The sequence below is a fragment of the Brucella cytisi genome (assembly GCF_038433355.1).
In the GTDB taxonomy this organism is placed as follows: domain Bacteria; phylum Pseudomonadota; class Alphaproteobacteria; order Rhizobiales; family Rhizobiaceae; genus Brucella; species Brucella cytisi.
In genome coordinates, this window is record NZ_JBCAUP010000015.1 from 1 (window position 1) to 110937 (window position 110937).

A 110937-nucleotide genomic window follows, 5' to 3' on the forward strand; every position below is an offset into this window, starting at 1 on the left:
TTTTGCAGTTCCGGCAGGATCGTAAAGAGATCGCCGACGAGGCCGTAATCGGCCACCTGGAAGATCGGCGCTTCCTCGTCCTTGTTGATCGCCACGATCACACGACTGTCTTTCATACCGGCCAGATGCTGGATCGCACCAGAGATTCCGACGGCGATGTAGAGATCCGGGGCAACCACCTTGCCGGTCTGGCCAACCTGCCAGTCGTTCGGCGCGTAGCCCGCATCGACTGCGGCACGGCTTGCGCCGACCGCTGCACCGAGCTTGTCAGCAACCGGCAGGATCACTTCCTGGAACTTTTCGGCAGAACCGAGCGCACGACCGCCGGAGATGATGATCTTAGCCGAGGTCAGTTCCGGACGGTCCGAATCCGACAATGCATTGCCGACGAAGCTCGACAGCGCCGGATCGGCTGCTGCATTGACGCTTTCAACTGCAGCCGAACCACCTTCGCCCGTTGCCTGGAACGACGCGGTACGCACGGTGATAACCTTCTTTGCATCGGTCGACTGGACCGTCTGGATCGCATTGCCCGCATAGATCGGACGCTTGAACGTATCAGCCGACACGACTTCCATGATTTCGGACAACTGCATCACATCGAGAAGCGCTGCAACGCGCGGCAGGATGTTCTTAGCCGAGGTCGTTGCCGGAGCAATGATCGTGTCGTAATTGCCTGCCAGTTCCACGATGAGAGCGGCCGTTGGCTCGGCCAGACGGTTTTCCAGTCCATCGCTTTCAGCAAGCAGAACCTTGCGCACGCCCTTCAGCTTGGCTGCGGCATCGGCAGCAGCCTTCGCGCCCTTGCCTGCAACCAGAACATCCACGTCGCCGCCGATCTGGGCAGCGGCCGTCAGCGCTTTCGCCGTCTGGTCGGAAAGGGTTGCATTGTCATGTTCGGCAATAAGAAGAATAGCCATTTATATCGTCCCTTCCGATTTCTTTAGAGTACGCCGTCGGCCTTGAGCTTCTCGACCAGTTCAGAGACTGAACCGACCTTCACGCCAGCCTTGCGGCCACCCGGCTCTTCAGTCTTCAGGACCTTGAGACGCGGCGCAATGTCGGCACCGAAATCAGCGGGCGACTTTTCGTCAAGCGGCTTCTTCTTGGCCTTCATGATGTTCGGCAGCGACGCATAACGCGGCTGGTTCAAACGAAGATCGACCGTGACAATCGCCGGAAGCTTCACGTCGATGGTCTGGAGACCACCATCAACTTCGCGCGTTACCTTGGCCGAACCGTCACCCAACTCCACCTTCGAGGCGAACGTCGCCTGGCTCCAGTTGAGAAGGGCCGAAAGCATCTGGCCGGTCTGGTTGGAATCATCGTCGATTGCCTGCTTGCCGAGGAAGACGAGATCCGGCTTTTCCGCATCGACCACGCCCTTGAGAACCTTGGCAACGCCAAGCGGCTCAACCGTTTCGTCCGACTTCACCAGGATCGCACGATCGGCGCCCATGGCAAGTGCGGTACGCAGCGTTTCCTGTGCCTGTGCCGGGCCGACCGAAACCGCGACGATTTCCGTCACCTTGCCCGCTTCCTTCAGACGGATCGCTTCTTCAACCGCGATCTCATCGAAAGGGTTCATCGACATCTTGACGTTCGCAAGCTCAACGCCCGAACCGTCTCCCTTTACACGGATCTTTACGTTGTAATCGACAACCCGTTTCACTGCGACAAGGACTTTCATCCGCGATTACCTCTTCAATGACTCTTGCAGCACGACTATGCCGCCGTGAACTCCCACCCGCATGTCAAAATCCGACATGAAAGCGGCACCAGCGCAACTTGGGTTATGACGCAAATGCGCTGCCTATCCGCCGGGAACCGGCACGAAACCTAAAGACGGTTGACGTGCACGTCAATCAGGCACAGGCCGCTATATCGATTAAAATCAATTTATTCTGACAAGAGGTCATTCCAAAACCGAGCAACCCGACACCTCCCGTTTTCATGTCGTTTACAAGCGATGCGCCATGCTTTAGGTAACGCCTCGCAATCCGGTCGCAGCCTACCCGGTCAAAACAAGGAACCCTGACTTATGAAAACGCTCGTCGTCTGCTCCGGCGGACTCGATTCCGTTTCGCTTGCTTACAGAATAGCAACCGAACACCAACTCACCGCCCTCCTCTCCTTCGACTATGGCCAGCGTCACAAAAAGGAACTGGATTCGGCCAAAGCCTGCGCCGAAAGGCTCGGCGTTCCCCACCAGATCATCGATATCACCAACATCGGCGCCAGCCTGACCGGCTCAGCACTCACTGACAATATCGATGTGCCGGACGGACACTATGCGGAAGAAACGATGAAGATCACCGTCGTTCCGAACCGCAATGCGATCATGCTGGCAATAGCATTCGGCGTAGCCGCTGCCCAAAAAGCCGAGGCGGTAGCCCTTGCCGTCCATGGCGGCGATCACTTCATTTATCCCGACTGCCGCCCCGGTTTTATCGATGCCTTCCAGACGATGCAGAACCATGCATTGGACGGTTACGCGGACATAAAACTGCTCGCGCCTTATGTGCATGCATCCAAAGCCGATATCGTTATCGACGGCGCAAAATACGGTACGCCCTTTGCCGCGACGTGGTCCTGCTACAAGGGCGGTGAACATCACTGCGGACGCTGCGGCACCTGCGTCGAGCGACGCGAAGCCTTCCATCTCGCCGGCATCCAGGATCCGACCCTCTATGAAGATGCGGATTTCTGGCGCTCGGCAATCGAGAAGAGGAACGCCTGATGTTTCGCATTACCAAGGAATTTCATTTCTCCGCATCGCATCAACTGACTGGCCTCCCGGACGATCATCAATGCGCCCGCCTGCACGGCCACAATTATATTGTTGAGGTCGAGCTCTCGGCTGACGATCTTAACCAGCACGGATTTGTCCGTGATTATCATGAGCTGGCACCGTTCAAGCGCTACATCGATGATTGTTTTGACCACCGCCATCTCAACGATGTTCTGGGCCACGACCAGAGCACGGCTGAAACCCTCGCCCGGCATTTTTTCGAATGGTGTTATGCGCGCTGGCCGGAAATTTCCGCCGTGCGGGTCAGTGAAACGCCCAAGACATGGGCCGAGTACAGACCGTGACGCAAATACGCATCGCAGAGATTTTCGGCCCCACGATACAGGGCGAAGGTGTGCTGATCGGTGAGCCAACCGTCTTCGTGCGAACCGGTGGCTGCGATTATCGCTGCGTCTGGTGCGACAGCCTGCATGCCGTCGAAAGCCGTTTTCGCCACGAGTGGAAGGCGATGAGTGTTGAAGCGATTTGGGGTGAAGTGACGACACTTTCTCGAAATAAGCCACTAACAGTGTCACTTTCGGGCGGCAATCCGGCCATTCACCCGTTGGGGCCCTTGATCGAGCACGGCAAGACCGAAGGCTATCGCTTTGCACTGGAAACCCAAGGATCGGTCGCGCAAGACTGGTTTTCCGCACTCGACACACTGGTACTGAGCCCAAAACCACCTTCAAGCGGCATGAGCTCCGATTTCGATGCGCTGGCGGCCTGTATCGAGGCCGCAGGTATAGGGCCGCGAACGGTGCTGAAATTCGTCATCTTCGACGATGCTGATTATGCCTTCGCGAAAGATGTAGCCAGTCAATATTCCGGTCTACCGGTCTATCTCCAGCCCGGCAATCACACACCGCCGCCGCCCGAAGCACATGATGCCGCAATCGATATCGACGGCATCATGCGGAGAATGGAATGGCTGGTCGAAAAGGTAATTGCGGATGGCTGGTACGAAGCGCACGTCCTGCCCCAGCTTCACGTGCTGATCTGGGGCAACAAACGTGGCGTCTGATTAGCGGTTGGCGCCGGGCACCCAGAGAACGTCCTGCGCGCCGTTATCGTTGACGGTTCGCGACGCCACGAACAGGAAATCGGAGAGGCGGTTGATATATTGCAGAGCCTCCGCCGAAACGACCTCTCCTTCGACGCGAGCAAGCGCAACCATCAGGCGTTCAGCCCGGCGTGAAACCGTGCGAGCGAGATGCAACGCGGCAGATGCCGCCGAGCCACCCGGAAGAATGAACGAACGTAGCGGCTGCAAATCGGTATTGAGGAGATCAATATCGGCTTCCACACGCGAAACCTGCGATGCGACGATGCGCAACGGTTCATAGGCGAGCGGCTTGCCATCATCCGGCGTCGAAAGATCCGCGCCAAGGTCGAAAAGATCGTTTTGGATACGGCCCAGCATGGCATCGATTTGCGCATGAGGATTATCTTCACCGCCCGTGTGAAGGCGCGCCATGCCAATGCAGGCATTGGTTTCATCCACCGTGCCATAGGCTTCGACACGCAGGTCCGACTTCAGCCGCCGTGGCCCGCTGGCAAGTCCGGTCGTGCCCTTGTCACCTGTCCGGGTATAAATCTTGTTGAGCTTGACCATAATTACTGGCCAGTTTTCTGGCGGGCAAAATAGATCGCACCAACGATCAGAACGATGGCAATGAACTGCAGGAAAACACGCAGCTGCATCATCTTGTTCGAGAAATTGCCGTCACCGCCGCGCATCATGTTGCGCAGACCGATGATCAGAACGACGGCCACAGCAAACATGGCCACCATTGCCGCGCCCTTGAACAGAACGTCCATTTTATTTCCTTCCCATGCGCACTGTCCCTGACCTCATGACTGGTCGGACAGCATCCGGTAGAGCCAGCGGGCAGGCATCAGGCGCCGTGCCAGTGACCCAAGTTTCGCCGGTTTCGTCACCACATAATGCGGGCGGGGACGCGGCGCCTCCAATGCATGAAGCAGTACAGCATAGACGGCTTCCGGTCCAAGCTTGTTCTTGGATTTTGTACCGCCGCCTTCCAGTTTCGCCATCTGGCGCTGGTAAAGCTCGCGATGCACCGAAGCTTCCATGTCGATATTGGCTCTAGCGTGGCTGGCGGCGTTGTAGGTGAAACGCGAGGCAATCGGACCAGGCTCGATCAGCGACACATCGATACCGGAGCCTTCCAGCTCCATGCGCTGGGCGAGCATCAGCCCCTCAAGCGCAAACTTCGACGCCACATAAGCACCGCGCCATTTCATCGGTACGAGGCCGAGGATTGACGAGCAATGCACTATACGCCCATGCCCTTGCCTGCGCATGACCGGAACCACGCGTCGGGTAAGGTCGTGCCAACCGAAGAAATTGGCCTCGAACTGCTGGCGTAAGGCTTCGACCGGCAAGTCCTCTATCGCGCCGGGTTGAGCATAAGCACCATTATTGAACAGGGCATCGAGCTTGCCGTCAGTCTGGCGCAGCACCTCATCGGCTAAGACCGCGATCGACTGCGGCTCCGTATAGTCGAGATAATGGGCTTCCATTCCCTTTGCCTTGAGTGCCGCGATATCCGCATCCTTGCGGGCGGTCGCAAAGACGCGCCAGCCACGCTCATGAAGCGCCTCGGCACAATAAGCGCCAATGCCGGAGGAACAGCCGGTGACGATGATACTGCGCTGTCGGTTCTGACCGGATTGTGCCGGAGTCATATGTCTGTTTCCCGCTGCCATTTTGGCAAGATTGCTTGATTCGGGCTCGGTTTAAAACGGGCACTGCCCTTGCAATCCGCAGACCAATGCTAGATTTAAGGCCTTGAAACACAGGCTGAACACTATCGAATACCGACCAAGGCTTTGAGGGACAAATCTGCGGATGCGAAAAATCAGACGTTTTCTCCGTCAGATCACCTATGATGTCATCGGTCATTTCAGTTCGGACGATGGCTGGGCCTTCGCCAGCCATATAGCCCTTTCCGGCCTGATGGCATTGTTTCCGTTCCTCATCTTTGCCACCACGCTTGCAAGCTTTCTCGGCACCAAGGAATTCGCCGATACGGCGGTGCATGTCATCTTCGATATGTGGCCGTCGAACATCGCAGCCCCAATTGCCAACGAAGTGATGAACGTGCTGACCGTGCAGCGCAGCGGGCTGCTAACGCTCAGTGTCATCGCAGCCGCCTATTTTGCCTCCAATGGCGTGGAGGCGTTGCGCATCGCGCTCAACCGAGCATATCGCGTCACCGACCAGCGCTCGATCATTTTCTGCCGCTTGCAAAGTCTAGGCTTCGTCCTCGTCGGCACTCTGAGCCTGATGGCAATCAGCTTTCTGCTGGTTCTGGCCCCGCTTGCCGTGCGTCTTGCCGAACAATGGTTTCCCGATATAGCACCGTTCACCGGCACAATTGCCTTCTGGCGCTATACTGTGGCAGTGGGGGTTCTGGTTCTGGCACTGTTCATGGTGCATATCTGGCTTCCAGCCGGACGGCGCAGCCTCGGCGATATCCTGCCCGGCATATTGATCACGCTCATCGCCTGGCTTGCTGCCGCAATGGCCTTTGCAAAATATCTGGAAACTTTCGCCACCTATGTGACGACCTATGCGGGCCTCGCCTCCATCATGGTGGCGATCGTCTTTCTCTATATGCTGTCAGCAATTTTCATCATCGGTGCGGAAATAAACGCTGCGATCATGATTTTTCGCAAGCGCGAACAACAACCCGAGCTTATCGACGTAAAGTAGTCAGTGCAACGCCGAGCGTGGTCACTACCATACCTGCAATCTGGATTGCCGACAGCGTTTCACCAAAAATCAGATAGGCCATGATCGCGGCGGTGCCGGGCACCAGATAAAACAACGATGCGACTTTCGACATGGCGCCTTCGCGGATCATGACGAGAAGCGCCAGAATGGCACCGATAGAAATGGCGAGCGTCAGCCAGACCAGCGCAAAAATCAGCGATGGCGACCAGATCATGGCGCGTGTTTCGAAAGCAAAGGCACAGATAGCAGTCAAAATGGCCGCAGCGATGTATTGCACCGCCGTCCCGGCCTTGAGATCACCAGCCGTGCCGAACCGCTTCTGCCAGACTGTGCCAGTGCTGATCGCCACCACAGCCAAAAATGCCGCCGCCAAGCTTTTCGGATCGACACCGCTGCCAGCCGAAAACTTCGGCCATACCACCATGGCGATGCCGCAGAAACCGATCAGAAGCCCTGTCCATTGCCGCCCGCTCGCTCGTTCTCCCAGAAGAATGGCCGCAATCAGCGTGGTCAACATCGGCTGAAGGCCCGCCACCAGACCGGACATTCCCGCAGGCAGGCCGTGGTGAACGGCCCAGAACAAGGCGGAAAGATAAACGCCGTGGATGAGACAACCGGCAATCGCCGCATGAAGAAGCACATCGCCTTTCGGCCAGATACTCCGGCTCGCCAGCGCCCAAAGTGTCATGATGACAGCCGCGATGGAAAAACGCACCGCCATGAAAGTAAATGGTTCAGCATAAGGCATGGAAAGCCCGGCTCCGATAAAACCGGTGGCCCAAAGCAGGACAAACATGACGGGGAACAAACGGGCGGCCATGGCAGAACTCTCACTTTCGCGGCCCGCCTTATACCGCTTTGCGGCAAACGCCTATCGCATAAAACTGATCGCAGCGTTGAATTTGCCAAACAGCCGCCCGCATTTTATGAAGCGGCATGAACATTGAACCTGAAACCATCCGCATTCTCGTCGATGCTGACGCCTGCCCGGTGAAAGCTGAAATCTATCGCGTGGCGGAACGGCACAATCTGCCGGTCATGCTGGTGGCCAACAGTTTCATTGCCATTCCCCGCGATGCGGAGCGTGTCGAACGGGTTATCGTATCGGACAAGCTCGACGCCGCTGACGACTGGATTGCCGAGAATTCGCGACCGGGTGCAATCGTGATTACCGCCGACATTCCTTTGGCCAGCCGCTCGCTCGAAAAAGGCGCTTCGGTGATCGCACCGAACGGACGCGTTCACACCCAAAGTACCATCGGCAACACGCTAGCGACGCGCAATCTGATGGATAGTTTGCGTTCCGCAGGCGAAGTTACAGGCGGACCCGCTCCATTTTCGCCCAAGGACCGCTCTGCATTCCTTTCCGCACTTGATCTTGCCATCGTCCGGCTAAAACGTGCGGGTTTCGTCTCAGGTTGATCGCATTGAGGCAGTCGCGACGCCAGCACCGATCAGCAATGTTCCGCCAGCCCTATTGAAAATGCGCAGCGCGCGTTCGCTTGAGAAGAAGCGGCGTGCGCGGGTCGCCAGAAGTGCATAGGCAAAGGCATTGAGAAAAGCGAGCACGAGGAACGTGCTTTCGAAAACCAGCATCTGGGTGAGGAAATCCCGGTGCGGACTGAGAAACTGCGGAAGAAAAGCAACGAAAAAGGTGATGCTCTTCGGATTGAGCGCTGTCACGAGCCATGCGTGAACCAGCATCCGCGCCGGATGCACCTTGTCGTGTCGGGCACTGGCATGAAGTGTTCCACCAGCGCGAAACAGTTTTATGCCGAGCCAGATCAGATAAGCGGCACCTGCCCATTTAACGGCGGTGAACACGGTTGCCGACGCTGCCAGCAGCGCACCCACGCCGAGCATGGAAAGCGTCATCGCGGTAAAGTCACCAAGGGCGACACCGACAGCCATCGGGAACGCCGCTTTCCAGCCCTGCCCCAAGGCATATGAGACAACGAGCAAGACGGTCGGCCCCGGGATGACCAGAAGCACGATGGATGCGGCGGAAAATGCAAGCCAGACTTCAAGGCTCATGGGCGGTTCCCTCTCTTGAAAAGGGAGCAAGCCATTGATTTCGTCGTTTGTCGAGGCTAAAGATTCTTTGCCGCTTCGATGAGTTTAGCCGCTTCCAGGCTATCCCATGGCGCCGGACCGTTCATGGATGCAATCTGGCAGCCGTCCTTGTCGACCAGCAGCGTCACCGGAAGGCCGAAGGCCAGATTCTTGCGCTTCAGTTCGTTGAAGCTTGACATGGAAGCGTCCCGGTGTAGCGTCAGATTCTTGATGCCGATTTCGTTCAGAAAGCCCTTGGGCTTGTCATCCGAGCCGGTGTCGATGTTGATTGCGACGACCTCGAAATCGGCCCCGCCTTTTTCGGCCTCGAGCTTGTCTAGAGCCGGCATTTCCTCGCGGCATGGCGCGCACCACGTCGCCCAGAGATTGACCAGCAGTGTCTTGCCCTTGAAATCGCCGAGCGTCATCTGCTTGCCGTCCGGGCCTGTGAAAGCAATATGCGAGACGGAAATCGGCTTTTCAGCGGCACGCATCGCCGCCACGCCCCCGGTCGCAGCTGTATCAAGTGCCTTAAGCTTATCCGCTTTCAATACGCATTGCGCCGAAGCTTCATCGCTTTCCGCTGAAACATTCGTCGAAACATTCTGGGCAACCACATTGCCAGAAGGGCGCTCCATCACGTATACCGCCCCGATACCGGCAATGACACCGGCAAGGGCGGCAAGAAGGACGATCTTGCGATTTCCCGATTTCGCCTGCTGTTCGGAATTCGCCTTTTCGTTGTCTTCTGCCATGTCGCGTTACTTCTTTCCAATATTCCGCCAAACCGTCACTCGGGGCATATGAGCATGAGCGAACAAAAATCAAGCAACCAGATGTGGGGCGGCCGTTTTGCCTCAGGGCCCGATGCAATCATGGAAGAGATCAATGCATCGATCGGCTTCGACCGCAAGCTCTATGCGCAGGATATTCAAGGCTCGCTCGCCCATGCAGCCATGCTGGCAAAGACAGGCATTATTGCGGCAGAAGACCATCGACAAATCGAAGATGGTCTGAAAACCATCCTCAAGGAAATCGAGGACGGCAAGTTCACCTTCTCGCGCAAGCTCGAAGACATTCATATGAACATCGAGGCGCGGCTTGCCGATTTGATCGGCCCGTCCGCCGGACGGCTCCACACCGCCCGTTCGCGTAACGATCAGGTGGCCGTCGACTTTCGCCTCTGGGTGAAGCAGGAACTGGAAAAGACCGACGCCGCCCTCAAGAATCTGATCGAAGCTTTTCTGGAACGCGCCGAAGAACATGCGGCGACGGTCATGCCGGGTTTCACCCATCTCCAGACAGCGCAGCCTGTCACTTTTGGTCATCATTGCATGGCCTATGTCGAAATGTTCGGTCGCGACCTGTCGCGCGTGCGTGACGCAATCGAACGTATGGACGAATCGCCTTTGGGTGCTGCAGCCCTTGCAGGCACGGGCTTCCCGATCGACCGCCATATGACAGCCAAGGCGCTCGGCTTTCGCGAACCGACCCGCAATTCTCTCGATAGCGTTTCCGACCGCGACTATGCGCTGGAGTTTCTGTCGCTTGGCGCCATCTGCGCCGGCCATCTGTCGCGCCTTGCGGAAGAAATCGTCATCTGGTCGACGCCGCAATTCAATTTCGTGCGGCTGTCCGACGCCTTCTCCACCGGCTCGTCGATCATGCCGCAGAAGAAAAACCCGGATGCAGCAGAACTGGTTCGCGCCAAGACGGGTCGCATCAACGGTTCGCTCGTCGCGCTTCTGACCATCATGAAGGGCCTGCCGCTCGCCTATTCCAAGGACATGCAGGAGGACAAGGAACAGGTTTTCGATGCAGCTGAAAACCTGGAACTCGCCATCGCCGCCATGGCCGGCATGGTGCGCGACCTGACGATCAATGTAGCATCAATGAAAAAGGCGGCCGGTTCAGGCTATTCCACTGCGACCGATCTCGCCGACTGGCTGGTGCGCGAACTGGGGCTGCCCTTCCGTGAGGCACATCACGTTACCGGTCGCGCAGTCGCTCTGGCTGAAAGCCGCAAGGTCGATCTGGCGAAGCTTTCACTTGAGGAACTGCAGTCGATTCATCCAGGCATCACGGATGCGATCTTCGGCTATCTGACGGTCGAGAAATCAGTGAAAAGCCGTCAGTCCTTCGGTGGCACGGCCCCGCAGGAGGTGCGTCGCCAGATTCGTTACTGGAAGAAGCGCATCACCAAGGCCTGATAATCGATCAACATGACGTCATGTGGAATCATCTGTCGAACTGATGATTCCACTTTCGGGCATTATGAGTTAGACCTAGAGCATGTCTTCCAAAAGTGGGAACCGGTTTTGGAAGACATGCGTAAAGACAAAACTTAGAGCAAGATCATATATTTCGGGAACCAAAGCTGATGACAGGCCGCTCCGCCATTTCTTCCGTGCTTCTGATCGCCGCGCTCGCGGCCACGCTTGCTGCTTGCGGTCGCAAGGGCCCGCTGGAGCCGCCGCCATCCTCGCTGATCACCGACGATCAGGGACACACCAAGCCGAAACCGAAGGAAGACAAGCCGATCATCCTCGACAAGCTGTTGTAAGTTTCTGCTGCAGGGCATTCCCGTGAACCATTTCGAACATCGCAACGGCGTTCTTCACGCCGAAAATGTCAACCTGCCTGAAATCGCACAGGCCGTTGGCACCCCTTTTTACGTTTATTCCCGCGCGACCATCGAGCGTCATTTCCGCGTGTTCAGCGAAGCCTTCGCGGGCATGGAAACGCTCGTGACCTACGCGCTGAAGGCCAATTCGAACCTGGCCGTGCTGAAAACACTGGCGAAGCTTGGCGCCGGCGCGGACACCGTTTCGGAAGGCGAAATCCGCCGGGCGCTTGCTGCAGGCATCCCGGCCAACAAGATCGTCTTTTCAGGCGTTGGCAAGACTCCACACGAAATGGACTTCGCGCTTGAAGCGGGCATCTATTGCTTCAATGTTGAATCCGAACCAGAGCTGGAAATTCTTTCCGCTCGCGCCGTCAAGGCAGACAAGGTCGCATCCGTATCGCTGCGTATCAATCCCGATGTGGATGCGAAGACCCACGCCAAGATTTCAACGGGCAAATCTGAAAACAAGTTCGGTATTCCGCGCGTCAAGGCGCGTGAGGCTTATGCGCGCGCAGCGAGCCTGCCCGGTCTCGACGTGGTTGGCATCGATATGCATATCGGTAGCCAGATCATCGACCTCGAACCCTTCGACAATGCATTCGCCCTGATGGCGCAACTGGTCAAGGAACTGCAGGTCGACGGTCACAACATCCGCCATGTCGATGTTGGCGGGGGACTCGGCATTCCCTACCGCACAGACAATACACCTCCGCCGCTACCCGTCGCCTATGCGGAAATCGTCGCTAAGCACATCAAGCCGCTGGGCCTGAAAACGGTGTTCGAGCCGGGACGCCTGATCGTCGGCAATGCCGGGCTTCTGGTAACGGAAGTGATCTTCGTCAAGGAAGGCGACGCCAAGAACTTCGTCATCGTGGATGCGGCAATGAACGATTTGATTCGTCCGACGCTTTATGATGCGTTCCACGACATCAAGCCTGTCACTTTGCCGAAGGATGATGCGCCGCGTATTCGTGCCGATTTTGTCGGTCCGGTCTGCGAAACAGGCGACTATCTCGGCCTCGACCGAGAAGTGGCAAAGCCTGCTCCAGGCGATCTGATTGCCGTCTGCACGACGGGTGCATATGGCGCGGTGCTTTCCAGCACCTACAACAGCCGTCTGCTCATCCCCGAAGTGCTGGTCGACGGCGACCGTTATCATGTCGTGCGTCCGCGCCGTACCTATGAAGAACTGCTCGCGCTCGATTCCGTACCGGAATGGTTATAGGTCTCGCGACCATAATTATTCATGGCCCACATTTATCATGGCCCATAAATCTCGGGGCAAAGCCTCGCCTTTGCCATGATGCGTGTTATCCTGTCAGCCGAACCGAAATCGGCTGACGCGAAAGACGAGACCTATGACTGCCCCTAAGGCGGCCCCCCAGACAGATAGCAGCAACGACAGGGAAAACTCGCCGCGTCATGCGTGGGATGTTTTTCTGCGGCTGTTTTCAGGCGATGGCGCCAGCCTGCGCCGTCTGCGTCTGCGTGCCTTTCTTTCGATCAGCTTCGAGCGGTTCTGGCCGCTGATCCTGCCACTAATCCTCATCATCGGTCTGTTTACCAGCCTGAGCTGGTTCGGCATGTTCGGCATGATGCCCCGTTGGCTGCATATCGGCGTGCTGACGCTATTCGGTATTGCCAGCCTCATTGCGCTTTATCTGCCGTTCCGGTTTCGCACCCCGGCGGAAAGCGACGTCACAAGTCGTATCGAGGCGATCAACGGTCTCGTTCACGAACCGCTTTCCGTCCAGACCGGCCATATGGCAACAGGCGAACACGATCCATTCGCTGTAGCCCTGTGGCGGGAACACCAGCGCCGCATGGCGGACCGGCTCAAGAACCTGCAATCCGGCCTGCCTTATACGCGTGTTCCCGAACATGACCCCTTCGGCATTCGTGCGGTGGTCGCGCTGCTCTTCGTGACCGCCTTCGCCTATAGCCTCAGCCCAAACAGCGGGCGCATTGCCGACGCCTTTCATATCCGTCCAAGCGATGGAACCGCCGTTGCCCGCATCGATGCATGGGTAACGCCGCCGCGCTATACTGGCCGTGCTCCTGTCTTTCTGACCACGACGAACGACAGCGAACAGGCCGCAGTCAATGTACCGCAAGGCAGCATTCTGTCGGTCCGCGTGATCGGTGGCGGTTCCGAACGCCTGACTGCGACCGATGCGAAGGGCGAGCGCCGTGACGTACAGCCGGTAAACGCGAAGGAAGACCAGAAGGAACCTGCAGAACAGGCCGTCGTCGATGGAAGCCGCAACTTCCGCTACGATTTGCAGCAGGATGAAACCATAGCGCTTTCCGGCACCGATGCCCGCTGGAAATTTGTCGTCACGCCGGATAATCCGCCAACGATCCGCTTCACGAAAGAGCCGGGACACGCGCTGAATGGCACATTGCAACTTTCCTATCAGATCGAGGACAACTACGCGCCGGTAAAGGCCGAAGGTGAGATCATCCCGCTCAACAATGATGAGGATGAGGAAGCCGCACCGCTCTACGATGCACCGGAACTACCGCTTGCACTGCCGCGCCGCGGTGTGAAGGACGCCACGACGTCGAAAGACCTGACCGAGCATCCTTGGGCAGGTGAAAAAGTTGCGCTCACGCTGGTCGTAACCGACGCCGCCGGACAAACGGGTCGCAGCGAAACCAAGATCATCACTTTGCCCGAGCGCCCTTTCAGCAATCCACTTGCCCGCGCCGTTGCGGAACAGCGCCGTATCCTCGCGCTCGATGCGACGCAGCGCGATCATGTGCTCGACATGCTGTCGGCAATCACGCTTCGCCCGGACGAAACCATCAAGAATGCAGCCCATTATCTGGGTCTGGTCACGATTGGTACACGTCTTCGTCTCGCCAGGAGCGATGACGCCTTGCGCGATGCAGCGGATTATATGTGGCAGGTGGCCCTTGGCATCGAAGATGGAAATCTGTCCGCCGCCGAAAAGCGCCTGCGGCAGGCACAGGAGGCCCTGAAAAACGCTCTCCAGAACGGCGCCTCACAAGAGGAGATCGAAAAGCTTTCGGCAGAGCTACGCAAGGCGATGCAGGATTTCCTGCGGGAATTCGCCCAGCGCCAGCAACAGAATCCCAATGCGCGCCAAGCCGCTCCCGATCCCAATGCGCGAATGCTGACGGAAAAAGACCTCCAGCGCATGATGGACCAGATCGAAAATCTCGCGCGTCAGGGCTCACGCGATCAGGCGGAAGAACTGCTGTCGCAATTGCAGAGCCTGATGAACAATCTGCAGATGGGACAGATGCAACAGGGTCAGCAAGGTCAGGGACAAGGTCAGCAGGGCCAACAAGGCCAGATGCAGCAGCAGATGAACAAGCTCGGCGAACTGATGCAACGCCAGCAAAAGACGATGAACGAAACCTTCGATCTCGATCAGAAGATGCAGCGCCAATTCGGTGGCAGCGATGGTGAGGGCGAATTCGGCGACAACATGTTCCCGGGTGATGACGGTTCCATGGGCGGCGGACAGCCGGGCGGTGAAACCGAAAACGGCCAGAGCAAGAACGGTCAGGGCGGGAAGGGCGATGTGCCACCCGATATGGCGGAAACCATGCGCAAGCTGCAGCAGCAGCAAAAGGACCTTCAATCCGATCTGCAAAAACTGATGGACGATTTGAAAGGCATGGGTATTGAACCCGGCAACGATTTTTCGGATGCCGGAAAATCAATGGGCAACGCGACGGATGCGTTGGGCCGCAGCGAAGGTGCCGAAGCAAGCGACCAGCAGGGCAGCGCACTCGATGCACTGCGTCGCGGCGGGCGCGACATGATGCAGAAAATGCAGCAAGCCATGGGCCAGCAAGGTCAGGGGCAAAGTGGCGCCAATGGCAGTCGGGGAAGGGATCCGCTTGGGCGCCAGCAAGGTACCGGCGACAGCGGCCTCAACGATGACGTCAAGATTCCAGGTGAAATCGATATTCAGCGCGCGCGTGAAATTCTCGATGAAATTCGCCGCAAACTTGGTAATGCCCTGACACCGCAGATGGAAAAGGAATATCTGCAGCGTCTGCTGAAGTTCGATTGAGAAGCAGGCCGGAGCCTTAATCCATCACACGACCGACAAAGGGCAACTGGCGGAAGGCGTGCCCAACGTCCATGCCATAACCGACGACAAAATAGTCGGGGCATTCGAAAGCCACGAAATCGGCATCAAGATCGACCTTGCGGCGCACGCTCTTGTCGAGAAGCACAGCAATGCTGACGCTCCGCGCTCCGCGTTCCAGCATAAGTTCGCGAACGAATTTCAGTGTCTTTCCAGACTCCAGAATATCATCGATCAGCAGTACATCGCGGTCGCGAACATCGCTGTCGATATCGCGCAGAAGACGAACTTCGGCGCTTGTCGTGCCCTTGCCGTAGCTTGAAACCGTGATGAATTCGACATCGGGCTCCACGCCCGCATCATGCATTGCGCGGATGAGGTCGGCTGCAAAGATGAAGGAGCCCTTCAGGATCGAAATCGTCAGCAGATTGTGGAACTTGCGTTCAGCAATGGCCTTGGCGAGCTCGAGATTACGACCGGCAATCTCGTCCGGGCTAAAGAGAACTTCGATTGTCTTGCCACCGACTTCGGGCATCTGCTGCTTCTCCTGATCGTTCGCTTTCGCGCAGACTTTGGCGCGATCAAAGGCGCCGGAAAGGCACGCTCTATAGCATGGTTTGAGGAAATTGCACCCCACCCGATGAAGATGCTCCGGCTTCTCCATTTCCCAGCGTTAAGATTTCATATAGCGTGACATTCATGCATCCAGACATCATCGAACTGCGATCATTTTACGACACCACGCTGGGCCATCTCGCGGAACGCGCCATTCGCATGGCGCTTGCCGGCCTATGGGGTCACGTGCCGGGAGAGCGGCTTGTCGGCATGGGCTACAGCCTGCCCTATCTCGACCGCTTCAGCACTGATACGGAGCGGACATTCGCGTTCATGCCTGCCGGTCAGGGAGCCGTCGCCTGGCCCTCAGTAGAGAAAACGGCAACAGCGCTTGTTTTCGATGAGGAACTGCCGCTACCCGATTCCTCGATCGATCGGGTGCTTATGGTGCATGCGCTGGAGTATGCGGAAAATCCGACAGAAACGCTGAAAGAGATGTGGCGTGTCCTCGCCCCCAATGGGCGGCTCGTCATCGTGGTGCCGAACCGGCGCGGTGTCTGGGCTCGCTTCGAGCATACACCCTTCGGCAGCGGGCGACCTTATAGCCGCACACAGCTGACTACCCTGCTGCGTGAAGCGAATTTCACCGTCAGTACGGTCAGCGACGCCTTGCATTTCCCACCCGCTACGCGCCGATGGATGATGCGGCCCTGTCTGGCGCTGGAAGGCATGGGGCGGAGACTGTGGCCAGTCTTTTCAGGCGTTCTGGTGGTGGAAGCGCAGAAGCGTCTTTATCAGGGACTGCCTGTCGCACAGCGCTCCTCGCGCCGTGTCTTCGTTCCGGTTCTTGCACCACAGGGCACACCTGTTGGTGGATTACGGAAAACACCTGTACGAACCAGCAAGACAGATCGAAAGAGCTAGGGCATTTGCGCATCATCGCCCGGGAAAACGCACAGTTGCTGCGGTCTGCAAGTATTACCGGGCAAGGTTTTTCTCGACTTGGACGCAATGGCGGGATATGCCGCCATCGTAACTTTAACCCATCGTAACTTTAACATTGACCTTTTGGCGGAGCCAAAATCATGACCGATACGCAGAACCTTACCCGTCCCCAGCCCAAGGCAGGCCTGCTCGACATCGCAGCCTACGTGCCCGGCAAGGAACATGTGGAAGGCGTTGCCAAGGTCTATAAGCTCTCTTCCAACGAAACGCCGATCGGACCAAGCTTGCATGCGGTCGAAGCCTATCGACACGCGGGCGAGAAGCTGGAGCTTTATCCCGATGGACAGGCCGTGGCGCTACGTGAGGCGATTGCCGAAACGCAGGGGCTCAACATGGCCAACATCCTGTGCGGCAATGGTTCCGACGAGCTGCTTGGCCTGATCTGCCAGACCTATCTTGCTCCGGGCGACGAAGCCATCATCACGGAGCACGGTTTTGCCGTCTACAAGATCCAGACGCTGGGTGCCGGCGCGACGCCGATCACGGTGAAGGAGAAGAACGAGCGTATCGACGTGGATGCCATTCTGGCTGGCCTGTCGCCGCGCACGAAGATCGTCTTCATCGCCAATCCGGCCAATCCAACCGGGACCTATCTGCCTTTCGAGGAAGTCCGCCGCCTTCATGCCGGATTGCCGAAGCATGTGCTTCTGGTTCTCGATGCGGCCTATGCAGAATATGTTCGTCGCAATGACTATGAATCGGGCCTCGAACTCGTTTCATCCAACGAGAATGTTGTCATGACGCGCACCTTCTCGAAAATCCACGGGCTTCCGGGTCTACGTATTGGCTGGATGTATGCGCCGCTGCATGTGGTCGATGCCGTCAATCGCATCCGCGGGCCATTCAATATGAATTCGGCCGCCATTGCCGCCGGTGCTGCGGCCATCCGCGACCGCGCCCATGTCGAAAAATCGATTACCTACAACGACAAATGGCTTGGCTGGCTGACCGAAGAGTTCACCAGACTTGGTCTTCGGGTTACGCCGTCAGTCACGAACTTCCTGCTGATCCATTTTCCGGACAATGGCGCGCATTCCGCCGACAAGGCCGACGAGTGGCTCTCCGGGCGTGGCTATATCCTGCGTCGCGTCGGCGGTTACGGGTTCCCCAATGCCTTGCGCATGACGGTCGGACCGGAGGAAGCCAATCGTGGCGTCGTCGTCGCCCTGACCGAATTTTTGAAGTAGTACAATGTCCACGATCCATTTCAACAAGATCGCCCTGATCGGCATCGGCCTTATTGGCTCATCGCTGGCGCGCGTCATTCGACGCGAAAAGCTCGCCGATCATATCGCCATCGCCACGCGCAGCAGTGAGACACTGAAGCGGGCCGAGGAACTGGGTCTCGGTGACAGCTACACCACTGACAGTGCTGAGGCCGTCAAGGATGCCGATCTGATCGTTGTATCTGTGCCGGTCGGCTCGTCAGGAACGGTTGCACGCCAGATCGCGGCAAACCTCAAGCCCGGTGCCATCGTCACCGATGTTGGCTCCACCAAGGCTTCCGTGATTGCGCAGATGCAGCCGGAATTGCCGGACAATGTGCATTTCATTCCCGGCCACCCGCTCGCAGGCACGGAATATTCCGGCCCGGATGCCGGCTTTGCAGAGCTTTTCACCAATCGCTGGTGCATTCTGACGCCCCTGCCCGACACGAGTGAAACAGCTCTCGAAAAGCTGAGCGAGTTCTGGGTCGCCTGCGGCTCACGGCTTGATCGCATGGACCCGCAGCACCACGATCTGGTGCTGGCCATTGTCTCGCATCTACCGCACATCATCGCCTACAATATCGTTGGCACAGCCAGTGATCTGGAACAGGTGACCAAGTCGGAAGTCATCAAATATTCGGCTTCCGGTTTCCGCGATTTCACGCGCCTGGCCGCATCCGATCCGACGATGTGGCGCGACGTATGCCTGCACAACAAGGATGCCATCCTTGAAATGCTCGGGCGCTTTTCCGAAGACCTCGCCTCACTGCAGCGCTCGATACGCTGGGGCGACGGTGAAGCTCTGTTCGATCTTTTTACGCGCACGCGTGCTGTCCGGCGCGGCATTATTGATGCAGGTCAGGAAGTGGATGCGCCTGATTTCGGCCGTCAGGCTGCGACACGTACCAGCGAACAAAAATAGGCGCATATTTGCCTACAAAGCAGGTAGTCGCCCGAGCGGAATAAACCCGGCGCTGACCTTACCGTTACGAACGGCGATCTCCATCACGGGATTGCCGTTTTCATCTTTCGGCATGGCCGAGAGAGCAAACAAAACGGTAGCGATATTGCCACCCTGCTCGGGAAACACTGTCTGACCAGCCTGCGCCAGCGATTGCGGGTTGACCAGTGTCAGCTTCACATCGGCATTGATCAGCCCGTCAGCATCGACCGAAAACGGCCCGGCTACCGAAACCATCGCTCCATTGGGCATGGACAGGAAAGCCTGATTGACGGTACCGGAATGCCCGCGCAACCGTTCATGAAAAGGAGCATCGCCCTTTGCGAGCAATGTCGCGGCTTCGGATACATCGATATCCGCCACACCGTCGATTTCAGGGCTGGTGGCTGTACCAATCGCTGCCTTGGCAAGTTTCAGACCGGCAAAGCGACCATTGACCTTCAATGTGTCACCCGAGGCGCTCATGCGGAAATCCATCTGCTCAAGCGTGCTGAGTGGCACTGTCGTGGTGGCTTCGGTGCGAAGACCGACAGCCACTTCACGCGCGGCGAGCTCAATCTCGGTCGGGAACGGACGTGCCAGCCGGGTGTTGGAGGTAAACTTGCTCCAATTGACCTCCAACGGCTCCAGACCCGGAAATTCGATGAAGGCGGGTCCTGTCAGATCGTTCGAGAGGGAACGTGGCGCATAGACCGGGGAACCCGAGGTGAAGCGCCCTGCGCGGAACGCCATGCCTTCAGAAGGACGCTGCCAGGAAATGCTGTCGCAGACGACATTGACGCGCAACGGATAGCCGCCCATGCGCAAGTCTTCGCATTTCACGCCAACGCCCTGAGCGGCGAGCTTGGCCATGTCGGCCTTGGCTCGTGCCTCTAGCCTGTTTGCGATATAGAACCAGCCCGCTGTATAGCCAGCGATCAAGACAAGCAGAATGACAATGAGCGCGATGGGACGCTTTCTGGACTTCGATGCGTTCATTCCAGTATGCGCCATTTCAAAAGCCTTACATTAATCAGACGGTTGTTTCGAAGAGCCTCGCTCCGGGGTCAGACTGAACATTCCAAGCCCCGATATGTTTTGCTCCTCCCGACTGTTGGCCATATTATGGCAGGAATGTGCCTTGTGAAGCGATTGAGAAGAAAAATCGAGGGATATCCGTTGATTACCGGTGGAAATCGGCGTCCACTGATCCATTATGGACACCCTTCATGACCACAGCTCTCAATGACAGGCGAATGAACGATTTCTGGGTTTTCGGCTATGGCTCGCTGATGTGGCGACCGGGCTTTGCACATGTGGAGACCGTCCGGGCGCGTCTTTACGGCTACAGGCGCAGCCTGTGCATCTATTCGCATGTCCATCGCGGAACGCCGGACCGACCGGGTCTGGTCCTGGGCTTGGACACCGGTGGCTCATGTCTCGGCATCGCTTTTCGCGTGCCTAGTGACATGACTGGCGAAGTGATGACCTATCTGCGCGAACGTGAAATGTCGAACCAAGTCTATCACGAAAAGCATCTGCGCCTGCGCCTCGCTGACGGTCGCAATGTCGATGCGGTCACCTATGTCGCGGACCGGCACCACATTCAATATGCCGGATCGCTTTCACCTGAGAGTGCCGCAGCGATCGTCGCATCTGCTCACGGCGATTCCGGTGCCAATGTGGATTATGTCGCCAATACGCTCCAGCATCTGCGCAACATGCGGGTACGCGATCATTGGCTGGAACATGTCAACGATCTCATTCACCACACTACCCAACATCAAACGGGCGGTTCCAGCGGCTAGAAGCACACACTGCGCGTCTCAAAAATTCCGGCGTTCAATCGCTCAGCCCTTGTTCTTGCCCGATGCAACCGCTACATCTCGGCCAATTGCCAAGGAGGCCTCCATGATCGCATTGTTCCGCACCATTGATTTGGCGCTCGATATCTACACCTATATCATTATAGCGAGTGCCATCTTCTCGTGGCTCTATGCGTTCAATGTCGTCAATTCCGGCAACCGTTTCGTGGCTTCGATCGGTGAGTTTCTCTACAAAGTGACGGAACCCGTCCTGCGGCCGATCCGCAATATCTTACCCAATCTCGGCGGCATCGATATTTCACCGATCGTCCTGCTGCTGATCATCTTCTTCATCCGCCAGTTCATGTGGACGACGCTGCTGCCGCTTTTCCTGTAAGCGCATCACTCGCAAGCCCAAAAACAAAAGCGCCCGGACATTGCCGGGTGCTTTTGTTTTAGAGCATAATCCGACCGGAGTGAAACGAGGATCGATAAGATTATGCTTAAAATAGAAAAAGTTAGAGCGCCGATCTGATCCAATCAGATCGGCGCTCTAAACGGATCGGGAAGCTGTCGCTTACTTGCCCTTGGCGCGTTCGATAGCTTCAACGATGAACTTGCGTGCGTAATCTTCGTCACCCCAGTCACCGATCTTGACCCACTTGCCGGGTTCCAGATCCTTGTAGTGTTCGAAGAAGTGCGCGATCTGCTTCAGAGTGATCTCCGGCATATCGGTATAGTCGTGAATCTTCTCGTAGCGGCGCGTCAGGTGCGGCGACGGTACTGCAATGATCTTCTCGTCCTTGCCGGAATTGTCTTCCATGACCAGAACGCCGATCGGGCGAACATTGATCACGCAACCGGGAACCAGCGGACGGGTGTTGCAGACGAGAACGTCAATCGGGTCACCGTCTTCCGAAAGCGTATGTGGCACGAAGCCGTAATTGCCCGGATAGGTCATTGGCGTATAGAGGAAGCGGTCGACGATGAGGGCGCCGGCCTTCTTGTCCATCTCGTACTTGATCGGCTGGCCGCCGACAGGCACTTCAATGATGACGTTGACGTCTTCAGGAGGATTGGAGCCGATGGAGATGGCATCAATATTCATGATGTGTCCTTTCGTGTCGGGCTCTGATAACGGGTTTCAAGGTTGCGCGCAAGAAAAACGAAAGTTCTAGAAAACGCGGCGAATTGTCGTTCTCGCAACGCAATTGACGTGATCAGGCCGTTAACATGCTGTGAGGGTTAGGCGCCGAGCTCGTTCAGTCTTTGAACGGCGGTCGGTGGCATGGGTGGTGGATTGGGATCGCGGCTGGCGGCGACCAGAAATTCGTCGCAGGCCGTCTCGGTCGTTTCAATCAATCTTTTGAGAAATTCATCCTTCGGAAGACCTGCCGGAATTGGCGGCAGAATACGGGCGCGAATGGTTCCGGGATAACGCAGAAACTTGCGGCGTGGCCAGTAGAGGCCTGCATTGTGCGCAATCGGCAAAACCGGCAGATTGAGCGCTTCGTAAAGATGGACGATGCCATATTTATAGTGCGGTGGAGCACCTGGCGCCCGACGCGTTCCTTCTGGATAGATCAGAATCTGGCGGCCTTCCGCAATCGCCTTTTCCGCGCCCTTGGTGATGGAATGCAGTGCCTTGACGCGAGAACCGCGATCGACCGGGATCATCTGCATTTTCGCGATATACCAGCCGAAAAGCGGAATGCGCATCAATTCCCGCTTCAGGATCAGCACGGGATCGTCAAGATAGGGCAGGAAAGCATAGGTATCCCAGGCAGACTGGTGCTTTGGCGCACAGATATAAGCGCCCTCAGGAATGTTCTCCAATCCTTCAACCACATAGTCGGTGCCGACAATATACTTCTGGAGCCAGAGATTGACCCGTGCCCACAGCTTCGGCACAATCCAAGCCTTCTTGCGGGGCAGAAGAAAATAGAAAGGCGTATAGACGATCATCTGAACCAGTGTGCAGATATAAAACGCCGCATTGAACAAGATTGAGCGCAGATAGAGAAGCATCAGTCGGTGGAGACCCTGGCTAAAGCATTTTCGTTCCCGACTTCCGGTAAACGATCACGCACGAATTCTGGACTTTCTGCAGAAAGTGACGGCATCGATATATCAGGAAGAACGGCCATTTCCATCAGGAAATCGTAATCCGGCAGCAAGATCAATTCTCGGTCGTCACACCCTGATTGGTCTGCGTTCCGAACAGTTCGGTCGTACCCACACGGACAGCGGCGCCAAGATATTTCACATATTCGATGAAGAGCACGCGCAATGTGTCGCCTTCGGAAACCCAGCTATGTTCGCGGCGGTCCCCGTTCACGACCGGATAGGGAATGAATTCCACATCCTTCATGCGGTAGGACATTTCCAGCGTGCTACGCGGAATATGGTAGTTGTTGGTGACCAGGATCACGCGGCGATAGTTGTTGGTACGAATCCAGCGTTCGCTTTCGGTCGCGTTGCCAATGGTGTTGAGCGCCGACCGGTCGAGATCGACACAGCAATCGAAGAGACTCTGGTCGGCATGGGTTGCACGCTGCAGTGCCTTTTCATTGGTCGCCGGATGAACACCACTGATCAGAAGCCGCTTTCCTCGCTTGTCCTTCAGAAGATCAACCGCAGCCTGAATTCTCGACTGGCCACCGGTGAGAACGATGATGGCATCGGCAGGCTCATCGATAGCCGGCGGCTGCATGCTGGTGACCTTTTCACCGAACGCGACGAAGCCGACGAGAAACGCCAGAAGAATAACAAACAGAACGATGGAAACGGGCTGGAGACGTCTGAACATGCGCATTATGACAGACCATAGGAAATTGCCGGAGACAAGTGCAAGAGATTGCAGGTGAGCGCCATTCCGGCTGCGGCGCCAGACCACATCTCCTGAAGAAAACCCGTTTGCTGTCTGCCTCTGTGCCACTGCATCGTCACTCGACCGGTGCCCGCCCGATAGCGCTTGCGGGATTCGCGTACCATCTCTTCTTCCATCATAGCCAGCATTGCGGCGAGAAGTCGGAGAAGCAGACGAAAATCTTGTCTTGAAAGCGCCTGTATCGGAAAAGGTCTTCATTCGGAGCGCACTCCCGGACCGTCCATGGTTGCAAGCTGGCGGATCACCGTCAGGCGGCTGGTCAGCATGGTCAGGAAACTGACCAGAATAATGATGACGGCAGCGCCGATATAGCCATCGCGCCCGATGGCGAAATTACCGAACATGGCGGCAGCCTGATCACCTTCAGGTGTCGCCATATGGCTCGACGCCCACCAGGAAAACATCAGGAAGACCAGCATTGCCGCCGCTCCACCGCACAGTGCGCCTTTCAGTGCTGTGCGGAAGAAGTGCCATTCAAACTCGCGCGCAACAAATTTCGATTCCGCGCCGATGAAATGCAGAACCTCGATAATATGGCCGTTGCCGGACATCGCACCGCGCGTGGCAAAGATAACGGTTAGAACGGTCGCAGCGATCACAAGCGAGAGAACGCCTGTGCCGACGAACACCGTCGTATGCGCCATGGAGACGAGACGGTCGACCCATGTGCGGTGATCATCGAAGGTCGCAGCCGGAATGGCGCGGGTGATTTCAGTCCGCATGGTTTCGAAATCAGGCGGGGCATTTTCATCGATCGTAACGACGACAAGACGCGGCACGGGCAATTCATCGATGTTAAGGCCACTGCCGAGCCATGGTTCGAGCAACCGGGCGGTCGCATCCTTGTCGATGATGCTGGTGCCTTTCACACCGGCAAAACCACGCGCGATTTCGCTGGCCTGAGCCAGCGCCTTTTCCATATCCTGCCCGTCGACAGGCCGGATCTGGATCGTGGCTTCGCGAGCTATCTGGCTCTGCCAGGCAGCGGCCGAGGTGCGAACGAGCGTCACGCCGCCCATCGTCAGGCATGCCAGAAAGGTCATGATCGCGATCACGATGACAAGTGCAGTTCCCGTTACGCTACCATCAGGCACGATGGGACTCGGTCCCTGACGCTTCCGGCGTTTGCCGATACGAACGAGCAGCATGTCCTTGAGGTCTTCGAAACGGACCCGGATGTCATCCAATGTACGTCGCCAGGCGTTCTTTGCATCAATCATAGATGTCGAGCCGCCCATGTTCGAGGATCATGCGTCGCGCATCCACCTGCTCCATCAGGGAAAGGTCGTGGGTCGCGATAATCACAGCTGTGCCCGAACGGTTCAGCTCGGTGAAAAGGCGCAGCAGACGCTTCGCAAGCGGCGGATCGACATTGCCGGTCGGTTCGTCGGCCAGAAGAAGTTCCGGCTGATCAATGAGCGCGCGCGCAATCGCTGCGCGCTGCTTCTCACCGCCTGAAAGAACCGGCGGCAGCACATTCATGCGGTCGCCGAGCCCGACCCAGTGCAGAAGTTCCTCCACCTCATGACGATAGGTTGCCTCTTCCTTTCCGCGCACGCGCAGTGGAAGCGCCACATTCTCATAGGTGGTCATATGGTCGAGCAGGCGGAAATCCTGGAACACGATGCCGATACGACGGCGCAGAAGCGGAATTTCCGCATGATTGAGCCGTGCAACATCCTTGCCGAAAATATTGATAAGACCGCGCGTCGGCTTCAGGGCCATGAAAAGAAGTCGCATGAGCGACGTCTTTCCTGCCCCGGAAGGGCCGGTTAAAAACTGGAATGAACGCGGCGGAATATGGAAACTGACATCGCGCAGGATCTCAGGACCCATTCCATATCGCAGGCCGACATTCTCGAAACGTATCACCGAGCTGTTTCTCTTCAATTGTCCGCACGCTGAACGACGCACGGATGACATCGATATCAGATCGACCTTTATCCTCTATGGTTAATGTTGCGTTAATTCCGCTCGAACAAGCCTTAAAAAAGTGCGTGACCGAGGCTGCGGCCATGAAGCATTAACCATTATGAGCCAGTGTGTGGCACCGGTCGAAGGGGCGAAAAACGCAAAGGAAGATGACGGCATGATGGCGAAACAACCATCGACAGCGCAGATGTCGCGCGCGCCTTCGTGCGAAAACCATCGCGCGACACGGTTTGCTTCCGATGCCGGACTGATTGAAGACGCCGAATTCGAAACCATCGTTCCGGGGTCATCACCCCGGAAATTTCTCTCGTACAGCATTCCGCAGAAGCCGTTCGCCCCACGCAAGCTGGTGTCCGAAACAAGTCTTCCCAGTGGATGGCCGGGATTCGGGTATTGGGTTTTCGTCGCTCTTTGCGCGACAACCGCTTTCTGGATAGCGGGCGGATATACACTGCTTGCCGGCAAATCTCTTTCCGGCGGGCAACCAACCTTGCCGCTCATTTCGGCACTTCAGCTTACTGATCTCAAAACCAGCGTCGGAGTGCATGACAAGGGCAAGGTTCTGAGTGTCGGCGGCCGCATCCGGAACACCACATCCGAAGAACGCGCCACGCCCCCGCTGATCGTCATGATCACCTATAGCGACGGCAGCAAACGCGAACGCCGTCTGGCTCCTGGTGAAGCAATGCTGAAACCGGGTGCATATATCGACTTCGAAACGATGCTCCCGGCGCTGCGCGGCACCATCGAGAAAGTCGATGTGCGATTGGCCACCCCGGCCTAGTAACGCCGACCCAAAAACCTAGCCTGGCGCCTCCGGCTACTGCCAGCAGCCGAGATTACGCCCTTTGAGGTTGTGGGCATCGATATCGACCACAAGGCGCGGGTCTTCGCGTAAAAGAACCAGCGTCGTGCGCTGTTTGAGATCGATCTTCTGCCAGCCCGTACATTCGGTTGGCATTGGCGTGCTGTCGATCTTCACCTTTTCCGTCCATGCAGTTGCCGTGCAGCCGGATAGCGCCGCAACAATCGGAACGACCCTAACGGCATTTAGAACAAGCCTTTGTGTTTTCGTCCCACGATGAGTGTTCAAGGCTGACAACTCCAATCTGCCCCGCGAAATCCCTGCCAATCGATCTTGCATTGGCCAGCGTCGCCCGTTCGACATCTGCGCTTATAACGTGCCGCCGCCCTTCTCCGCAATATAGCTGAGCGGGATCGACAGCTTTAAAAAAAAGCCCAGCCGATCAACTCTTACTATCCATCGAAACCCAATTTAGAAGAGATATAAAAGCAAACACGAATATACGAAGAATAGCTTTTCATTTACTGAAATGACGGGAAAAATCCACAGAGAACAAAAGCCTCCAATCAAGTTAAACATGATTGTCCGAAGAAAAAGACGATTATATGCTTCTTGCTAAATGATTCGCATATGGCATTTTTCACTACACCAACCCTGGGGATTTCCATGCTGAACAAATTGTCGGCTGAATTTTTCGGAACATTCTGGCTTGTTTTCGGGGGCTGCGGCAGCGCAATCCTCGCCGCAGCCTTCCCTGAACTGGGCATCGGCTTTCTCGGCGTTGCTCTCGCCTTCGGTTTGACTGTCCTGACCATGGCTTATGCTGTGGGCGGCATTTCCGGCGGCCATTTCAACCCGGCTGTCTCCTTGGGCCTCATGGTGGCTGGTCGACTTCCAGCCAAGGACCTGATCCCTTACTGGGTTGCGCAGGTTCTGGGAGCCATTGCGGCTGCAGCAGTTCTCTTCCTTATCGCCTCGGGCAAGGAAGGCTTCTCCGCCGGTGGCCTCGCTTCCAACGGCTATGGTGAACTTTCACCGGGCGGCTACAGCATGATGGCGGGCCTGCTCATCGAGGTTATCCTGACGGCCTTCTTCCTTATCATCATTCTGGGCTCCACATCGTCGCTGGCTCCAGCTGGTTTTGCTCCGATTGCCATCGGTCTCGGTCTCACCCTGATCCATTTGATTTCGATCCCGGTCACCAATACGTCGGTAAATCCGGCCCGCTCGACCGGCGTTGCTCTCTTCGCCGATACAGCAGCACTCAGCCAGCTCTGGCTGTTCTGGGTTGCGCCGCTCGTCGGCGCGGCTATCGGCGCGATCATCTGGAAAGGCCTGCTCGGCAAGGATTGATCCAGAACGACAACAATGAAAGGCCGGTTTATTCCGGCCTTTCTTGCTTTCAGGACTCTTTTGCAATCGTCTCGAACAGAGCCGCACAAAAAATGGTTCCGATCATGGGAAGGATGCTGTAAGTAACATCTATCTTCTTGTTGTAACGCATTATCCGACGCAAAGCTGCTTCGCACTTTTGCTGGAGGTGCTCCAGATGTTATGAGCAATGTCCCCCTCTACCGATGCTTCTTCTGCGGATCGTTACGCAGCTTTCCGGCACTCTGCCTTCAAAAAATACTGGGGCGCCCGTTTCCTGAGCGCATTTGCGGTGCAAATCGTGAGTGTGTCAGTGGGCTGGCAGATTTATGACCTCACCCGCGACGCCTTCAATCTGGGCATGGTCGGACTGGTGCAATTTCTACCGGCCCTGTTGCTGGTTCTGGTAACCGGTGCCGCTGCCGACCGCTTCGGCAGGCGCTTTATCATGGGTCTGTCACTCATTCTGGAAAGCGTGGTGACGGCGTTGCTGCTCAGTCTGACGCTCGCCGGTCTGTTCGAGCCCCTGACGGTCTTTGCCGCACTGACACTTTTTGGCGTCGCACGCGCGTTTCTTGGCCCGTCTTCCGCATCGCTCGTCGTTAATCTCGTGCCGACAGAGGATTTCGCCAACGCCGTTTCGTGGAATTCATCTGCATGGCAGGTGGCAACAATCGTGGGACCTGTCGCAGGTGGTCTGCTCTATGGCATTTCGCCGGTTGCAGCCTATTCCGTCGCCACGCTGTTCCTGCTGATCGGCTCCGTCCTGATCTTTTCCATTCCAAAGCCCAAACAGCACACGCTTGCCGAACAGCGCTCACTGACAAGCATGCTCGCTGGCTTCCGCTACATCTGGAAGGAAAAGATCGTCCTTGGCGCCATCTCGCTCGACCTCTTTGCCGTTCTCCTTGGCGGAACGGTGGCGCTGCTGCCGATTTACGCACGCGACATCCTCGATCTCGGTCCGTGGGGGCTCGGCCTGCTGCGATCCGCTCCCGGTATCGGCGCTGTTCTGACCGCCGTCTGGCTTGCCGGACACCCGATCCGCGACCATGCAGGTCGCGTGATGTTCGTCTTCGTCGGCCTGTTCGGTCTGTTCAATATTATCTTCGGGGTCTCGACCCTGACATGGCTGTCGGTCATTGCTCTGGCACTTGCAGGTGCCGCTGACATGATCAGCGTCTATATCCGTGAAACGCTTATGCAGCTCTGGACGCCCGATCACGTGCGCGGTCGTGTCAATGCCGTCAACATGGTCTTTGTCGGTGCATCGAACGAACTGGGCGAGTTTCGCGCCGGCCTGATGGCTGCGGCCATCGGCGCTGTTCCCGCTGTCGTCATCGGTGGATTGGGATCAATCGCCGTTGCTGTTGCCTGGGCGGCAATGTTCCCGCAATTGCGCAAGGCCCGTCACCTGCAGGGACGGACTTGATCTCTCAAATCAGAGATGATCAGGAGGCGGACGTGCTACGATTCGCCTCGTCCATGCGATCCTGAATGGCATTCCGGTCATCCTGCTGGATGCCAACGAGTTCGGCCACGCGCCACATTACGTCGGCCTCGACTTCGCTCACCTTGCCGTCAGCGTAGACCATTTCCCACATCAGTCCGATAAGGTCTAGGCGAGCCTGATAATCGAGCTGCCGCTTCAGAACCGAAGTGAAATCCGAAAGGTCAATCGCTTCCTGATCGGCTTTTTCCGCTGCCTGGATGAGTTGTTTCAGACTGTCGCCTTTAAGGCCATATTTCTGTGACAGCATCGAAGAAAGCTTCTTACGCTCGCTTTCCCGCGTTTCGCCGTCGGCATCCATGATGTGATAAAGCAAAGCGGCGGCGGCCAGTCGTGGATCATCATTGGAAAATTTTTCGCTCCGGTCACGAAAACCGTTGGCGGGAAGCTCTTTTAAAAAATCCAGAAGACGATCGAACATTCACCCTCGCTGCCATGTTTGCAACTTGTCAGCCGTTACGGCGATTCCGGCATCTTTGTTAGCAACATCGAAGGTAACGAGCTGAATGCGCCACGCAAGACGGTAAACGGTCTTGCGCAACCGTTTACCGTCCAAGAGATGGGCTGCGTTGTTTTTCGGCAACGATTTCTCGGAAGCCTGATCAGAAAAGCCTCAATCCGCTCTGGGCTTTTTGCGAAGGCTTGTTTTCGTCGACACCCGGATCGTCCACCACCAGATGCGCGCGACGCGGCTCGTCCTCCATATCGTCATCAGTCGCGACCACATTTGGGACAGGCGGCTTCACCTCCTCGACCTTTTTTATCGAAGGGGCTGGCGATACCTTGACCGGCTCGGCGGCAGGCACGATGACTTCAGCTTCCTCAACATCGCGAACAGGCAACTTTCTCTCCACGACGGCTGATGCATCCACTACGCCAGCCTTGTCTTTCGGCTCTGCAAGAACCAGCGGATTGCCCGGCTTTGCTTCCACCGGGCCTTTGATTTCAGGTTTTTCCGCTTCAATGGCTGGAGCAAGTTCCACGACGGGAACCTTCCACTCGAAGCTGTTGAGGCGTCCCGTAACCGGCGATACAGGCGACCATTGTTCTGAAACATAACCGTCGGCAGTCCATGCAGGATCACGCGGCGCCTTGACGGCCCGCGCCAGCCATTCACGAACCTTGCCCTGATCACCCGTTTCAGCTTCTTCAATATCGGCCAGCAACAGATAGGCGCTTTCGCGCGGCGAAGCGCGCAGAACCTGCTCGGCATTGTCGCGGGCAAGGCGATAATCACCCGCCTCATAGGCAGCGCGTGCCAGAGCAAGACTGCCCTCGGCATTGTTGGAACGCAACGAGACGAGATGCCTTGCGCGCTTCAAACGGTCCTGAGGCGTATCACCTGACCGGGCGTAGACATAGGTCGAAGCAATGTCAGGATGTGGAAACCGTTTCCATGCCGCTTCCAGAATTTTCGAACCTTTTCGTATATCGCCATCGGAAAAAAGCGCACGCGCGGCAACCACGGCAGCTGGCACCAGATCGGATGCCAGCTTGTTCGCCTCCAGCGCCAGCGCTTTTGCCTGCACATGATCAACATCGGCGACTGCCATCGCCTTGGCGATCAAAAGTGCGGCGCGTTCTTTCTTCACCACATCCTTGCTATGGGCGAGTGCCTGTTTGCGTGCATCGACGAGCTTCAGCGCCGCATCCCAGTCGCCCTCGGCACAAAGCTGGCCCATCATGGCTGACGAGGCCCATTCAAGCTGCGGCGCTTGGCTCGCGGCTTCGGCGGCATAATGGCGGGCGGCATCGAGAGCGCCAACGCGCTGGGCTTCGATATAGAGGCCACGCAAGCCGAGCAGGCGCGTCTCGGGATCATCCACCATCGCCTCAAAACCTTTGCGGGCATCTTCCGTGCGCCCTTCCAGCATAGCGGTCTGTGCTTCGAGAAGCTTTATCAGCGGCTCCTGATCGGAACTCAGCAATTTGCCGGCCTGCTTGGTCATGCGGCGCGCTGCTTCCGCATCGCCGGCCCCGGCTGCAATCAATCCGGTTGAAAGCGACTGATAACCGCGATCACGCTTGCGCGCACGAAAATGCCTGCGCAGCGTGTAAGGTGACTGGATAATGCTCTTGACCAGCCACCACAGGATCAGGATGGCCGCGACGATGGCAACGATCCCCGCAACAGCGGTTATCAGCGGCACATTGTAATGATTGCCCGCAAAAGTGACATCAAGTTCACCCGGACGGTCCGCAAGCCAGGCAAAGCCGAAACCAAGCGCGGCAACGACGACGAAATAGAACAGGACACGCAGCATCGGCCCGCCTCCTACTGACCGGAAGAGGCCGGAGCCTCGCCAGTTTCACCCGTAGACGACTTGGGTTTCAAGCTGTCGGCAACGAGGCGCTGCACAAGCGCATCAGCGTCACGCCGCGCCCGAATCTGATCAGCGAATTCCTGCGAGGTAGCCTTGGCATCAGCAGGCAACTGTTCCCATTCGCTGAGAGCACGCTCCAGATCACCCGCCTGCAGGGCGGCCTCCATTCGGGCCGTGATCGGTCCGACACCAGTGCCGGTGACATTGCCCGCAACCGGGCGCACGCTTACCAGTCCTCTGGCGCTGGCGACAAGCTGATCCCAAATTCCGGCATCGGCAGGCAGCTTGTTTTCCGTCGCGACGATCCGGTTCGCAACAGCACCGAACCACGCATTCAGGTCGGCAACGGTCGGAACGCCCTTGTCGGCATGGGCGCGCAGCTGTTCGATGGATGCCTCGTCCGGTGCAACCGAAGCGTAAGTGTCCAGTTCCGCCTTGAAAGAACCACCACGATCAATCGCCGTTTTCAGCGCATTGGCCGCTATAAGCGCCGTCGCATCGGGCTGGCGTGAAGCCTGGGTGACCTTCTCCTGCAAGGAGGTCAGTTTCGATTCGAGCGATGAAATCGTGCCGCTGTTTCCCGAAACTCCGGCTGTCGCCTCATCCGCCCGGCTCTGGGTCGCTGAAAGCTTGCTTTCCAGCGCGTCCAACCGCTCGGTCAGAGCAGTGGTATCGACCGCCGTGTCCCGCTCAGCCTCCCTCGGCAAGGCGGCAAATTGCTGCTGAAGATCGGTGAAGGAACCTGCCACCGCCTCTGCCTTGATCTCGGCTGCCTGAACATTCTTTTCCAGAGCCGCAAGCTGCGCGCGGCTTGTATCGTCAAGCGGCGCCGGTGTCGGATTGGTCCGCAAATCGGCGATCTGCTGTTCCATATGCGCAAGCTGTTCCGCTGTCACTCTCGCGCCCGGAGAGGGAATAACATTGCCCCATTGCAGAGCCAGCAAACCGCCAAGCCCGATTACACCACCAGCAATACCGGCCAGAAGATGCGACGCGCCCGCACCGCTCTTTTGCGCAGTCTGCTGGGTTTCCGGTTTCACGCCCGAGGTAAAAGGTGGTTTGGTATAAGTCGAACTTTCCGGCGTTTCCGTCTTCACGGTCTTTTCGGCAGCCGTCGCTTCGGGTTTGGGTGATGCAGGCTTCGGGGTTTCCGGTTTTGGGTTTTCAGATTTTGAGAAATTTCCCACCGGCTCCGCATCTGGCGTCGCCTTCGCCGGTTCGTCAACCCGCTTCACATCCGATGGATCAAGATTGATCGTCACAGGATTACGGGCTGATTTGGAGTGTCGCGGAGTGCCGGGTTTCGCCATGGATCCTCTCGTAGATGCCGATTGGTTGCCTCAAACTCTAACAGATAAAATCGCCAGATGAAGGAAGGTTGCGCCGAAATGAGTCAAAGTTTGGCAAACAGCCGGAAAAGTCCGCCTTCATCCGGGTGGTCTGCAACAAGGGCATTTACCCGCCAGAGCGGCGGCAACCGGTCGGCCACACGGGCAGAAATGCACAAAAACCGCGTTTTCTCGTCAAAAGGCAGCGCGATTTCATGCATCGCTTCGACAAAGCGCGTCGCGGCAACGCCTGAATAAAGCATGACCGCGACAAAAGGCGCGCCATGAAGCACGTCCAGAAGTGCTGACGCAGAATAAGGAATTGTCTCCGTGTCATAGACATCGGCGACGTGCATATCGAGCCTAGCGGCCCGCATCTCGTCTTCGAACACCGGTTGGCGCACCCGTCCGGCGAGATAAAGAACACGGGATTGTTCGGGAAGATCGCGCCGCATCGTCGCTGCAAGACGAACCGCATCACCGCCCCCGTCGATCACATGACCGAACCCGGCCTTCTGCGCTGCCTGCGCTGTTCCCTGCCCCACGGCAAAGAGCGGCAAGCCAAGAAACGGCTTCAGCCGTTCCGTGTCGATATGGTGAAAGGCATTGGCGCTCGTCACGGTCAAAGCAGCAAACGGGCCGTCGGGGAAAGCAAAGGAAAGCGCAACGGTTCGGCTCAGTGGAAGGAGAACCGGCTCATAGCCCCTCGACGCCAGTTTGGCGGCAGTCTCGGAGCCAGCCGGCTGTGGCCGCGTCACCAGAACACGACCAAGAGATGCGATTTGTGCTGGCCCCGCCAAATCTACTCCCAGCCCTCGAAGAATTGGGGACCAGCTTTCACGCGCAGATGCTCCGCGGCTTCCGTGCCGATGGCGGCAGCATTCGATGCCGGACCTTCCGTCCTTATCTCGTGCGCTTCAGACCCGTCCGGCTTCAAAATCATGCCGTGGAAGGAAACCGTATCGCCGTTCACGGTTGCAAGACCGGCAATCGGCGTGCGGCAGGAACCGTCAAGGGCAGCTAGAAATGCCCGTTCGCAGGCAAGTGCAATACCGGTCTCGCGATGCGCAAGGGGCGCCAGCAGCGTATCGATACGCGTATCGCCGATACGGGTCTCGATGCCGATGGCACCTTGTCCCGGCGCTGGCGGGAAGCTTTCCGGATCGGCCAAGTCGGTAATGACATCGCCTAGCCCCAGACGCCGCAACCCCGCACAGGCGAGAAACGTCCCGTCGACTTCTCCGGCTTCCAGTTTGCGAAGGCGAGTATCGACATTGCCGCGGAAAATCACCACTTGAATGTCGGGACGAAGACGGAGGATCAAAGCCTGACGACGCAATGATGACGATCCAACAGTTGCACCCTGCGGCAAATCAAGGAGGCGGGAAGCCGTACGACCGATAAAGGCATCGCGCGGATCTTCGCGCTCAAGGAAAACAGAAAGATGCAGACCATCGGGCAGAACCGTCGGCATATCCTTGGTCGAATGGACTGCGAGATCGATTCGACCATCCGTCAGCGCCTGCTCGATCTCTTCGGTAAAAAGCCCCTTGCCGCCGATCTCGGAAAGCGCGCGATCCTGAATGCGGTCACCCGCCGTCGACATGGGAATGATTTCAATAGCTTCTTCCGGCAGACCATGTGCCTCCATAAGGCGACGACGCGTCTCGTAAGCCTGGGCGAGAGCAAGCTTGCTGCCCCGCGTGCCTATCTTCAACGTGCCATTCTTTAAGGATGCTGTTTGCATATTGCGCTGTCCATGGTACCGGATTTTTTCAATGAATTATGAGACAGGCAGGGTCTAACCGCAAATGCGCATTCTTGGAATAGAAACAAGTTGCGACGAAACAGCCGCCGCAATCGTCGAACGTGACGATCAAGGCGAAGGACGGATTCTGTCCAATGTGGTTTTGAGCCAGATCGCCGAGCACGAACCCTATGGCGGTGTGGTGCCGGAAATTGCCGCACGCGCCCATGTCGAAGCGCTGGACCGGCTGGTTGCGCGCGCGCTCGAAGATGCCGACATGAAGCTTGCCGACGTCGATGCGGTGGCCGCCACGGCAGGACCGGGGCTGATCGGCGGACTGATCGTCGGGCTTATGACCGCCAAGGCACTGGCCATGGCGGCACAGAAGCCGTTTTATGCCGTCAACCATCTGGAAGGCCACGCATTGACAGCGCGTCTGACCGACGGCCTGCCGTTTCCTTATCTGCTGCTGCTCGTTTCCGGCGGTCATACGCAGATGGTGCTGATACGCGGTATTGGCGACTACGAACGCCTCGGCACCACTATTGACGACGCGCTGGGCGAAGCCTTCGACAAGACGGCAAAGCTTTTGGGTCTACCTTACCCGGGCGGTCCGGCAGTCGAACGTATGGCGCTTCAGGGCAATCCGAAGCGATTCGCCCTGCCACGACCACTGAAGGGCGAAGCACGGCTCGATTTTTCCTTTTCCGGTCTCAAGACGGCAGTGCGCCAGACGGCAACAGAACTGGTTCCATTGTCGGATCAGGACGTGGCCGATATTTGCGCCTCTTTCCAGGCTGCAGTCGCCGACACGCTGTCCGACCGGGTGGGCCGGTCACTTGAACGTTTCAGAAACGAATTTCCCGATTGCGAAACACCGGCGCTTGTCGTTGCGGGCGGGGTCGCGGCCAACAAGACCTTGCGCGCCGCGCTCGAAACTCTTTGCGCCCGGCACGGTTTCAGCTTCATCGCTCCGCCACTCGATCTGTGCACCGACAATGCTGCAATGATTGCCTGGGCCGGTGCCGAACGGGCCGCAACGGAAGCTCCTGATTCGCTCAATCTTGCACCGCGCTCGCGCTGGCCGCTTGACGAGAAGTCGGCTCCGCTGATCGGAACCGGACGACGTGGAGCCAAGGCATGAGCGAAAAGACTAGCAAGATTGCTATTCTGGGAGGCGGCGCCTGGGGCACGGCCCTTGCGGCCATGGCATGCAGCAGCGGCCATGATACATGGCTATATGCCCGCGACGAGGCGATGGTCGAAGCCATCAACCGGACACACCGCAATCCGCGCTATCTGAACGAGATCGAACTTCCCGGCGCTATAAATGCAAGCACGGACGTGGCTGCTGTCGCCGAACATGCGGATGCCGTTCTGGCCGTCATTCCCGCGCAGGCCATGCGCGCCGGGCTTTCGCAGTTGAGCAGTCTTATTCCGCAAACCGCACCCGTCGTGCTCTGCGCGAAAGGGATCGAACGCAGCACCGGACGGCTGATGTCGGAAATCGTAGCCGAAGTTCTGCCGAACCATCGGATCGCAGCATTATCCGGTCCGAGTTTTGCAACAGACGTCGCCAGAGGGCTTCCGACCGCTGTGACGGTTGCCTGCGAGGAAGCAGCAATTGCCGATCGGCTCGCAGCACTTCTGTCCGGGCCAGCCTTCCGATGCTATTCGACAACCGATCTCAAAGGGGTCGAAATCGGCGGTGCTTTGAAAAATGTCCTCGCTATTGCTGCCGGTGCTGCCGTCGGGCGCGGGTTCGGCGCAAGCGCGCAGGCCGCTCTCGTCACGCGCGGGTTTGCGGAACTCCGCCGTATCGGTCAGGCCATGGGTGCCAGACCCGAAACCATCATGGGGCTTTCCGGCCTTGGCGATCTGATGCTGACCTGCTCTTCGTCGCAGTCACGCAATTACTCCTACGGGCTGGCACTCGGACGGGGCGAAGACCTGACCAATCGGCCGCTTGCCGAAGGCGTGGCGACCGCACCGATTGCCGCCGAACTATGCCGCAAACATGCTATCTCCGCACCCATCATCGATGCGACGGGTGCGCTGCTTGACGGCACCATCACCATTGACGAAGCCGTGACGGCTCTGCTCAACCGACCACTCAAGACCGAGGACTAGAGCGTGATCCCGAAAGTGGGAACCGGTTTTCGGACAAGATCATGCTCGAACGGAAAGGATAATTGACAATGCTTTTTGCTCTTCTGTGCAACGACAAGCCGGACCATCTGCAAGTGCGCCTCGATACGCGCCCTGCACATCTCGACTATCTCAAGGGTCTTGGTGACGGGTTGAAGTTCGCAGGCCCATTCCTCGGTGAAGACGGCAAGCCAAACGGCAGTCTGGTCGTTGTCGAAGCTGCCGACAAGGCCGCAGCAGAAAAGATCGCTGCCAACGATCCTTACGCACTGGCAGGCCTGTTTCAGAACGTAACCGTGCGTCCGTGGAATTGGGCGATCAACAATCCCGCCAACGCTTGAGGCTCATGACTGATGGCTTACTGGCTGTTCAAATCCGAACCGTTCAAATGGTCATGGGAAATGCAGAAAGCCCGTGGCGAAAAAGGCGAGCAATGGGATGGTGTGCGCAATTATCTGGCGCGTAACAACATGCGCGCCATGAAACTGGGTGACAAGGGCTTCTTCTATCATTCCAATGAAGGGCTGGAAGTCGTCGGCATCGTCGAGGTCTGTGCCCTGGCGCATCATGACAGCACGACGGACGATCCGCGCTGGGAATGCGTGGATATCAGAGCTGTGCGCGACATGCCGAAGCCGGTAACGCTGAAAGATGTGAAAGCCAATCCGAAGCTAGAGAAGATGGCGCTCGTCACCTCGATGCGTCTTTCGGTGCAGCCAGTGACGGAAGATGAATGGATCGAAGTCTGCCGCATGGGCGGACTGGACGCAAAGAGCGCTTTGGCATGAGCATGTCAGCATCCCCAAACCGGTTCCCCCTTTAGGGAGACATGCTCTGATGCTCGATCCGGCACATAAAAGCGCGCGTGATTTCATTCTGGCCAATACCAGCCTGCAAGCGCCGCCGCACGTGCCGGAAATTCGTCTGCATCTGGCCGATGAAGCGCACGACCTCTGGCACAAGACCGAGGAAGAGCTTGCTACAATCGGCCTGCCACCGCCCTTCTGGGCTTTCGCCTGGGCTGGTGGTCAGGGTGTGGCCCGCTATATACTGGATCATCCCGAAACAGTGAAAAACAAGACGGTACTCGATTTCGCATCCGGTTCCGGCCTTGTCGCCATTGCCGCCATGCAGGCAGGCGCATCAAGCGTGCTGGCGTCGGACATCGACCCCTTCGCGCTTCCCGCCATCGCGATCAATGCATCAGCCAATGGTGTGTCGGTTGCTCCCTCTCTGGATGATCTCATCGGCAATGACGATGGTTGGGATGTGATCCTGGCAGGCGATGTCTTTTATGAAAAGCCGCTCGCCGAGCGGCTTATTCCCTGGTTTTCAAAACTTGCCGAACGTGGCCCCCGTATTGTCGTCGGCGATCCGGGACGCGCCTATCTACCGAAAGACCGGCTGCAGCAACTTGCCGTCTATACCGTGCCTGTCACCCGCGCCCTTGAAGACGCTGAAGTGAAGCGAACGACCGTCTGGGCGTTTATTTAAGCAAATTTCTTCGCACCCGCCACACACACGACGACCACCGCCGCCGTCGCGACCATACCCATGCTGACGGGTTCCCCCGCAATACCGGCAGCCAGCATAAGGCCAAAGAAGGGCTGGAGAAGCTGTAACTGACCGACAGTGGCGGCACCGCCCTGCGCAAGGCCGCGATACCAGAAGAAGAAGCCGATCAGCATCGAAAACAGCGAGACATAGCCGAGGCTTATCCAGGCTGGCGTGCCGATGCCCGCCCATGTCTCCGGACGCGTCACGACACTTAGCGGCAGCATGACCGGCAGCGAGAACACCAGCGCCCAGCAGATAACCTGCCAGCCGCCGAGCCTGCGCGAAAGCTGCGCGCCTTCGGCATAGCCCAGACCGCAGACGATAACGGCAGCGAGCATCAACACGTCACCCAGAAGCGTGGACTGGCTTCCCTGCCCATAGGCATAGGAAGCGACAATGAGGCTTCCGACCACTGAAAACAGCCAGAACATCGGGCGCGGATGCTCACCACCGCGCAGGACAGCGAAGATTGCCGTGGCGAGCGGCAGCAGTCCGATAAAGACAATCGCATGGGCGGATGTCATGTGCTGAAGGGCAAGCCCCGTCAGAAGCGGGAAACCGACGACCACGCCAAGCGCCACCACAATCAACGAGATGGCGTCGTTACGCCGGGGAAAAGGTTCCCGAAACGCCAGCAGAAGCGCCATGCCAAGCAGTCCCGCGATAGACGCTCGCGCCATTGTCAGAAACGTCGGATCGATATCGATCACCGCCAGCCGCGTTGCCGGCAGCGAGCCGGAAAAAATCAATACGCCCAAAAACCCGTTGACCCATCCGGCGGTCTTATTCCCAACATTCTCACGCATAGTGTCTTTTCGACTTTCTCTAAAATCGTATAAGGATTCGTGAGACAATGCCGCGGAACTGCCCGAATAATCAGAGACAGTTTCGGGACAATTCTGGCAAACTGTACTGGTACAAGGGATAGTACAGATGATTTCGACGGGCCTTCTGCGCAGCCTCGAAGCTGTGGAAGCTGCTTACGCAAGCGGAGAAATCGAGCGTGGCGATGAAAACGCCACCGCCGACAGGACCCCACTCGTTGAAAAGGTGATGGGCATTATTCGCGGACGCATTACGGCGATGAGCCTCGCGCCGGGTGCACGACTACCTTCCATCCGTCGCCTCGCAGAAGCGATGAATGTCTCGAAATCCACTATCGTCGAAGCCTATGACAGGCTGGTGGCGGAAGGCATAATCCAGTCGCGCCGCGGGGCCGGTTTCTATGTTTCTGAGCGCGCTCGCCAGCCATTTTCGCTGGCCACCAACACACAGCACAAGGAACGCCAGATCGATCCTCTCTGGGTCATGCGACAGTCACTTGAGGCAGACGACACCGCACTTAAACCGGGGTGCGGATGGCTACCCGACACGTGGCTTCCACAGGAAGCGATCCGCCGGGCGATGCGCGCGGTTGCTCGCGACGAGGGGAGCAATATTGCCACCTATGGCGAACCGCTCGGTTTCCGCCCCCTGCGCCAGCACCTTGCTCACCGACTCGGTGAACAAGGCATCGACGTTTCGAGCGGAGAAATATTGTTGGCCGATTCCGGCACGCAGGCCATCGACCTGATCTGCCGTTATCTGCTGCAACCGGGCGATACGGTTCTGGTCGATGATCCCTGCTACTTCAACTTTCAGGCCGTGCTTCTGACACACCGTGTAAAACTGGTCGGCGTGCCCTATACCCATACCGGCCCGGACCTCGAAGCCTTTGCGAGAGCAGCCAGCGAACACGCGCCGAAACTCTATATATCCAATGCCGGATTGCATAACCCGACCGGCGGTTCGATGACGCCAGCCACGGCCCACCGGCTGCTGAAGCTTGCCGAAGCGCATGGCGTCACGCTGGTCGAAGACAATATCTTCGGCGACTTCCACCCCTCGCCTACCCCGCTTCTTGCCGAACTGGACGGGTTCGACCGCGTCCTGCATGTTGGCAGTTTCTCCAAGACACTGTCTGCTGCAGCCCGCGTCGGCTATATCGCCGGACGTCGCGACTGGATCGACGGGCTGACCGACCTGAAGCTCGCCACCAGCTTCGGGGGCAATGTGTTGTCGCAACAGATTGTGCATGCGCTTTTGACCGATGGTGCCTATCGCCGCCACGTCGACAGCCTGCGCGCCAAACTGGCCGATGCGATGACGCTCATCGCCAGCCGCCTGAAGGCAGAGGGCCTCACGCTGTGGACCGAGCCGCAAGGCGGCATGTTTCTATGGGCCGAATTGCCGGCTGGGCTGGACTCCGGCCAGCTTGCGCGGCATGCTCTGGACAAAGGCGTCGTGCTTGCGCCCGGCAATGTCTTCAGCCCGTCACATACAGCCAGCCGTTTCCTGCGCTTCAACGTTGCGCAATCGCTGGAGCCGTACATTTTCGCTGTGCTGCGCGATGCGATGAGAGACGCGCGCACCAAAATCGACAGCTGAAAAACTCCCTCAACATTAGCACTCCCGTATCGAAAACAATTTCAAGCAAAAGAGACACAGTCATCTAGACGGCTGCGGTTATACTCCTGCGACATGTCTTTGGAGGAGACATCGCGCATTTCTTCGTCAGTTCGGTGTCGAAAGACATGCCGTCATGACGATCCAGCGCAGGGAGAACGGAGAGAGCAGGCTGGCGTTATGTTCGCGCCTGCTGGGAGGGAGTAGCATTGAATACGCACCAGTCCGGGGCGGATACGCTTTCGCGTCCCGAAGATGAAAAACTAACTGTCGCCGCCAATCTGGCATATGGTTTTCAGCATGTGCTGACCATGTATGGGGGCATCGTGGCAGTTCCGCTGATCATCGGTCAGGCGGCTGGTCTCAGCTCAACCGAAATCGGCCTCTTGATCACCGCATCGCTTTTTGCCGGTGGCGTTGCGACCGTCTTGCAAACCGTCGGCATACCGTTTTTCGGCTGCCAGCTACCTCTGGTCCAGGGCGTCTCTTTTTCGGGCGTTGCCACCATGGTGGCCATCGTCACATCGAGCCAGACCGGTGAAGCGGGCTTACAGGTCGTGCTGGGAGCCGTCATTGCGGCAGCCGTCATCGGCCTTATCATCACGCCGATATTCTCACGCATCACGCGTTTCTTTCCGCCGCTCGTCACCGGTATCGTCATCACCACCATCGGCCTGACGCTGATGCCTGTTGCGGCGCGGTGGGCAATGGGCGGAGACAGCAACAGCCCTGAATTCGGCAGCATGGCCAATATCGGTCTTGCAGGCCTCACACTAGTCATCGTGCTCATTCTCAGCAAGATGGGCAATGCCACGATTTCGCGACTTTCGATTCTGCTCGCGATGGTCATCGGAACCTTTATCGCCTGGGCGCTCGGCATGACCGATTTTTCGCGGGTGAGCGAAGGTTCAATGGTGGCGCTGCCGGAAATTTTCCACTTCGGCATGCCGGTATTCAGCCTCGCCGCAACGCTCTCTATGTTCATTGTGATCATGGTCACGCTCGTCGAGACTTCCGCCGATATTCTGGCGGTCGGTGAAATCCTCGGTACGAAAGTGGATTCTCGACGTCTCGCCAATGGTCTACGCGCGGATATGCTTTCAAGTATCCTGTCGCCGGTTGTCGGTTCCTTTACGCAAAGCGCCTTCGCCCAGAATGTCGGCCTTGTCGCAGTGACAGGCGTAAAGAGCCGTTATGTCGTGGCAACTGGTGGCCTGATCCTCATCACGCTCGGCCTCCTGCCGGTGATGGGTCGGGTGATTGCCTGCGTTCCTCCGGCAGTTCTGGGTGGAGCGGGTATCGTCCTGTTCGGCACGGTGGCTGCAAGCGGCATCCGCACACTCGCCAAAGTGGACTACGAGAACAATATCAATCTCATCATCGTGGCGACCTCGATCGGCTTCGGTATGATCCCGATCGCCGCACCCCAGTTCTATCATAACTTTCCGACCTGGTTTGAAACCATCTTCCACTCCGGCATCAGCTCGGCAGCGTTGATGGCCATTGCGCTCAACCTGATGTTCAATGAAATCAAATTGGGCAACAGCAACCAGATGTCAGTCTTCGCGGAAGGTACGGAACGCATCATCCGCCATCACAACATCTCGGAGCTGCATGACGGAGATTATTTCCTGAACGGCAAGCTCTACGATGCCAAAGGCAATGAAGTCAGGGTCGTTGCTGCTGCCGCACACTGAGACGATTATCTCAGGACACGGATCATGGTTCGGTCCGTCAGATGAGGCAGGAGGCGCGCCATGTCGGCGCGCCTCAATGCTATGCAGCCTTCTGTGGGCGTATAGCCGGGTCTGGCAAGGTGAAAGAAGATTGCACTGCCGCATCCGCGACGGCGCGGCGCAATATTCCAGTCCATGACAATGCAGACATCATAAAGATCATCACGCCGCCACATATCCTCGTGACTTGCCGCATAAGGCAGCCTTACCGGGCGGTTGTAATTGGCGTCAGACGATGCATCACACCAGCCATCCAGACGGCGGACACGCCCGAGCGGTAACCGCGATGACGGCAGCACACCCTTGTCGCCGCGGCGGTATCCATAGAGCAGCCGCATGGTCGCCAGAGGCGTTGCTCCGTCACCTTCGCGCTTGAAAGCGCTGATTCCCCCCTTGCCAAGAGCGCATTCCAGCACCAGATTGCCGGCAACAAGCAAGCCGCGAGTCTTGTGGCCCGGTTTGGCCCGCACATCGATAATGCCAATTCCTCGGCTAATTTCGTATCTGGCCAAGCCCCCGCCTCCGTGTCATGCATGTTTCAAACCGTTGTCGGCGAGAGCAAAAATCTCTTTCGCGTTTCGCCGCTTCAACTTGTCTCCATTAAATGTCATAAAACACCAAGAGCCATTTAAATCAAAGAGTAACGAGGACAGGCATGACAGGCCGTACGATACTGATTGTGGACGATGACGAAGATCTCCGTTCTATCCTCGTCGAACAGCTGGAGCTGTGCGAAGAATTCCAGATTTTGCAGGAAGACAATGCCACCAAGGGCATCCAGACTGCACGAAACGGCATTGTAGACCTCCTGATCATGGATGTCGGCCTGCCGGATATGGATGGACGTGAGGCCGTAAAATTGCTGCGCAAGGGCGGTTTCAAGGCGCCGATCATCATGCTCACCGGCCACGATACGGAATCGGATACGATTCTTGGCCTCGAATCGGGCGCCAATGATTACGTCACCAAGCCGTTCAAATTCGCGGTGCTTCTGGCGCGCGTGCGTGCACAGCTGCGCCAGCACGAGCAGAGTGAGGACGCGACCTTCATCGTCGGCCCTTATACGTTCAAGCCCGGCCAGAAACTCCTCATCGACGAGAAGGGCAGCAAGATCCGCCTCACCGAAAAGGAAGCGGCGATCATCAAGTATCTCTATCGCGCCGGCGACAAGGTTATCGGCCGCGATGTGCTTCTTGAAGAAGTATGGGGTTATAATTCAGGTGTGACCACGCATACGCTGGAAACCCACGTCTATCGTCTGCGCCAGAAAATCGAAAAAGATCCGTCCAATGCGGCGCTTCTGGTCACAGAAAGCGGGGGATACAAGCTTGTCCCATGATGGACAGCGCCCGATGCAGGTGTATTGACGACCCATGGCGCTTGATGACGATATTCGCATTCTCGGCACGGTAGGCCTGTTCGAGTCTTTTACGCCCGAACAGTTGCGGTTGCTTGCCTTCGGTGCGGAACGTCTCGTTCTCAGGGCCGGGCGTGAGCTTTTCCGTGAAGGGCAAAGTGCCGACTGCGCCTATATCGTCGTATCGGGCAATATCACCCTGTTTCATGAACAAGACGAAGGGCGGATTGCGATCCGCCCCGTCGGCCCTGGCGCCATGATTGGCGAAATGGCGTTGATCGCGCAGACCTCGCGTCTTACCGGTGCAGTCGCCGAAGCGGAAACCGAGGTTATCCGCATCAGCCGCGCAATCTTCCGCCGCATTCTGGAAGAATATCCCGAAGTGGCGGCGGCACTCCATGCGCATGTCAGTCGCAATCTGCTGGAACTGATCGGCGAAATCGAAAAGGTCGCACCCCGCCTGAATAGCGATTGACCCTTTTCAGAGTTCAATCACCCTTTCCATTCCGATGGCATTGAGAAAAGCCTGATCATGGCTCACGATGATCAATGCGCCTTCATAGGCATTGAGAGCGGTTTCCAGTGCCTCGATGGAATCGAGGTCGAGATGATTGGTCGGTTCATCAAGGATCAGAAGTTCGGGAAGCTCTGTTCCACCCAGAACGCAGGCAAGTGCCGCCCGCAATAATTCGCCTCCACTGAGACTGCTGGCAAGCCGTGAAGCCCCCTCGCCGCGAAACGAAAAACGCGCCAGTGCTGCACGAGCATCATTGTCGTTCGACCCCGGATTGAGACGCCGATAGTTTTCGTAAAGGGTCTGACCGCGATCCATCAGGCTCATCTGCTGGTCAAACATCACCATGCGCTCCGGGCGCACGACGGTTCCGGCCAAAGGTTGAAGCCCCCCCGTAATCAGCCGCAACAGGCTGGTCTTGCCTGCGCCATTCGGCCCTGCGACAACCACACGCTCGGCTCCCACGATCTTCAATGACAGGTCGCGGATCACCGGGTAGTCGGCTTGCGGCCCGCCCGAGACATTTCGCATATCGAGCATGACGCGACCGGAAGGCGGAACCGCACCAGCCACATTGAAATGCATCGGCCTTACTCGCTCGACTTTTGCTTGCGCCTCCTGCAACTGCTCGTTGGCCCGGCTAGACTGGCGTTCCGCCAGTGCATCGCCCCGACCTTTCGATTGCTGCGCACGGTCCTCCCGGGCATCGAGCAGCATTTTGCTCATCCCTGCATCGGCGCGTGATTTGCGACCGCGCGCATCGTTGCGCGCCTGTCTTTCGGCTGCAGCCTGTGCCTTGCGCTCCACCTGCTTGACTTCACGCTGTGCCGTTACGAGATCGCGCACCGCCTTCGCGCGCTCTTCGGTCTTTTTTGCGTGATAGAAGTCCCAGTTGCCGCCATAGAGCCGAAGCCCGTCCGGAGATAATTCCGCTATCGCATCCATGGACTGTAGCAGTTCGCGGTCATGGCTGACCACCACGGCTGCACCGCGCCAGGCGGTTAGCAAATCGACCACGGCCAAACGGCCGGCACGATCAAGATTATTGGTCGGCTCGTCCAAGAGAATGAGATCAGGCTTGCGAAATATGAGGGCTGCAAGCGCCGCGCGCGTCTGCTGACCTCCACTCAAGGTCGACAGGGGTGTCTCGGAAGCCATATCAGGCAATCCAAGCCGCTTTAACGCGTCGGTAAAGTGCTGCGGCAGAAGCCAGTCGGCCTCACTAAGATCGCTGTCACTGGCCAAGCCCTGTTCGACACGTGCCAAAATGTCGAAGTCTATGCGCGCATCGAAAAGATCAGCCAGCGTCTCGGAATCATCGCCGCCGACGTTCTGCCGCAAAACACCGATGGTCCCGTTTACGGTCACATTTCCGCTTGTCGGAAGCAGCGCGCCATTCATCACATGCAACAGCGTCGATTTACCCACACCATTGCGCCCGACCAGACCGATGCGGCCCTCGGCTATGCTGAAATTAATGGATTCGAAGAGAGTACGGCCATCAGCCGTAACGCAGGAAACATCCTGAAGTGTAAGAAGAGCAGACATCGCGAACCATGGAAACGTTGAAAACACTGGTCATTTGAAACAGTGCAATCCGATCCATCGTTCTTCTCTCCTCTTCTAAACCGGCTCTTATATAGGCCTTACGATCCGATCAATCCAGATCGAATGTCGCAATGACTGGCACATGGTCCGATGGGCGGTCCCAACCGCGCGCATCGCGAAGGATTTGCAGACCCTGCATATACCCTTCAAGATCGGCAGAACCCCAGACGTGATCCAGCCTGCGGCCACGATCCGATTCGGCCCAATCCTTGGCGCGATAGCTCCACCAGGTGAAGATTTTCTGGTCCGCCGGAATAAGCTGTCGCATCAGGTCGCTCCAGCCACCCTTCACACGCAAATCTTCCAGCGTTTCGGTTTCGATCGGCGTATGGCTGACGATCTTGAGCAACTGCTTGTGCGACCAGACGTCGTTTTCGAGCGGAGCAATGTTGAGATCACCAACGAGAACGGAAGAATGTCCGTCTTTCCGGTCGGCGACGATAGCGCGCATTTCTTCCAGAAAAGCCAGCTTATGCGCGAATTTCGGATTGATTACCGGGTCCGGCTCATCACCGCCCGCAGGAACGTAAAAGTTATGAATACGGAGCTTCTTACCGCCCGCCTCGACGACAGCGCTCAAATGGCGGCAATCGCCCATGTCGCAGAAACCGATCTTTTCCACGCCCGTCAGAGGACGCCGCGATATAGTTGCAACGCCGTGGTAGCCCTTCTGACCGCTGATCGCGATGTGTTCATAGCCGAGAGCCCGGAACCCTTTCGACGGAAACAGATTATCGGGGCACTTCGTTTCCTGAAGGCACAGAACATCCGGCTGATAATCGTGCAGAAACTGTTCGACCAGCGGCATACGCAGACGAACGGAATTGATGTTCCAGGTAGCAACGGAAAAGGCCATGAAGATAGGACTCGCAGCAACGAAAAAGATGCTGCGAACCTAATCATTTATCCGGCAAATGCAAACGGCTTGCCTATCACAAACTGACGATTACTGACCTTTGCGCTTCATTGCGATGCGCTGATAGTCGATCTTGAACATATCGTCGGTGAAACGCACGCCGCTGCGCACGTTGAAGATCATGACAGTGGTATCAAGCTTCTGGGCATCGGTGATGGTCCACTGCTTCAGCTCGTAGGATTTAGGGTCGAACATCATGGTGATTTTCGAATCGCCAAAGATCGACTTGTCGCCCAGGACCAGCGTGGTCATGTCCGGCTCCTGCTTCACATTCTGAAGACGGCCACCACCCAGATCAATCCGATCTGCCAGCAGAAGCTTCAAGGGCGTCTTCGAAAGCGGATAGAGATCCCAGGTATCAAGCTTGCGATTGTTGATGACCACCGATTCGCCATCCGAAATCACCCGGATTGGAGAATTATTGTAGTTGAAGCGAATCTTGCCCGGACGCTCGATATAGAAAGTGCCGCCCGTCTGTTCGCCCTTCGGGCCGAACTGTACGAACTCGCCGGTCATTGTACGCACCGATGAAAAATGATCGGCGATCTGCTGTGCCGCCGCACCGCCGCCTGCCCCCTGCGCCATCGCGGCGACCGGGGCCAGAACCAGCGACGTCATGCCAAGCCCAAGCGCTCCCATTCCCAGCACGGCGGCAAGGCGACCAGCTTTCGCGAAGGCGGAGAAACGGGAGAACATCATCGACAAACTTTCTCTTTTCATCATTCTGTTTAACTACGCCGCCAGTTGGGCGCGAGTATGGCCATCAGAAATCATCGTCGCCAGTGGGAACCAAAATTTCACGCTTGCCCGCGTGGTTGGCCGGACCGACAATGCCCTCCTCTTCCATGCGTTCGATGATTGAGGCAGCCCGATTATAACCAATACCGAGACGGCGCTGGATGTAGGAAGTCGAAGCCTTCTTGTCACGCAGCACCACGGCCACGGCCTGATCGTAAGGATCGTCGGAATCCTCCAGATTGCCGGTTCCAGCCGGACCACTGCCACCTTCGTCGTCTTCGTCATCCTCGGTGATGGCATCGAGATATTCCGGCACGCCCTGAAGCTTCAGATGCTGCACGATGCGCTCCACCTCGTCGTCGCCAACAAAAGGTCCGTGCACGCGCTGGATGCGACCACCGCCAGCCATGAAGAGCATATCACCCTGACCGAGAAGCTGCTCGGCGCCCTGCTCGCCCAGAATGGTGCGACTGTCGATTTTCGACGTCACCTGGAATGAAATGCGGGTCGGGAAGTTGGCCTTGATTGTGCCGGTGATGACGTCCACTGATGGGCGCTGGGTGGCCATGATGACATGAATACCCGCCGCTCGGGCCATCTGCGCCAGACGCTGCACCGCACCTTCGATATCCTTGCCGGCAACCATCATCAGGTCGGCCATTTCGTCGATAATCACGACGATATATGGCATCGGCTCCAGATCGAGCTCCTCCGTCTCGTAAATCGCCTCGCCGGTATTGCGGTCAAAGCCGGTCTGGACCGTACGTGCAATCGGCTCACCCTTTTTCTGCGCAAGGCCGACGCGCTGATTAAAGCCGTCAATATTGCGCACGCCGACCTTCGACATCTTGCGATAACGGTCTTCCATTTCGCGCACGGTCCATTTGAGCGCGACCACGGCTTTCTTGGGATCGGTTACGACAGGCGTCAGCAGATGCGGAATGCCGTCATAGACCGAGAGTTCCAGCATCTTCGGATCGATCATGATCAGGCGGCATTCCTGCGGCGTCATGCGATAAAGCAAGGACAGGATCATGGTGTTGATCGCCACCGACTTACCCGAACCGGTCGTACCGGCGACGAGAACGTGCGGCATCTTCGCGATATCGGCGATCACCGGCTCGCCATTGATGGTCTTGCCGAGCGCAAGTGCCAGTTTCGCCTTCGACTGTTCGAAGTCGCGACTTGCCAGCATCTCGCGCAGATAAACCATCTCGCGCTTCGGGTTCGGCAGTTCGATGCCAATGGCGTTACGGCCGGGAATGACGGCCACGCGTGCTGCAATCGCGCTCATCGAGCGGGCGATATCGTCGGCAAGACCGATGACGCGCGAGGACTTGATTCCCGGTGCGGGCTCCAGTTCGTAAAGTGTCACCACCGGACCAGGCTTCACATTGATGATTTCACCACGCACGCCGAAATCTTCCAGCACACCTTCCAACAAACGGGCGTTCTGTTCCAGCGCATCCTTGGAAAGCGCGGGATCGCGCTGGACGAGCTTCGGTTCGGCAAGGAAATGCAGCGATGGCATTTCAAACACGCCGTTGTCCTTGAGGAAGGACGGCTGCGCCTCGCGCTGGGCGCGGGCACCGGGTTTCGGCGACGGAGCGGCCTGTTCCACGCGAGCCTTTCGGCTACGCGGCGGCGGCGCATCATGCCATTCCTGACCGGCGAGCGGCGCACCGTCATCCATATCGTCCATATCGAAAGGCGGTTCGTCATCGGCAGCCGCTGGCGCCCCGAAACCGGGTTCGCGGCGCGGCGCATTGCGTGTTTCGGCGTTGCGGCGCACAACGCGCATATCGTCGAAATCTTCCGCGCGCGGGCGACGACGGCCAAGCCCCGTCAGGCGCTTGAAGTTCGCGGTCGTGGTCAGTACCAGATGGGTGAGCGCGCCCATAAGCTGGAAACCACCACCGGCTGATGTTTCATCGTCCTCGTCATCTGCTGCGAAATCATCCTCCTCAGCGCCACGGCGGCCCGAGGGCTGTGCAAGATTGACGATCCCCACACCGCGCCCAATGATACCGCTGGCGAAAAGGCAGAGCCAGAAGGCCGGTACGGCGAGGATAAGCGCAATGCCTGAAGCGATCGCGCCTTGCGGGAAACTGCCAAGGAAAAGACCCGGGAACTTCAGGATCATGTCGCCAAAGACGCCACCGAGACCAATCGGCATCGGCCAGCTTTCCGGCACGGCGAAGCAACTGGCGATGGCTGCAAACAGGAGTGCAGCGCCGAGCCACGCGAAACTGCGCTTGGCTACGCGGCCAATGCCGCCGCGTGTCATCATCAGCAGCGACCAGACGGCGAGCGGAAGCAGAGCGGGAACGCTCGCCAGACCGAAAAACTGCATGGCAATGTCAGAGAATACTGCGCCCGGATAACCCAGCGCATTCGTTACCGGATTGTCGGTCGCATGGCTGAAGCTCGGATCGGCAACATTCCAAGTCGCCAATGCGCCGACCGCCATGCCGGTGAGCGCCAGAAGTCCCAATCCGAACAGGATATAGAACTGCCTGCGGAAGAGATTGGCCAGTTTCAGCCTGTCTTCCGTAATCCGCTCGTCACGCAGCGGGTATGAGGGCGAATATCCTTGCCGCATATAGCCTGTCCCGAACCGAAAATATTTGCTGGCCCCTGAGCGGAAATGCTCCGGGCACATTGAATCGGTCCGATCCTAGTCGCGGGATGGTTAATTCCTCATTAACCATGCATCAGGCCGCAGATGAATCCTGTCGACAAAATGAAAAAGGCGCGGTGTTCCGCGCCTTTTTCCTCTTGAGACAATCCCGCTCTATTGAACGGATTCGCCGTGCAAAGCGATGTCGAGGCCTTCGATCTCGGCCTGTTTGCTGGGGCGCAGGCCCATGACGGCCTTGACCACGTAAAGAATGATCGCGGTGGCGATCGCCGTATAGACAATCGTGATGGCAGCACCGAAGAACTGCTTGCCGATGGTTGCACCTTCGCTGGCCGGGTTGATCGCCGCATCGGCGAAGAGACCGGTCAGCACCGCACCGACGAAGCCACCGACACCATGGACGCCAAACGCATCGAGCGAATCGTCATAACCGAGCGCATGCTTGATCTTTACGGCCGCCACATAGCAAACCGCACCAGCCACGATGCCGATGATGAGCGCACCCATGGGGTTGACGAAACCGGCGGCAGGCGTAACGGCAACAAGGCCGGCAACGGCGCCTGAAATGATACCGAGCACGCTCGGCTTGCCTGCAATCGCCCATTCCACGAACATCCAGGCCAGAGCCGCACCAGCAGTCGCAACCTGCGTATTGAGCATGGCGACGCCAGCAAGTGCATTGGCACCGACAGCGGAACCGGCATTGAAGCCGAACCAGCCAACCCACAGAAGGGCAGCACCAATGACCGAAAGGACAAGATTGTGCGGCGCCATGTTGGTGTGGCCGTAACCATCGCGCTTGCCGATGATGAGAGCCGCAACCAGACCGGCCACACCGGCATTGATATGGACGACCGTGCCGCCAGCAAAATCAAGCACGCCATCCGACGCCATGAAACCGCCGCCCCAGACCCAATGCGCGACCGGGATATAGACGATGAACAGCCAGAGGGTCAGGAAGACAAGCATGGAGGAAAACTTCATGCGTTCGGCAAACGAACCGGCGATAAGTGCGGGCGTGATCACCGCAAAAGTCATCTGGAAGGTGATAAACACATATTCGGGGATCGTTCCCGTCAGCGATTCCATCGTGACGCCGGAGAAAAAGGCCTTGGAAAGACCGCCAATATAAGAGTTGAGCGATCCACCATCGGTAAAGGCCAGCGAATAGCCTGCAACCATCCACAGAATGGACATGAGACAAGTAATGGCGAAGCTCTGCATCACCGTGGAGAGCACGTTCTTCTTGCGCACCATGCCGCCATAGAACAGTGCGAGACCCGGTATAGTCATCATCAACACAAGCGCGGTTGAAGTCAGCATCCACGCCGTATCGCCCGTATCGAGGGTTGGTGTCGGTGCGGCGTCCTGTGCCAATGCCGTCCCGGCCATGGCGACGAGCGCAGGCAGGGTAGCCAGAAGGGCCGTTTGCTTGTTTCTTCCTGTTATGAGCATCGAATTTCTCCGTCGAAGGGCGGCTTCAAACGCGGCTGCGCTGGAAAGACCGGTTCAAACAGAGAGAAACAAAAATCGTGCCAGTTGGCCCTGGCTGGCAAGTTAACTGCAAATTTTCTGATATTCGGTGCGCCGAATGCGGAAATTCTGGGCCATGGAAGAGGTGGTGCCGCTACGATTTCGAATCGAATGACGCCGTAAGTGATTCATTCGATTCGGTTTTTGCACCACGAGCATTCTACTAATCAGCAGCGAAATGCCTTATTATTAATCGACTGATCGATGTGCGATTAAAAAATAATCACTTCTTTTTGTCATGGACGCGGATCAACCCTTCCTGCGCGACCGATGCGATCAGCACGCCATCGCGTGTATAAAGCGCACCCCGGTTGAAACCGCGCGCGCCGGAGGCGCTGGGGGTGTCCTGCGTATAGAGCAACCAGTCATCAAGCCTGCATGGACGATGAAACCACATGGCATGATCGAGGCTTGCAACCTGCAGATCACGGTCGAAAATGGTGCGGCCATGCGGATGCAGGGACGTATCGAGCAGCGTCATATCGGAGAGATAGGCGAGAATGGCAGCCTGCAATGCCCGGTCATCCGGCACGATACCGCGCGCCCTGACCCAGACATGCTGGGCAGGCTCAAGCTTCTCGCGCGAGAAATAATGGGTCAGCGAGACTGGCTTGATTTCGATAGGCCGCTCCCGCTCCCAGTATTTGCGCACATTGGGCGGCGCCATATGGAGATATTGCTCCTTGATGTCGTGATCGCCGACAAGCTGCTCAGGCATCGGCAGTCCTTCCGGCATGGGAAGTTGGTGATCGAGCCCACCCTCATCCACCTGAAACGAAGCCGAAAGGGAAAAAATGGCCTTGCCATGCTGCTTTGCCAGAACGCGCCGTGTGCTGAAGCTCGATCCGTCGCGGATGCGGTCCACCTCATAGACAATCGGGGTCGCTGGATCGCCGGGCCGCACGAAATAGGCATGCAGGGAGTGGACATGTCGCTCAGGCTCAACCGTGCGCTGCGCTGCGATCAGCGCCTGCCCGATCACCTGCCCGCCGAAAACCCGCTGCCAGCCGACCTGTGGACTGTTGCCGCGGAACAGATCCACCTCAAGAGTTTCCAGATCGAGGATGGAAAGAAGCTCACGCATTGCGTCAGTTTGAGCGTCAGCGGACTTTTCTTGATCGGTCATGGACAGCCTGTCTCCTGCAACCATATATATGCTTTGAGTTCTTGTTTGAGCCGGAGCATTGGAACCTGTCAAGGAGCGTGCGGGAGAAGCTGTATCGGCAGAGGCCCGGATACCTCGCTTCGGCAGTTCGCGTTCCGACATGCACCGCGGCAAAATATCGGGTTTCTTGGACAACGATATATGCCAAAACACCGCTAGAGCGGTTCCAGTCAAACCAGAATCGTGGAACCGCACTATCTCTTTGTTTCTAAGCATTTGCCTGGCGCAAAACCGCTTCGCACTTTTGCTGGAAATGCTATCGTGAGATAGATTCTCGAAAGGAAATGACTATGGCCGCCCGGAAGAAGCAGGAAGCAGCACGCAGTAACGATGTGGTGATTGCAGGCGGCGGCTATGTCGGGCTCGTCACGGCAGTTGCGATCAAATCGGCGGCACCGCATCTTTCTGTCACCGTGATCGACGGTGCACCGGCTGGTGCCTGGAAGAACGACCCACGCGCTTCCTCGATTGCCGCGGCTGCATCACGTATGCTTGACCAGCTCGGCTGCTGGCAGGAAATCCTTCCCGAAGCCCAGCCCATCACGGAAATGGTCATCACCGATTCGCGCACTTCCGATCCGGTGCGCCCGGTTTTTCTCACTTTCGAAGGGGAAGTCGAACCCGGCGAACCCTTTGCCCATATGGTGGAAAACCGTGTCCTCAACACCGCCCTCCATAATAAGGCCGAAGCGCTCAGAATTGTCTTCCTCGAAGCCACCAGCGTAGAGAATTTCAACACTCTCCCTGAAGGTGTGACCGTCACTCTCTCCAATGGGGATACGCTTGAAACGCGCCTGCTGATCGCCGCAGATGGCGCGCGTTCCCGCCTGCGCGATCTGGCTGGCATCAAGACGGTCAACTGGGATTACGGCCAGTCCGGCATCGTGTGCAATGTCGCACATGAACTGCCGCATGGCGGCCGGGCTGATGAGCATTTTCTTCCAGCCGGCCCATTTGCGATCCTTCCGTTGAAGGGTAATCGCAGTTCACTGGTCTGGACCGAGCGCACATCGGATGCCGAACGCCTCATTCGCGAAGACGACTTCGTATTCGAAGCCGAACTGGAACAGCGCTTCGGGCATCGTCTGGGTGCCCTGCATGTCGAAGGCCCGCGCCGCGCCTTCCCGCTCGGCCTGACGCTGGCACGTGAATTCGTGAAGCCACGTTTCGTGCTGGTGGGCGATGCGGCGCACCGTATCCATCCCATTGCCGGTCAGGGCCTCAATCTTGGCTTCCGGGATGCCGCCGCAATTGCCGAAGTCGTGGTCGAAACGGATCGCCTCGGCCTCGACATCGGTTCATTTGCCGCTCTGGAGCGTTATCAGTCCTGGCGTCGCTTCGATACCATGCAGATGGGTGTGACGACGGACATCCTGACCAAGCTTTTCTCCAACGACAACCCGGCCATCCGCTCTATCCGCGATATTGGTCTGGGGCTCGTAGACCGGGTACCGGCATTGAAATCCTTCTTCATCAAGCAGGCCGCTGGTCTTTCAGGCGATACGCCGCGCTTGTTGAAAGGACAGTCCATCTAGTTCAGGGTGATTGCTGGAAGCCGTGGTCAAGCGCCCTATATCGGTAGCGGAAATCCCAACCGAGAGGAGAGCTTCCCATGGACAGAAAAGCAACCGCCGTCTGGCAAGGCACGCTGAAGGAAGGCAAAGGCACCCTCAACACGCAAAGCGGTGCACTGAAAGACCTGCCTTACGATTTCAAAGCTCGTTTTCAGGACGAAAGCGGTCGCTCCGGCACCAATCCGGAAGAACTTCTGGGTGCTGCGCATGCAGGCTGCTTTGCCATGCAGCTTTCCGCACTCCTGACGGAACACGGAACACCACCGGAAAAGCTGGAAGCAACTGCGGCAGTCACTGTCGGCCCCGCAGCTGGCGGTGGCTTTGAGATCAGCCGCAGCGCGCTCACGCTCAATGCCTCTATCCCCGGCATTTCGGTCGAGGATTTCGAAGCGCTCGCCAACAAGGCCAAGCAGTCCTGCCCTCTCTCGAAAGCACTGGGCGCCATTGAGGTTACGCTGGACGCAAAGCTGGTCTGAAAAATTTCAAGACGCGGAAATGATGAGCGGGCGCAAGCCCGCTTTTCTATTCGGGCAGGTGGCAAACAGCCTCGATATTGTGCCCATCCGGGTCCGTCACGAAAGCAGCGTAATAATCAGGATGGTAATCGGCACGCAGGCCGGGTTTGCCGTTGTCGGCCCCCCCGGCAGCAATTGCCGCTTCATAAAAGCGGTCAACCTCGGAGCGGGTTCCAGCCGAAAAAGCCACATGAAGCACGCCATCGAGCTTCGCGCCCTTCTGCTTGCCGATCCAGAATTCCGGCTTGCCATTGCGGCCATACCCCACCCAGTCGCCGAACTCCATGGCCCGGCTTATGCCAAGGGGGGCGAGTGCCGCATCATAGAATGCTCGCGACTTGGGCATGCTGGAAATGTTGAAACCAATATGATCGAGCATGATTGCCCTGTCTCCGATGGATCTATTCTCCAATGAGATATTGGCGCAGCTACAAAGATCAAGCCTTCTGCGATGGCAACCAGAGCTCAGATCAAGAAAAAGGGGAAGGTTTGCACCTTCCCCTTCTCAAATTCCAGATCAGTCACGCTGCTAGACGCGGCGCTCGACCATCATCTTCTTGATTTCGGCAATCGCCTTGGCAGGGTTCAAGCCCTTCGGGCAGGTCTGCGCACAATTCATGATCGTATGGCAGCGATAGAGCCGGAACGGGTCCTCGAGATTGTCGAGGCGTTCGCCTTTGGCTTCGTCGCGGCTATCGATCAACCAGCGATAGGCCTGCAGCAGCACGGCAGGACCGAGATATCGATCGCCGTTCCACCAGTAGCTCGGGCACGAGGTCGAGCAGCAGGCGCACAGAATGCACTCGTAGAGACCGTCGAGCTTCTGACGGTCCTCATGGCTCTGCAGCCATTCCTTCTGCGGCTCCGGCGAAACCGTCTTGAGCCAAGGCTCGATGGAACGATGCTGGGCGTAGAAATTGGTGAGGTCCGGCACAAGATCCTTCACCACCGGCATATGCGGCAGCGGGTAAACCTTGATGGCACCCTTGATGTCGTCCATGCCCTTGGTGCAGGCAAGCGTGTTTGCGCCGTCGATATTCATGGCGCAGGAACCGCAAATGCCTTCACGGCACGAACGGCGCAGCGTCAGGGTCGGGTCGATCTTGTTCTTGATATAGAGCAGACCGTCCAGAACCATCGGACCGCAATCGTCGCGATCGACATAATAGGTGTCGATGCTCGGATTGGCGTCGTCGTCCGGCGACCAGCGATAGATACGGAATTCGGTAACCCGCTTCGCACCGTCGGGGCGCGGCCAGGTCTTGCCCTCTTGCGGGCGCGAATTCTTGGGAAGTGCGAGTTCAACCATTGCTCTTTCCCTTGATTAGTAAACGCGCTTCTTCGGCGCAATCTTGGCGAGGCTGATGCCGCCTTCCTCTTCCGTCGTCAACGGATCGAGGTGGACAGGACGGTAGTCAAGCTTGACCTTGCCATCCGGCGACAGCCAGGACAGGGTGTGCTTGCGCCACACGGCATCGTTGCGATCCGGGAAATCCTCATGCGCATGGGCACCGCGGCTTTCCTGGCGCGCTTCGGCGGAAACAACCGTCGTCAGCGCATTCGCCATCAGGTTTTCCAGCTCGAGCGTTTCGACGAGATCGGAATTCCAGATCATCGAACGGTCGGTAACCTTGATGTCCGGCAGTTCATGCCAGAGCTTTTCCATGCGTTCGACGCCTTGCTTGAGCGATTCCGACGTACGGAATACGGCGGCATCTTCCTGCATGGTACGCTGCATCTTCTCGCGCAGTTCTGCGGTCGGCTGGGAGCCGTTGGCAAAACGCAGACGATCGAAGCGCTCCATGATCTTGTCGCAGGCGGTAACGTCGAGGTCAGGAATCTTCGACTTGCGATCAATGACCTGCCCAGCGCGGATTGCAGCCGCACGACCGAACACCACAAGGTCGATCAGCGAGTTGGAGCCGAGACGGTTTGCGCCGTGCACCGAAGCGCAGCCCGCTTCGCCGACAGCCATCAGGCCCGGCTGTACGCGGTCTGGATCAGCCTCGGTCGGGTTCAACACTTCGCCCCAGTAATTGGTCGGAATGCCACCCATATTGTAGTGAACCGTCGGGAGAACCGGGATCGGTTCCTTGGTCACATCGACGCCTGCGAAAATCTTGGCCGATTCCGAAATACCCGGCAGGCGTTCATGCAGAACAGCCGGATCGAGATGGTCAAGATGCAGGAAGATGTGATCCTTGGCCTTGCCGACGCCACGGCCAGCACGGATTTCCATGGTCATGCAGCGTGAGACAACATCACGCGAGGCAAGATCCTTGGCCGAAGGAGCATAACGCTCCATGAAGCGCTCGCCTTCGGAATTGACCAGATAACCGCCTTCACCGCGCGCGCCTTCAGTAATCAGGCAGCCAGCGCCATAGATGCCAGTTGGATGGAACTGTACGAATTCCATGTCCTGCAGTGGCAGGCCGGCACGTGCGACCATGCCGCCACCATCGCCGGTGCAGGTATGGGCAGAGGTTGCCGAGAAATAGGCACGGCCATAACCGCCCGTCGCCAGAACCACCATCTTGGCCGAGAAGCGATGGATCGTGCCGTCATCAAGGTTCCACGCCACGACGCCGGTGCAGACACCGTCAGTCATGATGAGATCGAGCGCGAAATATTCGATGAAGAACTGCGCGTTGTTCTTGAGCGACTGGCCATAGAGCGTATGCAGGATAGCGTGGCCGGTGCGGTCGGCAGCAGCACAGGTGCGCTGGACCGGAGGACCGTCGCCAAAATTCTGCATGTGGCCGCCGAACGGGCGCTGATAGATCTTGCCTTCTTCGGTACGCGAGAAAGGCACACCATAGTGTTCCAGTTCGTAGACGGCGGCAGGCGCTTCACGCGCCAGATATTCCATCGCATCGGTGTCGCCGAGCCAGTCCGATCCCTTGACGGTATCGTACATGTGCCACTGCCAGCTGTCCGGGCCCATATTCTTGAGCGAAGCGGCGATGCCACCCTGCGCTGCGACCGTATGCGAACGGGTCGGGAAAACCTTGGTGATGCAAGCCGTCTTCAGGCCTTGCTCGGCCATGCCGAGCGTTGCGCGTAAGCCCGCGCCGCCAGCTCCGACCACCACCACGTCGAACTTGTGATCGACATAGGTATATTTGCTTGCCACGGCAGCATCGGCCGCGTTGTTTACTGCACTAGCCATCGGGCTATCAACCTCCGAAGCTCAGCTTGAGAATCGCAAAAATGCAGGCAAAGCCAACCACCGCCGTAAAGAAGGTGTTCAACATCACCAGCACGACCTTCATGCCTTCGCCATGCACGTAATCTTCGATAATGACCTGCATACCCAGGCGCATGTGATAAACGCCAGTCAGAACGAACAGCGCCATCACGATTGCCGTGAAGGGATGCGACAAGGCAGCCCGGACTTCCGCATAGCTTGCGCCATTGAGCGAAATGACCAGACCGATGAAAAACATGACCAGCGGCACCAGAGCGGCGGCGCTCAACCGCTGATACCAGAAATGACCGGTGCCTTCCTTGGCCGATCCCAGACCCCGAACCTTGCCGAGCGGAGTGCGCATATCATTGTTCATACCGTTCATGAAACCAGCTCCCCTTAGCGCACCGAATAGGCAACGACCCAGACGAGGATCGTGGCGATGACGGAGAAAACGACGGTCGCCCAGGCGATCTTCGAAGCTGTGTGCTTTTCAAGACCAGCGCCCGTATCCCAGATCAGGTGACGAACGCCACCGGCCAGATGGTGCAGAAGCGCCCAGGTATAGCCGAACAGGATCAGGCGGCCGATCCAGGACGAGAACAATGCGTTGACGAAATTGAAGCACTCTTCGCTGACCGCAGCCGAAATCAGCCAGGCTGCCAGCAACAGGGTGCCGAAGTAAAGTGCGCCGCCCGTGATGCGATGGACGATGGACATCGTCATCGTAATGACCGGCTTGTAGATGGACAGGTGCGGCGACAAAGGACGCTGGCGCGTTACAGTCGGTTGTGTCATGGCTCTGTAGGCTTCCCTGACGTTTCTCTCCGGCCACACCCCGCTGACGAAGATCAGCGAAGCAGCCAGGTTGCGGGTTCTCCCGAACCCCAGTTCGACGTCGTCCAAAGCACAGGGAACCGGACTTTACGATCCCGCGCCGGTACGACCCAATAAAATATGGCTGGACCGTGGCGTACGGCCCTATGTGGCGCTTTCTACTGCGCTTTTACCATCACGTCAAAGAAGCTTTTTCACGAAAAGACTAACAATTGGTCGCACCTGGGCGACACATTCGCGTGATTGCGGCATTCAAACGATTGAAGACCGCAATCGGCAAAAACATGTGTAATTTCATCAACTTTTGGGAAATCGATCAACTGCCGAATCGAATCACATAGCTCGACCAGTCCGCAGCTGTAGCAATCTGTTCATAGAGCTTGCGTCCGTCTTCCGGCACGCGCGGCGCATTAAGCACCAGCTTGGACCAGCTGCGCTCTTCCGCCTTGTCGGCAAGCACGTCGATCAGCGCCTTGGCTATGCCCTTTCCGCGATGATCGTGATGCACATAGATATGGTCCACCTGCCCTGCACGCAGACCCGTCACGGGTTCGGGCAGATCGTAGAAGATCACGAAGCCGACCAGATTTCCGTCGACCCTGGCCCCCAGAGTTTCAGCGGCGCGATCCTGAAGCAGGTGTTCGGCATAAAAATCGTCGGGGCGGCGTGGAGCGCCGCGCTTCAGCGCCTGCGCGTAGCTTGCCAGCAGCGGCGCGAATTCATGGGCATCACGCAGATGGAGGAGCGCAATATCGACGGCATGATCTTTGGTCATTAGACGTTCCTTGGCGTTTCCAGCTCTTCCGTCTGCGACCTGCGAAGCAGTAGCGCACGAGAAGACCGGTTCGATTTTAGCCAGCACGGATGACAAAGGTAAAGAAAGAGTTAAGATAGTCCTCATTCTCTTTGGGATCATGCACGATGAGGCTCGATCAACGATGGCAAACTGCAAACGGCTGATACTTGGTCTGGTTGTCGTCGGCGCCCTTGCGCTGACCAGTCCCGCGCTTGCCGAAGAAGCTATGCGCTCCGTCGATGCATCAGGAAATCTTGTCGTCCAGATGCCGGATAATGGCGCCAAGATCATCCGGGTCGGCGCGGCGCAGAAGCCAGTTTTGCCTTCGCCGCAACGCATGAAGGTGATTACCGCGCCGCGGGATCGCACGGTTGCCTATATCGTCGCCAAGCCCAACAGCAATTGCGAGTGCGCAGTCGTGCTGCACGGACGCTCTTTCATGTATGGGATCGACCGCGGGGAGACGCCGGTCCTCGACCATGCAGGCTGCGGCTATCAATAGGATTCGTTCAACGCCCGGCCTTTGAGCGGAACTCCACAACGTTTTCGTCCACCAGTATCGGCAGAGCGCTGCGGACGCAGTTGCGCCCACCCTTCTTCGCTTCATAAAGCGCCCCGTCGGCCCGCTTGTAGAGATCGGAAAACACATCGTCGAATTCCATTTCCGCGATACCGAAGCTCACGGTGAATTCAATCCCGCCGTTCCTGCCCGGAATATGGATATCGCGACAGGCAAGCCGGGTCTTGTCCGCAAATCTCCATGCGGACTGGATCGTATTGCCCGGCAGAATGATCGCGAATTCCTCGCCGCCAATACGCGCGGCAATCCCACCCTTGGCATTGGCTGCCTTGTGCAATTCGGCCGAGAACGCGGCAATGACGCGGTCTCCCAGCGCATGACCATGTGTATCGTTGATTGCCTTGAAGTGATCGATGTCGCACAGAACAAGCGACAAGGCCTGCCGCATGCGTTTCGACTTTTCAATTGCAGCCTCAGCGCGAAACTCGAAACCGCGCCGGTTGAGCAAGGTCGAAAGCTGGTCCGTTTCCGAGCGGATCAGCATATTGGCGATCAGCTCCCGCATCAGGCTCAAGAGCAGAAGCAGCCCGCCTGCGACGGAAAGAGCAGCACCGATTGACTGCGAGAACATTGCGTAGGTCGTATCGATATAATCAGCCGGTTCAGAACCCGCGCCTCCCGACAGCACAGCGATGACCGGCTTGAACAGGAAATGGACGGCACTGATACCAAACAGTATCGCCATCAAGGTATCGATACCGTTGCGTTCCACCCGCAGGATCAGCCACACTGCCAGAAGGAGTACGAGGAAATAGGGCGCCTGATAAAGCAGCATGCCGATCATCTGGCTGCGGGCAATGTCATATATGCTGTAGACCCCGGCGAGAGATGCAATGGTCAGCAGACCGAGCGCAATCCACGGCACCGGTCGGCCATACATCCGCGCCAGACCGACGACCAGACAGGACAATGTCAGGTAATAGGTCGAAAAGGCGAGCATATAACCGAGGCGGGGATTGGGAATGGAAGGCATGGCAAGCTCTGTCAGGAAATAGAGCATTGCGAAAATAAAGCCGAAGGCGAAGACAGGCGCGGCCGCATTATCCCGCGCATAAACGGCAATGCCGAGAAATGCGAAAGCAAACAGACCGGAAACGGTCATGTTGATCAGGAGGATAAAGTCGGCTCCATTCATCGATGCTCTTCCCCGTGCTGGCTGTCAAAGGCTCCCAGACGCCAGCCACCCCATTCCTCCTTACAATCAAAGCGTGAAAAAGCTGCTAATATACAGCCAAAGAAAAACCGCCGGGATGAACCGGCGGTTTGGTCTTTCCAGAAGCGCTTCGTCAGATGTGAAACCTCAGTTCCACTCGCGAATGTCGACGAAATGTCCGGCAATTGCCGCAGCGGCAGCCATGGCTGGCGACACGAGATGGGTGCGGCCCTTGAAGCCCTGGCGACCTTCGAAGTTACGGTTCGAGGTCGAAGCGCAACGTTCGCCCGGCTTCAGGCGGTCGTCGTTCATGGCAAGGCACATGGAGCAACCCGGTTCGCGCCAGTCGAAACCGGCTTCGATGAAGATCTTGTCCAGACCTTCGGCTTCTGCCTGCTCCTTCACGAGCCCGGACCCCGGCACGATCATGGCATTGACGCCAGCCGCAACCTTCTTACCAGCGGCCATGCGTGCCGCATCGCGCAGATCTTCGATACGACCATTGGTGCAGGAACCGATGAAGACGCGATCGATCTTGATGTCGGTCATCTTGGTGCCCGGTTTCAGGCCCATATAGTCCAGAGCACGCCATTTGGATGCACGCTTGGTTTCGTCCTTGATATCGTCCGGGTTCGGAACGATGTCGGTGACGAAAACGACGTCTTCCGGCGAGGAGCCCCAGGAGACGACCGGCGAAATCTTGGCCGCATCCAGCTCGACGATCTTGTCGAAATGCGCACCTTCATCAGAATGCAGCGTCTTCCAGTAACCAATAGCCTGTTCCAGCGCTTCGCCCTTCGGCGCGCGCGGCTTGTCCTGCACATAGGCAAAGGTCGTTTCATCCGGTGCGATCAGGCCAGCGCGTGCGCCGCCCTCAATCGACATGTTGCAGACGGTCATGCGACCTTCCATTGACAGCGAGCGAATGGCGCTGCCTGCATATTCGATCACATAACCGGTGCCGCCTGCAGTGCCGATTTCGCCGATGATGGCGAGCGTGATATCCTTGGCGGTCACGCCCGGAGCCAGTTCACCCTCGACACGCACCAGCATGTTCTTGGCTTTCTTCTGGATCAGCGTCTGGGTAGCCAGAACGTGTTCCACCTCGGAGGTGCCGATACCATGCGCAAGCGAACCGAAAGCGCCATGCGTGGAGGTGTGGCTGTCGCCGCAGACGATAGTCATGCCCGGCAAGGTGAAGCCCTGTTCCGGTCCGACGATGTGCACGACGCCCTGACGGCGATCGCGCTCGGAATAATATTCAACGTTGAAATCCGCAGCATTCTTGGCCAGAGCCTCGACCTGAATGCGGCTTTCCTCGTTCTTGATACCGTTGATGCGGTCCGGTGAGGTCGGAACATTGTGATCGACCACGGCCAGCGTCTTTTCAGGATGACGCACCTTGCGGCCAGCCATGCGCAGGCCTTCAAAAGCCTGCGGACTCGTCACTTCGTGCACAAGATGGCGATCAATATAAAGGAGGCAGGTTCCGTCTTCCTGCTGATCCACTACATGGTCGTCCCAGATCTTGTCGTAAAGTGTACGCGGCGCGCTCATTGCGAGAGGTCCTTTGAATAGTTCTTAACTTTGGCTGTCATATGCACCCGCCATCACGGTTCGTCAAGAAACTGAAACCGCAACAGGGTGTCGCAGTAACAATCTTGCGAGATATGGGCGGAATTATGCAATATGTTACGCAGCCCGTCGCATTTGGCAAATAAAAAAGGCGACCCGAGGCCGCCTTTTTCAAACAGATTGCTGTGAAGCTTATTCAGCAGCAGCCTTGGCGGCTTCGGCCTTGGCGGCGGCAGCCTTGTCGGCTTCGCGCTCGGCCTTGGTACGGTTGTCTTTCTTTTCAGCAATACGGGCAGCCTTACCGGTAAGGCCACGCAGGTAGTAAAGCTTCGCGCGACGAACCTTGCCGCGGCGAACGAGTTCAACGCCTTCGACGATCGGCGAGTAAACCGGGAATACGCGCTCTACGCCTTCGCCGTACGAAATCTTGCGAACGGTGAAGTTTTCGTTGAGGCCAGCGCCGGAACGGGCAATGCAGACGCCTTCATAGGCCTGCACGCGGGTACGCGTACCTTCGGTAACGCGAACCTGAACGCGAACCGTGTCGCCCGGCTGGAAATCTGGAAGCTTGCGCTTTTCTTCGATCTTTGCTGCCTGTTCGGCTTCAAGCTGACGAATGATATCGGTCATCGTCTCTCTCCTTCTTGAATTCTTCTCAAACAGTCAGAGCGCTCTGCACTTGCCGCCAAGCAATCCTTGGCCCTGCGGCTATGCCCTCAATTTCAGGCAGGAGCGGTACACCATTTATTGGTTTAGGACGTTTCGGGCTTTGCCCGAACGAGATATTGCATTGTCGGGACTAGCCCGAACTCGCGCGGCAATACACCATTGCCGCCAATGAATCAATATCAGGACAAGAAAATCGCCTCAGATACGGCCCAGATGCGTGTCCTTGAAACCGGTTCCATATTTGAGACCGAAGCCAAGCGCGCGGTCGACGCCGATATGCACGGCCCAGATCAGTGCCATAGCGATGCAGATCTGCCAGTTCATCGCCCAACCCAGAACTGCGAGAAGCACAACGCCGATCCAGCTATGGGCGATATTATAGACCACGGCGCCGGTGCGCGGCCCCTTCATATAGCCGAAGAAGGACAGATCGGGCGCCAGAATGAGCAGGGCGAAAAGCCACCAGCTTGCACCGCTGACCCAATAAGCTCCCAGCGCCAGCAGCGCGAGGGAAATACTTTCGAGCCGCTGGATCAGGTTCATTTGCGTTTGCCCTCGCTATAGGCTTCCCAAAGATCGGGACGCCGTTCCTTCGTGATCCGTTCGGCCTGCTCATGCCGCCATTTATCGATCGCGCCATGATTGCCGGAGGTCAGGATTTCGGGAATGGGCCTATCTTCCCAAACCTGAGGCCGGGTATAATGCGGATGTTCGAGCAAGCCGGTCTCAAAACTTTCGGTCTCTCCGGATTCGCGATTGCCCATCACACCCGGCAAAAGCCGCACGATTGCATCAAGCAAAACGATTGCCGCGGTTTCTCCACCCGACAGGATGTAATCGCCGATCGATACTTCCTCGAGATTGCGCGCCTCGATGACGCGCTCGTCCACACCCTCGAAACGACCACAAAGAATGATCGCGCCCGGTCCGTCGGCCAGTTCGCGCACGCGCTTCTGCGTCAGCGGCTTTCCGCGCGGGCTCATCAGCAGCATCGGACGGCGACCGTCGGCAACCGAATCCAGCGCGCGGGCGATCACATCCGGCTTCATCACCATGCCAGCGCCACCACCGGATGGCGTGTCATCGACCATACGGTGCTTGCCTTCCGCAAAATCGCGAATCTGCACCGCATCGAGCTGCCATTTGGCCTCGCTGAGTGCCTTACCTGCAAGCGAAGTGCCAAGGGGGCCGGGAAACATTTCCGGATAAAGCGTCAGCACCGATGCATGAAAGAAGCCGGGCTCATCATCGACCCTTGAAACGTCGGTCATGACTTCTTCGGCTTTTTCTTTTCGTTCTGCGGGCGTTCATCCTCATCGTCGGCGATCAGTCCAGCGGCATAGGGCTCGACCAGCAAAGTGCCCTTGTCCAGATCGATTTCCGGTACGGCTGCCTCCGTGAACGGAATAAGCATCGGGCGCTTGCCCTTTTCGCTGAGCTCGATGAGGTCGCCGCCACCGAAATCGAACAAGGCGCTCACCACGCCATAGGTCTTGCCTTCAGCATCCACCGCCAGCAAGCCGATCAGGTCGGTCTGGAAGAACTCGTCTTCGTCCAGTTCGTCGTCCGGCAGCTGCGAACGATCAATAAAAAGTTCGGTCCCGTTCAACGCTTCGGCGGCATTACGATCATTGATGCCCTTGAAGCGCACGACCACGACCGTCTTTGCTGGACGAGCTTCCAGAACCTCGTAACTCTTGCCCTGTTCGTCATAGAGCAAGCCGTATTCGGCAATTGCCAGCGGGTCGCCGGTAAAGGTCTTTACTCTCACTTCGCCACGCGTGCCATGGGCGGCACCAATGACGGCAAGCTGGATCGGGTTTTCTGGACGCGGCATTGCCAACCTTGTTTCTGCTGCTCGAATAGAACTATTTTTCGTTCAATAGCCCTTTCGTCAGCGCAATTCACCTCAATTCGTAAGAATAGTGCTTTTCGTCCCGCGAACAACCAGCCGGTAACCTATCGCTGGCAAACTGTCCGTCCATCCAGAATGAACGACCGGCTTGATTATGACAACGAACAGCGAATTTCTGATCCCTGCCCGCGCCGATCTCGCGGCGGCGCGTGAAGAATGGTTGAAGACGCTGAAGGATGCGCGCCGCCTGTCGGAAAACACACTCGAAGCCTATGAGCGCGACACACGTCAGTTCCTCAATTTTCTGACTGGGCATCTGGGCGAACCGCCATCGCTGAAAGATGTTGGCAATCTACGGATCGCCGACCTGCGTTCGTTTCTGGCCAGCCGTCGCAATGAAGGCGTCGGTGCCCGCACGCTGGGCCGCGGGCTTGCTGGCGTGCGCTCGCTTTTACGCCATCTGGAAAAACGTGGCCTGGCCAATGCGGCAGGCGCAAGCGCCATGCGCGCGCCACGCCAGCCGAAATCATTGCCGAAACCATTGACCGCCGAAGACGCCCGGCGCGTGGTTGCAGCCGATGGGCAAATGGCGGAGGAACCATGGATTGCCGCGCGCAACGCAGCCGTCCTGACCTTGCTCTACGGTTGCGGCTTGCGCATTTCGGAAGCGCTCGGCCTGATGGGTGATGCGCTGTCCGACAGCACTGCCCGTTCGATCACCATTACGGGCAAGGGCAACAAAGCGCGTCTCGTCCCGCTCCTGCCCATCGTGCATCGCGCCGTTGCGCAATATCGAACGCTTTGTCCGTTCGACCTTTCCGCCGACAAACCGCTTTTTCGTGGCGCCAAGGGCGGCGTGCTGCATGCTGCGATCATCCAGCGTGAAATGCAGAAACTGCGTGCTGGTCTCGGCCTACCCGACAGCGCGACGCCGCATGCGCTGCGCCATTCCTTCGCCACCCATCTTCTGGGGCGAGGCGGTGATCTCAGGACCATCCAGGAGCTGCTTGGCCATGCAAGCCTCTCGACCACGCAGGTCTATACCGGCGTGGATACCGAGCGGCTGCTGGAAGTCTATGACAAGGCGCATCCGCGCGCTTGAGAAGTCGCTGGCATCGGAAAAAACTGCCCCTATATTACTCTCATGAAAAAGCTGCTTCTCGTTCTTCTCTATGCCTGTCTGGCAGGCACTGCCTCGGCTCGCGCCGACGATGCACCTGCTGCTTGCGCCGTGCACGGCATCAATCTCATTGACGGGTTGGAGGCAAAAGACCCGGCAAGTTGGCAGGAAATACAGCGCGAAGCCGATGCTGTACCCAATCGCAAAGGGCTTCTCTGGAAAATCGATAAAGACGGCGTCGAACCGTCCTATCTTTTCGGCACGATCCATCTTTCCGATCCGCGTGTTTTGACATTGCCGAAAGCCGTCGACGAGGCCTATTATTCAGCAAGCACTGTCGTCATCGAAACGACGGATATTCTGGACCCGAAGGCTTTCCTGCGTCTCAAGCTCGAACAGCCCGACCTGCTGCTTTTCACCGATGGAAGCACACTGAAGTCGCATATTCCGCCCGAGCGGCGCGAGGAGATCGAACAGAAGCTTGCAGAACGCGGTATCGTTCTCGACGCGGTTGCAAAAATGAAGCCGTGGGTGCTGACCAGCCTGCTCGCACTTCCAAAATGCGAGAGGGAGCGCAAAAACGATGGCGAGAGATCGCTTGATGAACGGCTGGCTCTCGACGCACAGGCCGAGGGCCGCAATGTTTCGGGCCTGGAAAGTGCGGCAGAACAACTGGTCGCGATGAACCGGATGCCGCTCGACTTCCATCTCCGCAATCTGGTGGCTACCGTCGACTATGGCGACAAGGTCGAGGATGCCATGGAGACCACGACCGCGCTCTACCTCAAGGGCGAGATTGGCATGATCATGCCGTCGCTCCGAAAGATCGTTCCCGACAGTCTTTCCGAAGCAGACTATGAACTATTTCTAAAATATCTCATTTCCGACCGTAATCAGGTCATGGCGGATCGTGCCGTTCCGATCATCGATAAGGGAAATGCCTTTATTGCCGTCGGCGCCCTGCATCTGCCGGGCAAGGAAGGAATAATTGAACTGTTACGCGCAAAAGGCTATCGGGTGAGCCCACTATAAAACCTCTAAGCTAGAATATTGCTAGTCGGCTTTCAGATCGGTGATGCTGTTTTCAATGGCCGTTATATTGAGCTCGAGTTCGGCAATCTGTCTCAGTATCGATTTTCCCGGAAGCGCTTCTTCCCGTGCCGCTTCATCGAGAAGCTTGAACTGTTCATCGCGCAGAAGCGAAGAGAGCTTTTCAAAGCGCTCAATGGTTTTCAGGTTCTCTTTCGACGGCATTATGTCATTCCTCAAATTTCGGCGTGGTTTACGATCGCTCTCAACGATCCGACCTCATCAATGATTTCCAGTGATAAAGCCAAGATGGCCAGTTGATCGACCATAGTCCCTATTACCGGATCGCTTCCGTGATTGAATATACATATCAATGTGCAGTTTCGCTTGGGTTAATAGAATCCTCGCCTAATTGCATTGTACAGCTATTAATTTATAGCTCTTCTTATATTAGATTTCTTGGAACTAAGCGCTCTTTCTCGCATTGATATACACCGGGTTTGTTATCGCAACGCATTTCAACACACATTTGAGGCGGTCGGAGCACAGATTGGCCCATGTATGACCGCAAATGCCCGGCCAACCATCATTTCCCAAACGTCGCTTCGATGACGAAAGGGACCATTGGAGGAGCCCGTTATGGTTGATCCCCTTGATCCACGAAATAGCGACCCGCGCACAACTTCCGATCCGCGCCTGTCAGACCCTTCCGGAATGCCGCCACCTCCGCCCCCGCGCGGCGGAAGTGGCTATCTGCTTGGTGCAGTGCTTCTGGCAGCGATCATTATCCTCGCTTACTTCTTCTACCGGAATGGCAGTGGAACGGATACTGCGGCTCCACCTCCCCCGCCGCCGACGACACAGAATGAGCCTGCCACACCGGCTCCAGCCCGACCGGCACAAAATTAAGCATTAACGAAAAAAGGCCCGCATCAGCGGGCCTTTTTATAATCATATGGTTGCAGCCAATTACATATGGATCGGCTTGGCGAAGGTCGCCAGAGCGGATTCGCGCACAGCTTCCGACATGGTCGGGTGGGCATGGCAGGTGCGCGCAAGATCTTCCGACGAGCCACCAAACTCCATCAGAACAGCCAGTTCGTGGATCATTTCACCGGCATTATAGCCGAGGATATGAGCGCCCAGAACGCGGTCCGTTGCCTTGTCAGCAAGGATTTTCACGAAGCCGTCGGTGTGCTGCATGGCGCGTGCACGACCATTGGCCGTGAACGGGAACTTGCCAACCTTGTAGTCGATACCGGCAGCTTTCAGCTCTTCTTCGGTCTTGCCGACCGAAGCGACTTCCGGCTGCGTGTAGACGACGCTCGGAATGACATCGAAATTCACGTGACCGGCCTGACCGGCAATGATTTCGGTAACTGCAATGCCTTCGTCTTCGGCCTTGTGCGCCAGCATCGGACCCTGCACCACGTCGCCGATGGCATAGATGCCTTCGACATTGGTGCGCCAATGGTCATCGATTGCAACACGGCCGCGATCATCGACATTCACACCCGCTTCCTGAAGGCCAAGACCATCTGTGTAAGGACGACGACCGGTCGCGATCAGAACTGCATCAGCTTCAAGCGTTTCAGCCGCGCCACCCTTCACCGGTTCGAAGGTCACCTTCGCGCCCCCTGAATTGGCCTTGCCGGCTTTCTCGACGCCCGTAACCCTTGCGCCGAGCTTGAAGGCAATGCCCTGCTTTTCGAGCAGGCGCTGGAACTGCTTCGACACTTCGCCATCCATAGGCCCGAGCACCTTGTCGAGATACTCGACGACCGTGACCTTCGCACCAAGACGCGCCCAGACGGAACCAAGCTCCAGACCGATCACACCGCCGCCGACAACGATCAGACTGCCCGGAACCTTGTCGAAGGAAAGCGCGCCAGTCGAGGAAACGATGACCTTCTCGTCAATATCGACCTTGACGCCCGGAATGCCCGCAACATCGGAACCGGTGGCAATGATGATGTTCTTTGCTTCGATTTCCTCGACCTTGCCGTCTTCAGTGGTCACGGAAACCTTGCCCTTGCCAACGATCTTGCCAGCGCCGATGAAGGCCGTGATCTTGTTCTTCTTGAACAGGAATTCAACGCCCGTGACATTGGCCTTTACGGTCGTGTCCTTGTGCGCCAGCATCTTTCCCAGATTGAGCTTCGGCGTTACTTCCACGCCGAGCGTGTCGAAGGAGTGACCGGCTTCAGCAAAAACTTCCGACGCATGCAGAAGTGCCTTGGAGGGAATGCAGCCGATATTCAGGCAGGTGCCACCGAAGGTCTTGCGCTTCTCCACAACAGCAACGGAAAGACCAAGCTGTGCAGCCTTGATCGCGGCGACATAACCGCCGGGGCCTGTACCGATGACAACCACATCGTATGACATTGAACTATCCTTCTTCAGTCTGTCCTGAACGTTTTTCGAACGCCCCGTTCATCTGGGCCCGTTCTCTCATTCGAAATTATTCACATGCAACCGGTGCCTACAGGGTGCCGGCTATTCCTCGTCTGGTGAACATCCCTGAAAGCGGAATGCTTCCCACTGAAGCGGCTTTTCAGGTTTCGCCGCTCCAAAATCATAACCATCCAGCGCCGTCACCAGATCAGGCAGCAGGATTGCCTGCGCCGCCGGTTCTTCCGCCTTGGGCAGGACATCGGCTTCCGCGCCTTCCTTTAGCGCATAGATGACGCTCTGCCAGATACTGCAATCGTCGAGATCTTCCGGATTGGAACCATCGCCCTTGCAGTTGAAGGTCAGCAACGCATAGGGACGTGCCACGCCTTCTTCCGGCCAGATCACCATGCCGCTCAGCTTGAACTCGGGCTTGTCATTGGCCGTAATGGTGAACTCGTTCGTCGGCGCCGGTGACATTTTCAGGTCGTTCGGCTGCTCCGGGCGGAAGGTCAGCGTATAAGCATCGTCGCGATCGCGATAAATCGCCCGATTCTGGGTGCAGGCCGCCTGAACCGCAGTTGAGAACACGGTGAGCGCAAGCACCGAAACGGCGGCGGTCCTGAAAAGCTTGTTTGCAGCGTGCATCTGTCGGTTCTCCCTGAATGTTCCGGTTGAGTGTTTCCGGCAGCGAATCGAGGTTCAGCAAAACTGAACCTGTTGCTTCTTACATAGCCTTTTCGGTGGCAAGTTTAAGTCCCAGCGCGATGAAGACAACACCGCTGGCCCGATCAATCCATTTCGAGGCGCGCGCGAAGGCCGCTCGCATCTTCGGCGTCGTCATGAAAAGACTGACGCCGACAAACCAGGAGATGAGCGCAGTCGCCATTACGACACCGTAACCGAGCTTCACCTCGGTCGGCGTATGGGCATGAACGACCGTCGAGAAAATCGACAGAAAGAAGAACACAGCCTTTGGGTTCAGCGCATTGGCGGCAAAGCCGAGGCCGAATGCCTTGGCAAAGCTCTGCTGCTTGCGCGGTTCCTTCGGCGTTGCGTCCACGTCGATCTTTGTGGTTCCGGCCCGCAGCGCCTTGATGCCGATATAGACCAGATAGGCCACACCGCACCATTTGACGATATTGAACAGATAGATCGACTTGGAAATGATGAGCCCGAGGCCCAAAACCGTGTAAGTCACATGCATCATCAGGGCGGCGCCAATGCCGAAGCTCGTGATGATCGCCTCGCGGCGGCCATGCAGCAGCGATTGCCGGATGACCATGGCGAGATCGGCGCCGGGGGAAACAATGGCAAAGACGAAAATCGCCATCAGGGATGCAAGTTCGAACAGATAGGGATGCATCGTGTTTCCTTCATTGCGCGTGTTTCACGCGCAGGCTGTCATCACAGAACCAAAGCCAGAAGCATGATACCGAGCCCCACCAGACTAATGAGCCAGACGAAGGAACGGAAATAGGGAATGCCCGCCAGATAAAGCGGGATATAGACGATGCGGCCGAAAAACCAGAGCCACGCGCCGACAATTCCCCATCCGGACGGATCGCCTTTCAGCACGAGCGCCAGCGCCAGACCGATGAAAGCCGGATAGGTCTCACGGAAATTGGCAGAGGCTCGCTCCGCGCGACTGGCAAATTTGCCGGAGGGTTTCAAACCCTCGTCGCGCGGACCGGCATTCCATCGAGAGCCGAGTTCCTTCGTCGCCGCAAAGCCCTGCAGGAGGATATAAACCACCAGCAGGACAACGCTCAAGCCGACCAACGGCAGAAACGGAGATGCGGAGAAGACGCCCGGCTCCATCATTCGCCCTTAGAGATCGAGAACCAGACGTTCCGGATCTTCCAGGCTTTCCTTGACGCGCACGAGGAAGGTCACGGCTTCCTTGCCGTCCACGATACGGTGATCGTAGGACAGGGCAAGATACATCATCGGACGGATCACGATCTGACCGCCAACGACAACCGGACGTTCCTGGATCTTGTGCATGCCAAGGATACCCGACTGCGGAGCGTTCAGGATCGGTGAGGACATCAGCGAACCGTACACGCCGCCATTGGTGATGGTGAACGTGCCGCCCTGCATGTCAGCGACCGAAAGCGTACCGTCGCGTGCTGCCTTGGCAAGACGTCCCAGTTCCTTTTCAACGCCTGCAATCGAAAGCTGGTCGGCGTCACGGATGACCGGAACCACAAGGCCCTTGTCCGTGCCGACGGCCATGCCGACATGGGCGAAGTTCTTGTAGATGATGTCCGTGCCGTCGATCTCGGCGTTAACAGCCGGGATTTCCTTCAGCGCATGGGTCACGGCCTTGGTGAAGAAGCCCATGAAGCCGAGCTTCACGCCATGCTTCTTCTCGAAGACGTCCTTGTACTTGGTGCGCAGTTCCATGACCGCAGACATGTCGACTTCGTTATAGGTCGTCAGCATGGCGGCGGTGTTCTGCGCATCCTTCAGACGCTTGGCAATCGTCTGGCGCAGACGGGTCATCTTCACGCGTTCTTCGCGCGATGCGTCGTCAGCCGACGATGCCGGACGGGCAGCGGCCGGTGCGGCCGGAGCCGGAGCAGCGGAAACGCTCCCCGAAACACCCTTGGCGATCGCGTCGAGCACGTCGCCCTTCAGCACCTGACCGCGCTTGCCGGAACCGTCCACCTGATCGGCGGAGAGGTTATTTTCAGCAAGCAGCTTGGAGGCAGCCGGGGCAGGCTGCATAGCCGGGCCCGACGAAGCCGAAGCGACAGGTGCTGCTGCCGGTGCGGCAGCAGGCTTGGCTTCTTCCTTCTTCGCAGCAGGAGCCGCAGCGACGGCAGCGCCATCGGTGGAAATCTGGCCGAGAAGCGCATTGACCTCGACAGTGTCGCCTTCCTTGGCCGTGATTTCAGCCAGCACACCAGCAGCAGCAGCCGGAACTTCTACTGTCACCTTGTCGGTTTCCAGTTCCACCAGCGGTTCATCGATGGCGATGGCGTCGCCGACCTTCTTGAACCATTTTCCGATGGTTGCCTCAGTAACGGACTCCCCAAGCGTGGGAACGCGAATTTCGGTGGCCATGGTTTCTTCTTCCGTTGATCTTCAAACTTTAGATTTTGTGTTCAGTTCAGGTTGGAGCAGTTCCGAAAAACTGCTCCAGAACTCTAAGGCGGATCAGTTACCGAGCGCATCCTCAAGGAAAGCGGCGAGCTGCGCAAGATGCTTCGACATCAGACCCGTTGCAGGCGATGCTGCCGCCGGACGGCCTGCATAACGCACGCGCTGATGCTTGGCGTCGATATGAGCCAGCACCCATTCCAGATACGGGTCGATGAACGACCATGCGCCCATGTTCTTCGGCTCTTCCTGACACCAGACCATTTCCGCATGGCGGAAGCGTGACAGCTCATTGATGAGTGCCTTGGCCGGGAACGGATAAAGCTGTTCGACACGCAGCAGGTAGACGTCATCGATGCCGCGCATTTCACGCTCTTCGTAAAGGTCGTAATAAACCTTGCCCGAGCAGAGAACAACACGACGGATCTTTGCATCCTTCTGGAGCTTGATACCTTCGTCCTTGTTGTACTGAGCATCGTCCCACAGCAGACGGTGGAACGAGGATTCGCCCGACAGTTCGTTGAGGGTCGAAACGGCACGCTTGTGGCGCAGCAGCGACTTCGGCGTCATCATGATGAGCGGCTTGCGGAAGTCGCGCTTCATCTGGCGGCGCAGAATGTGGAAGTAGTTAGCCGGCGTCGTAACGTTGGCCACCTGCATGTTGTCTTCCGCACACATCTGCAACCAGCGTTCCAGACGAGCCGAGGAGTGTTCTGGACCCTGACCTTCATAGCCGTGCGGCAGAAGGCAGACGAGACCGGACATGCGCAGCCACTTGCGTTCGCCCGACGAGATGAACTGGTCGAACACGACCTGTGCACCATTTGCGAAATCGCCGAACTGGGCTTCCCACAGAACCAGAGCGCGCGGGTCGGACAGCGAATAGCCGTATTCGTAGCCGAGCACCGCTTCTTCCGAGAGCATCGAGTTGATGGCCTCGTAGATCGCCTGCCCCTTCTGGATATTGTTGAGCGGGATGTAGCGGTTCTGGGTTTCCTGATCGTAGAGAACCGTGTGACGCTGCGAGAAGGTGCCGCGTTCGACGTCCTGACCGGACAGGCGGATCGGGCTGCCTTCAGCAACCAGCGAGCCGAATGCCAGCGATTCAGCCGTCGCCCAATCAATCCCTTCGCCCGTTTCCATCATCTTGGCACGGTTGTCGAGGAAGCGCTGGATCGTGCGATGGACGTGGAAGTCCTTCGGTACTTCAACCAGCTTCTTGCCGATTTCCTTGAGCGTCTTCATCGGCACGGCAGTCTTGCCGCGACGCTGTTCGTCGGCATTGTCGGCGGTGCGCAGGCCAGCCCAAGCGCCGTCCAGCCAGTCGGCCTTGTTCGGCTTGTAGCTCTGTCCGGCGTCGAATTCGGTTTCCAGATTTTCGCGCCACTGCGCTTTCATCTGGTCGATTTCTTCCTGCTTGATCAGTCCTTCAGCAATCAGCTTGTCGCTGTAGAGCTGAACCGTGGTCTTGTGTGCACGGATCGCCTTGTACATCAACGGCTGGGTGAAAGACGGTTCGTCACCTTCGTTGTGACCGAAGCGGCGATAGCAGAACATGTCTATGACCACCGGCTTGTGGAAGGTCATGCGGAATTCGGTTGCTACCTTGGCGGCAAACACCACGGCTTCCGGATCGTCGCCATTGACGTGGAAGATCGGCGCTTCGATCATCTTCGCCACATCCGACGGATAAGGCGACGAACGCGAGAAGGCCGGATTGGTGGTGAAACCGATCTGGTTGTTGATGATGAAGTGAACCGTACCGGCGACGCGGTGGCCCTTCAGGCCCGAAAGGCCGAGGCACTCGGCCACGACACCCTGACCGGCAAAGGCAGCATCGCCATGCAGGAGCAGCGGCAAAACCTTGGCGCGCGTTGCAAGCGGAACCATGTCGTCACGGGTGCGACCAGCCAGCAGGTCTTGCTTGGCACGGGCCTTGCCCATCACGACCGGGTTGACGATTTCGAGGTGCGACGGGTTGGCGGTCAGCGACAGGTGGACCTTGTTGCCGTCGAATTCACGGTCCGACGAAGCGCCCAGATGGTACTTCACGTCGCCCGAGCCTTCCACGTCGTCCGGTGCATAGGAGCCGCCCTTGAACTCGTGGAAAATAGCGCGATGCGGCTTGCCCATGACCTGGCTAAGCACGTTCAGACGGCCACGGTGGGCCATGCCGAAGATGATTTCCTTGACGCCCATGGCGCCGCCGCGCTTGACGATCTGTTCCAGCGCAGGGATCAGCGATTCACCGCCATCCAGGCCGAAACGCTTGGTGCCCTTGTATTTGACGTCGATGAACTGCTCGAAGCCTTCCGCTTCGATCAGCTTCGACAGGATGGCCTTCTTGCCTTCCGGCGTGAAAGCAACCTTTTTATCCGGACCTTCGATACGTTCCTGAATCCAGGCTTTTTCAGCTGGATCGGAGATATGCATGAATTCGACGCCGATCGTACCGCAGTAGGTACGCTTCAGAATGTCGAGCATTTCCGGCACGGTCGCATATTCGAGGCCGAGCACGTTGTCGATGAAAATCTTGCGGTTGTAGTCGGCAGGCGTGAAACCGTAGTTTTCCGGCTCCAGCTCGTTATAGTCGTTCGGCGTCTCGGAGAGACCGAGCGGATCGAGATTGGCGTGCAGATGGCCACGCATGCGGTAGGCGCGGATCATCATGATGGCGCGAACGCTGTCGCGTGCAGCCTGTGTGATCTCTTCGCTGGTAAGAGCCGCGCCGGTAGCACCCTTCGCTTCGCCCTTTGCAGCCTTGCCTTTCAGCTTGTCGGTGACGTGCTTTTCAACTTCAGCCCAGTTGCCATCGAGCGCGGAAATCAGTTCGCCATTGGCTGCAATCGGCCAGTTCTTCCTGGTCCAGGACGCGCCTTCAGCGTTTTTCTTCACATCGTCGGCATTGTCGCCCAGCTTCGCGAAGAAATCGCGCCACTGCGGATCGACCGAATTCGGATCGTCCTCATACTTGGCGTACAGCTCCTCAATATAGTCGGCATTGCCGCCATAGAGGAATGAGGTAAGGGCGAAAACGTCGTTGGCTTGTTCTTGCCTTGCCATAGCCTATCCGGAGCAGCGCTCCGTCTCCTTGTCAGTGGCTCATCTTGCGCGGGCCGGAAGTTCGAAACTTCATCCCTCACGCCGCCGGGGAGGAACCGCTACAGACCCCGGCATGACTAAACTCTACGCGTCGGAACGGATATCCGTCCCTCTAAGCCGGATCACATGACCCGTTGTTATGCTAAACCCGGCAGCGGCTTTCGCCGCCGCCGGGATATTCAGACCGATACGCGATCTCAGCCCTTGAGGACTTCGACCAGCGTCTTGCCGAGCTGCGCCGGCGACGGCGACACGCGAATGCCGGCCGATTCCATGGCAGCAATCTTGTCTTCCGCGCCGCCCTTGCCGCCGGAGATCACGGCGCCGGCATGGCCCATGGTGCGTCCGGCAGGAGCCGTACGGCCAGCGATGAAGCCGACCATCGGCTTCTTGCGACCGCGCTTGGCTTCGTCCTTGAGGAACTGGGCCGCGTCTTCTTCAGCCGAACCGCCGATTTCACCGATCATGACGATCGACTTGGTTTCGTCGTCGGCCAGGAACATTTCCAGCACGTCGATGAACTCGGTGCCCTTGACCGGATCGCCGCCGATACCGACAGCGGTGGTCTGACCGAGGCCCTCGTTCGAGGTCTGGAACACTGCTTCATAGGTAAGCGTGCCGGAGCGGGAAACAACACCCACCGAACCCTTCTTGAAGATATTGCCCGGCATGATGCCGATCTTGCATTCTTCAGGGGTCAGGATGCCTGGGCAGTTTGGTCCGAGCAGGCGCGACTTCGAGCGCTCCAGACGCTCCTTGACGCGAACCATGTCCATGACCGGAATGCCTTCGGTGATGCAGACGATGAACGGGATTTCAGCTTCGATGGCTTCGATGATGGCATCGGCAGCACCTGCTGGCGGAACGTAGATCACCGATGCGTCTGCACCTGTGCGTTCCTTGGCTTCGGCAACGGTTGCGAAGATCGGAAGCTTTTCACCCTTCTGACCTTCCCAGGTTTCGCCACCCTTCTTCGGATGGATACCGCCGACCATCTGCGTGCCGTAGTAGGCAAGCGCCTGTTCAGTGTGGAAGGTGCCGGTCTTGCCGGTCAGGCCCTGTACGAGAACCTTGGTGTCCTTGTTGACGAGAATGGACATGCCTTAATTCCCCTTCACTGCAGCGACGATCTTCTGCGCCGCATCGTCGAGATCGTCGGCCGAAATGACGTTCAGGCCGCTCTCGTTGATGATCTTCTTGCCGAGTTCGACATTGGTGCCTTCGAGACGGACAACCAGAGGAACCTTGAGGCCGACTTCCTTGACCGCAGCGATCACGCCTTCGGCAATGACGTCGCACTTCATGATGCCACCGAAGATGTTGACCAGAATGCCCTGGACAGCCGGATCAGCGGTGATGATCTTGAACGCAGCCGTCACCTTCTCCTTGGAAGCGCCGCCACCAACGTCGAGGAAGTTGGCAGGTTCTGCACCGTAGAGCTTGATGATGTCCATCGTCGCCATGGCAAGGCCTGCGCCGTTGACCATGCAGCCGATATTGCCGTCGAGAGCGACGTAAGCGAGATCGTACTTGGAAGCTTCGATCTCTTTTTCGTCTTCTTCCGACAGATCGCGTAGTTCCTGAATGTCAGGATGACGGAACAGAGCATTGCCGTCGAACGATACCTTGGCGTCGAGAACGCGCACGCGGCCATCGGTCATGACGATCAGCGGGTTGATCTCGAGAAGGCTCATGTCCTTTTCGGTGAAGGCCTTGTAGAGGATCGGGAACAGCTTGACGCCGTCTTCGCGAGCCTGACCTTCAAGCTTCAGCGCGTCGGCGAGCTTGCTGGCGTCTTCGTCCGTTACGCCCTTGGCCGGATCGATGGCGACAGTCACGATCTTTTCAGGGGTTTCTTCGGCAACGGCTTCGATGTCCATGCCACCTTCGGTCGAAACGACGAAAGCCGGACGACCAACGGTGCGGTCGATCAGGATCGAGAGATAAAGCTCGCGAGCGATGTCGGCGCCGTCTTCGATGTAAAGACGGTTGACCTGCTTGCCGGCAGGGCCGGTCTGCTTGGTGACGAGCGTGTTGCCGAGCATTTCCTTCGCATTGGCAACCACTTCCTCAACCGACTTGGCGAGGCGCACGCCGCCCTTTGCATCGGCTGGCAGTTCCTTGAACTTGCCCTTGCCGCGTCCACCAGCATGGATCTGGCTCTTGACGACATAAAGCGGTCCGGGAAGCGTCTTTGCCCATTCTTCCGCCTGTTCGACGGAATAGACAGCCACACCATTGGCGATCGGTGCGCCGTAGGTGTGAAGCAGGCGCTTGGCCTGGTATTCGTGAATATTCATCTGGTTGTCCTCTACGGATTCCCGACCGATTCAGCGAGCCGGTACGGCCCGAATCTTCGACCGATAATTGACAGCCGGAAAAGGCCGGAGCCGCACAAATGCGACAACCCGGCCTTGTCTGGAATTTTACTTCAGAGACGGAGCGATGCCGATGCAGGCTTCGCAAAGACCGGCGACCGAAGCCACCGACTTGTCGAATTCAGCCTTTTCGTTCTTGTCGAGATCAATTTCAATGATGCGCTCGACGCCATTGGCACCGATCACGGTCGGCACGCCGACATACATGTCCTTGACACCGTACTGGCCCGTAAGCTGGGCAGCAACCGGCAGGACGCGCTTCTTGTCCTTGAGGTAGGATTCAGCCATCTGGATGGCCGATGCAGCCGGAGCGTAGAAAGCCGAGCCGGTCTTGAGCAGGCCGACGATTTCCGCGCCGCCGTCACGGGTGCGCTGGATGATCTTGTCGAGCTTGTCCTGGCTGGTCCAGCCCATCTTGACGAGATCAGGGAGCGGGATGCCTGCGACGGTTGAGTAACGGGCCAGCGGAACCATGCTGTCGCCGTGGCCGCCCAGCACGAAAGCCGTGACGTCTTCAACCGAAACGTTGAACTCTTCCGAGAGGAAATAACGGAAGCGGGCGCTGTCGAGAACGCCAGCCATGCCGACAACCTTGTGCGCCGGAAGACCGGAGAACTTCTGCAGCGCCCAGACCATGGCGTCCAGCGGGTTGGTGATGCAGATGACGAAAGCTTCAGGGGCGTATTTCTTGATGCCTGCGCCAACCTGTTCCATCACCTTGAGGTTGATGCCCAGAAGGTCGTCGCGGCTCATGCCCGGCTTGCGCGGCACGCCTGCGGTCACGATGACAACGTCTGCGCCTTCAATTGCTGCGTAGTCGTTGGCGCCGGTGTATTTCGCATCAAAACCGTCAACCGGAGAAGATTCGGCGATATCCAGCCCCTTACCCTGCGGGATGCCTTCCGCAATGTCGAAAAGGACGACGTCGCCGAGTTCCTTCAGACCGGCCAGATGAGCGAGCGTGCCGCCGATCATGCCGGAGCCGATGAGGGCAATCTTGTTGCGTGCCATGATTGTTTCTTTCCTCACTTTTGATCCAGAGACGCATCAAGCCATCCGGAATCCTCGCCGGAAACGCTCAAGCGTTGGAACTGCGAGATAGGACTCTTTGGCGATAAACTCAACTCATTATTTTGCGACTAATGTTTTCAATCGGTTAGAATTAATGGTTCTTACGTAAACGTAAGATAATTTGTCAATATCAAGGCAAAACCACCCTCTCCTACCGCCGCGAACCATCCCCGGCGAAGCGGTGAAGGAGCGACTGGCAAGCTGCCAATTCCAACAACGTTGTGCACCGGTTCAAAACCGGCCCCGATTTAAAACTGATGCCGTATCAGAAGTCCGGCGCGAACGCGCCACCGCCTTCCGCATGAATTGCGTGAGCAACATAGCCCACCGGGCTTATAAGTCCAGTCTGTGGCAGTCTGATGATGATAGCGGGAAGGGTCGACTTCAACCGGCCTTGCCGGGTGGCTCCGCCAGATAGCCCGCGCTCTGCATCTCGAAAAGACGGGAAGCGGTACGATCGAACTCGAAGGCCTCCGTGCCCTTGCTGGCGAGATAGAGCTTTTCCGGTTCGGCTTCAGCCGAAATGAACACCCGCGCGTGGTGATCGTAGAGTACGTCGACCAGTAGAATGAAGCGCTTGGCCTCGTTGCGGCGTGAATAGTCCAACACCGGAACATCATCGATGAACAAGGTCGGATAGTGCTTCACGATGGCGATATAGTCCGAGGCACCAAGCGGCTTCGAACAGAGCGCATCGAAAGTGAAGCGCGCCGCACCATGCACGGCACGGGCGACCTCGATGTCGCGCCCCTTGATGCGGATGACATCCGGCTTTTCATGCGCACCGTCCTTTTGCGCCAACCAGGCCGCATCCATGCGCTTGGTCGTCTCAGAACCCAGCGGTGACAGATAGACCGGCTGGCGGTCGAGCTTTTCGAGGCGGTAATCGGTGCGCGAATCGAGATTGATCACATCGACATACTGCTTGAGAATATCGATGAAGGGCAGGAAAAGCTGCCGGTTCAGTCCGTCGCGATAAAGATTGTCCGGCGCAACGTTGGACGTCGCCACCAACACCACTCCACGCGCGAACAAGGCACTGAACAGGCGCGACAGGATCATCGCATCGGCAATATCCGTCACGGTGAATTCGTCGAAACACAGCACCCACGCGTGTTGGCTCAAGGCATCGGCGACCGGCGGGATCGGATCGTCCTGCTTGGTTTCGCCACGCTTCAACGCCTGACGATGCGCATAGATGCGCTCGTGCACATCGGCCATAAAATCATTGAAATGCGCGCGACGTTTACGCTCGACGGGCAAAAGCGAAAAGAACATGTCCATCAGCATGGTCTTGCCGCGCCCGACCTCGCCGTGCACGTAAAGCCCCTTGATGACGCTCGTTGCCTCCTTGCGCTTGCCGAACAGCCAGCCGAGCGCGCTCGACTTGCGTGACAGGCGTTTGGTACAGATTTCCTCGATCAGCCGGTCATAACGGACGGTGAGTTCGAGTTGAGCAGGATCGGCTTCCACATCACCCGCCACGACCATCGCATCGTAATGTTCGCGGACGGAGGGGAAGGCTTTCAGATTACCGTCGAAAGACATGATTGCTTCCGTTCAACCTTTCAATTGCAAAAACGGCGGACCATCTCGCGATGATCCGCCTGTCTTTAAGCGAAAGAATGTCTTAGCGCGAAAGCGACACGGCCTGCCCGCCTGAAGTCTGTCCGTCGAAGCGGCTCTGTCCCGAAGAATAGAGCGACGCGACGGTGCCGCCATTCGCATCATAGAGAACGAGCTGCTTGCCGTTGACGGCCCAGGAAGCGAGATTGCCGAGTTCGCCCGGGCAACGCAGCGGACCAGCGCGATAGCCCTGACCATACTTGGTCTGCGGCGTCGCGATCTTGCAGCTCTGGCCGCCAAGCGATGCGTTCCAGACACCGGCGACGGAGCCCGGCGTCAGATCGGGCGCGGATGCCGGCGGCAGGCTTGCAACCTGTGTGCCGGGTTGTGCATTCGGGTCCGTGGTCGGAGCCGTCGGGAACTGCGAAGCATTAGGAGAATTAAGGTTGCCCTTCTGCACTGAGCCTGCTGGAGCCGCATTCACGGGCGGCGGTGGCGGTGGTGGCGAAACCGTATCGAGATTGCCGAACCGGGAGCTCTGGCACCCGGCCAGGACAATGCCAGCCGCCGCGAGGCTGAGCAGACTTGCTTTCGAAATTCCCATCTGGTTCTCCATTTCCGCATTTCTCATCAGGGGTGGGGATGCCCCGGACTTCCTACCGAAGCCCTGCAATGTGACAATATTGGACCGATAAAATGGCTATATGGTTAAAAAAGCAACACCGGCACCTGTCATTTTTACCCCTCAAACCCTTCAAGAATGCTTGAAACCGCATAATAATCTTGAAACTGGGACAGGAAGGCCACAGTTTCTCCGATATTGGCGCCTGTCCTGCACGAACATCCGAGCCGCAACTTTTCGCAATCTGTCGCGGGTACTGGCAATTTGCGGGCTTTTCCGCCATATAGACGCTAATTGTCCCATAGGCTTTATCGACCAAAGCCACAGGAAAACGGAACCACGATAGATATGGCCACCAAGGCAGCCTTCGCCAAGATGAACGGGCTCGGCAATCAGATCATCGTTGCCGACATGCGCGGTCGCGCGGACCGGATAACGCCTGAAGCTGCGATCCGTCTTGCAGGCGACAGCGAAACCGCCTTCGATCAGATCATGGCGATCCACGATCCGCGCACGGCGGGAACCGACAACTATATTGCGATCATCAATTGCGACGGCACGGAAGCCCAGGCTTGCGGCAACGGCACACGCTGCGTCGTTCAGGCGCTGGCCGCCGAGACCGGTCGGCAGGCCTTTACTTTTGAGACCCGCGCCGGAATTCTGACGGCGACCGAACACGAAGACGGCCTGATTTCAGTCGATATGGGCAAGCCGCGCTTCGATTGGCAGGACATTCCGCTTGCCGAGGAATTTCGCGATACGCGCATGATCGAACTGCAGGTCGGCCCCATCGACGCGCCGGTTCTGCATTCGCCGTCGGTAGCATCCATGGGCAACCCGCACGCAATCTTCTGGGTCGACCGTGATGTATGGTCCTATGAGCTGGAAAAATTCGGACCGCTTCTGGAACATCATCCGATCTTTCCGGAGCGCGCCAATATCTCCGTGGCCCATGTCACCTCGCCCGAGACAATCGATCTGCGCACGTGGGAGCGCGGTGCAGGTCTGACCCTCGCCTGTGGTTCCGCCGCCTGCGCCGCCGCCGTATCGGCAGTACGCACGCGCCGCACCGGGCGCACAGTCACCGTCAATGTTCCCGGTGGCCCGCTCAGGATCGAATGGCGCGACGACGATCATGTCATGATGACCGGCCCCGCCGAATGGGAATTTTCAGGCACTTTCGATCCTGCAACCGGCGAATGGAGCCGCGACGCCCAGAATGACAAGCCAACTGACAGGGGTGCAGCCTGATGTCGGTGGAAGTCGTAACATTCGGATGCCGTCTCAACACCTATGAATCAGAGGTGATGAAACGCGAAGCCGATGCCGCCGGACTTAGCGAATTAAAGGATGGCGCGATCATCTTCAACACCTGCGCTGTGACGGCGGAAGCAGTGCGACAGGCGCGTCAGGCGATCCGCAAGGCACGCCGTGAAAACCCGGAAGCGCGCATCATCGTCACCGGCTGCGCCGCACAGACCGAAGCGGACAATTTTGCCGCCATGGACGAAGTCGACCTCATTCTTGGCAATGAGGAAAAACTGAAATCCAATTCCTACCGGATGCTGCCGGATTTCGGCGTCAACCAGTTCGAGAAGGTCCGCGTCAACGACATTATGGAAGTGCGTGAAACCGCAAGTCACATGGTCGATGCCATCGAAGGTCGGGCACGCGCATTCGTGCAGGTGCAGAATGGCTGCGATCATCGCTGCACCTTCTGCATCATTCCCTATGGTCGCGGTAATTCCCGCTCCGTTCCGATGGGCGCGGTGGTGGATCAGGTCAAGCGCCTTGTCGGCAACGGTTATGCCGAAGTGGTGCTGACCGGCGTGGACATGACCTCCTACGGTCCCGATCTTCCGGGAAGCCTACGTCTCGGCAAGCTGGTGAAGACTGTTCTCAACCAAGTGCCGGATTTGCGGCGCCTGCGTCTTTCCTCCATCGATTCCATCGAAGCCGATGACGATCTGATGGATGCGATTGCCAATGAAAAGCGCCTGATGCCGCATCTGCATCTGTCGCTACAGGCGGGCGACGACATGATCCTGAAGCGCATGAAGCGCCGCCACTTACGCGACGATTCGATCCGCTTCTGCGAAACAGTACGTGGGCTTCGTCCTGACATCGTCTTCGGCGCGGACATCATCGCCGGTTTCCCCACCGAAACCGAAGACATGTTCCGGAATTCGCTGAAGATCGTCGAGGAATGCGGACTGTCCCACCTACACGTCTTCCCCTACAGCGCACGCGAAGGCACCCCCGCCGCCCGTATGCCGCAGGTGCGGCGCGAAATCGTCAAGGAACGTGCGGCACGCCTGCGCGCGGAAGGCGACCGCGCTTATGAAAAACACCTCGGCGCGCTGAACGGCACCTTGCAGCGCCTCCTTGTCGAGAAGGAAGGTATTGCGCGCACCGAAGGCTTTACTCTGGCATCGGTGGACAGCGGTGCACCGGGCGAAATCATCGAACGTATCGTGACAGGCCATGACGGTGAAAAACTCCTCACCCGTCAGGCAGAGCCGCAAGCGGCTTAAAGCTTAAGGGCATCAGATTTCATGGCAATGGGTTTCATCAAGAAAATGTTCTCCTTCGGCAAGAAGGAGGTCGAAGAAAAACCAGTCGAACAACCGGCTCCCGATGCCGTGGAAACGGCTTTAGAAACGCAACTTCCTGAAACCGTCGAAGCGCCCAAAAAAATCGAAACAGCCGTCGTTGAAGTGGTCATTTCCGAACCGGAAGTGCCATTGAGCGCCAGCGAGCCTGAGCCGATTGAAGCGCCTGCGTCTGAAACGGTTGAGGAAGAAAAGATTGAACCGGAGCATCCGGTTGCCGAGATCGAAATCCCGATTGAACAGCCTCCGGTGATGGAACCAATCGCGGTCGAAGCACCTACGCCAGAACCTGCTATTGAACCCGTTGTTGAGCCTGTTGTCGAGCCCGAGGCGGAACCCGCTGTCGAACTCGAACAGCCCGAAGTCGCAAAAGCTCCTGATGCACCTGTGGTAAAGGAAGCGGTCGAACCCGCACCTCAGCCGGAACCAGTGAAGCCCAAGAAGGTCAAAGTCGCCAAGGCCGTCGAGGAACATAAGGAAGAAGCGCCGGTTGAGGCAGCGCCTCAGCCAAAGCTGTCCTGGTTCGAGCGTCTGCGTCGCGGCCTGCTCCGTTCATCGAATTCATTGAGCGAATCCATCGGCGGCATTTTCACCAAGCGCAAGCTCGATGATGACACGCTGCAGGATCTCGAAGACGTACTGATCCAGGCTGATCTCGGGCTTGAAACCGCCATGCGCGTGACCGATGCGCTTGCCTCGGGTCGCTACGGCAAGGACGTGACGGGCGAGGAAGTGCGCACCATCATGGGCGCGGAAATCGAAAAGGTTCTAGGCCCGGTGGCAAAGCCGCTGGAGCTTGACCTGTCACACAAGCCGCATGTCGTCCTCGTGGTCGGCGTCAACGGCACCGGCAAGACCACCACCATCGGCAAGCTTGCCGCAAAGCTTACCGCAGGTGGCCTCAAGGTCATGCTGGCGGCAGGCGACACATTCCGCGCAGCAGCCATCGAGCAGTTGCACATCTGGGGCGAACGCACCGGTTCGCCGGTCGTGTCCTCCAAGCTCGGCGCCGATGCGGCAGGGCTTGCCTATGATGCATGGGAAAAGGCCAAGGAAGCCGGCAGCGACGTCCTCATCATCGATACTGCAGGACGGTTGCAGAACAAGGCTGAACTGATGGACGAGCTTGCAAAAATCGTGCGCGTGCTGGGCAAGCATGATCCGGAAGCGCCGCATACGGTACTGCAGACACTTGATGCCACCACCGGCCAGAATGCCCTTAATCAGGTCGAAATCTTCAAGAATATTGCCGGTGTCAACGGTCTGGTCATGACCAAGCTTGACGGCACGGCACGGGGCGGCATTCTTGTCGCCATCTCGGCCAAGCATAAACTGCCGATCTATTTCATCGGCGTCGGCGAAGGTGTCGACGATCTGGAACCCTTTGCGGCCAAGGATTTTGCCCGCGCCATCGCAGGAGTTGCCTGATGGAGCATCCCGTTTTCGAACGCGATCCGTCACAGAAAAGCGAAGCCGAACGCCGGGAAGTCCCGCCGCTGCTCAAGCTTGCGCTGGAGCTGGGGCCGCTTCTTGTCTTCTTCTTTGCCAATGCGCGTGGCGAAATGCTGATCGAGCGTTTTCCGGTGCTGGCGTCCATCGGCGCACCGATCTTTCTCGCAACGGCGCTATTCATGGGCGCAACCGTAATCGCGCTCGCCATTTCATGGACAATGACGCGCACCCTGCCCATCATGCCGCTTGTCTCCGGCATTGTCGTATTGGTGTTCGGAGCACTGACGCTCTGGCTGCACAACGACACCTTCATCAAGATGAAGCCCACCATCGTCAACACGCTGTTTGGTGCGATCCTGCTCGGCGGGCTCTTCTTCGGCAAGTCCCTGCTCGGCTATGTGTTTGATTCAGCCTTCCGTCTCGATGCCGAAGGCTGGCGAAAACTGACGCTGCGCTGGGGGCTGTTCTTCATCTTCCTCGCCGTGGTCAACGAGGTTGTCTGGCGGAATTTCACGACCGATGCCTGGGTATCGTTCAAGGTGTGGGGCATTATGCCCATCACCATTGTCTTCACGCTTTTACAGATGCCGCTTATCCAGAAGCATTCACTGACGGAAGATAACAAAACCGCGTCGTAACGGGAGGACGGACACCATGAACGGGATCGCACAACGGCTTGAAATCGAACAGTTCATCTGCCGCAGCGACAATTATGGCGTCCTGATCCACGATCCCCAAAGCGCACTCACCGCATCCATTGATGCGCCCGATGCAGCGGCGATCGAGGCCGCGCTGAAACGGCGCGGCTGGACGCTCGATTTCATCTTCACAACGCATCACCATCTCGATCACGTCGAGGGCAATGATGCGCTGAAGGCGAAATACGGCGTCAGCATCATCGGCCCCAAGGCCGAAGAAACAAAGATTCCCGGCATCGACCGCACGGTGAAGGACGGCGACGAATTCACCTTCGGTCTCTTCCGGGTGAAGGTCATTGCGACACCCGGCCATACGGCGGGCGAAGTGTCCTATTATCTTCCCGATGCGAAAGCCGTCTTCACGGGCGATACGCTGTTCGCGCTCGGTTGCGGGCGGCTTTTCGAGGGAACGCCGCTCACCATGTTCCAGTCGTTGCGGAAGCTGGTTGCGCTTCCCGGCGATACGGCGGTTTATTGCGGTCATGAATATACCGAAAGCAATGCCCGATTTGCGCTCACCATCGACCCCGCCAATTCCGCCCTCAAGGAGCGTGTCGCCGAGATTGCGCGGCTCCGCGCCGCCGATCGCATGACATTGCCGTCAAGCATTGCGCTTGAAATGGCGACCAATCCCTTCCTGCGCTGGCATGATGCAGGCATTCGCAGCCGCCTCGGCCTGCAGGATGCACCCGACGAAACCGTGTTTGCCGAAATCCGCAAGCGCAAGGATATGTTCTGACATATGCTATTGCTATTTGAGAGCGCGAATCGTTCCACAGTTCGAGGATAGAAGAATGACGGTGTTTTCCCGTTTCAAGATTGCAGGCTGCGCCGTTTTCCTCGGCCTTTTCCCCATTGGCCTTTCTCTTGTCGCCGTGCCCGTTTCCACAAGCGTCGCGTTTGCCGACGACCTGCTTGATGTCGCACCGAAGCAAACGCCTGCCGAAATCAACAATTTCAAGCTGAGCGAAGATTTCCTGTCGCGCATGGAAAAAGTGCAGGAACAGCTGGGCGGTATGGAACTTTCAGCGACGGAAGAGGAAGGACAGGATGCCACGCCTTCCTTCGACAAGATGGTGAAGAGCGTCGAATCCCGCCCGCAGGTCGTGGAAGTGCTCAAGGCCCAGAACATCACGCCGTCCGATTATATTCTCGGCTATTTCGCCCTGATGAGCAGCCTTGCAGCAGCTGATGCCGAAAGCGAGCCGCAGTTGGTGGACGAGTTAAAGGACATCAATCCCGAGCACCTCGCCTTTGGCAAGCAATATAGCGAACGCATCCGCGTTCTGATCGGCGAGTAACACGGCTCGAAGGAAGAGAGACGAACCGGCGGTTTCGCCGGTTCTTTTGTTTTATCGCACCGGTTGCCTCAGAAGCCGCAAAGCATTGATTGTCACAAGAACGGTGGCACCAGTATCGGCCAGAATTGCGGGCCAGAGGCCTGTAATACCCAGCACGGTGGTCACCAGAAAGACAGCCTTCAATCCGAGCGCTATGGCAATATTCTGATGGATATTGCGCATGGTTCGCTTGGAAAGGTCGACCATTGCTGCCACATCGCCAACCCGGCCATGCAGAACCGCAGCGTCGGCCGTTTCCAGCGCCACATCCGTGCCGCCACCCATGGCGATGCCGACATCGGCGGCAGCAAGGGCTGGCGCATCGTTGATGCCGTCACCAACCTTGGCGACGATCAGACCTTCTTTACGCAACTCACCGACAATACGCTGCTTGTCTTCCGGCAGAAGCTCAGCCCGCACTTCGATCCCGAGATCGCGTCCGATTGCTTCCGCCGTGCGGCGATTGTCACCGGTCAGCATAACGGTGCGAATATTGGCCGCTTTCAATTCCTGCAAACCGGCAATGGCATCAGCGCGCGGTTCATCACGCATGGCGATTGCACCGGCAATCTTGCCATCGGCGACAAGGACAGAAACGGTCTTGCCTTCGTCGTTGCAAGCAGCAATGCGGCTCGCCAGTGCGTCCGGAATGGCCGCAATATCATTGGCGGCGCGGCGCGACCCCAGAAACAGGTCCATTTCACCAACCGCCCCAGACACACCCTTGCCGCCATGGGCCTTGCCCTGCGTGATGACAGACAGTTTCAGGCTGCGCTGTTCTGCAGCACCGACAATCGCCAGCGCCAGCGGATGGCTTGAGCCCGCATCCAGAGACGCGGCAAGACGCAGCACTTCATCCTCGGACAAGTCGCCTGCAAGAACATCTGTCACCTTCGGCTTGCCCTCGGTCAGCGTGCCGGTCTTGTCGAAACAGGCCGCCGTGATCTTGCCGATGGTTTCCAGCACAGCGCCGCCCTTCATGAGAAGGCCGCGCCGGGCACCCGACGACAGAGCCGCTGCAATTGCAGCAGGCGTGGAAATGACCAGCGCACAGGGGCAACCGATCAGAAGGATCGCAAGACCCTTGTAAACCCATTCATTCCAGTCACCACCCGCAACAAGCGGCGGCAGAATGGCGACGAGCGCCGCCACAACCACAACGCCCGGCGTGTAATAGGTCGAGAAACGATTGATGAAACGTTCGGTCGGCGCCTTGGCTTCCTGCGCTTCCTCGACCAGCCGCACAACCCGGGCGATGGTATTGTCCTGCGCGGCAGCCGTGACCCGAACCCGCAACACGCCGTCGCCGTTGATCGTGCCAGCAAAAACCGTGTCGCCTTCGGCCTTCCCGACCGGAGTGCTTTCACCGGTGACCGGTGCTTCATCGACAGCGCTCTCGCCCGTCAGGATTTCACCATCCGCAGGCATACGGTCGCCGGGGCGCACGGAAATCACATCGCCGACCGCCAGACTGTCGGCGGCAACTTCCGTGGTCGCACCATTTCTCTCAAGGAAGGCAGTCTTCGGCACCAGCGCAGTCAGGGATTGAATGCTGGCACGCGCCTTACCCGCAGCAACGCCTTCCAAAAGCTCACCGACCATAAACAGAAACACGACGGCTGCTGCTTCCTCGGTTGCGCCGATAAACATTGCGCCGATGGCGGCAATGGTCATCAGCATCTCGATTGAAAATGGCGTGCCGTTGATGGCCGCCATATAGGCACGCTTGGCAATCGGCACGAGACCGATCAGCATCGCAGCAGTGAAGGCCCAAAGCGCGATGGACGGATAAAGATGTCCGACAATATAGGCCGCGATCAGCCCGCCGCCACAGGCCAGCATCATCTGACCCTTTTTCGAACGCCACCACGGCAGCGGCTTTGTCGGCCCGGTCGCCTTTGGTGCAGAAATGGCACCGGGGACAACGGTTTTGGCAAGGGCAGTCTTGTAGCCCAGCGCCGTCACTCTGCCGGCGATTTCGTCGCTCTTCGCCGTTCCATCATGGTTGACGGTCATTGCGCCATTGGTCGCGGAAACGGACACATCCGTCACGCCGGACAGGCGCCGCACGGCGGTATCGATCTTGGCCGCACAGGATGCACAATCCATGCCATCGACCTGAAAGCGGAAACTGTTGGACGTTACGGCAATAACCTTGTCGTGGGCTTCATGATTGTGTTCATGGGCGTGATCATGATGGCCGCCGCACGCACTGTGGTCGTGGTCGTGGTCGTGGTCGTGGTCGTGGTCGTGGTCGTGGTGAGAATGATCGTGCGAATGCTCATGCTTCACCAGTGCTTTTTCCTTGACGGTTTTTTCGGGGGCCATCGGCTCCACACCATAGCCGAGGCTGCGCACCTTGCTTGCGATCTTGTCGAGATCGCCTGTTCCATCATGGCTGACGGTCATCGTGCCTGCCGTGACAAAGACGGACACATCCTCGATACCGCGCACGCGCCGCACGGCAGTATCGATCTTGGTTGCGCAGGATGCGCAATCCATACCGTCGATGCGAAAGCGAATCTGGTTCAATGTTTCACTCATGATCTGCTCTTTTCAGCACTGCTCTTGAATTGTGTTGAGCAAGGTCTACATCCTCTAGTGACTAGAGGAGCAAGCGGAAAATGATCATGAATGTATCGATCGGAGAAGCATCGAAAGCGAGCGGCGTCAAAGTGCCGACGATTCGTTATTACGAGCAGATCGGCCTGCTGCCCTCACCGCCGCGCACTGATGGCAATCGCCGCCTCTATGACCGGCAGGATGTCCAGCGGCTGCTTTTCATTCGCCACGCACGCGATCTGGGTTTCGAGGTGGATGCGATCCGCACACTTCTCGATCTTCAGGATAATCCCGACCAATCATGTTCGGCGGCCGATGCCATTGCACGCGCACGCTTGAGTGATGTCGAACACCGCATCGCAAAACTGCTGTCGCTAAAAACCGAATTGCAGCGCATGCTGGAATGCACTGCACATGGCCGCATCGACCAGTGTCGCGTGATCGAAATTCTCGGCAACCATGAGGAATGCGTGCACCCGAAGCATTAACTGGGACCGGCTGCCGGTCAGTTCACCTTGGAAAAACGGGTGGCTTCGATCTTGAGCGTGCCGATCTGCGTGCCGATTCGCGCCACGACGGGCGCATAGATGCCCGAATTGCCGAGCGATGCGAAGGAAATCGTGATCCGGCTGCGATTGCTCAGATAATCGATAGCCTTCTTGCCCTTCTGATATCCGGAAATCGGAACGAACTTTGCCGAGCAGACGACCGATTCGCCGGTAAAGCCGTCGGTCGTGAACGATTCGGTGCCATTGAAGGAAAGCTTGATCTCCGCGCGGGTCTGACCGTCGAAAACGCTCAGCGACCGGTCACAGACCGCCCGACCGTTCTTTGCAGGTATCATGAGCGCGCTCAGCGGATCGCTCACATTGAGAAAGTCCTGCGGTGATGTTTCCACCCACGGGTCGCGCTTTTTCACCGGAGGCTGGTTTTCTGCCGCGACGACATTGCCATTGGCGAAGCGGATCGTCGTGCTCTTGTTCTTGCGGCCATGCTTATAGGCGAGATCGAAGCTCTTCGGCACGACCTTGCCCCCAACGGCGCTCCCGGTAACGTGCACGGTGCCGTCCGTATCGTCGAACACACGCGCCAGACCGGAAGTCAGAAAACGGCCATTGAGATTGTAATTGGCGCCATTGACCGTGGTTTCTATGGCAGACCGCGCAATCGAAAGTCCGAAAATGGAAATATCGTACTCGGTCCGATAAAGATCGTTGGCCCTGGCCGGTCCGCTAGCAATCATTGATCCCGCAAAGATCAGGCCCGCAAAGGTCAACACACCATAATGCGCCAGCCGCTGCCAGACGGGCTTCAACTCATGCGACGGTTCGATCATGCGCGCATTCCTTTCGCTAAAGCACGTCGTGGAAAAGAGGACCGTTTTCCATAAAGACATGCGTAAAGACAAAAACTCAAAGCAAATTCGCTTTATCCTATCTTGCGACTTGTTTTTCGCCTGATCGTCTCCTGATGGTTTTCAACCACATTGAAACGCCCAGAAGTTGCGTGGGATTCTTCGATACAGTATCTGTGTAAGCCAAGCAAAACTGGCGAAGTTATGATCGCAAGCTTTCGTGAAGACCGTGCGAAAGCCGGAAAACCGCGTCTTTTCGCGATGGATACGGAATCTCACTTGACTGCAACGGCTGCTGTCACTATAGAAACGCGACTTTCCCAATAGGCCGCCTGTCCGAGATCGCGCGCCAGCAGCATCAAACTGCGTTGATTGCTTGAATTCGGACATTCGGGTCGGGGCCTGAAGAACGTAATTGAAGGTGAGACCAAAATGTCCCGCGCTTGTGAATTGACCGGCAAGTCGGTCCAGTACGGCAACAATGTCAGCCACGCGAACAACAAGACGCGTCGCCGCTTTCTGCCGAACCTCTGCAATGTTACGCTAATGTCCGAAACGCTCGGCCAGAGCTATCGCCTGCGCGTTTCTGCCAACGCTCTGCGTTCGGTTGAACATCGCGGCGGTCTCGATGCGTTCCTCGTCAAGTCTGACGACAAGGAACTCTCGCAGCGCGCTCGCCTGCTGAAGCGTCAGATCGCAAAGAAGCAGGCTGAAGCAGCAGTCGCTGCCTAAGCTTCCGGCCAAAAATTTCGACAAAAAAGGCCGGCTTTTGTCGGCCTTTTTTGCTGGTTCCATCACCCAGGATAAAAAAATGTCAATCGAGACACCTTCTTATTCCCGGCTTATGCCTGCGATACTAGCCATGTGCGTGGCAGTTGCCGCGTCGAACATACTTGTCCAGTATCCATTCCAGCATTTCGGCCTCGGTGAAGTGCTGACCTACGGCGCCTTCACCTACCCCATCGCCTTTCTGGTCAATGACCTGACGAATCGCCGCTTCGGCCCCGCTGCCGCGCGCAAGGTCGTCTATGCCGGTTTCGTGCTTGGCGTCATCATGTCGGTCTGGCTCGCCACGCCGCGAATCGCGATTGCCTCCGGCTCCGCCTTCCTTCTCGCACAGCTGATGGACATCACAGTCTTCGACCGCCTGCGTCGCAAGACCTGGTGGAAGGCTCCCTTTGCTGCCGCCATGTTCGGTTCGGTGCTCGATACAATCCTGTTTTTCTCGATTGCCTTCGCAGCCGGTTTCGCCTGGATCGACAAGCTGACCGGAATGCCCGATTCGTCGCTTGCCGAACCTGCATCCTTCCTCGGCCTTGGCGTGCCGCTCTGGGCCTCGCTTGCTTTCGGCGACTTCTTCGTGAAAGTCATTATGGGAACGCTGATGCTGATCCCCTATGGCGCAATCCTCGCCGTCTTTGCCCCGACGCTTTACGCGCCAAACCGGACAAACGCTGGCTGATATTCTCGAGGATTCACGATCCGTTGAACGCAACGAAAACCGGTTTTCCTCAATAAATATCCCCTGTATGAACCGCTCTCCGACAGACCGCAGGTTTTTCCTGCGGCCTTTCTTTATCGAAACGGATTTTTATATTACGTATAGAAAGCAAAGGACGCCTGAAATTATTCACACGTCGGCTTTCCTCTTTCGGTTTGACTATATTTATATTTAGGTAAGGATTGATTAAAGGTCCTTGAATAAGGAAAAACTTCCACTCGTCATTATTACCGGCGCAAGCTCGGGCATTGGCCTTGCCGCTGCAAAAATGTTTGCCCATCGCGGTCATCCATTGCTGCTTCTGGCGCGCCGACTGGACGCGATGGAAAAGCTCAAGCTGCCAGACACGCTCTGCAAATCCGTCGACGTCACTGACCGCAAGGCGCTTGCGGCAGCCGTCCAGGAAGCCGAAGCCAAGTTCGGTCCTGCCGATGCTATCATCAATAATGCCGGTGTGATGTTGCTGGGTGAAGTGAGCAAGCAGAACCCGGATGAATGGGACCGAATGCTGGAGGTCAATGTCAAAGGCCTTCTCAACGGCATTCATGCTGCCTCGGCTGGCATGGCTGCGCGCAAGCCCGGCACAATCATCAACATCAGCTCGGTGGCTGGCCGCAAGACCTTCGCCGATCATGTCGCTTATGTTGGCACGAAGTTCGCCGTGCACGGCATGTCGGAAAACCTGCGCGAAGAACTTTCGCCACATAATGTCCGTGTCGTGACGATCGCGCCGGGTGCCGCGGAAACGGAACTTCTGAGCCATACCAGCGACGCCGGTATCAAGGCCGGTTACGAAGCATGGAAGAAAGAAATGGGCGCGCCTGTGCTTTCAGCCGACGATGTGGCTCGCGCCATTCTCTATGCCTATGAACAGCCCAGGGCGTGTGCATACGCGAAATCGTTCTGGCTGCAACCAAACAGCAGGCATGAAAAAGGGCGCTTCAAGCGCCCTTTTCTATTCCTGATTTTATCGTCCGCCAGCGCGGCGCCGTCCCCTGCCCGAGGCTGCAGCACCCTGCTCCTCGAACAGCGAGGCGAGCTGCTCCGTCATCGCGCCTGCCAGTTCTTCCGCATCAACGATGGTGACAGCACGCTGATAATAGCGCGTGACATCATGGCCGATACCGATTGCAATCAACTCCACCGGAGAGCGTGTTTCGATCTCTTCAATCACGGCGCGCAGATGGCGTTCGAGATAGTTGCCCGGATTGACGGAAAGCGTCGAATCGTCGACGGGGGCGCCGTCCGAGATCATCATCAGGATCTTGCGTTGCTCGGGACGCGCCAGCAGCCGCTGATGCGCCCAGATCAGCGCCTCACCGTCGATATTTTCCTTGAGCAGGCCTTCGCGCATCATCAGGCCGAGATTGCGCCGTGCCCGCCGCCAGGGCGCATCGGCGCTCTTGTAGACGATATGGCGCAGATCATTGAGGCGACCCGGATTGGCAGGCTTGCCGCGTCCAAGCCACGCTTCGCGTGACTGGCCACCCTTCCACGCCTTGGTGGTGAAACCGAGAATCTCCACCTTCACACCGCAACGCTCCAGCGTGCGGGCCAGAATGTCCGCACAGGTCGCGGCGACCGTGATCGGACGGCCGCGCATGGAGCCGGAATTGTCCAGAACCAGCGTCACGACCGTATCGCGAAAATCCGTATCGCGCTCCTGCTTGTAGGAAAGCGGCTGCGTCGGATCAATGACGATGCGCACCAGACGAGCCGAATCGAGATAGCCCTCTTCCAGATCGAAATCCCAGGAGCGATTCTGCTGCGCCATCAGGCGGCGCTGCAAGCGGTTGGCCAGACGCCCCACCACACCCTGCAGATTGGCAAGCTGCTTGTCGAGGAAGCTGCGAAGGCGGTCTAGTTCCGCCTCGTCGCAAAGATCCACCGCTTCAACCTCTTCATCGAACTCTCGCGTGAAGACCTTGTAGTCGACATGTTCGGCAAAATTGGCGAAAGGCTGGTTCGGACGGCGTGTATCGCCCGGCGTTTCCGCGTCGATATCGTCGCTGTCATCCATGTCGTCGGCAGAAGCATCGGCGGCGTCCATTTCGCCCTGGTCGCCTTCATCGCTCGAACTGTCGGATTCTTCGCTTTCAGCGGAATCGGAACCTTCCTGGCTCTCGTCGCCACCTTCCTCATTTTCGTCGGAATCCGGCGTCTGCTCGTCGTTCTGCTCTTCTTCGTCGCTCGGTTCTTCCTGCGACAGCTCCTCCGCCATATCCATGGAGGCGAGCATGTCACGCACCGTGCGCGCAAAGGCCTGCTGGTCTTCGAGATTGTCGCCAAGCCGCGCAATGTCGGCCGCAGCCTTCTGCTCGATCCACTCCCGCCATAGCTCGAGCACCTGTCCGGCTTCCGCAGGTGCGGACCGTCCGGTCAGCTTTTCACGCAGCAGAAGCGATACGGCTTCCTCAAGCGGCGCATCTTCCTTGGCGGTAACTGCGGAGAAATTGGCTTTCGAATATTTGTCCGCAAGCATGGTGGTGAGATTATCCGCCATGCCTGCCATGGCGCGGGCGCCGATAGCTTCCACACGCGCCTGCTCGACAGCGTCGTAAATCGCGCGCGCCTGCTTTCCTTCCGGGGCAAGGGCCGCATGAATGCGCGGATTGTGACGTGCCTGACGCAGCGCCATGGAATCGCCGAGGCCACGGGTGACGGCGATGTCGTGCGCAGTCGGGCGCTTCGGCAGATCGGGAAGACGGGCGCGATTGGCGCTTAATGCCGGGCGGTCGTTGGTGAACGCCACTTCCAGCTCATGCTCACCGGAAATGGCGCGGACACAAGCCGTTAGAGCGCGCTTGAACGGTTCGGAATCCACCGGTCCCGGTTTACGCTCGCGCGAATTATCGCCTATTCCTGACTTCTGGCCCGACATATGCCTATCCTGACTTCGCTTTCAAGCAAGGGCGAAGCTCATCGCCCCTGCATCAGACAGTGCGCTGCCGCCGGACATGCTCAGGCGGCAGGCTTCTTCCGCATCAAGCGAGAACGATATTCGCTGCCGATTCGGGCAGCTCAACGCCGAAAGCGCGCTGATAGAACTCGGCCACGATCGGGCGTTCCAGTTCGTCGCACTTGTTGAGGAAGGTCAGGCGGAAGGCAAAGCCGACATCGTTGAAGATCGCGGCGTTTTCGGACCATGTGATGACCGTACGCGGGCTCATGACGGTCGAGAGATCGCCATTGATGAAGGCCTGACGGGTCATGTCGGCCACGCGCACCATCTTATTCACAATCTCGCGGCCTTCGGCATTCTGGTAATGCTTGGCCTTGGCGAGAACGATATTCACTTCATTGTCGTGCGGCAGATAGTTCAGCGTCGTCACGATGGACCAGCGGTCCATCTGCGCCTGGTTGATCTGCTGGGTGCCGTGATAGAGGCCGGTCGTGTCACCGAGGCCGACGGTGTTGGCAGTGGCGAACAGACGGAAAGCCGGATGCGGATGGATAACGCGGCTCTGGTCGAGCAGGGTCAGACGGCCCGAAGTTTCCAGAATGCGCTGGATCACGAACATCACGTCCGGACGACCCGCATCATATTCGTCGAAAACGAGAGCCACATTGTGCTGATAGGCCCAGGGCAGGATGCCGTCCTTGAATTCGGTGACCTGCATGCCGTCTTTCACGACGATGGCATCCTTGCCGACGAGATCGATACGGCTGACATGGCTGTCGAGGTTGACGCGCACGCAAGGCCAGTTGAGGCGGGCTGCGACCTGTTCAATATGGGTCGACTTACCGGTGCCGTGATAACCGGAAACCATCACGCGGCGGTTATAGGCAAAGCCTGCAAGGATCGCGAGCGTCGTCTGACGGTCGAAAAGATAATCCGGATCAAGCTCCGGCACATAGGAATCGCCTGCCGCATAGGCTGGCACCGTCATGTCGGAATCGATCCCGAACACTTCGCGCACCGAAACCGTTGTATCCGGCAAATTGGCTATATCCCGCTCAACCTTGTTCATCATGCCTCCAGAGCGGCAGGCAGCGACCGGCCGCGAATTAATACCGGCAAGCTACCGACCGGCAACTTTCACCCGTGGGCATGTTTTTCCGGCGAGCCGGACGGTATGCCCCTTCCGTAATTCGTTGCGGGCATCCGTGCTTGCGTCCACGCAATCGCGCGGCAGAAGAATGTCCGTCGGAGCTGTCGGCGACAGCCCCATAGTCGGCCTTTCAGACCCAAACAGGCTTTAGCAAAAACCTGCCTGCTTGAGCAATTGATAAGCCTGAATAACATCGCGAAATCTTTCTTCCGATCCGCGATCACCACCATTCGCATCGGGATGGTGCTGTTTTACCAGCTCTTTATAGCGCGCCTTGATCTTATCGCCAGTCGAATTTGGTTCAAGACCGAGTGTCGCCAGCGCCTTTATCTCGAGCGTACGCGGCTTGCGCTGCGCTTTCTGGCCCGGCGCATGTCCCTTGGCTTCCTTGAAAAGGTTGAAGGGATCGCGGATGCGGTTGTGATAGGAGGCCGAACCGGAACGCACCTTCGCCATGTCCGGCGACGTGCGCGGCTTGGCGGTGGAGTTCGCCGTCGTCGACCATGTCGGCCGATGACCCGTGATCGCATCCTTCTGGAATTTCGCGATGTCGCCATCGGAAAGGCCAGAGAAGTAATTGAAATTCTTGTTATATTCCCGCACGTGATCAACACAGAAGCGGAAATATTCACCTTCGCGCATGCGTCCGACAGGCGCGCGATGCGTGCCTGGCTTGTCGCACCCGTCCCACTGGCAGCAAGGCCCCGAAGCCTTTGCTTCCGCAGTCTTCTTGGGCTTGATGCGGATACTGTCGAAAAATTTTGAGTTCGTTGTCATCGAATCGAATTATGCGGATTATGAGTTGCTGAACAAGAATTGACATTTCGTCCGGTCTGGCTTTTGGCCATTTCAACTGGGCGAAATTTTGAAGCAGGTTGCTTTCCTGTGCGGATTTGCCCCATCTTTCGCTGCCGAAGCAACGTTATATGAGGCACAGCATCTATATGGGGAGAAGTGGTCCAAATGTCCATTCACAATAGCAAACAAAGCGTGATGGAAGCGAAACTGACCACGACTTTCGCTCCCGAACGGCTTGAAGTCATTAATGAAAGTCATCTCCACGCCGGGCATCATCATGAAGAGCGCGGTCATCATGAAGTCTATGACGGCACCGGCGAAACACACTTTCGCATCCGTATCGTTGCCCAAGCTTTTGCCGGAATGAGTCGCATTCAGCGCCACCGCGCCATTAACGAACTTTTGAAGGAAGAACTGGATAGCGGCGTCCATGCACTTGCACTGGAGCCTTCCGCTCCTGGCGAAGCAACGCGGCGCTGAGCAGCTTCACGACTATCCATCACTCGGCATCCGGCCTCGACATGCCGTCCCAGACGGGCACGTCTCTTCCCCTGATCAGATCCGGCATAAACCCTGGAATATATACAAAGGCGCCCTTTCGGGCGCCTTTGTATATATTCCAGATAGATCGAACTTTGAGGAGAGAAGAAATTCCAGGATAGTATCTATTGCTAGTACCAATAGACCAAGACTGTATTTCTCTAATTATAAAACAGGTCGTAGGCGATTTTCGCCGCAGTTTTCGTATCCAAACATAAGCCATATATAATGGATGCCACCGGATTATTAGTAGCCTTATTGTTGCCAAAAACAATTGTATAGAAGAGTATATTTTCAATAATTTCAAAAGAATTTTTTTCTATTACTAGTAGTTGTATCCGCCATATATTAGACTAGAATAATATTATATCGTTTTATTATTACTTATATTTAATACTGAAACGCGCACAAGAAACCGGAAAAAACAACGCCAGCCCGGCCAGATTTTCCGGCCGAAAACTGGCTTTAATCTGGGATTAAAATATTCAGAAACAAAGTGTTAGGTGGAAACTGCTCCCGTGATAGCTTTCAGCGCGGAAGCGCTGCAACTATGGGCGCAGGCTTTCCATCGGCATCAAGTGGCACGATGCGCAGCCGTGTCAGGCGATTCTTTTCCTTCTTCAGGACGGAAAAGCGCTTCCCGTAAAAGGTGAAAGCCTGTTTCACTTCTGGAATGGTCTGGGTCTCATGAATGACCAGACCGGCAATCGTTGTCGCTTCCTCATCCGGCAAAGACCAGTCAAGCGCGCGGTTGATATCGCGAATCGGCAGCGATCCGTCGACAATCACCGAACCATCCGGCTGCAGGCGAACGCCCTGGATTTCGATATCGTGTTCGTCGGCAATATCGCCGACGATTTCTTCCAGAATATCCTCAAGCGTCACCAGTCCCTGCACGTCACCATACTCGTCGACGACGATGGCGATATGCGCCTTGCGGCGGAGAAACGCGTCGAGTTGGTCCTGCAACGTGGTCGTGTCGGGCACGAACCACGGCTTGCGCGCGACCTTCATGATGTCGATGCGCTTGAAATCATTGTCGACGTCGTAAAGCGCGCGCAGCAGGTCCTTGGTGTGAATAATGCCGACAATATTATCGATATCGTCGCGCCAGAGCGGCATACGTGTATGCGGGCTGGCCAGAATATCGCGCACGATCTCATCCGCCGGAGCATCGGCATTGACGGTGCCCATCGAGGTCCGGTGCACCATGACGTCGCTGACTTCCAGCTCCTTGAGGTCGAGCAGGCCGCCCAGCTGGTCGCGATCTTCCTTGATGAGCGACTTGTCGCGATGCAGCACCTCGACCGCACCACGCAATTCCTCTTGCGGGCTCAACATGGACCGACCGGCGGCAAGATTGATGCCGCAAAGCTTCAGGATCGCGCGCACAATGCGGTTCACCGCACTGGAAATCGGGCCGAGGATCAGGACGACCAGCGACACGCCGCGTGCAACGGCAAGCGAAAACCGGTCTGGGCCGGAAATCGCCCAGGATTTCGGCAGCACTTCCGCGAAGATGACCAGAATGACCGTCATTGCCAGCGTGGCATAAGCAACGCCCGCATCGCCGAACAGGTTCAAAAAGATGCTGGTGGCAATGGAGGACGCCAGAATATTGGCGAGGTTGTTGCCGATCAGAAGCGCACCGATCAGCCGGTCGCGACGACTGATGAGGCGCTGGACCAGCCCTGCGCGCTCATCGCCATTATGTTCGAGCGTGTGCATCCGGGCTCGAGACGCCGCCGTCAGCGCCGTTTCGGACCCGGAAAAGAATGCTGAGAGAATGACGCAGAGCAGGATGATGCCGCACATAACCCAGAGCTCGAAAGCCATCCGCCTTATCCTCTTATTTCGTTTCCAGACGTTCTTTCAAAAATTCCAGCACTGCGGCTGGCGGCACGTCCTTGGCAATAAAGGACTGGCCGATGCCGCACGTCAGGATGAAGGTGAGCGCACCACGCGCCACTTTCTTGTCCTGCGCAATATAATCCATCAGCTTTTCCGCCGGTGGCAACCCGCCCGGAACATCCGACAGCCTGTATGGCAGCCCGACGGCTTTCAGATGCGCCTCAACGCGCTCCGCATCCTCGATGCCGCACAGGTTCATCTTGACCGAGAAGCGATGGGCCAGCGCCATACCGATAGCGACACCTTCACCATGCACCAGACGTGTCGAATCGTAGCCCGTTGCCGTTTCCAGCGCGTGGCCGAAAGTATGGCCGAGATTGAGAAGCGCCCGATCGCCGGTTTCGCGCTCGTCGCGCGCGACAACGGCTGCCTTGCAGCGGCAGGATTCAGCGATGGCTTGCGTCCGTGCCGCCCCGCCGGAGAAGACCTCCTGCCAGTTCTGTTCCAGCCATTCGAAAAAATCCGGACGGTCGATCAGGCCGTATTTCGCAACTTCGGCGTAACCGGCCCGGAATTCACGCGGGCTCAGTGTGTCGAGAACCTCCGTATCGGCCAGAACCAGCTGCGGCTGATAAAAGACACCGACGAGATTTTTACCATGTGCCGTGTTGATCCCGGTCTTGCCACCGACCGAGGAATCTACCTGCGACAGGAGAGAAGTCGGCATCTGCACGAAATTCATGCCGCGCCGCACGATACCGGCGACGAAACCCGAAAGATCGCCAACCACACCGCCGCCAAATGCCACGACCGCGTCGCCGCGCTCCAGACGCGCCGCCAGTACGGCATTGGTGACGGTTTCCAGCGTGCCGAAGGATTTGGACTTTTCGCCCGGCGCAACAATCACCGGCGTCACATCGATACCGGCCTTGGCGAAGCTTGCTGTCAGGCGCTCCAGATGCGCCTTGGCAACATTTTCGTCCGTTACCACCGCCACGCGCACGCCTTTCAGACGCTTCGCCAACTCCTCGCCTGCACGATCCACCAGCCCCTTGCCGATCAGAATATCGTAGGAGCGGTCACCAAGTGACACGGGAACAGTGGTAACACCTAGAGCGGTGGAAGGCACGTTCATGCGTAGTCTCCAATACATGCGGCGAAGACATCGGTGGCTTGTTCTACCGGACCGATTATGCCTCTAATCTTTCGAGATGATCCGCCAGAACATCGAGCAGTTCGGCAGCGATCACTTCCTTCTTGTCATCCCGCGTCATCAGCTGAAGGTCGGCCAACGCATAGACGGGATAACGTTCATTCATCAGCCGCAGCATGACGCCGCGCGGATCGCTGTTTTTCAGCAGCGGGCGGTTCTGGCGGCGCGATACGCGCTCCATCAGAATATCGATTTCCGCATTGAGCCAGACGGAAACACCTGCACGACCGATTGCCGCGCGTGTTTCGGCATTCATATAGGCCCCGCCGCCGGTGGCCAGAACCATCGGTCCGTCTTCGAGCAGGCGCATGATGACGCGACGTTCGAGATCGCGGAACTCGACCTCGCCATATGCTTCAAACAATTCAGGAATGGTCATGCGGGAAACCGCTTCGATCTCCGTATCGGCATCGCGAAACGGCAGGCCGAGCAAGGCTGCAGCCTTGCGTCCGACGGTGGATTTGCCTGCGCCCATCAGCCCCACGAGCACTACGACTTTCGAACCGAGAAGATCGCGGATCAGCTCCGCTTTCTCATGTAGATTGTTTTGTTTTGTCGTGCTGCTCATTGACCTCGTCCATTTGCTCCGGTTCCACATGAAAAACAGGACGACGTCAATTGCTTTGATTGGTTTTCAGGGCGTGCATGGCCGCAAGCAAGGCTTTTTTGCATGATTGGGCTCTTGTCTCCTCTTTCATTCCTCCTCCTTGCTTTCGTCCCAATGCCACAGCATAAAAGATGAATGCCTACGCTAACGCGCCTCGTCCTCTTTGTCGCCCTTGTCGCCGCCGTCGTTTATGGCGCGATGTATGCACTTGCCAATTTCGTTGAGCCGGACACACGCGAGATCACTGTCGAAATACCGGCTTCGAAGCTGAAACCGGTCACGATTATTCCTCCGCCAGCTCCCGCAGCCGAGCTTGCCCCTGCGGAGACCGCCGATACGGCGCCCCAATCGCCGCAGACACCGCAGGAGTGACGATGCGCGCATCGCTGGCGATCGAGAACTTTCTGGAAATGATGAGCGCCGAACGGGGCGCGGCGGAAAACACGCTTGAATCCTACCGGCGCGATCTTGAGGCGGTGGCAGAGGCGCTGTCGGCCCGAGGCGTCAATCTTGCCGAAGCGGGAGCGGACCATATTCGCAGCGCCATCGATGCCATGGCAACGGAAGGTTTTGCCGCAACATCGCAAGCCCGACGTCTGTCGGCGCTACGCCAGTTCTTCCGCTTTCTCTATTCGGAAGGTTATCGGGAGGACGATCCAACCGGTACGGTCGATGCGCCGAAAAAGCAGAAGCCTTTGCCGAAAATCATGAGCGTTGAGAACGTCACAAAACTACTCGACCGCGCAGCACTTGAAACCAGCGAAGAAGCGGAACCGGCCGAGCGCTTCAAGGCGCTGCGTCTTCACGCTCTCATTGAAACACTTTATGCCACCGGCATGCGCGTTTCCGAACTTGTCGGCCTGCCGGTCGGCGTTGCGCGCACCGACCACCGCTTCCTGCTGGTTCGCGGCAAGGGCTCCAAGGAACGCATGGTTCCGCTTTCGCCCAAAGCACGTGAGGCGCTGCAGCGCTTTCTCGCCTTGCGGGATTCCCTGCCCGGCAGCGATGATAATCCATGGCTGTTTCCGGCTTTTTCGGAAAGCGGCCATCTGGCGCGTCAGGTTTTTGCCCGCGAACTGAAAGGGCTTGCCGCACGGGCAGGATTATCGGCGGCAGCCGTTTCACCGCACGTGCTTCGCCATGCCTTTGCCAGCCATCTGCTGCAGAACGGTGCCGATCTGCGTACCGTGCAGCAATTGCTCGGCCACGCCGACATTTCAACGACGCAAATCTATACGCATGTGCTGGAGGAAAGACTGCATAAGCTTGTCAGCGAGCATCATCCGCTTGCCGATTAGCCTCTGTCCGGTTATGAGAAAGTCGAAAATTTGCAAGATGAGCCAGTAGTGAATATGTAAAGCGCCGTAAAATAGCCTTTTTCCGGCTCGCAATAGCGCTAATCCCTTTGGAAAAAGCACGAACAGTCAGGCCCGATGTACAACTATCTCGATTTTGAAAAACCCGTCGCCGACCTCGAAGGCCAGATTCTGGAGCTGAAGAAGCTCGCACAGGAACAAGGCAGCGTCGAGATGAGCGACGAGATTCGTCGCCTCGAGAAGCGTTCGGCCGATGCGCTGAAGGACATCTATCGCAAGCTGACACCATGGCAGAAGGCGCAGATCGCCCGCCATCCGGACCGTCCGCACTGTCTGGAATATATCGACCGGCTGTTCACCGAATTCACACCACTTGCCGGTGATCGCAAGTTCGCCAATGACGAAGCCATTCAGGCTGGCTTCGGTCGCTTCAACGGTCAGGCCGTCGCGATCATCGGGCAGGAAAAAGGTTCCGACACCAAGACGCGCCTGAAGCACAATTTCGGCTCGGCACGCCCGGAAGGCTATCGCAAAGCTGTCCGCATCATGGAAATGGCGGACCGTTTCCAGCTGCCGCTCATCACCTTCGTCGATACCGCAGGCGCTTATCCAGGTGTCAGCGCCGAGGAACGCGGTCAGGCCGAAGCCATTGCCCGCTCGACGGCAGAGTGCCTCCGGCTGCGCGTTCCGGTCATCTCGATCATCATCGGTGAAGGCGGTTCTGGTGGCGCAATCGCCATCGCCGTTGCAAACCGCGTCTATATGCTTGAGCATTCTATCTATTCGGTGATCTCGCCCGAAGGTGCTGCGTCGATCCTCTGGCACGATTCGACCCGCGCCAAGGATGCCGCTTCCAACATGCGCATCACCGCACAGGATTTGTTCGATCTCAAGATCATCGACGGCATCATTCCCGAACCTATGGGTGGCGCGCATCGCGGCAAGGAAGCCGTCATCGATGCGGCTGGCGACATCATCACCGCGTCGCTGCGTTCGATGAAGGATATCGATGGCGAAACGCTGAAGCAGGAACGCCGCCAGAAATTCCTCGAAATCGGCCGCAACATCTGATTCTCACCGAAAATTGAAGCGCCTCCCGAAAAGTGTAATGCGGTTTTCGGAGTGAGATGCGCGGCTCAAAACAAAAAGAAGACCTGTCCGGGAGGCCTCGCGCCTCCCGGATTTGCATCATGCTGCAAATTCGGCCATATTGCCGACGCGCTGGATTTCAAAGCATGTCGCGGAAAAGTGGAAACCGGTTTTCTGGAACCGACATGCTCCAGAAAATAAACAGCTAAAGCGCATCGCAAAGATATGATAGAACGCGACGCGCTTTAGCTATCTGAGCAAGGATTTATAAACGATACCGTAAGGTTTCAGTTTTAAAATTCGACGTTCAGGAAATTGGCTTTTGCTCATAAAGTCTCTGGCGTAGCTCTAACAGACTCGATGCGACATGAAGATCAGAACCGCAATTCTAGGCTCCGTAATGACAACCGCGCTCCTCGCGGGCTGTCAGGGTTCGTCCGTATCCGATCTAAGCCTCCGGGCCGAGAAGCCGCTTCCCGAGAAAGTCGTTGCCAAGATGAAGGCGAAGGGCATGACCCGCACCTCGCCGATCATGGTGCGCATTTTCAAGGAAGAAGGCACACTCGAGGTCTGGAAGCAGAAGAACAACGGCAAGTACGACCAGATCGCGTCCTACGACATCTGCAAATGGTCGGGCAAGCTCGGGCCGAAATATATCGAGGGTGACCGTCAGGCGCCGGAAGGTTTCTACAACGTCCGCCCCGCCCAGATGAATCCGAAATCGAGCTATTATCTCTCGTTCAACATCGGCTTCCCCAACGCCTATGACCGCGCCAATGGCCGCACGGGCCAGCACCTGATGGTGCATGGCGCATGCTCGTCGTCGGGCTGTTACTCGATGACCGACGAACAGGTTGCCGAGATTTACGCCTTCGGTCGCGACGCCTTCAAGGGCGGCCAGCGCGACTTCCAGATTCAGGCATTTCCGTTCCGTATGACGGCCGCCAACATGGCGCGATACAAGAGCGACCCGAACTATTCCTTCTGGAAGATGCTGAAGCAGGGCTACGACTCTTTCGAGGTCACCAAGGTGCCACCAAAGGTCGATGTCTGCGAGAAGCGCTATGTGTTCAACGTCGCGACACCGGACGGCCAGCCTCTGTCCGCAACGGACGCCTGCCCGCCTTCGGCTGGCGGCGAGGCCATGTCCTATGCGTCTTACGAAAAGACCTACCAGTCGGCATTCAGCGCCAGCCAGAAGGCACCGGCACCGTCCATTCAGGGCATCGCCGAAGCCAAGCTCGTCTCCGCCTGGAGCGCTGCGCGTGCACGCGGTGAAAAGGTAACGCGGGAACCGCCGTCACTCACCGCTTCTTCCGCTGAAAAGGCGGGCGCACCGGACATTCGCCCGGCAACGCCAGCCGCACAGCCGACAGCCATTGCTGCAACGCCGCAACCGGCTGCTGTTCCGGCTCAGCCGACGACACAGACCGCAGCGGTGCCCGCACCACAGCCAAACCCGGCTGCAGCGCAGGCTGCTCAGTCTGTTTCACCCCAGGTCTCTCCAATGACGACCGCCAGCACGGTGGCGCAGAATGTCGAACAGCCGGCAGCTGTCGCAGCCCCCGAACCGAAGAAGCCATGGTGGAAGATCATCGGGAACTGATGGCCTTGCAGGATGACATTCCTGTCTACGACCTAAGGGGGCTTAAATGCCCCCTTCCGGTTTTGAAAACCCGCAATCGTCTGGAAAAAATGCCGAGCGAAGCGCTTCTCTGGGTGGAAGCGACCGATCCGCTGTCCGGCATCGACATCCCGCATTTCTGCACGCTGGAAGGCCACGCCCTGGTCGCGCAGGAACACCAAGGGACGTTGCATCGCTTCCTTATTCGTAAGAAATAAGTATCAGCTCCGGGGCGAAAAACCCGGAATAGCCAGCGGATTTTCCATCAGCGCGGCACGGTCTGGCCTATCGAGCGCAGGACGCCCCAAAAACGCATCAAAAAGCTCGCGAACATAGGTTTCCGGCAGATCCTTCACGATCATCACCAGAAGCGTTTCCCGCTTATCCTGCGGCCATTGCGGCAGGCGTGCTGGCGGATGGAAAATTTTCTGCACCCCATGAATCACGACAGGGCGATCCGGGTCTTCGGCAATCTGCACGATCCCTTTCACACGCAGAAGCTTCTCTCCATGCGTCGAACGCAGAAGATCCAGGAACATGTCGAAGGTCGATAGCGGGATCGGCGCATCGTGACGAAGCGAAAAGGACCGGATCGCATCGTCATGGTGATGATGATGGTCGTGATCGCAATCCGGCCCGCAAACATGGTCATGCCCATGAGAATGCCCGTGATGCGAATGCCCATGATGGGAGTGGTCATGATGACCATCCTCATAGGCTTCCGCTTTGAGCCAGCGCTGCACGTCCGCCGATTTCGTTTCCGGATTATAGAGACCGCATTCAAAAAGCGCCGCATAACCCGTGCGCTCTTCACCGGCTTCCAGAATGTCTGCGCCGGGATTGAGCGCATGAAGACGCGCCTTCAAGGCTGCCAGTCCTGACTGCGCTTCCGGCAGATCGGTTTTGGTCAGCACGATGCGGTCGGCCATTGCCGCCTGCTTGACGGCTTCCTCGTGATTGTCGAGCGTCGCCATGCCGTTGACGGCATCCACGGTCGCCAGAACACCGTCCAGCCTGAAAGCCTGCATGAGCACCGGATGCCCCATGATCGAATGCAGCACCGGCGCCGGATCGGCGAGCCCGGTGGTTTCGATGATGACGCGCTTCAGCGCCTTGATGCGCCCGGTCTGGAGCCGGTCGATCAGGTCGGCCAGCGTATCCACCAGCTCGCCGCGCACCGTGCAGCACAGGCAGCCGTCGGAAAGCTCGATCACGCCCTCGCTCGCCTGCTCAACCAGCAGATGATCAATGCTGATCTCGCCGAACTCGTTGATGATGACCGCCGTATCGCTCAGCGCCGGATCTTTCAGAAGCCGGTTGAGAAGCGTCGTCTTGCCTGAACCAAGAAAACCGGTCAGCACGGAAACGGGAATGGGATTCGGCATATCAGTTGATCGCGGTGGTATTGGCACCGGCGGAACGCTGCGGACGCGGCATTGGCACCGGAATCTGCGAAATGTCGAGCTGGCTCGGGCGGGTCGTCGGACCCGGTTCGGAAACCAGACCGACGCGAACCGGAACCGGATCGCGATCCATCGCATGGATATAAGGCGAGTTGATTTTCAGCTTGCCCTCGACATCGCGACCGTCCCAGCGATCGGCCATGGCCTGCTGGCTGCAGATAGCCTTGCGCATATCGACGGCCTGATTGAGATTTCCGCCGGCTGCGGGGCGCAAGGTCGCCAATGTAGCGCCACCGCTCGCATTTGCCCTGAAAGCGTCGGTCATCAGCTGTGCTGCCTGAACCGCGCGCGCTTCCTGCCGGTCCGCACCGAGAACAATCGCCAGCACCGTCCGGCCATTGCGCGTTGCCGAACTTGCTAGGTTGAAGCCGGATGCGCAGACGAAGCCGGTCTTCATCCCGTCCGCCCCGTCATAGCGGCCAAGCAAAATGTTGTAATTGGCCTGAACTTTCTTGCCCGCGCCCGGATCGATCGCCTCGGTCGCGAAATAATGCGCATATTGCGGAAATTCGCGGCGCAACTGCACGGCCAGAACCGCCAGGTCGCGTGCCGTCGTATAATTATTGGGATTATGCAAGCCGTTCGGATTGGCGAAATGCGAGCCGACCATACCGATACGCTGCGCTTCCGCATTCATGCGCTGCACGAAACCGGATTCCGTTCCGCCCACGGCCTCGGCAACGGCCACAGCAACATCATTGGCCGACTTAACCAGCATGATCTTCAACGCCGTATCGAGCGTCATGACCGATCCCGGCTTGTAGCCCATCTTGCTCGGCGGTTCCTTGGCGGCGTTCACCGTCATGCGCACTGGCGAATCCAGCGTCATCTGGCCCGACTGAAGCGCACGGAATGCCACATAGGCCGTCATCATCTTGGTCAGGGAAGCGGGATACCAGCGCTGAAAAGCTTCCTGCTGCTGGTAGACCTTGCCAGTTGCCACATCCACTGCGATCGAGGGATTAGCGGCGGCGGACGCCAGTGCGGTCGCGGACAAGCCAACAGCTGCAAACCAGATTTTCAATGATTTCGACATCATTCCGTAGTTCCAATCGAAATAGCCTGCAACTTCTGCGGGTTCGAATTGCTCTATAATGGGAGATTAACGCTTTCTTTATCTATGCCATGTGGCGATGAAAAGGCAAACAGGGATTGCCCGCTTTCACCGAAACGTCATATCCTGTTTCCTTCAAATCACGCCCAATCCGGGGAGCCATCAGAAAATGCCAGTGTTGAATCGTGCCGTTGAAACGCAAGCGGAAATTGCCGCATGGCGCCGAAAACTGCACCAGAATCCTGAACTTCTCTACGACGTGCACGAAACTGCACGATTTGTCGAAGACAAGCTGAAATCCTTCGGTTGCGATCTTGTGGAAACAGGCGTCGGACGCACAGGTGTAGTCGGCATCATCAAGGGTCACCATGGCAATGGCCCGGCAATTGGCCTGCGCGCCGACATGGATGCCCTGCCCATCACCGAAACGAGCGGTGTCGAATGGGTCTCGCAAAATCCCGGCAAGGCGCATTCCTGCGGCCATGACGGACACACCTCAATGCTGCTGGGAGCAGCGCAATATCTCGCAGAGACCCGCAATTTCCGCGGCTCGGTCGCGCTTCTGTTCCAGCCTGCCGAAGAAGGCGGCGCCGGTGGCCTCGCCATGGTCGAGGACGGCGTGATGGACCGTTTCAACATTTCGGAAGTCTACGGCATCCACAATATGCCGGGCCTGCCGGTCGGACAGTTCGCGATGCGAAAAGGCCCGATCATGGCAGCGACGGATGAATTCGATCTCTTCATCACAGGTCGCGGCGGCCACGCAGCGCAGCCGCATCGCACCATCGATCCGATTCTGGCAGGTTCCCAGCTGATGATCGCCCTTCAGGGCATTGTTTCGCGCAATGTCGATCCGCTCGATTCACTTGTGATCTCGGTGACGAAGTTCATTGCAGGCGAGGCTTATAATGTAATCCCGGAAAAGGCGACGCTGTCGGGCACTGTCCGCACGCTCAAGAAGGAAACTCGCGCCTTTGCCGAACGCCGTATCCGTGAAGCTGCCGCCGGTATCGCAGCCGCCACCGGTGCGGAAATCACCGTGCGCTACAAGAACAATTATCCGGTCACCTTCAACCACGATGCACAGACGGATTTTGCCGCCCGCGTCGCCAGCGCTGTGGCGGGCGAAGGCAAAGTGGATGAGAGTGTCGAGCCGATGATGGCGGCGGAAGATTTTTCCTACATGCTGGAAGCGCGCCCCGGCGCCTATATCTTCCTCGGCAATGGCGATACGCCCGGCCTTCACCACCCGGCCTATGACTTCAATGACGATGCCATTCCCTATGGCGTCAGCTATTTTGTAGCGGTAGCGGAAACGGCGCTTGCCGCCTGATACCTGAATAAATCCGCCTGCCCCGCTTTTTGCGGGGTTGGCGACCAGCATGAAAAACAGTATGTGTCTGAAAGCATTCGCAATGCTGGAATCACCGGCGAATGCTCATCGGTTGGTCCCGTAGCTCAGTAGGATAGAGCGACAGATTCCTAATCTGTAGGTCACAGGTTCGATTCCTGTCGGGATCACCACCGCATTTCACCCCTCATACGGCCAGTTGGCCTGCGAGAAGACACCACCATCGACCCAGATCGTCTGGCCGGTAACAAAACG

The 110937-nt window shown here is 57.5% G+C and carries 112 protein-coding genes, 1 tRNA gene and 1 pseudogene (1 of these 114 only partly in view); 50 read left to right on the forward strand and 64 right to left on the reverse strand.

Annotated elements, in window-relative coordinates; all coding sequences use genetic code 11:
• Nucleotides 1–920, reverse strand: a 920-nt coding sequence (locus tag AAE521_RS15410; RefSeq protein ID WP_342061779.1) for an electron transfer flavoprotein subunit alpha/FixB family protein, incomplete at its 3' end; no start/stop codon positions are given.
• A gap of 23 nt (nucleotides 921–943) precedes the next feature.
• Complete coding sequence (locus tag AAE521_RS15415) at nucleotides 944–1690, reverse strand: electron transfer flavoprotein subunit beta/FixA family protein (RefSeq protein ID WP_010657517.1); 747 nt, start codon at nucleotides 1688–1690, stop codon at nucleotides 944–946.
• Nucleotides 1691–2041: 351 nt separating this feature from the next.
• On the opposite strand from AAE521_RS15415, the gene queC reads away from it, so the two are divergent.
• The 3 genes from queC to queE are packed head-to-tail and all read left to right on the forward strand — an operon-like array spanning nucleotide 2042 to nucleotide 3815.
• Nucleotides 2042–2740 (forward strand): 7-cyano-7-deazaguanine synthase QueC, encoded by a 699-nt coding sequence (queC, locus tag AAE521_RS15420; protein WP_071632671.1) that lies wholly within the window; start codon nucleotides 2042–2044, stop codon nucleotides 2738–2740.
• Nucleotides 2740–3096: a 6-carboxytetrahydropterin synthase QueD gene (queD, locus tag AAE521_RS15425; RefSeq protein WP_010657519.1), complete on the forward strand. Its 357-nt coding sequence runs from the start codon at nucleotides 2740–2742 to the stop codon at nucleotides 3094–3096. The genes queC and queD overlap by 1 nt, the downstream gene beginning before the upstream one ends.
• Entirely contained in the window at nucleotides 3075–3815 is a 741-nt protein-coding gene (gene queE / locus AAE521_RS15430; protein WP_071632670.1) for a 7-carboxy-7-deazaguanine synthase QueE, read from the forward strand. Before queD ends, queE begins: the two co-directional genes overlap by 22 nt.
• Here queE and AAE521_RS15435 read toward each other — a convergent pair whose 3' ends face one another.
• The 3 genes from AAE521_RS15435 to AAE521_RS15445 are packed head-to-tail and all read right to left on the reverse strand — an operon-like array spanning nucleotide 3816 to nucleotide 5500.
• Nucleotides 3816–4406, reverse strand: a complete 591-nt coding sequence (locus AAE521_RS15435; RefSeq protein WP_012091184.1) for a cob(I)yrinic acid a,c-diamide adenosyltransferase — start codon at nucleotides 4404–4406, stop codon at nucleotides 3816–3818.
• Nucleotides 4407–4408: 2 nt separating this feature from the next.
• Nucleotides 4409–4612, reverse strand: a complete 204-nt coding sequence (locus AAE521_RS15440) for a twin transmembrane helix small protein (protein ID WP_010657522.1) — start codon at nucleotides 4610–4612, stop codon at nucleotides 4409–4411.
• A 33-nt stretch (nucleotides 4613–4645) separates the two neighbouring features.
• Nucleotides 4646–5500 (reverse strand): SDR family oxidoreductase, encoded by an 855-nt coding sequence (locus tag AAE521_RS15445; RefSeq protein ID WP_342061780.1) that lies wholly within the window; start codon nucleotides 5498–5500, stop codon nucleotides 4646–4648.
• A gap of 163 nt (nucleotides 5501–5663) precedes the next feature.
• Between AAE521_RS15445 and AAE521_RS15450 the strand changes: the two genes are divergently transcribed.
• Complete coding sequence (locus AAE521_RS15450; RefSeq protein WP_012091182.1) at nucleotides 5664–6530, forward strand: YihY/virulence factor BrkB family protein; 867 nt, start codon at nucleotides 5664–5666, stop codon at nucleotides 6528–6530.
• Here the strand turns inward: AAE521_RS15450 and AAE521_RS15455 are convergent.
• Entirely contained in the window at nucleotides 6514–7371 is an 858-nt protein-coding gene (locus AAE521_RS15455) for a DMT family transporter (protein WP_342061781.1), read from the reverse strand. The two genes, AAE521_RS15450 and AAE521_RS15455, sit on opposite strands and share 17 nt — an antisense overlap.
• Nucleotides 7372–7487: 116 nt before the next feature.
• Here AAE521_RS15455 and AAE521_RS15460 point away from each other — a divergent pair, with 116 nt between their 5' ends.
• Nucleotides 7488–7973, forward strand: coding sequence for a YaiI/YqxD family protein (locus AAE521_RS15460; RefSeq protein WP_012091181.1), 486 nt, complete (start codon nucleotides 7488–7490; stop codon nucleotides 7971–7973).
• Here the strand turns inward: AAE521_RS15460 and AAE521_RS15465 are convergent.
• On the reverse strand, nucleotides 7965–8585 hold the full coding sequence (locus tag AAE521_RS15465; protein ID WP_029929738.1) for a LysE family translocator: 621 nt from the start codon (nucleotides 8583–8585) through the stop codon (nucleotides 7965–7967). The genes AAE521_RS15460 and AAE521_RS15465 overlap by 9 nt on opposite strands.
• A gap of 56 nt (nucleotides 8586–8641) precedes the next feature.
• The gene (gene tlpA, locus AAE521_RS15470) at nucleotides 8642–9358 is read right to left on the reverse strand and encodes a thiol:disulfide interchange protein TlpA (RefSeq protein WP_071632667.1); all 717 of its coding nucleotides are present in this window, start codon (nucleotides 9356–9358) and stop codon (nucleotides 8642–8644) included.
• Between the two features lie 54 nt (nucleotides 9359–9412).
• On the opposite strand from tlpA, the gene argH reads away from it, so the two are divergent.
• From argH to AAE521_RS15490, 4 genes are all read left to right on the forward strand, one after another.
• Nucleotides 9413–10813, forward strand: coding sequence for an argininosuccinate lyase (gene argH / locus AAE521_RS15475; RefSeq protein WP_071632666.1), 1401 nt, complete (start codon nucleotides 9413–9415; stop codon nucleotides 10811–10813).
• A 170-nt stretch (nucleotides 10814–10983) separates the two neighbouring features.
• On the forward strand, nucleotides 10984–11166 hold the full coding sequence (gene lptM, locus AAE521_RS15480; protein WP_061344485.1) for an LPS translocon maturation chaperone LptM: 183 nt from the start codon (nucleotides 10984–10986) through the stop codon (nucleotides 11164–11166).
• A gap of 22 nt (nucleotides 11167–11188) precedes the next feature.
• Nucleotides 11189–12454, forward strand: a complete 1266-nt coding sequence (lysA, locus tag AAE521_RS15485) for a diaminopimelate decarboxylase (RefSeq protein ID WP_071632665.1) — start codon at nucleotides 11189–11191, stop codon at nucleotides 12452–12454.
• Between the two features lie 133 nt (nucleotides 12455–12587).
• On the forward strand, nucleotides 12588–15281 hold the full coding sequence (locus AAE521_RS15490; RefSeq protein ID WP_342061782.1) for a TIGR02302 family protein: 2694 nt from the start codon (nucleotides 12588–12590) through the stop codon (nucleotides 15279–15281).
• Nucleotides 15282–15297: 16 nt separating this feature from the next.
• Here AAE521_RS15490 and hpt read toward each other — a convergent pair whose 3' ends face one another.
• Nucleotides 15298–15834, reverse strand: a complete 537-nt coding sequence (hpt, locus tag AAE521_RS15495; RefSeq protein ID WP_010657532.1) for a hypoxanthine phosphoribosyltransferase — start codon at nucleotides 15832–15834, stop codon at nucleotides 15298–15300.
• Between the two features lie 164 nt (nucleotides 15835–15998).
• Between hpt and AAE521_RS15500 the strand changes: the two genes are divergently transcribed.
• From AAE521_RS15500 to AAE521_RS15510, 3 genes are all read left to right on the forward strand, one after another.
• Nucleotides 15999–16778, forward strand: a complete 780-nt coding sequence (locus tag AAE521_RS15500) for a class I SAM-dependent methyltransferase (protein ID WP_071632663.1) — start codon at nucleotides 15999–16001, stop codon at nucleotides 16776–16778.
• A gap of 161 nt (nucleotides 16779–16939) precedes the next feature.
• Nucleotides 16940–18046, forward strand: a complete 1107-nt coding sequence (locus AAE521_RS15505) for a pyridoxal phosphate-dependent aminotransferase (RefSeq protein ID WP_071632662.1) — start codon at nucleotides 16940–16942, stop codon at nucleotides 18044–18046.
• Nucleotides 18047–18050: 4 nt separating this feature from the next.
• Entirely contained in the window at nucleotides 18051–18989 is a 939-nt protein-coding gene (locus AAE521_RS15510) for a prephenate/arogenate dehydrogenase family protein (protein WP_071632661.1), read from the forward strand.
• A gap of 12 nt (nucleotides 18990–19001) precedes the next feature.
• Here the strand turns inward: AAE521_RS15510 and AAE521_RS15515 are convergent, their stop codons facing one another.
• Nucleotides 19002–20021 carry a DUF2125 domain-containing protein gene (locus AAE521_RS15515; RefSeq protein ID WP_071632660.1) on the reverse strand — a complete coding sequence of 340 codons (1020 nt, stop codon included), beginning with the start codon at nucleotides 20019–20021 and terminating at the stop codon, nucleotides 19002–19004.
• 215 nt (nucleotides 20022–20236) lie between these two features.
• Between AAE521_RS15515 and AAE521_RS15520 the strand changes: the two genes are divergently transcribed.
• Both AAE521_RS15520 and AAE521_RS15525 read left to right on the forward strand, forming a co-directional pair.
• Nucleotides 20237–20815, forward strand: a complete 579-nt coding sequence (locus tag AAE521_RS15520; RefSeq protein WP_071632659.1) for a gamma-glutamylcyclotransferase — start codon at nucleotides 20237–20239, stop codon at nucleotides 20813–20815.
• A 103-nt stretch (nucleotides 20816–20918) separates the two neighbouring features.
• Nucleotides 20919–21209 (forward strand): YggT family protein, encoded by a 291-nt coding sequence (locus AAE521_RS15525; RefSeq protein WP_010657538.1) that lies wholly within the window; start codon nucleotides 20919–20921, stop codon nucleotides 21207–21209.
• Between the two features lie 180 nt (nucleotides 21210–21389).
• Here the strand turns inward: AAE521_RS15525 and ppa are convergent, their stop codons facing one another.
• The 5 genes from ppa to ftsE all read right to left on the reverse strand — a co-directional run bounded on the left by ppa (nucleotide 21390) and on the right by ftsE (nucleotide 25538).
• Complete coding sequence (gene ppa / locus AAE521_RS15530) at nucleotides 21390–21920, reverse strand: inorganic diphosphatase (protein ID WP_010657539.1); 531 nt, start codon at nucleotides 21918–21920, stop codon at nucleotides 21390–21392.
• A 137-nt stretch (nucleotides 21921–22057) separates the two neighbouring features.
• The gene (locus tag AAE521_RS15535) at nucleotides 22058–22840 is read right to left on the reverse strand and encodes a lysophospholipid acyltransferase family protein (protein ID WP_071632658.1); all 783 of its coding nucleotides are present in this window, start codon (nucleotides 22838–22840) and stop codon (nucleotides 22058–22060) included.
• Nucleotides 22841–22991: 151 nt separating this feature from the next.
• Complete coding sequence (locus tag AAE521_RS15540; RefSeq protein ID WP_071632657.1) at nucleotides 22992–23900, reverse strand: YdcF family protein; 909 nt, start codon at nucleotides 23898–23900, stop codon at nucleotides 22992–22994.
• Nucleotides 23897–24922 carry a cell division protein FtsX gene (locus AAE521_RS15545; RefSeq protein ID WP_374864905.1) on the reverse strand — a complete coding sequence of 342 codons (1026 nt, stop codon included), beginning with the start codon at nucleotides 24920–24922 and terminating at the stop codon, nucleotides 23897–23899. Before AAE521_RS15545 ends, AAE521_RS15540 begins: the two co-directional genes overlap by 4 nt.
• The gene (ftsE, locus tag AAE521_RS15550; RefSeq protein WP_029375806.1) at nucleotides 24915–25538 is read right to left on the reverse strand and encodes a cell division ATP-binding protein FtsE; all 624 of its coding nucleotides are present in this window, start codon (nucleotides 25536–25538) and stop codon (nucleotides 24915–24917) included. Before ftsE ends, AAE521_RS15545 begins: the two co-directional genes overlap by 8 nt.
• A 196-nt stretch (nucleotides 25539–25734) precedes the next feature.
• On the opposite strand from ftsE, the gene AAE521_RS15555 reads away from it, so the two are divergent.
• Nucleotides 25735–26418: a hypothetical protein gene (locus AAE521_RS15555; protein WP_143132801.1), complete on the forward strand. Its 684-nt coding sequence runs from the start codon at nucleotides 25735–25737 to the stop codon at nucleotides 26416–26418.
• Between the two features lie 36 nt (nucleotides 26419–26454).
• Here AAE521_RS15555 and AAE521_RS15560 read toward each other — a convergent pair whose 3' ends face one another.
• Nucleotides 26455–26727 (reverse strand): hypothetical protein, encoded by a 273-nt coding sequence (locus AAE521_RS15560; RefSeq protein ID WP_029929715.1) that lies wholly within the window; start codon nucleotides 26725–26727, stop codon nucleotides 26455–26457.
• Nucleotides 26728–27105: 378 nt separating this feature from the next.
• Between AAE521_RS15560 and aqpZ the strand changes: the two genes are divergently transcribed.
• Both aqpZ and AAE521_RS15570 read left to right on the forward strand, forming a co-directional pair.
• Nucleotides 27106–27792, forward strand: a complete 687-nt coding sequence (gene aqpZ / locus AAE521_RS15565; RefSeq protein ID WP_010657546.1) for an aquaporin Z — start codon at nucleotides 27106–27108, stop codon at nucleotides 27790–27792.
• A gap of 208 nt (nucleotides 27793–28000) precedes the next feature.
• Entirely contained in the window at nucleotides 28001–29242 is a 1242-nt protein-coding gene (locus AAE521_RS15570) for an MFS transporter (protein ID WP_342061784.1), read from the forward strand.
• Between the two features lie 19 nt (nucleotides 29243–29261).
• On the opposite strand, the gene AAE521_RS15575 is transcribed toward AAE521_RS15570, so the two are convergent.
• From AAE521_RS15575 to hemC, 5 genes are all read right to left on the reverse strand, one after another.
• The gene (locus AAE521_RS15575; RefSeq protein ID WP_071632654.1) at nucleotides 29262–29741 is read right to left on the reverse strand and encodes a tellurite resistance TerB family protein; all 480 of its coding nucleotides are present in this window, start codon (nucleotides 29739–29741) and stop codon (nucleotides 29262–29264) included.
• 181 nt (nucleotides 29742–29922) lie between these two features.
• Complete coding sequence (locus tag AAE521_RS15580) at nucleotides 29923–31584, reverse strand: heme biosynthesis protein HemY (protein WP_071632653.1); 1662 nt, start codon at nucleotides 31582–31584, stop codon at nucleotides 29923–29925.
• Between the two features lie 11 nt (nucleotides 31585–31595).
• The gene (locus AAE521_RS15585; RefSeq protein ID WP_342061785.1) at nucleotides 31596–32954 is read right to left on the reverse strand and encodes a COG4223 family protein; all 1359 of its coding nucleotides are present in this window, start codon (nucleotides 32952–32954) and stop codon (nucleotides 31596–31598) included.
• A gap of 83 nt (nucleotides 32955–33037) precedes the next feature.
• Nucleotides 33038–33772, reverse strand: coding sequence for a uroporphyrinogen-III synthase (locus tag AAE521_RS15590; protein ID WP_071632651.1), 735 nt, complete (start codon nucleotides 33770–33772; stop codon nucleotides 33038–33040).
• Between the two features lie 2 nt (nucleotides 33773–33774).
• On the reverse strand, nucleotides 33775–34719 hold the full coding sequence (gene hemC / locus AAE521_RS15595; RefSeq protein WP_084094285.1) for a hydroxymethylbilane synthase: 945 nt from the start codon (nucleotides 34717–34719) through the stop codon (nucleotides 33775–33777).
• Between the two features lie 64 nt (nucleotides 34720–34783).
• On the opposite strand from hemC, the gene tsaD reads away from it, so the two are divergent.
• From tsaD to AAE521_RS15620, 5 genes are all read left to right on the forward strand, one after another.
• On the forward strand, nucleotides 34784–35863 hold the full coding sequence (gene tsaD / locus AAE521_RS15600) for a tRNA (adenosine(37)-N6)-threonylcarbamoyltransferase complex transferase subunit TsaD (protein WP_071632649.1): 1080 nt from the start codon (nucleotides 34784–34786) through the stop codon (nucleotides 35861–35863).
• The gene (locus AAE521_RS15605) at nucleotides 35860–36849 is read left to right on the forward strand and encodes an NAD(P)H-dependent glycerol-3-phosphate dehydrogenase (protein WP_342061786.1); all 990 of its coding nucleotides are present in this window, start codon (nucleotides 35860–35862) and stop codon (nucleotides 36847–36849) included. The genes tsaD and AAE521_RS15605 overlap by 4 nt, the downstream gene beginning before the upstream one ends.
• Nucleotides 36850–36917: 68 nt before the next feature.
• Nucleotides 36918–37208: a YciI-like protein gene (locus AAE521_RS15610; RefSeq protein WP_010657555.1), complete on the forward strand. Its 291-nt coding sequence runs from the start codon at nucleotides 36918–36920 to the stop codon at nucleotides 37206–37208.
• 12 nt (nucleotides 37209–37220) lie between these two features.
• Nucleotides 37221–37655, forward strand: a complete 435-nt coding sequence (locus AAE521_RS15615; protein WP_010657556.1) for an EVE domain-containing protein — start codon at nucleotides 37221–37223, stop codon at nucleotides 37653–37655.
• Between the two features lie 49 nt (nucleotides 37656–37704).
• Nucleotides 37705–38361, forward strand: a complete 657-nt coding sequence (locus AAE521_RS15620; protein WP_342061787.1) for a class I SAM-dependent methyltransferase — start codon at nucleotides 37705–37707, stop codon at nucleotides 38359–38361.
• On the opposite strand, the gene AAE521_RS15625 is transcribed toward AAE521_RS15620, so the two are convergent.
• Nucleotides 38358–39230, reverse strand: a complete 873-nt coding sequence (locus AAE521_RS15625; protein ID WP_071632646.1) for a DMT family transporter — start codon at nucleotides 39228–39230, stop codon at nucleotides 38358–38360. The two genes, AAE521_RS15620 and AAE521_RS15625, sit on opposite strands and share 4 nt — an antisense overlap.
• A 127-nt stretch (nucleotides 39231–39357) precedes the next feature.
• Here AAE521_RS15625 and AAE521_RS15630 point away from each other — a divergent pair, with 127 nt between their 5' ends.
• Together AAE521_RS15630 and AAE521_RS15635 are read left to right on the forward strand one after the other, a co-directional pair.
• Nucleotides 39358–40851, forward strand: a complete 1494-nt coding sequence (locus tag AAE521_RS15630) for an aminotransferase-like domain-containing protein (protein WP_071632645.1) — start codon at nucleotides 39358–39360, stop codon at nucleotides 40849–40851.
• Between the two features lie 227 nt (nucleotides 40852–41078).
• Nucleotides 41079–42566 (forward strand): nucleobase:cation symporter-2 family protein, encoded by a 1488-nt coding sequence (locus tag AAE521_RS15635; protein WP_071632644.1) that lies wholly within the window; start codon nucleotides 41079–41081, stop codon nucleotides 42564–42566.
• Nucleotides 42567–42571: 5 nt separating this feature from the next.
• On the opposite strand, the gene AAE521_RS15640 is transcribed toward AAE521_RS15635, so the two are convergent.
• The gene (locus AAE521_RS15640) at nucleotides 42572–43117 is read right to left on the reverse strand and encodes a L,D-transpeptidase family protein (protein WP_071632643.1); all 546 of its coding nucleotides are present in this window, start codon (nucleotides 43115–43117) and stop codon (nucleotides 42572–42574) included.
• A 143-nt stretch (nucleotides 43118–43260) separates the two neighbouring features.
• On the opposite strand from AAE521_RS15640, the gene optR reads away from it, so the two are divergent.
• Complete coding sequence (optR, locus tag AAE521_RS15645) at nucleotides 43261–43944, forward strand: response regulator OptR (protein ID WP_006467959.1); 684 nt, start codon at nucleotides 43261–43263, stop codon at nucleotides 43942–43944.
• 34 nt (nucleotides 43945–43978) lie between these two features.
• Nucleotides 43979–44437: a cyclic nucleotide-binding domain-containing protein gene (locus tag AAE521_RS15650; protein ID WP_071632642.1), complete on the forward strand. Its 459-nt coding sequence runs from the start codon at nucleotides 43979–43981 to the stop codon at nucleotides 44435–44437.
• 6 nt (nucleotides 44438–44443) lie between these two features.
• On the opposite strand, the gene AAE521_RS15655 is transcribed toward AAE521_RS15650, so the two are convergent.
• The 6 genes from AAE521_RS15655 to tesB form a co-directional block, all read right to left on the reverse strand.
• Nucleotides 44444–46024 (reverse strand): ABC-F family ATP-binding cassette domain-containing protein, encoded by a 1581-nt coding sequence (locus tag AAE521_RS15655; protein ID WP_071632641.1) that lies wholly within the window; start codon nucleotides 46022–46024, stop codon nucleotides 44444–44446.
• A gap of 109 nt (nucleotides 46025–46133) precedes the next feature.
• The gene (locus tag AAE521_RS15660) at nucleotides 46134–46940 is read right to left on the reverse strand and encodes an exodeoxyribonuclease III (RefSeq protein ID WP_071632640.1); all 807 of its coding nucleotides are present in this window, start codon (nucleotides 46938–46940) and stop codon (nucleotides 46134–46136) included.
• A 90-nt stretch (nucleotides 46941–47030) separates the two neighbouring features.
• Nucleotides 47031–47699 carry an outer membrane lipoprotein carrier protein LolA gene (locus AAE521_RS15665; protein ID WP_029375810.1) on the reverse strand — a complete coding sequence of 223 codons (669 nt, stop codon included), beginning with the start codon at nucleotides 47697–47699 and terminating at the stop codon, nucleotides 47031–47033.
• 64 nt (nucleotides 47700–47763) lie between these two features.
• The gene (locus AAE521_RS15670) at nucleotides 47764–50340 is read right to left on the reverse strand and encodes a DNA translocase FtsK (protein ID WP_071632673.1); all 2577 of its coding nucleotides are present in this window, start codon (nucleotides 50338–50340) and stop codon (nucleotides 47764–47766) included.
• 192 nt (nucleotides 50341–50532) lie between these two features.
• On the reverse strand, nucleotides 50533–51834 hold the full coding sequence (locus AAE521_RS15675; RefSeq protein WP_010657567.1) for an ammonium transporter: 1302 nt from the start codon (nucleotides 51832–51834) through the stop codon (nucleotides 50533–50535).
• Between the two features lie 301 nt (nucleotides 51835–52135).
• Complete coding sequence (gene tesB / locus AAE521_RS15680) at nucleotides 52136–53038, reverse strand: acyl-CoA thioesterase II (RefSeq protein ID WP_071632639.1); 903 nt, start codon at nucleotides 53036–53038, stop codon at nucleotides 52136–52138.
• Between the two features lie 329 nt (nucleotides 53039–53367).
• On the opposite strand from tesB, the gene AAE521_RS15685 reads away from it, so the two are divergent.
• Both AAE521_RS15685 and AAE521_RS15690 read left to right on the forward strand, forming a co-directional pair.
• Entirely contained in the window at nucleotides 53368–54612 is a 1245-nt protein-coding gene (locus AAE521_RS15685; RefSeq protein ID WP_342061788.1) for a ubiquinone biosynthesis hydroxylase, read from the forward strand.
• A 77-nt stretch (nucleotides 54613–54689) separates the two neighbouring features.
• The gene (locus AAE521_RS15690; RefSeq protein ID WP_010657570.1) at nucleotides 54690–55127 is read left to right on the forward strand and encodes an OsmC family protein; all 438 of its coding nucleotides are present in this window, start codon (nucleotides 54690–54692) and stop codon (nucleotides 55125–55127) included.
• Nucleotides 55128–55173: 46 nt separating this feature from the next.
• Here the strand turns inward: AAE521_RS15690 and AAE521_RS15695 are convergent, their stop codons facing one another.
• From AAE521_RS15695 to AAE521_RS15720, 6 genes are all read right to left on the reverse strand, one after another.
• Nucleotides 55174–55545, reverse strand: a complete 372-nt coding sequence (locus AAE521_RS15695) for a VOC family protein (RefSeq protein WP_012091144.1) — start codon at nucleotides 55543–55545, stop codon at nucleotides 55174–55176.
• A 150-nt stretch (nucleotides 55546–55695) separates the two neighbouring features.
• A complete protein-coding gene (locus AAE521_RS15700; protein WP_010657572.1) occupies nucleotides 55696–56475 on the reverse strand; it encodes a succinate dehydrogenase iron-sulfur subunit in 780 nt (259 codons plus the stop codon).
• 15 nt (nucleotides 56476–56490) lie between these two features.
• Nucleotides 56491–58335, reverse strand: a complete 1845-nt coding sequence (gene sdhA / locus AAE521_RS15705; RefSeq protein WP_012091143.1) for a succinate dehydrogenase flavoprotein subunit — start codon at nucleotides 58333–58335, stop codon at nucleotides 56491–56493.
• A 7-nt stretch (nucleotides 58336–58342) separates the two neighbouring features.
• The gene (sdhD, locus tag AAE521_RS15710) at nucleotides 58343–58738 is read right to left on the reverse strand and encodes a succinate dehydrogenase, hydrophobic membrane anchor protein (RefSeq protein WP_010657574.1); all 396 of its coding nucleotides are present in this window, start codon (nucleotides 58736–58738) and stop codon (nucleotides 58343–58345) included.
• A gap of 14 nt (nucleotides 58739–58752) precedes the next feature.
• A complete protein-coding gene (sdhC, locus tag AAE521_RS15715; RefSeq protein WP_010657575.1) occupies nucleotides 58753–59151 on the reverse strand; it encodes a succinate dehydrogenase, cytochrome b556 subunit in 399 nt (132 codons plus the stop codon).
• A 355-nt stretch (nucleotides 59152–59506) separates the two neighbouring features.
• Nucleotides 59507–59965 carry a GNAT family N-acetyltransferase gene (locus AAE521_RS15720; RefSeq protein WP_010657576.1) on the reverse strand — a complete coding sequence of 153 codons (459 nt, stop codon included), beginning with the start codon at nucleotides 59963–59965 and terminating at the stop codon, nucleotides 59507–59509.
• Between the two features lie 163 nt (nucleotides 59966–60128).
• Between AAE521_RS15720 and AAE521_RS15725 the strand changes: the two genes are divergently transcribed.
• Nucleotides 60129–60488 (forward strand): hypothetical protein, encoded by a 360-nt coding sequence (locus tag AAE521_RS15725; protein WP_342061789.1) that lies wholly within the window; start codon nucleotides 60129–60131, stop codon nucleotides 60486–60488.
• 7 nt (nucleotides 60489–60495) lie between these two features.
• On the opposite strand, the gene AAE521_RS15730 is transcribed toward AAE521_RS15725, so the two are convergent.
• From AAE521_RS15730 to rimM, 6 genes are all read right to left on the reverse strand, one after another.
• Complete coding sequence (locus tag AAE521_RS15730) at nucleotides 60496–61701, reverse strand: GGDEF domain-containing protein (protein WP_342061790.1); 1206 nt, start codon at nucleotides 61699–61701, stop codon at nucleotides 60496–60498.
• A 165-nt stretch (nucleotides 61702–61866) separates the two neighbouring features.
• A complete protein-coding gene (gene leuC, locus AAE521_RS15735) occupies nucleotides 61867–63276 on the reverse strand; it encodes a 3-isopropylmalate dehydratase large subunit (protein ID WP_342061791.1) in 1410 nt (469 codons plus the stop codon).
• A 210-nt stretch (nucleotides 63277–63486) separates the two neighbouring features.
• A complete protein-coding gene (gene rplS / locus AAE521_RS15740; RefSeq protein ID WP_006467977.1) occupies nucleotides 63487–63924 on the reverse strand; it encodes a 50S ribosomal protein L19 in 438 nt (145 codons plus the stop codon).
• Between the two features lie 237 nt (nucleotides 63925–64161).
• Complete coding sequence (locus AAE521_RS15745) at nucleotides 64162–64506, reverse strand: DUF4260 domain-containing protein (protein ID WP_342061792.1); 345 nt, start codon at nucleotides 64504–64506, stop codon at nucleotides 64162–64164.
• The gene (trmD, locus tag AAE521_RS15750) at nucleotides 64503–65234 is read right to left on the reverse strand and encodes a tRNA (guanosine(37)-N1)-methyltransferase TrmD (RefSeq protein WP_342061793.1); all 732 of its coding nucleotides are present in this window, start codon (nucleotides 65232–65234) and stop codon (nucleotides 64503–64505) included. Before trmD ends, AAE521_RS15745 begins: the two co-directional genes overlap by 4 nt.
• Nucleotides 65231–65800 (reverse strand): ribosome maturation factor RimM, encoded by a 570-nt coding sequence (gene rimM / locus AAE521_RS15755; RefSeq protein WP_010657582.1) that lies wholly within the window; start codon nucleotides 65798–65800, stop codon nucleotides 65231–65233. Before rimM ends, trmD begins: the two co-directional genes overlap by 4 nt.
• A 172-nt stretch (nucleotides 65801–65972) precedes the next feature.
• On the opposite strand from rimM, the gene AAE521_RS15760 reads away from it, so the two are divergent.
• Both AAE521_RS15760 and AAE521_RS15765 read left to right on the forward strand, forming a co-directional pair.
• Nucleotides 65973–66920 (forward strand): tyrosine recombinase XerC, encoded by a 948-nt coding sequence (locus AAE521_RS15760; RefSeq protein WP_012091138.1) that lies wholly within the window; start codon nucleotides 65973–65975, stop codon nucleotides 66918–66920.
• Nucleotides 66921–66962: 42 nt separating this feature from the next.
• Nucleotides 66963–67970 (forward strand): TraB/GumN family protein, encoded by a 1008-nt coding sequence (locus AAE521_RS15765; RefSeq protein WP_342061794.1) that lies wholly within the window; start codon nucleotides 66963–66965, stop codon nucleotides 67968–67970.
• Nucleotides 67971–67991: 21 nt separating this feature from the next.
• Here the strand turns inward: AAE521_RS15765 and AAE521_RS15770 are convergent, their stop codons facing one another.
• On the reverse strand, nucleotides 67992–68192 hold the full coding sequence (locus tag AAE521_RS15770; protein ID WP_010657585.1) for a hypothetical protein: 201 nt from the start codon (nucleotides 68190–68192) through the stop codon (nucleotides 67992–67994).
• 414 nt (nucleotides 68193–68606) lie between these two features.
• Between AAE521_RS15770 and AAE521_RS15775 the strand changes: the two genes are divergently transcribed.
• On the forward strand, nucleotides 68607–68876 hold the full coding sequence (locus AAE521_RS15775; RefSeq protein WP_342061795.1) for a hypothetical protein: 270 nt from the start codon (nucleotides 68607–68609) through the stop codon (nucleotides 68874–68876).
• A 60-nt stretch (nucleotides 68877–68936) separates the two neighbouring features.
• On the opposite strand, the gene lpdA is transcribed toward AAE521_RS15775, so the two are convergent.
• From lpdA to AAE521_RS15830, 11 genes are all read right to left on the reverse strand, one after another.
• The gene (lpdA, locus tag AAE521_RS15780) at nucleotides 68937–70352 is read right to left on the reverse strand and encodes a dihydrolipoyl dehydrogenase (RefSeq protein ID WP_342061796.1); all 1416 of its coding nucleotides are present in this window, start codon (nucleotides 70350–70352) and stop codon (nucleotides 68937–68939) included.
• A 111-nt stretch (nucleotides 70353–70463) separates the two neighbouring features.
• Nucleotides 70464–71006, reverse strand: a complete 543-nt coding sequence (locus AAE521_RS15785; RefSeq protein ID WP_012091133.1) for a hypothetical protein — start codon at nucleotides 71004–71006, stop codon at nucleotides 70464–70466.
• A gap of 79 nt (nucleotides 71007–71085) precedes the next feature.
• The gene (locus tag AAE521_RS15790) at nucleotides 71086–71724 is read right to left on the reverse strand and encodes a LysE family translocator (RefSeq protein WP_342061797.1); all 639 of its coding nucleotides are present in this window, start codon (nucleotides 71722–71724) and stop codon (nucleotides 71086–71088) included.
• A 41-nt stretch (nucleotides 71725–71765) separates the two neighbouring features.
• Nucleotides 71766–72179 carry an MAPEG family protein gene (locus AAE521_RS15795; protein WP_342061829.1) on the reverse strand — a complete coding sequence of 138 codons (414 nt, stop codon included), beginning with the start codon at nucleotides 72177–72179 and terminating at the stop codon, nucleotides 71766–71768.
• 9 nt (nucleotides 72180–72188) lie between these two features.
• Entirely contained in the window at nucleotides 72189–73430 is a 1242-nt protein-coding gene (gene odhB / locus AAE521_RS15800) for a 2-oxoglutarate dehydrogenase complex dihydrolipoyllysine-residue succinyltransferase (protein WP_071632627.1), read from the reverse strand.
• Between the two features lie 93 nt (nucleotides 73431–73523).
• A complete protein-coding gene (locus AAE521_RS15805; RefSeq protein WP_342061798.1) occupies nucleotides 73524–76529 on the reverse strand; it encodes a 2-oxoglutarate dehydrogenase E1 component in 3006 nt (1001 codons plus the stop codon).
• 236 nt (nucleotides 76530–76765) lie between these two features.
• Entirely contained in the window at nucleotides 76766–77668 is a 903-nt protein-coding gene (gene sucD / locus AAE521_RS15810; RefSeq protein ID WP_010657593.1) for a succinate--CoA ligase subunit alpha, read from the reverse strand.
• A gap of 3 nt (nucleotides 77669–77671) precedes the next feature.
• On the reverse strand, nucleotides 77672–78868 hold the full coding sequence (gene sucC / locus AAE521_RS15815) for an ADP-forming succinate--CoA ligase subunit beta (RefSeq protein ID WP_342061799.1): 1197 nt from the start codon (nucleotides 78866–78868) through the stop codon (nucleotides 77672–77674).
• A 126-nt stretch (nucleotides 78869–78994) separates the two neighbouring features.
• Nucleotides 78995–79957, reverse strand: coding sequence for a malate dehydrogenase (mdh, locus tag AAE521_RS15820; RefSeq protein WP_010657595.1), 963 nt, complete (start codon nucleotides 79955–79957; stop codon nucleotides 78995–78997).
• 444 nt (nucleotides 79958–80401) lie between these two features.
• The gene (zapE, locus tag AAE521_RS15825; RefSeq protein WP_342061800.1) at nucleotides 80402–81565 is read right to left on the reverse strand and encodes a cell division protein ZapE; all 1164 of its coding nucleotides are present in this window, start codon (nucleotides 81563–81565) and stop codon (nucleotides 80402–80404) included.
• Between the two features lie 82 nt (nucleotides 81566–81647).
• Nucleotides 81648–82187, reverse strand: coding sequence for a protease inhibitor Inh/omp19 family protein (locus tag AAE521_RS15830; RefSeq protein ID WP_010657597.1), 540 nt, complete (start codon nucleotides 82185–82187; stop codon nucleotides 81648–81650).
• A gap of 366 nt (nucleotides 82188–82553) precedes the next feature.
• Between AAE521_RS15830 and dapF the strand changes: the two genes are divergently transcribed.
• Genes dapF through AAE521_RS15860 form a run of 6 tightly spaced genes read left to right on the forward strand, consistent with a single transcriptional unit; the run spans nucleotide 82554 to nucleotide 88268 of the window.
• Nucleotides 82554–83456, forward strand: coding sequence for a diaminopimelate epimerase (gene dapF, locus AAE521_RS15835; protein WP_342061801.1), 903 nt, complete (start codon nucleotides 82554–82556; stop codon nucleotides 83454–83456).
• The gene (gene mtaB, locus AAE521_RS15840; RefSeq protein ID WP_342061802.1) at nucleotides 83456–84739 is read left to right on the forward strand and encodes a tRNA (N(6)-L-threonylcarbamoyladenosine(37)-C(2))-methylthiotransferase MtaB; all 1284 of its coding nucleotides are present in this window, start codon (nucleotides 83456–83458) and stop codon (nucleotides 84737–84739) included. The genes dapF and mtaB overlap by 1 nt, the downstream gene beginning before the upstream one ends.
• Before the next feature lie 21 nt (nucleotides 84740–84760).
• Nucleotides 84761–86245: a signal recognition particle-docking protein FtsY gene (gene ftsY / locus AAE521_RS15845; protein ID WP_342061803.1), complete on the forward strand. Its 1485-nt coding sequence runs from the start codon at nucleotides 84761–84763 to the stop codon at nucleotides 86243–86245.
• Nucleotides 86245–86907, forward strand: coding sequence for a septation protein A (locus tag AAE521_RS15850; RefSeq protein ID WP_010657601.1), 663 nt, complete (start codon nucleotides 86245–86247; stop codon nucleotides 86905–86907). Before ftsY ends, AAE521_RS15850 begins: the two co-directional genes overlap by 1 nt.
• Nucleotides 86908–86923: 16 nt before the next feature.
• A complete protein-coding gene (gene gloB / locus AAE521_RS15855; protein WP_342061804.1) occupies nucleotides 86924–87706 on the forward strand; it encodes a hydroxyacylglutathione hydrolase in 783 nt (260 codons plus the stop codon).
• A 55-nt stretch (nucleotides 87707–87761) separates the two neighbouring features.
• Nucleotides 87762–88268: a hypothetical protein gene (locus AAE521_RS15860; protein WP_061344549.1), complete on the forward strand. Its 507-nt coding sequence runs from the start codon at nucleotides 87762–87764 to the stop codon at nucleotides 88266–88268.
• A 51-nt stretch (nucleotides 88269–88319) separates the two neighbouring features.
• Here the strand turns inward: AAE521_RS15860 and AAE521_RS15865 are convergent, their stop codons facing one another.
• On the reverse strand, nucleotides 88320–90851 hold the full coding sequence (locus AAE521_RS15865) for a heavy metal translocating P-type ATPase (protein WP_342061805.1): 2532 nt from the start codon (nucleotides 90849–90851) through the stop codon (nucleotides 88320–88322).
• A gap of 80 nt (nucleotides 90852–90931) precedes the next feature.
• Between AAE521_RS15865 and AAE521_RS15870 the strand changes: the two genes are divergently transcribed.
• On the forward strand, nucleotides 90932–91357 hold the full coding sequence (locus AAE521_RS15870) for a MerR family transcriptional regulator (protein ID WP_012091121.1): 426 nt from the start codon (nucleotides 90932–90934) through the stop codon (nucleotides 91355–91357).
• Between the two features lie 17 nt (nucleotides 91358–91374).
• On the opposite strand, the gene AAE521_RS15875 is transcribed toward AAE521_RS15870, so the two are convergent.
• On the reverse strand, nucleotides 91375–92205 hold the full coding sequence (locus AAE521_RS15875) for a DUF3108 domain-containing protein (RefSeq protein WP_342061806.1): 831 nt from the start codon (nucleotides 92203–92205) through the stop codon (nucleotides 91375–91377).
• A gap of 450 nt (nucleotides 92206–92655) precedes the next feature.
• Between AAE521_RS15875 and rpmB the strand changes: the two genes are divergently transcribed.
• The 3 genes and pseudogenes from rpmB (at nucleotide 92656) to AAE521_RS15890 (ending at nucleotide 94654) form a co-directional block, all read left to right on the forward strand.
• Nucleotides 92656–92955 carry a 50S ribosomal protein L28 gene (gene rpmB, locus AAE521_RS15880; RefSeq protein ID WP_010657607.1) on the forward strand — a complete coding sequence of 100 codons (300 nt, stop codon included), beginning with the start codon at nucleotides 92656–92658 and terminating at the stop codon, nucleotides 92953–92955.
• Nucleotides 92956–93034: 79 nt separating this feature from the next.
• Nucleotides 93035–93685, forward strand: a complete 651-nt coding sequence (locus tag AAE521_RS15885) for a queuosine precursor transporter (protein WP_029929650.1) — start codon at nucleotides 93035–93037, stop codon at nucleotides 93683–93685.
• A 235-nt stretch (nucleotides 93686–93920) separates the two neighbouring features.
• A pseudogene (locus tag AAE521_RS15890) lies at nucleotides 93921–94654 on the forward strand (SDR family oxidoreductase).
• Between the two features lie 37 nt (nucleotides 94655–94691).
• Here AAE521_RS15890 and cobT read toward each other — a convergent pair.
• The 3 genes from cobT to AAE521_RS15905 form a co-directional block, all read right to left on the reverse strand.
• Nucleotides 94692–96605: a cobaltochelatase subunit CobT gene (gene cobT, locus AAE521_RS15895; protein ID WP_342061807.1), complete on the reverse strand. Its 1914-nt coding sequence runs from the start codon at nucleotides 96603–96605 to the stop codon at nucleotides 94692–94694.
• 103 nt (nucleotides 96606–96708) lie between these two features.
• Entirely contained in the window at nucleotides 96709–97695 is a 987-nt protein-coding gene (cobS, locus tag AAE521_RS15900) for a cobaltochelatase subunit CobS (RefSeq protein ID WP_010657611.1), read from the reverse strand.
• A gap of 228 nt (nucleotides 97696–97923) precedes the next feature.
• The gene (locus tag AAE521_RS15905) at nucleotides 97924–98553 is read right to left on the reverse strand and encodes a J domain-containing protein (protein ID WP_010657612.1); all 630 of its coding nucleotides are present in this window, start codon (nucleotides 98551–98553) and stop codon (nucleotides 97924–97926) included.
• A 186-nt stretch (nucleotides 98554–98739) separates the two neighbouring features.
• Between AAE521_RS15905 and AAE521_RS15910 the strand changes: the two genes are divergently transcribed.
• Nucleotides 98740–99054: a BolA family protein gene (locus tag AAE521_RS15910; protein WP_342061808.1), complete on the forward strand. Its 315-nt coding sequence runs from the start codon at nucleotides 98740–98742 to the stop codon at nucleotides 99052–99054.
• 588 nt (nucleotides 99055–99642) lie between these two features.
• On the opposite strand, the gene AAE521_RS15915 is transcribed toward AAE521_RS15910, so the two are convergent.
• The 3 genes from AAE521_RS15915 to AAE521_RS15925 are packed head-to-tail and all read right to left on the reverse strand — an operon-like array spanning nucleotide 99643 to nucleotide 102746.
• The gene (locus AAE521_RS15915) at nucleotides 99643–100950 is read right to left on the reverse strand and encodes an HlyC/CorC family transporter (protein WP_010657614.1); all 1308 of its coding nucleotides are present in this window, start codon (nucleotides 100948–100950) and stop codon (nucleotides 99643–99645) included.
• Nucleotides 100951–100963: 13 nt separating this feature from the next.
• The gene (gene aroB, locus AAE521_RS15920; RefSeq protein ID WP_342061809.1) at nucleotides 100964–102100 is read right to left on the reverse strand and encodes a 3-dehydroquinate synthase; all 1137 of its coding nucleotides are present in this window, start codon (nucleotides 102098–102100) and stop codon (nucleotides 100964–100966) included.
• Nucleotides 102101–102155: 55 nt separating this feature from the next.
• Complete coding sequence (locus AAE521_RS15925; RefSeq protein WP_010657616.1) at nucleotides 102156–102746, reverse strand: shikimate kinase; 591 nt, start codon at nucleotides 102744–102746, stop codon at nucleotides 102156–102158.
• Nucleotides 102747–102920: 174 nt separating this feature from the next.
• Here AAE521_RS15925 and AAE521_RS15930 point away from each other — a divergent pair, with 174 nt between their 5' ends.
• The 5 genes from AAE521_RS15930 (at nucleotide 102921) to AAE521_RS15950 (ending at nucleotide 107032) form a co-directional block, all read left to right on the forward strand.
• Nucleotides 102921–103157 carry a hypothetical protein gene (locus tag AAE521_RS15930; RefSeq protein WP_342061831.1) on the forward strand — a complete coding sequence of 79 codons (237 nt, stop codon included), beginning with the start codon at nucleotides 102921–102923 and terminating at the stop codon, nucleotides 103155–103157.
• Between the two features lie 2 nt (nucleotides 103158–103159).
• Entirely contained in the window at nucleotides 103160–104083 is a 924-nt protein-coding gene (gene xerD, locus AAE521_RS15935; RefSeq protein ID WP_342061810.1) for a site-specific tyrosine recombinase XerD, read from the forward strand.
• Nucleotides 104084–104218: 135 nt separating this feature from the next.
• Entirely contained in the window at nucleotides 104219–105172 is a 954-nt protein-coding gene (locus AAE521_RS15940) for an acetyl-CoA carboxylase carboxyltransferase subunit alpha (protein ID WP_071632609.1), read from the forward strand.
• Nucleotides 105173–105557: 385 nt separating this feature from the next.
• Nucleotides 105558–106796 (forward strand): L,D-transpeptidase family protein, encoded by a 1239-nt coding sequence (locus tag AAE521_RS15945; RefSeq protein WP_342061811.1) that lies wholly within the window; start codon nucleotides 105558–105560, stop codon nucleotides 106794–106796.
• A complete protein-coding gene (locus tag AAE521_RS15950) occupies nucleotides 106775–107032 on the forward strand; it encodes a sulfurtransferase TusA family protein (protein ID WP_342061830.1) in 258 nt (85 codons plus the stop codon). Before AAE521_RS15945 ends, AAE521_RS15950 begins: the two co-directional genes overlap by 22 nt.
• Before the next feature lie 3 nt (nucleotides 107033–107035).
• Here AAE521_RS15950 and AAE521_RS15955 read toward each other — a convergent pair whose 3' ends face one another.
• Together AAE521_RS15955 and AAE521_RS15960 are read right to left on the reverse strand one after the other, a co-directional pair.
• Nucleotides 107036–108199 (reverse strand): CobW family GTP-binding protein, encoded by a 1164-nt coding sequence (locus AAE521_RS15955; protein WP_342061812.1) that lies wholly within the window; start codon nucleotides 108197–108199, stop codon nucleotides 107036–107038.
• 1 nt (nucleotide 108200) lies between these two features.
• Nucleotides 108201–109316 carry a D-alanyl-D-alanine carboxypeptidase family protein gene (locus AAE521_RS15960; RefSeq protein WP_012091110.1) on the reverse strand — a complete coding sequence of 372 codons (1116 nt, stop codon included), beginning with the start codon at nucleotides 109314–109316 and terminating at the stop codon, nucleotides 108201–108203.
• Nucleotides 109317–109500: 184 nt separating this feature from the next.
• On the opposite strand from AAE521_RS15960, the gene AAE521_RS15965 reads away from it, so the two are divergent.
• Both AAE521_RS15965 and AAE521_RS15970 read left to right on the forward strand, forming a co-directional pair.
• Nucleotides 109501–110664 (forward strand): M20 aminoacylase family protein, encoded by a 1164-nt coding sequence (locus AAE521_RS15965; RefSeq protein WP_342061813.1) that lies wholly within the window; start codon nucleotides 109501–109503, stop codon nucleotides 110662–110664.
• Between the two features lie 114 nt (nucleotides 110665–110778).
• Nucleotides 110779–110855, forward strand: a tRNA-Arg gene (locus tag AAE521_RS15970).
• A gap of 7 nt (nucleotides 110856–110862) precedes the next feature.
• Here the strand turns inward: AAE521_RS15970 and AAE521_RS15975 are convergent.
• A protein-coding gene (locus AAE521_RS15975; protein WP_342061814.1) for an SDR family NAD(P)-dependent oxidoreductase crosses the window boundary here: on the reverse strand, nucleotides 110863–110937 show its 3' end. The gene runs 690 nt beyond the window's last position; only the last 75 of its 765 coding nucleotides appear in the window; its start codon lies off the right edge, out of view; it ends in the stop codon at nucleotides 110863–110865.

What these genes read in the sequence shown, in the direction of transcription:
- AAE521_RS15415 (WP_010657517.1), bottom strand. Translation starts at nt 1,690, where the DNA reads ATGAAAGTCCTTGTCGCAGTGAAACGGGTTGTCGATTACAACGTAAAG.
- queC (WP_071632671.1), top strand. Translation starts at nt 2,042, where the DNA reads ATGAAAACGCTCGTCGTCTGCTCCGGCGGACTCGATTCCGTTTCGCTT.
- queD (WP_010657519.1), top strand. Translation starts at nt 2,740, where the DNA reads ATGTTTCGCATTACCAAGGAATTTCATTTCTCCGCATCGCATCAACTG.
- queE (WP_071632670.1), top strand. Translation starts at nt 3,075, where the DNA reads ATGGGCCGAGTACAGACCGTGACGCAAATACGCATCGCAGAGATTTTC.
- AAE521_RS15435 (WP_012091184.1), bottom strand. Translation starts at nt 4,406, where the DNA reads ATGGTCAAGCTCAACAAGATTTATACCCGGACAGGTGACAAGGGCACG.
- AAE521_RS15440 (WP_010657522.1), bottom strand. Translation starts at nt 4,612, where the DNA reads ATGGACGTTCTGTTCAAGGGCGCGGCAATGGTGGCCATGTTTGCTGTG.
- AAE521_RS15445 (WP_342061780.1), bottom strand. Translation starts at nt 5,500, where the DNA reads ATGACTCCGGCACAATCCGGTCAGAACCGACAGCGCAGTATCATCGTC.
- AAE521_RS15450 (WP_012091182.1), top strand. Translation starts at nt 5,664, where the DNA reads ATGCGAAAAATCAGACGTTTTCTCCGTCAGATCACCTATGATGTCATC.
- AAE521_RS15455 (WP_342061781.1), bottom strand. Translation starts at nt 7,371, where the DNA reads ATGGCCGCCCGTTTGTTCCCCGTCATGTTTGTCCTGCTTTGGGCCACC.
- AAE521_RS15460 (WP_012091181.1), top strand. Translation starts at nt 7,488, where the DNA reads ATGAACATTGAACCTGAAACCATCCGCATTCTCGTCGATGCTGACGCC.
- AAE521_RS15465 (WP_029929738.1), bottom strand. Translation starts at nt 8,585, where the DNA reads ATGAGCCTTGAAGTCTGGCTTGCATTTTCCGCCGCATCCATCGTGCTT.
- tlpA (WP_071632667.1), bottom strand. Translation starts at nt 9,358, where the DNA reads ATGGCAGAAGACAACGAAAAGGCGAATTCCGAACAGCAGGCGAAATCG.
- argH (WP_071632666.1), top strand. Translation starts at nt 9,413, where the DNA reads ATGAGCGAACAAAAATCAAGCAACCAGATGTGGGGCGGCCGTTTTGCC.
- lptM (WP_061344485.1), top strand. Translation starts at nt 10,984, where the DNA reads ATGACAGGCCGCTCCGCCATTTCTTCCGTGCTTCTGATCGCCGCGCTC.
- AAE521_RS15490 (WP_342061782.1), top strand. Translation starts at nt 12,588, where the DNA reads ATGACTGCCCCTAAGGCGGCCCCCCAGACAGATAGCAGCAACGACAGG.
- hpt (WP_010657532.1), bottom strand. Translation starts at nt 15,834, where the DNA reads ATGCCCGAAGTCGGTGGCAAGACAATCGAAGTTCTCTTTAGCCCGGAC.
- AAE521_RS15500 (WP_071632663.1), top strand. Translation starts at nt 15,999, where the DNA reads ATGCATCCAGACATCATCGAACTGCGATCATTTTACGACACCACGCTG.
- AAE521_RS15505 (WP_071632662.1), top strand. Translation starts at nt 16,940, where the DNA reads ATGACCGATACGCAGAACCTTACCCGTCCCCAGCCCAAGGCAGGCCTG.
- AAE521_RS15510 (WP_071632661.1), top strand. Translation starts at nt 18,051, where the DNA reads ATGTCCACGATCCATTTCAACAAGATCGCCCTGATCGGCATCGGCCTT.
- AAE521_RS15515 (WP_071632660.1), bottom strand. Translation starts at nt 20,021, where the DNA reads ATGGCGCATACTGGAATGAACGCATCGAAGTCCAGAAAGCGTCCCATC.
- AAE521_RS15520 (WP_071632659.1), top strand. Translation starts at nt 20,237, where the DNA reads ATGACCACAGCTCTCAATGACAGGCGAATGAACGATTTCTGGGTTTTC.
- AAE521_RS15525 (WP_010657538.1), top strand. Translation starts at nt 20,919, where the DNA reads ATGATCGCATTGTTCCGCACCATTGATTTGGCGCTCGATATCTACACC.
- ppa (WP_010657539.1), bottom strand. Translation starts at nt 21,920, where the DNA reads ATGAATATTGATGCCATCTCCATCGGCTCCAATCCTCCTGAAGACGTC.
- AAE521_RS15535 (WP_071632658.1), bottom strand. Translation starts at nt 22,840, where the DNA reads ATGCTTCTCTATCTGCGCTCAATCTTGTTCAATGCGGCGTTTTATATC.
- AAE521_RS15540 (WP_071632657.1), bottom strand. Translation starts at nt 23,900, where the DNA reads ATGAAGACCTTTTCCGATACAGGCGCTTTCAAGACAAGATTTTCGTCT.
- AAE521_RS15545 (WP_374864905.1), bottom strand. Translation starts at nt 24,922, where the DNA reads ATGATTGATGCAAAGAACGCCTGGCGACGTACATTGGATGACATCCGG.
- ftsE (WP_029375806.1), bottom strand. Translation starts at nt 25,538, where the DNA reads ATGGGTCCTGAGATCCTGCGCGATGTCAGTTTCCATATTCCGCCGCGT.
- AAE521_RS15555 (WP_143132801.1), top strand. Translation starts at nt 25,735, where the DNA reads ATGAGCCAGTGTGTGGCACCGGTCGAAGGGGCGAAAAACGCAAAGGAA.
- aqpZ (WP_010657546.1), top strand. Translation starts at nt 27,106, where the DNA reads ATGCTGAACAAATTGTCGGCTGAATTTTTCGGAACATTCTGGCTTGTT.
- AAE521_RS15570 (WP_342061784.1), top strand. Translation starts at nt 28,001, where the DNA reads ATGTCCCCCTCTACCGATGCTTCTTCTGCGGATCGTTACGCAGCTTTC.
- AAE521_RS15575 (WP_071632654.1), bottom strand. Translation starts at nt 29,741, where the DNA reads ATGTTCGATCGTCTTCTGGATTTTTTAAAAGAGCTTCCCGCCAACGGT.
- AAE521_RS15580 (WP_071632653.1), bottom strand. Translation starts at nt 31,584, where the DNA reads ATGCTGCGTGTCCTGTTCTATTTCGTCGTCGTTGCCGCGCTTGGTTTC.
- AAE521_RS15585 (WP_342061785.1), bottom strand. Translation starts at nt 32,954, where the DNA reads ATGGCGAAACCCGGCACTCCGCGACACTCCAAATCAGCCCGTAATCCT.
- hemC (WP_084094285.1), bottom strand. Translation starts at nt 34,719, where the DNA reads ATGCAAACAGCATCCTTAAAGAATGGCACGTTGAAGATAGGCACGCGG.
- tsaD (WP_071632649.1), top strand. Translation starts at nt 34,784, where the DNA reads ATGCGCATTCTTGGAATAGAAACAAGTTGCGACGAAACAGCCGCCGCA.
- AAE521_RS15605 (WP_342061786.1), top strand. Translation starts at nt 35,860, where the DNA reads ATGAGCGAAAAGACTAGCAAGATTGCTATTCTGGGAGGCGGCGCCTGG.
- AAE521_RS15610 (WP_010657555.1), top strand. Translation starts at nt 36,918, where the DNA reads ATGCTTTTTGCTCTTCTGTGCAACGACAAGCCGGACCATCTGCAAGTG.
- AAE521_RS15615 (WP_010657556.1), top strand. Translation starts at nt 37,221, where the DNA reads ATGGCTTACTGGCTGTTCAAATCCGAACCGTTCAAATGGTCATGGGAA.
- AAE521_RS15620 (WP_342061787.1), top strand. Translation starts at nt 37,705, where the DNA reads ATGCTCGATCCGGCACATAAAAGCGCGCGTGATTTCATTCTGGCCAAT.
- AAE521_RS15625 (WP_071632646.1), bottom strand. Translation starts at nt 39,230, where the DNA reads ATGCGTGAGAATGTTGGGAATAAGACCGCCGGATGGGTCAACGGGTTT.
- AAE521_RS15630 (WP_071632645.1), top strand. Translation starts at nt 39,358, where the DNA reads ATGATTTCGACGGGCCTTCTGCGCAGCCTCGAAGCTGTGGAAGCTGCT.
- optR (WP_006467959.1), top strand. Translation starts at nt 43,261, where the DNA reads ATGACAGGCCGTACGATACTGATTGTGGACGATGACGAAGATCTCCGT.
- AAE521_RS15650 (WP_071632642.1), top strand. Translation starts at nt 43,979, where the DNA reads ATGGCGCTTGATGACGATATTCGCATTCTCGGCACGGTAGGCCTGTTC.
- AAE521_RS15655 (WP_071632641.1), bottom strand. Translation starts at nt 46,024, where the DNA reads ATGTCTGCTCTTCTTACACTTCAGGATGTTTCCTGCGTTACGGCTGAT.
- AAE521_RS15660 (WP_071632640.1), bottom strand. Translation starts at nt 46,940, where the DNA reads ATGGCCTTTTCCGTTGCTACCTGGAACATCAATTCCGTTCGTCTGCGT.
- AAE521_RS15665 (WP_029375810.1), bottom strand. Translation starts at nt 47,699, where the DNA reads ATGATGTTCTCCCGTTTCTCCGCCTTCGCGAAAGCTGGTCGCCTTGCC.
- AAE521_RS15670 (WP_071632673.1), bottom strand. Translation starts at nt 50,340, where the DNA reads ATGCGGCAAGGATATTCGCCCTCATACCCGCTGCGTGACGAGCGGATT.
- AAE521_RS15675 (WP_010657567.1), bottom strand. Translation starts at nt 51,834, where the DNA reads ATGCTCATAACAGGAAGAAACAAGCAAACGGCCCTTCTGGCTACCCTG.
- tesB (WP_071632639.1), bottom strand. Translation starts at nt 53,038, where the DNA reads ATGACCGATCAAGAAAAGTCCGCTGACGCTCAAACTGACGCAATGCGT.
- AAE521_RS15685 (WP_342061788.1), top strand. Translation starts at nt 53,368, where the DNA reads ATGGCCGCCCGGAAGAAGCAGGAAGCAGCACGCAGTAACGATGTGGTG.
- AAE521_RS15690 (WP_010657570.1), top strand. Translation starts at nt 54,690, where the DNA reads ATGGACAGAAAAGCAACCGCCGTCTGGCAAGGCACGCTGAAGGAAGGC.
- AAE521_RS15695 (WP_012091144.1), bottom strand. Translation starts at nt 55,545, where the DNA reads ATGCTCGATCATATTGGTTTCAACATTTCCAGCATGCCCAAGTCGCGA.
- AAE521_RS15700 (WP_010657572.1), bottom strand. Translation starts at nt 56,475, where the DNA reads ATGGTTGAACTCGCACTTCCCAAGAATTCGCGCCCGCAAGAGGGCAAG.
- sdhA (WP_012091143.1), bottom strand. Translation starts at nt 58,335, where the DNA reads ATGGCTAGTGCAGTAAACAACGCGGCCGATGCTGCCGTGGCAAGCAAA.
- sdhD (WP_010657574.1), bottom strand. Translation starts at nt 58,738, where the DNA reads ATGAACGGTATGAACAATGATATGCGCACTCCGCTCGGCAAGGTTCGG.
- sdhC (WP_010657575.1), bottom strand. Translation starts at nt 59,151, where the DNA reads ATGACACAACCGACTGTAACGCGCCAGCGTCCTTTGTCGCCGCACCTG.
- AAE521_RS15720 (WP_010657576.1), bottom strand. Translation starts at nt 59,965, where the DNA reads ATGACCAAAGATCATGCCGTCGATATTGCGCTCCTCCATCTGCGTGAT.
- AAE521_RS15725 (WP_342061789.1), top strand. Translation starts at nt 60,129, where the DNA reads ATGGCAAACTGCAAACGGCTGATACTTGGTCTGGTTGTCGTCGGCGCC.
- AAE521_RS15730 (WP_342061790.1), bottom strand. Translation starts at nt 61,701, where the DNA reads ATGAATGGAGCCGACTTTATCCTCCTGATCAACATGACCGTTTCCGGT.
- leuC (WP_342061791.1), bottom strand. Translation starts at nt 63,276, where the DNA reads ATGAGCGCGCCGCGTACACTTTACGACAAGATCTGGGACGACCATGTA.
- rplS (WP_006467977.1), bottom strand. Translation starts at nt 63,924, where the DNA reads ATGACCGATATCATTCGTCAGCTTGAAGCCGAACAGGCAGCAAAGATC.
- AAE521_RS15745 (WP_342061792.1), bottom strand. Translation starts at nt 64,506, where the DNA reads ATGAACCTGATCCAGCGGCTCGAAAGTATTTCCCTCGCGCTGCTGGCG.
- trmD (WP_342061793.1), bottom strand. Translation starts at nt 65,234, where the DNA reads ATGACCGACGTTTCAAGGGTCGATGATGAGCCCGGCTTCTTTCATGCA.
- rimM (WP_010657582.1), bottom strand. Translation starts at nt 65,800, where the DNA reads ATGCCGCGTCCAGAAAACCCGATCCAGCTTGCCGTCATTGGTGCCGCC.
- AAE521_RS15760 (WP_012091138.1), top strand. Translation starts at nt 65,973, where the DNA reads ATGACAACGAACAGCGAATTTCTGATCCCTGCCCGCGCCGATCTCGCG.
- AAE521_RS15765 (WP_342061794.1), top strand. Translation starts at nt 66,963, where the DNA reads ATGAAAAAGCTGCTTCTCGTTCTTCTCTATGCCTGTCTGGCAGGCACT.
- AAE521_RS15770 (WP_010657585.1), bottom strand. Translation starts at nt 68,192, where the DNA reads ATGCCGTCGAAAGAGAACCTGAAAACCATTGAGCGCTTTGAAAAGCTC.
- AAE521_RS15775 (WP_342061795.1), top strand. Translation starts at nt 68,607, where the DNA reads ATGGTTGATCCCCTTGATCCACGAAATAGCGACCCGCGCACAACTTCC.
- lpdA (WP_342061796.1), bottom strand. Translation starts at nt 70,352, where the DNA reads ATGTCATACGATGTGGTTGTCATCGGTACAGGCCCCGGCGGTTATGTC.
- AAE521_RS15785 (WP_012091133.1), bottom strand. Translation starts at nt 71,006, where the DNA reads ATGCACGCTGCAAACAAGCTTTTCAGGACCGCCGCCGTTTCGGTGCTT.
- AAE521_RS15790 (WP_342061797.1), bottom strand. Translation starts at nt 71,724, where the DNA reads ATGCATCCCTATCTGTTCGAACTTGCATCCCTGATGGCGATTTTCGTC.
- AAE521_RS15795 (WP_342061829.1), bottom strand. Translation starts at nt 72,179, where the DNA reads ATGGAGCCGGGCGTCTTCTCCGCATCTCCGTTTCTGCCGTTGGTCGGC.
- odhB (WP_071632627.1), bottom strand. Translation starts at nt 73,430, where the DNA reads ATGGCCACCGAAATTCGCGTTCCCACGCTTGGGGAGTCCGTTACTGAG.
- AAE521_RS15805 (WP_342061798.1), bottom strand. Translation starts at nt 76,529, where the DNA reads ATGGCAAGGCAAGAACAAGCCAACGACGTTTTCGCCCTTACCTCATTC.
- sucD (WP_010657593.1), bottom strand. Translation starts at nt 77,668, where the DNA reads ATGTCCATTCTCGTCAACAAGGACACCAAGGTTCTCGTACAGGGCCTG.
- sucC (WP_342061799.1), bottom strand. Translation starts at nt 78,868, where the DNA reads ATGAATATTCACGAATACCAGGCCAAGCGCCTGCTTCACACCTACGGC.
- mdh (WP_010657595.1), bottom strand. Translation starts at nt 79,957, where the DNA reads ATGGCACGCAACAAGATTGCCCTCATCGGCTCCGGCATGATCGGCGGC.
- zapE (WP_342061800.1), bottom strand. Translation starts at nt 81,565, where the DNA reads ATGTCTTTCGACGGTAATCTGAAAGCCTTCCCCTCCGTCCGCGAACAT.
- AAE521_RS15830 (WP_010657597.1), bottom strand. Translation starts at nt 82,187, where the DNA reads ATGGGAATTTCGAAAGCAAGTCTGCTCAGCCTCGCGGCGGCTGGCATT.
- dapF (WP_342061801.1), top strand. Translation starts at nt 82,554, where the DNA reads ATGGCCACCAAGGCAGCCTTCGCCAAGATGAACGGGCTCGGCAATCAG.
- mtaB (WP_342061802.1), top strand. Translation starts at nt 83,456, where the DNA reads ATGTCGGTGGAAGTCGTAACATTCGGATGCCGTCTCAACACCTATGAA.
- ftsY (WP_342061803.1), top strand. Translation starts at nt 84,761, where the DNA reads ATGGCAATGGGTTTCATCAAGAAAATGTTCTCCTTCGGCAAGAAGGAG.
- AAE521_RS15850 (WP_010657601.1), top strand. Translation starts at nt 86,245, where the DNA reads ATGGAGCATCCCGTTTTCGAACGCGATCCGTCACAGAAAAGCGAAGCC.
- gloB (WP_342061804.1), top strand. Translation starts at nt 86,924, where the DNA reads ATGAACGGGATCGCACAACGGCTTGAAATCGAACAGTTCATCTGCCGC.
- AAE521_RS15860 (WP_061344549.1), top strand. Translation starts at nt 87,762, where the DNA reads ATGACGGTGTTTTCCCGTTTCAAGATTGCAGGCTGCGCCGTTTTCCTC.
- AAE521_RS15865 (WP_342061805.1), bottom strand. Translation starts at nt 90,851, where the DNA reads ATGAGTGAAACATTGAACCAGATTCGCTTTCGCATCGACGGTATGGAT.
- AAE521_RS15870 (WP_012091121.1), top strand. Translation starts at nt 90,932, where the DNA reads ATGATCATGAATGTATCGATCGGAGAAGCATCGAAAGCGAGCGGCGTC.
- AAE521_RS15875 (WP_342061806.1), bottom strand. Translation starts at nt 92,205, where the DNA reads ATGATCGAACCGTCGCATGAGTTGAAGCCCGTCTGGCAGCGGCTGGCG.
- rpmB (WP_010657607.1), top strand. Translation starts at nt 92,656, where the DNA reads ATGTCCCGCGCTTGTGAATTGACCGGCAAGTCGGTCCAGTACGGCAAC.
- AAE521_RS15885 (WP_029929650.1), top strand. Translation starts at nt 93,035, where the DNA reads ATGTCAATCGAGACACCTTCTTATTCCCGGCTTATGCCTGCGATACTA.
- cobT (WP_342061807.1), bottom strand. Translation starts at nt 96,605, where the DNA reads ATGTCGGGCCAGAAGTCAGGAATAGGCGATAATTCGCGCGAGCGTAAA.
- cobS (WP_010657611.1), bottom strand. Translation starts at nt 97,695, where the DNA reads ATGAACAAGGTTGAGCGGGATATAGCCAATTTGCCGGATACAACGGTT.
- AAE521_RS15905 (WP_010657612.1), bottom strand. Translation starts at nt 98,553, where the DNA reads ATGACAACGAACTCAAAATTTTTCGACAGTATCCGCATCAAGCCCAAG.
- AAE521_RS15910 (WP_342061808.1), top strand. Translation starts at nt 98,740, where the DNA reads ATGTCCATTCACAATAGCAAACAAAGCGTGATGGAAGCGAAACTGACC.
- AAE521_RS15915 (WP_010657614.1), bottom strand. Translation starts at nt 100,950, where the DNA reads ATGGCTTTCGAGCTCTGGGTTATGTGCGGCATCATCCTGCTCTGCGTC.
- aroB (WP_342061809.1), bottom strand. Translation starts at nt 102,100, where the DNA reads ATGAACGTGCCTTCCACCGCTCTAGGTGTTACCACTGTTCCCGTGTCA.
- AAE521_RS15925 (WP_010657616.1), bottom strand. Translation starts at nt 102,746, where the DNA reads ATGAGCAGCACGACAAAACAAAACAATCTACATGAGAAAGCGGAGCTG.
- AAE521_RS15930 (WP_342061831.1), top strand. Translation starts at nt 102,921, where the DNA reads ATGCCTACGCTAACGCGCCTCGTCCTCTTTGTCGCCCTTGTCGCCGCC.
- xerD (WP_342061810.1), top strand. Translation starts at nt 103,160, where the DNA reads ATGCGCGCATCGCTGGCGATCGAGAACTTTCTGGAAATGATGAGCGCC.
- AAE521_RS15940 (WP_071632609.1), top strand. Translation starts at nt 104,219, where the DNA reads ATGTACAACTATCTCGATTTTGAAAAACCCGTCGCCGACCTCGAAGGC.
- AAE521_RS15945 (WP_342061811.1), top strand. Translation starts at nt 105,558, where the DNA reads ATGAAGATCAGAACCGCAATTCTAGGCTCCGTAATGACAACCGCGCTC.
- AAE521_RS15955 (WP_342061812.1), bottom strand. Translation starts at nt 108,199, where the DNA reads ATGCCGAATCCCATTCCCGTTTCCGTGCTGACCGGTTTTCTTGGTTCA.
- AAE521_RS15960 (WP_012091110.1), bottom strand. Translation starts at nt 109,316, where the DNA reads ATGATGTCGAAATCATTGAAAATCTGGTTTGCAGCTGTTGGCTTGTCC.
- AAE521_RS15965 (WP_342061813.1), top strand. Translation starts at nt 109,501, where the DNA reads ATGCCAGTGTTGAATCGTGCCGTTGAAACGCAAGCGGAAATTGCCGCA.